The sequence below is a fragment of the Ruegeria arenilitoris genome, from assembly GCF_013030985.1.
GTDB classification, from domain to species: Bacteria; Pseudomonadota; Alphaproteobacteria; order Rhodobacterales; family Rhodobacteraceae; genus Ruegeria; species Ruegeria arenilitoris_B.
The window spans coordinates 1-115,343 of sequence record NZ_WPYP01000012.1; the positions used below are offsets into that span (position 1 = coordinate 1).

Here is a 115,343-nt window from a genome sequence, read left to right on the forward strand (position 1 = left end):
CAAAGCCGAGGTCGCAGACCTCTGCGCCAAATTCCCGATCTATCCTAACCTGTAAGTTGAAGGACCCGAACCATGAGCTTTCATTCCATTGAACAAGCCCCTGCCCGCCTGAACCGCAGCGAGTTGGCCGTTCCGGGCAGTCAGCCCGGCATGTTCGAAAAGGCGGCGCAGTCGAATGTGGATGTCATTTTCCTCGATCTGGAAGACGCCGTTGCGCCCGATGAAAAGGAACAGGCGCGCAAGAACATCATCGAGGCGCTGAACGACATCGACTGGGGCAACAAGACCATGTCGGTGCGGATCAACGGCCTAGACACCCACTACATGTACCGCGACGTGGTGGATGTCGTCGAACAGGCCGGTGAGCGGCTGGACCTGATCATGATCCCCAAAGTCGGCACTGCCGCTGACGTTTACGCCGTCGATATGCTGGTCACCCAGATCGAGGACGCCAAGGGTTACAAGAAACGCATCGGGTTCGAGCACATCATCGAAACTGCGCTGGGTATGCAGAATGTCAGCGAGATCGCAGCCGCATCGAAGCGCAATGAGAGCCTGCATTTTGGCGTTGCCGACTATGCAGCCTCGACCCGCGCACGGACCACGATCATTGGCGGCGTGAATCCCGACTACTCGGTGTTGACCGACGCGGATGCCGACGGTGGTCGCATGACCCACTGGGGCGACATGTGGCACTATGCGCTGGCCCGAATGGTGGTTGCGGCCCGCGCCAACGGTCTGCGCCCGATTGACGGCCCTTTCGGCGACTTTCAGGACCCGGACGGTTACCGTGCCGCGGCCAAACGCGCGGCGGTTCTGGGGTGCGAAGGCAAGTGGGCCATCCACCCCAGCCAGATCGCGCTGGCGAACGAGGTCATGTCGCCATCCGACGCCGAGGTCAACAAGGCTCAGCGCATTCTCGTTGCCATGGCCGAGGCCGAAGCCGCGGGCAAAGGCGCGGTGTCGCTGGACGGTCGCCTGATCGATTATGCGTCGATCCGTCAGGCCGAGGTGCTAGTAGAGAAAGCGGGGCAGATCGCTGCGGCCTGATCCGTTCAAGCCCGTAGATCAGAAAATGCGAGGGCTTGCGCCCTCGCATTTTTTGTGCGGGTGACCGCATCGATTTGGTCAGCCCATCAGGGCCGACCGGGTTTTCGTCAATTGGCTTCTTCGGCTTCGGCAAAGGTGCTCTGAACGCCGTGCGACGACCGGATGCTGTCGCGCCAGATCGCCTTGATCAGAGCAATACACATCAGGACCATCACCAGCGAGAACGGCAACGCGCCAATCACCATCGCTGTTTGGATTGCCTTCAGCCCGCCAACCAGCAGCAAGGCCGCCACTACCAGCCCCAGAGCAACGCCCCAGAAGATGATGTGAGGACGTGCCTTCGGCCCTTCGTCCCCTGCCGCGTTGATGGTGTTGACGATCAGCACCGCCGAGTCCGCCGAGGTCACCAGATAGGTCATCAGCAGCACAACGATCACGATCGCCATCATCCAGCCCAGCAGTTCACCCAGCATGAAACCGGTCATCGCAAAGATCTTGTCGCCGTCGGAGGCGCTGAAGATGACATCTTTTGCACCACCATTCAGCTCCAGATCAATCGCGGTTCCGCCTGCAAAAGAGAACCAGACAAAGCACATGATCGCAGGCACGATCACCGCGCCCAGCACGAACTCGCGAATGGTGCGACCGCGCGAAATACGGGCCAGAAACAGGCCGACAAACGGCGCGAACGCAACCCACCATGCCCAGTAGAAGACTGACCAACCGCCCTGCCAGCCTTCCAGACTGTCGGCGACACCTCCGGTTCCGTCACCGCGGAAGACGGTGAACAGCATACCCGGCAGCGCAAGGAGGTATTCCCAGACGCCGACAAACAGGGCGTGCAGGCCAAAGAAGGTCGAGCCGAAGATCAGGAAGAACGACAGCAGGAAGATGGAGAGAACCATGTTCAGGTTCGACAGCCATTTGATGCCTTTGCCCACGCCGGACAGGGCCGACAAGGTGGACGCCCCCATGATGACGACAATGGCAAAGATGATGCCGACCGAGGATGCGGTGCCCTCGTCATTCAACAGCCATCCACCAACTCCGATCCTCGCCATGCCGGCCACGAATTGCTCGACCCCGAAGCCCAGCGTTTGCGCAACACCCAGAATGGTGGCGATCACTGCAACGATGTCTATGGCATGGCCCAGCCAGCCCGACAGGCTGGAACCGAAAAGTGGTGTCAGCGAGGACCGAATGGTCAGCGGCAGGCCACGGCGGTACGCAAAATACCCCAGCCCCAGACCGGCAATCGCATACGACGCCCAAGCCGAGAACCCCCAGTGCAGATAGGACCATTTATAGGCATTCAAGACGTTGTCCGCCCCTGCCCCGGTCGCAAGACCCTGAAGCACATCCGGGTTGTTCTTGAAGTGATAGACCGGTTCGGCCACGGCCCAGGTCAGCATCCCGACGCCGATTCCGGCTCCGAACATCATGGAAAACCACGAGAAGTTGGAAAACTCGGGCACATCATCTTCCAGACCGATCTTCAGCCGACCCGCTGCGGGCCAGATCGCCAGCCCGATGCAGACCAGCACGAACAGGGCCATCACATAGATGTACCAGCTAGCAAAGTTGGACAGGATAAAGCTGTTGAACCCGGACAGGACCGCTCCGGCCTGCTCGGGGAAGGCGACCGCCCATATCACAAGGCCGCCTACCGCGAGCTTTGCCGTTACGGTTACGTCAACGCTGAACCCCGAATAAAACCCGGTATCCGCGGTTTTAATCGGCAGGTCCGTCAACGGCTCCGCGATTTTATTGTCGTCGTGTGACATCCTAAGTCCTCCCTTTGGATGATCTGTTGTTTAGGTGAAACGGTTCCTCCGCCTTCTTTTGTTTTTGATGTGGTTTTGTCGGTCACGCGTCGATCGCGACCGGTCCTTTCGGCCAGCTGCAACAAGCCAGCACGTAGCCCTGTTCGGTATCGCCGGGCTGCAATCCGCCCATGTCCTGCATTTCGACATCGCCCTGGGTCAGGCGCACTTTGCAGTTGCCGCAAACGCCCTGCTGGCAGGCAGAATCGATCCAGACCCCCGCGTTCAGCGCCGCCTCAAGCAGGGTTTGACCTTCGGCCGCGTGACCATGCAAACCGCTGAGCGAGAAATAGACTTCTCCGCCGGTGCCGGTGCTTTCCTCGATGGTGATTTTCTCGCCAAAGCTTTCCTCGTACACCGCAGCAAACGGAATGACCGAGGCCACGTCACGCGCTGCTTTCATGAAACCCTCTGGGCCGCACATGAAAATGCTGCGCTCGGCGTGATCGGGCACAAGGCGCTGCAGCAGGTCTGTCGATATCTGACCAGTTTCACCCTCGAACCCGTCTTCGGCCTCGTCCACAATCATATGGACGTTCACATTGGCAAAACGCCGGTTTAGAAACTCGAGCTGATCGCGGAAAATGATGTCTTTCGGCGAGCGGGCGAAATGCACAAAAACGATGTCCTTGGGCAGTGTCACGTCGGTGACGTATTGCAGCATCGACATGACCGGGGTGACGCCCGAGCCACCGGACAGAAACAGAGGCTTGTCGCTGGGGATATCCACCCAGTTGAAGCCGCCGGTGATGTCCGCGATCTCGATTTCCATCCCGGGTTTCATCTGATCGTTCAAATAGTTGGACACCACCCCGCCGGGCACGCGCTTGACGGTGACCTGAATGTTGTGAGGCCGGGTCGGCGTGGACGAGATTGAATAGGCGCGCACATGCGGCTTGCCCTCGATCTCAAAACAGAAGGTCACGTACTGGCCGGGCTTGAAGTCGAAACTTCGGCTTTGCGTGTCTTCAAAGACGAAGGTCTTGCTGTCATGTGTTTCGTTAATCACCGCCTTGCAGATCAAAGTGGCAGGCCCACCCGCGTAGCAGGGTTGGTTATTGGCGGTACTCAGGGAAAACGGGCTGTCCGTCGCAACGAGCATCTTGCGGAAACCTCCAGAATAGGGTTCGCGCGAGGATAATGGTGCGGCGGAACTGAAAAACGGCGCAGAATTGCGTTATCAATCGGTTAAAACGATTGATCGGTACTGGATCAGCTCCTTGAACAAGGTGACCGCCTGCGCCACCAGCGGATCATGGCGTTTTCGCACATGAACGATGGAATAGATGGGCTGCGGGATCACCGGTGCATCCGTTACCCGTTGCAATTTCGGATATTCGGCACACAGGTCCGGGGCGACAAAGCCGGGAAAATAGGCGGTTCCGCCGCTGGACTTCAGGAAGTCCAGCGCCAGATCGTCGCTTCCGACAACGGTCGAGCTTTGCGGCTGATCCGAAAAAGCTTCGTCATGCTGGCGGTCAAAATAGGATGTGTAGGCCACCTGAATGTAACGCGGCCAAGAGACATCCTCGACCCGGTCACAATCGGTGGACAACATCACATAGCTTTCACTGCCCAATTCGCTGACAAACATGTCCGGTGCCTGCTGCGGGACAAAAACAATGCCGATATCAGTTTCACCAGTCAGGACATCCCGCTGAATCTGTTGCGAGAAGTTGGCCTCGAGATACAGATCCAGATGCGGATTTCGTTCCCTGACCACCTTCGCCCAGTCGATCAACACGGATCGCGCCAGACTGAACTGAACGGAAATCCGCAAGCGCTGTCTTTTGCCACCTCCACCGGTCTCGACATCACGCCGCGCCAGGCTCCAGGCGGCCAGCAGCGACCGGCAATGGGTTTCAAAACGCCGCCCGGCGGCCGTGGGTTCGGCCCCGCCCCGCCCGCGCTCGAACAGGCGCGTGTCCAGTTCCTGCTCCAACTGGCGGATGCGGGCGCTGACCGTGGATTGGGTCACATTGAGACGTTCGGCGGTGCGGTTGAAGTTGCGCGTTTCCAGAACATCCATGTAGGTCACTAACAGCTGGCGGTTCATTTAATCGGAAATCTCGATTGATAGATGAGTTTCAATTGCATTTATTTGTCAAAACTTCGCGGATATCAAGCGTCGTTGAACAAGATAGAAAGCCCGCCCTTTTGGCGCCAGCAACAGGAGAAGTTCATGTTCATCGTCGATTGCGACTGCCACAACTATTGGTGCAGCGCCACGGTTCTGGAACCGTATATGGAAGGTCTGTTCAAGGACATGTTTGTCCGCGGCGAGCGGACCGGCCCGCGCGGTGCCTTCCCTCACGGCCACCGCCCCTGGTTCCACCCCGAAGGTTTCGCCCGCCATGATGTGAACCCCGTTGCGGAAGACGATAACTATTTGATCATGAAGGAAAAGCACCTCGATAAATACAAAATCGACGTTGCAATTTTGACCGGCGACGAACCGATTGAAGCCTCGACCCTGGCCAACCCCTATTACGCCAATGCGCTGTGCAAAGCCTATAACGACTACATGATCGACTACTGGCTGCCCAAGGACGAGCGTTTCTGGGGTTCTATCGTGGTTGCACCGCAGGACCCGCACCTGGCCGCTGCCGAAATCCGCCGGGTTGGCGGCCACCCCCGTGTCGTTCAAGTATTGGTGAGCCACGGCGCCGCGCGCCCCTACGGCGATCCCTTCTATCATCCGATCTATGAAGCCTGTGCCGAAATGGGCTTGCCATTCGCCATGCACCTTGGGGGACAGGGCGGCATCAACTCCACCCCGATCGGAGCCGGGCCTTCGACCTTCTTCTGGGAAACCCATGCGATCCTGCCGCAGACGGCGATGACTCACATGGCAAGCCTGATCGCCCACGGTGTGTTTGAAAAATGGCCCGAGCTGAAGGTTGTGATCATCGAATGCGGCGTTGCCTGGGTGCCGTCGGTTCTGTGGCGTCTGGACGCGAACTACAAGGCGCTGCGCAAGGAAACGCCGTGGCTCAAGCGGCTGCCGTCCGAATACTTCAAGTCGAACATCCGCATGTCGACCCAGCCGTTGGAGCAGCCCGAGAATATCCAGCACCTGTGGGCCACGCTTGAGGCAATGGATGGCGAGAACACCCTGATGTTCGCGTCGGACTATCCACACTGGGATTACGACGACGTCAACAAGCTGCATATTCCGCCCGCATGGCGCGAGAAGATCTTCGGGCTCAACGCGCTGGACGTCTACACCCGCCTGCCGCGCCCGATGGCGCACGCCGCAGAATAAAGAAGGAGCATTCGACCATGGCAAACAAGCATTTCGCCTGCAAAACCGATGAAGTTCCCGCCGACGCGGCCAAGATCGTGACCGTGTCGAACATGCCGATCGGCGTGTTCAAACTGGATGACGGCTATCACGCGCTGCTGAACATCTGCCCCCACAAGGGCGCCGCCCTTTGCGAAGGGCCGGTTTGCGGCACCACCCGCGAAACCGACTCGACCGAGTTTGTCTATGACCGCGCCGGTGAGATCGTCCGCTGCGCCTGGCACGGCTGGGAGTTTGACATCCGCAGCGGCGAGTTTCTGGTGGACTCGTCCATCAAGACACGCCGCTTTGATGTCTCGCAGGAAGGGGACGCGCTTTACGTCCACTTCTGACGACCCCCACGACTGTCTTCCGTCAGTTGTGACCGACTGGCGCTGCCCAATAGCTGGGTAGCGCCTTTTTTCATTCGGCGGCGACGCGTCTGACCACGCGGTAGATCATCACGAAGAAGACCGGCACAAAGACCACTCCCAGCACCGTGGCCGAGATGACGCCGCCCATCACACCCGATCCCATTGCTGTGCGCCCTCCAGCGCCCGCACCGGTGGACAGGACCAGCGGCAAAACACCCAGCGAGAACGCCATCGAGGTCATCAGGATCGGCCTGAACCGCTGATGCGCCGCGTCCTTGACAGCTTGCAGCAAGGGCTCTCCGGCGACGACCTTGTCGCGGGCGAATTCGACGATCAGGATGGCGTTCTTGCCAGTCAGACCAATCACCGTCAGCAACGCGACCTGGAAGTAGACACCGTTCTCAAACCCGCCCAGCCAGGCCCCGACCAGCGATCCGGTGACACCGATCGGCATCGCCAGCATCACTGCGAAAGGAATGGTCCAGCTTTCGTACAAGGCTGCAAGGCACAGGAACACAGCGGCCAGAGACAGGGCATAAAGCATCCCTGCCTGATCCCCGGATTCCCGTTCCTCCAGCGACAGGCCCGTCCAGGCGATCTGATATCCCGGCGGCAATTGCTGTGCCAGTGCCTCGATCTCGGCCATGGCTTCACCTGTGGTGAACCCTGGTGCAGGGCTACCCTGCAGCTGAATGGCCGAGACACCGTTATAGCGATACAGCCCCTGCGGACCGAATTGCCAGTTCGCGGACGAGAAATTCGACAGCGGCACCAGCCCTCCGGAGTCGTTGCGCACCCGCCAGGCCTCGATATCCTCGGGGACCATGCGATAGGGCGCATCCCCCTGAACATAGACGCGTTTGATCCGGCCCCGATCCAGGAAGTCGTTTACATAGCGACCAGCCCAGGCGACCGACAAAAGCTCACCCACTTCCTGCGCGGACAGACCCATCGCACCGGCGGCGCGCCAGTCCAGATTGATGTTGAACTGGGCTGCATCCTCAAGCCCGTTTGGGCGGATCGAGGCTATCTTCTCGCTTTGCGTGGCAAGGCCCATCAGTTGATTTCGGGCCTGCATCAACTCTTCATGGCTTTGGCCGTCACGGGCCTGCAGATAGAAGTCGAAACCGCTGACGTTGCCAAGCTCGATCACCGCGGGCGGAACAACGGGAAACACAAACGCTTCCTGAATCTGTGAAAACGCCCCAAAGGCCCGGCCCGCAATGGCCTGAGCGCTGCGATCCGGGGTTTTACGCTCGTCCCAATCTTTCAGGCTGACAAAGGCCAGACCCATATTCTGGCCCAAACCAGAAAAGCTGAAACCGCGCACGGTAAAGACCGACGCAACATTTTCCGCCTCATTCTCCAAATAGTACTGCTCAATCTGTTCCAACACGCCCTCGGTCGCCCCAGCGGTAGAGCCGGTCGGCCCCTGAACCAGAGTGAACAGGATGCCCTGATCCTCTTCGGGCAAAAAGCCGGTTGGCGTTCGGGCAAACAGGAACACCATCGCGACACCGATGAGCAGATAGATCAGCCCCACACGTAGCGGGCGCCGGATCGAGAACCCGACCAGCGATGAATAGCTTTCGGTCAGCCGGTCGAACCCGCGGTTGAACCATCCGAACAGGCCACGATTGCGCTTACCATGATCTGGCTTGCGCAAAAGCGTCGCGCACAAGGCGGGAGTCAGGGTCAGCGCGACGACAACCGACAGCATCATGGCCGAGACGATGGTGATCGAAAACTGCTGGTAAATGACCCCGGTGGAGCCGCCAAAGAACGCCATCGGGATGAAAACGGCCGACAGCACCAGGGCGATCCCGACCAGCGCACCGGTGATCTGCCCCATGGATTTCCTGGTGGCCTCGTAGGGGGAAAGCCCCTCTTCCTCCATGATCCGTTCGACGTTTTCGACCACGACGATGGCGTCATCCACCAGCAGGCCGATGGCAAGAACCATCGCCAGCATGGTCAGCGTGTTGATCGTAAAACCAAAACCCGAGATGATCGCAAAGGTCCCCAACAGCACGACCGGCACCGCGAGGGTCGGAATGATCGTGGCGCGCAAGCTTTGCAGGAACAGGAACATGACGAGGAAGACCAGAACGATCGCCTCGATCAGCGTGTGGACCACTTCTTCGATCGAAATCTCAACAAAGGGAGTGGTGTCATAGGGTACGACATATTCCACGCCGTCGGGGAAAAAGACTGAGACTTCGTCAAGCTTGTGCTTCACCCGCTCGGCCGTATCCAGGGCGTTGGCGCCCGAGGCCAGCCGGATGGCCATGCCTGCGGTGGGCTTGCCGTTGAACCAGGCGGAGGTCGTATAGCTTTCAGCCCCGATCTCAACCCGCGCTACGTCGCGCAGCAGGACAAGCCCGCCATCGGTTTCTGCGCGCACCACGATCTGTTCAAAGTCTTCGGGCGTGGACAGCAGCGATTGCGCAGTGATCGTCGCATTCAGGGCCTGTCCTTCAACCGCAGGCAAGGCGCCGAAAGAACCCGCCGAGACCTGTGCGTTTTCTTCCGACACCGCCCGTACGATATCCGTCGGCGTCAGCTCAAACGCCGCCAGTTGTTCGGGGTTCAGCCAGATCCGCATGGCATATTGCGCGCCAAAGACCTGCACGTTGCCGACCCCTTCCAGACGGCTGAACTCGTCAACCATGTTCGACACCATGTAGTCCGACAAATCCACCGCATCGAGGCGGTCATCGGTCGACACAAGCGCTGCCACCAAAAGGAAACCGCCCGAGGATTTCTCGACGACAACACCCTGACGCTGAACGATTTCCGGTAGCAGCGGGGTCGCCTGACTCAGCTTGTTCTGAACCTGCACCTGCGCAATGTCCGGGTCGGTCCCGGTTTCAAAGGTCAGCGTCACCGTGGAAGACCCGGTCGATGTCGAGGACGAACTTATGTATCGCAGCCCGTCGAGCCCGGTCATCTGTTCCTCGATCACCTGCGTCACGGTGTTGTTCACGGTCTGGGCTGAAGCACCGGAATAAGACGCGGTGACCTCGACCGTGGGTGGGGCGATTTGCGGATATTGCGCCACCGGCAAGTTGAAGACAGCCAAAGTGCCGATGCCCATCAGCAGAATGGAAATGACCCATGCAAAAACAGGTCGGTCGATAAAGAAACGTGCCATGGGAACTTTCACATTTTGTTGCGGGAGACTGAGCGCGTTAGCCCGTAGGCGCGTTTCAGGACTCCGGTTCCTCGGTTGGCGCAACCGTCGCACCGACCCCTATCTTTTGCAGCCCCGCAACGATCAGGCGGTCACCGGCCTTCAGGCCGTCCGTCACGATCCATTTGTTGCCCTCGGTGCCCCGGACCGTCAGGAGCCGTTCAGCCACCGTATTGTTTTCGTCCACCACCAGCGCGGTCGGCTGGCCGCGCCGGTTGCGCGCGACGCCCTGCTGCGGTGCAAGCACTGCGCCCCGCAGAACCTCGACCGGCAGATGCGCTGTGACATACATCCCCGGCAAGACAATCTGGTTGGGGTTCGGGAACTCGATCCGCAGAACCGAAACACCCGTCTGCGGGTCCACCTGTGGCTCCGCCGCTAGGACCGTTCCGGTCTGATCGAAGGTAGACCCGTCCGCCAGAGACACCGTCACCGTCGGGTCGATCGTTTGCAACGCTGCCGTCTGCGAGGCTACGGCTCGGTTGAACCGCAACACATCCTGCGTTGAAACGGCGACGTCCACATAGACACGGTCGATCTGTCGAATGACGGCCAGCGGCTCGGCCTGTTGCGCGGTGACCAGCGCGCCTTGTGTGGCCAGCGCCCGGCCGACGCGGCCTGAAAGGGGTGCGCGGATCGTTGTATGCTGCAGGTCGATCTTTGCGGTTTGCAACTGTGCCTGCGCCACCAGCAACGCTGCCTTGGCCGCATCGCGCTCTGCCACAGCGCTGTCAACTGCCTGCTGGCTGGCCACGTTGCGTAGCAGCAGCTCTGCCACGCGCTGTTCTTCCTTTTCCGCGGCCGTCAGCCGAGCTTTGGCCTGTGCGACACTTGCTGTGGCCTGCTGCACCTGCGCGTCATAGACGTCATCGTCGATGCGGTACATCGCATCGCCTTCCTGAACGGTGCCGCCTTCCTGAAACAGACGTTCGACAACAATTCCGGAGACCTGCGGCCTGACCTCGGCCACACCCAGCGCCGCGACGCGGCCCGGCAGTTCGGAAAACAGGGTTACGTCCTGCGCTTCCAGCGTCACAACGGTCACCGGCACAGGATTGCTGGACTGAGCCGCGGCCAAGGACGTCAAACCGGAAAGCAATACAGTCAAGGACGTAAGCAGAAAGGCTCGGGTTCTGAGCATTTTTCGCGTCTCCGTTCGGTGTATTTATCTTAAGAAATGGTTTTGATTTGAACGGCTTTTGGTGCCGCGCAGGGTGTTAGAAACTTGTTCCGGCAAGTCGGCGCAGAATGAAAGTCCATCAGACGCAATTCTGCCGCGCTCTCCCATCCCATAAGTTCCTGATTAAGAAATGCAATAGACTTTTTACCCTGGCGCGTCCACTTCCCGTCTTCACATGTCCTTGTGCGTTTTCGAACACTTGAACATCGCCGCTCTGGCAGGCGGAACTATTGACCAATGCATCCAGCGTCAGCTTTCCGGCCCGCGACAAACCCGGTGGTGGAGCGATTCAGCCGCAGAACTCTGGCTGGACTAAGTTGAGGGGATCAATCATTACTTAGGAAAAACAAAAAGACACGCGCCGGACCGGAATGAAATCGCCCGTTTCACATGATCACCCTGCAACAGATACCGGCGCAAAACCGCATCTGTTTCACTTTGTCCTGCTGCCGCATTTTTCGCATTTGTCACTGATTTCGGCCATCGAGACATTACAGAACGCGAACCTCGTTGCGGACAGAAAGCTCTATGACTGGATGCTGTGCGGGACCAAGGAACAGGCCGTTCGATCCAGTACCGGATGTGATGTTGAGGTTGATATCGCACTGAAGGATGTCGCCGCGGCCCGGGATATCGTTGTGGTTTCGGGCGAGCATGTCTTTGAGCTGGACACATTCGACCTAGAAGTCAGCCTTGGACGTCTTGCGCGCGGTAACGTGCGTGTCACCGGGCTGGGCACAGGGGCCATTCTCATGGCTCAGGCGGGCCTGATGGAAGACGCAACTGCCGCGATTCACTCTTGGTACCGGGTCGGTTTCAAGGAAACCTATCCGGGCGTGGAACTCAGCCGACAAACCCATGTCTCAGAGTCCCTGCGCTGTTCCAGTTCGGGCGGTGTATCCGCCATCGATCTGTTTCTGGATTTCATCGAACAGGCCCACGGCGCGGATTTCGCCAGCAGCGTTGCTGAATGCATGTGTTACACGCCGCTCAGGCAGATTCAGAAGTCCGTCGATACAAGCATCCCCAATAGTCTGACCGTTCCGAACCGCACCGTATCGCGCGTGATCGCAGCGATGGAAAAGCAGATCGAAGAGCCGGTGTCGCCTGCCGTTCTGGCGGATCAGGCCGGTATCTCGCGGCGGCAGATCGAGCGGCTCTTCAAAAAATACCTGGGCACCACTCCGAAGCAGCATTACCGAAAAATCCGCCTGAGAGAGGCCTATCGGCTGCTCATTCAATCCTCGCAGCCGATCATCGATGTCGCCCTGGCCACCGGGTTCGAAACGCCCAGCCATTTTTCAAGGTGTTTCAAGGCCGAGTTCGGCGAAACCCCGTACCAACTCAGAAACAGAAAGCGCACGGATTGAGGGTCCCGCCGATGTCCGGTCAGAACTCTGATCGCAAACGCGCGGCAAAGGCTTGAATCTGATTGCGCAGCACGCTCAGCTCGTCATCGTCCCGCTGGTCTGCGTGTCCACCACTCCGCAGGCCAGTGGGTCTTATCCAGATTAACCAAGCAATGTGCGTTCGATGCAGGTTCGCTGCTAAAGCGCCAGCACCAGACGGTCGGATTTTGCGCGCGACACACAAGTGCAGAGATAGCTGTTGGTGGCCTGCTCCTCGGGCGTCAGAATGCCATCGCGATGATCCACTTCGCCTTCGACGACATCGACCATGCAAGAGCCGCAAAGCCCTTCGGAACAGCCGAAATCCACATGGACGCCGTTGGTCTTGAGCACCTCGAGGATCGTTTCGTCCTTACACACGGAGTAGACGGCGCCGGTGGACTGAACCTCGACCTCAAAGCTGTCATTGGGTGCGTGCTCGATGTCTGACGCGGCGGCGAACCGTTCGAAATGGATCGCACCACCGCGCAGAGCAGCGCCGGATTCCAGTACGGCGTTCAGCATCGGCTCGGGGCCGCAGGTATAGACATCGGCCCCCATCGGCATGGACTGCATCACCGCCGCCAGATCGAACGCTCCATCGGTATCGTCACAATGCAGGTGATACCACTTATCCAGACCCAGCGCGCGGAACTGTTTGTCCATCGCGGCATAGTCTTTCGAACGCACGAGGTAATAGACTCGGAAATCCTGCCCCCGGTTCAGCAACTCGCGGGCCATTGCCACCAGCGGAGTGGCCCCGATACCGCCGGCGATCAGGGTGACGTGGCGATCATGGCTTTCCAACGGAAAGTGATTGCGTGGCCCGCCGATGGCAAGCTCGGCGCCCTCTTCCAGATCATGCATGGCCCGGGATCCGCCGCGCCCGTCATCCTCACGTTTAACGGCCACGTTGATCATGCTGCCGTCCTGGCTCCAACTCCAAAGCGAGTATTGGCGTACCAATTCGTCGGTCAGGTGAACATCCACGTGGGCGCCGGGTTCGAGGCCTGTGAACCGGCCACCGAGGACTTCGAAACAGAAATCCGACGTATCCGGGCTCAATTCGGTTTTTCGGACAAGGCGCGCGACTTGTGTGTTCATCTGGCTTTCCATCATGTGTTGTCGATATGCGCCACAGGTTGCCGGACGCTTGTTCGGGCCTGACAATCTTGGGCGCAAAACGGGCCGTGCCAAAGCTGCAGAAAAAAACATAGTTTTCAATTGCAAAATTTCTCATATTCGGTTGAAGCACACTCACGTAAATTCCCAGGGCCACGCAGCACGCATGTCACGACGCCACTACAACCTACCTCCACTTGCCACGCTGTCCGCTTTTGAGGCGGCGGCGCGCCATCTGAGTTTCAAGGAAGCCGCAAGCGAGCTATCCGTCACCCCGGGCGCCGTGAGCCATCAGATCAAGGCACTAGAGACCGACCTGAGCGTGCCGCTTTTCGTTCGCAAGCACAGGGGCGTCGAACTTACCGAAGATGGCGAGGCGCTCTACGAGGTTCTGGGCACATCTTTCCTCAAAATGTCAAAAGTGCTGGAACAAGTCCGCAGCGGTGATTCCGAGAACCATGTCACTGTCGGATCGACTACTGCCGTTGCGGCCTTGTGGTTGTCCCCGTCGGTCATCCGGTTCTGGCAGGAATATCCGCATGTGAAAGTGAACCAGTTGGCGCAGGATACGTCTTTTGCAGACCGCCCCGATCTGGATTTCATCATCCGCTACGGGCAGGAGCCGAACTCCTCGTTGCCGCATACAAAACTCTATCGCGATATCCTGACACCTGTGTGCAGCCCCGAATTGGCCGCAGAGTTGAAGGGGGCCAGCCTCGGCGACCTGACACAGCATCGCCTGATCCACCTGGAAACCAGAGACAATACCTGGACCACCTGGCCGGAATGGTTTCACGAGCTGGGGTTCACCGGCAACATACCGGCCCAATCACGGGTGAACAGTTACGCACTGGCCCTGCAGGTGGCCCGCAAGGGGGCCGGCTTGGCGCTGGGGTGGAAGCGTCTGATTCAACCGATGCTCAGCTCGGGCAAGCTGGTGGCGCTGGAGGATTTTAGCATTCCCGCCCCAAATAATTTCTTTCTGGTCGGGCGCGAAGATGAACACCTGCCCGAAGGGGCGCTGGCCCTCAAAAATTGGTTGCTGAACGAAGTGCAAGATGGATCGGTTTAGCCAGTCTCACGCAACGGTTAGGATTTTTGGTATTGAAGACGGACCTTTTGCGCTGCCAATGGGAAGGAAATCCAAAGCTACAGACAAACTCAGGAGTGACCGATGAACAAGCACGCATCGCTTTCGTCCGTTCTGACCCCGGTAAACACAGCCAAGGGGCTGCCGAACGAGCATTACATCGACCCCGCCGTTTTCGCCGAGGAACGGGGCTCTGTCCTGTTTGCGAACTGGTCCGGTATCGGCTTTGGCAAGGACATCCCCGATGCAGGTGATGCGAAACCGGTCGATTTCCTGGGAATGCCGATCCTGATGGTCCGCGACCGCAATGGCGAGATCGGCGTGTTCCAGAACACCTGCCGTCACCGCGGCATGATCCTGGTCGACAAACCGCAAAAAATCCGTGGCGCAATCCGTTGCCCTTATCACAGCTGGTGTTATGGCCTGAATGGCGAACTGCGCACTGCCCCTCATGTCGGCGGCCCCGGTCAGAACACCCACGAGGATCTGGATTTCGCCGAGTTGGGTCTGCTCCGCATCCGGTCCTATGTCTGGCGCGACATTGTCTTCGTGAACGTAGATGGCAACGCACCGGAGTTCCAAGAGGTCCACAGCGAGCTGATGGAGCGCTGGAAAGAGTTCGAACAGCCGATGCATCACGGCGGTGCCGGCGCTTCCGTGCGCCTTGAGTTGGAATCCAATTGGAAACTGGCCGTCGAAAACTTCTGCGAGAGCTACCACCTGCCATGGGTTCACCCCGGACTGAACAGCTATTCGCGCCTGGAAGATCACTACAACATTAACGAGCTTGGCAAATACTCGGGTCAGGGCACACTGGTCTATCGCCAGCTCGAAGGTCAGGACGGTGAAAAGCTGGACGACTTTGAAGGCCTAGGCGACAAGTGGAATGAAGGCGCGGAATATATCGTCGTCTACCCGAACGTGATGTTGGGTGTTCAGCGCGACCACGGCTTTGCCTTTATCCTCGAGCCCGTTACCCACGAAAAAACGATCGAGCATATCGAGCTGTACTACGCCAAAAAACCCGAAGACGCGCCCGAGCATGAACCCCTGCGAGCCAAGAATGCGCAGCTGTGGAAAACCGTGTTCGAAGAGGACGTGTTTGTTGTCGAAGGCATGCAGAAAGGCCGCCACGGCGTTCTGTTCGACGGAGGCCGTTTCTCGCCTGCGATGGACGGGCCGACGCACTGCTTCCATCATTGGGTTGCAACTCAGATCGAAAAAGGCCGCGCTGAGGCATGAGCGACTTTCTGACGGGCGGTCTGGCCAGAAACTTTCTGGCCGGATCGTGGGTGGGCGGCGACAAGGGCGCGTCCATTGCCGTCGAAGATCCCGGCAATCAGGACCATGTGGCAGACTGCGCACGCGCGGGTGAGCAATCGGTTGGCAAGGCGCTTGACGCGGCGCGGGCCTCGTTCGAACGGGGCGATCTGCCCGATATGAACCCGGCGGAACACGGTCGGTTGATGATCCGCATCGGGCAGGGAATCCGCAACATTTCGGATGAGGGTGCCGAGGTACCCGCGGTTGCAGTGTCGATCCTGAATGGCATCGGCTCGGATCTGGGTGCAAAACTGGTGGCAAGCTGGCAGGTCGATCAGATCGTTTTCACCGGTTCGGTCCCCACAGGCCAGCGCATCCTGCGGTCGACAGCGGACAACGTAATCCCTTCGCTGATGGAATTGGGTGGCAAATCCGCCGCCGTGGCCTTTGACGATGCTGATCTGGATACGCTGATGTCCAGCCTGCAAAGCGGCATTTTCTACTATGCCGGTCAGGTCTGCTCGGCCATGGCGCGAGTTTTGGTGCATCGCTCGGTCTATGATCAGGCCGTGGAGCTCGCCGCAAGCCGCGTGGCGCAGGAAGAAGTCTTTGGCCCTGTTACCTGCTTTACACCGTTCGATACCGAGGCCGAAGCGGTCGCTATGGCCAATGGCACCGAATTCGGACTGGTTGCTGGCGTCTTTACCCGCGATCTGGCGCGGGCGCATCGGGTGGCACGCAAGCTGCGGGCCGGTCAGGTCTTTGTCAACGAATGGTTCGCCGGAGGCATCTCGACCCCGTTCGGCGTCGGCAAATCCGGCTTCGGGCGTGAAAAGGGCTTGAGGCGCTCTATAACTACGTCCGCACCAAGAACAATGCGATCTCGCTGAAAGGCTGACCGTGGATCTGGATGACCTGGATAAACAACTGCTGCAGGCACATGCGGACTACGATGTGCCTGCCTTGATCCGCCTGTACCACGAGGCGGCAAATCAGGCAGAGCAGCGTCAGGATCACGACGCCGCCTGCTTTTACCTGACCCACGCCTTTGTGTTCGCGCTGGAATACGGCGCACCCGAAGCGGATGAACTGAACCAAAAGCTCTTTGAACGCGGCCGCGCGCATCGTCTGGAGTTTTGAAACAGCGGTGGCGCAGTGCTCTCAGGCGATGTCCCCTTTTTTCTTGCCGTTAGTCCTTAGGATTAACCCACCTCACCTCACCTTGAATTTTGTGAACATTGTCGGTGGGGTCCGGTTTGTGGAAGAACCCCAGCGAAACAAAACGCGCGAGATATCAAAATGCGAACAGAAGCTCAGGCCGTGGTCATCGGCGGCGGTGTAATCGGGTGCTCGATCCTGTATCACTTGACCAAATTGGGGTGGTCGGACGTTGTGCTGCTGGAACGGGATGAGTTGACCTCCGGCTCAACCTGGCACGCGGCGGCGAACATCCACGGGCTGCATGACAGCACCAATATCAGCCGTATCCAGCACTATACGATGAACTTGTATAACGCCCTGGAAGAGGAAACAGGCCAAAGCTGCGGTGTGTTCCAGCCCGGCTCGCTGTATCTGGCCCAGACCGAAGAGCGTGAGCACCAGCTGAGGCTGCAAGCGGCCAAGGCCAAGCTTTATGGCATGAACTTCTATGAGATCAGCATCGAAGAGGCGCAGCGCCTGAATCCGCTGGTCAATTACGAGGGTATCCGCTGCGTGATGTTCGAACCCGATGGCGGCAATGTCGACCCCTCGGGTGTGACCAACGCCTATGCGGTCGGAGCGCGCCAGCGCGGTGCCGAGATTCACCGCTTTACCCCGGTCACCGCGACCGAACAGCAAGACGACGGCACATGGATCGTCAAAACCCCGAAGGGCGATATCAAGACACCGTGGGTGGTGAATGCGGCCGGGCTTTGGGGTCGCGAAGTCGCGAAACTGGCCGGAATCGAACTGCCGCTGCAGCCGACCGAGCACCAGTATTTCGTGACCGAAACGGTGTCGGACGTTCAGGCCCACGGCACCCGCCTGCCCTCGGTCTCGGATCGTGATGGCGAATACTATTTGCGTCAGGAAGGCAACGGACTGCTGGTCGGTGCCTACGAGAAAGACATGAAATTCTGGGCCGAAGACGGCACCCCACTGGACTTCGCCCACGACCTGTTCCCCGACGATCTGGAGCGTATCGAAGAGAACATGATGAATGCAATCGAACGCCTGCCCGCCGTGGGTGAGGCCGGGATCAAACGGGTCATCAACGGCCCGATGATCTGGTCGCCGGATTCAAACGTTCTGATGGGACCGGCGCCCGAGGTGGATGGCTATTTCTGCTGCAACGGCGTCATCCCCGGTTTTTCACAATCGGGCGGCATGGGTCTGATGGCAGCACAGTGGATCATCGAGGGCGAAACCGAATATGACATGTTCGCCTGGGACATGGCCCGGTTCGATACCTGGGCCACCAAGGAATTTACCAAGGCAAAAGTGCAAGACCAGTACGCGCACCGCTTTGCCATCCACTTCCCGAACGAAGAACGCAGCGCAGGCCGTCCGGCGCGCGTGCGCCCGGTCTATGAGACCCAGAAAGCCATGGGTGCCGTCTTTGGCCTGAACGTCGGTTGGGAGCATCCGCTGTGGTTCGCGGACGCGCCGGGCGCCGTGGATACCAACGGCTTCACCCGTCAGAACTGGTGGGGTCCGGTCGGCGAAGAATGCAAGATGCTGCGTGACCGCGCAGGCATCATCGACATCTCGAACTTTGCCAAATACATCTGCAAAGGCCCGGGTGCTGCGGACTGGCTGAACGCTGTCTTCGCCAACAACATGCCCAAGGCGGTGGGCCGGTCATGCCTGACCCCGCTGATTTCGAAACGGGGCGGTATCGCAGGTGACTTTACCGTCACCCGCGTGGCCGGGGATGAATTCTGGATCATCGGATCGGGCATGGCGGAACGCTATCACAAGCGGTTCTTCAAGCAGGTCCCCCTGCCCGCAGGCACTACGTTCGAAAGCAAGACCGAAGCGATGTGCGGTTTCAACGTGGCCGGTCCGAAATCGCGCGAGATCCTGCAGCGCCTGACCAACGAGTCACTGGCGACCGAGGACTTCCCCTTCATGCGTTCAGCCAATATCGAGCTGGCAGGCATCGAGGTTCTGGCCCTGCGCGTGTCCTTTACCGGCGACCTGGGATGGGAACTGCACTGCGCCACCGAAGACCAGGCCCGTCTGTATGACGCGCTGATCGAGGCAGGCAAGGAGTTCGACGCAGGCCCCGTTGGCAGCCGCGCGCTGATGTCGATGCGGGTCGAAAAGGGCTATGGTTCGTGGAGCCGCGAATACAGCCCTGAATACTGGCCGCATGAGGTGGGGTTGGAGCGACTGTGCAAGTTCGAAAAGGACTTCCTGAACAAGGAAGCCGCGCAAAAGGTTCTGGAGAACCCGGTGCGCGAACAGCTGGTTTTGCTGCATCTGGATGAGGCCGATGTGACCGCCTCTAACGCGGACGCGACCGGTGGTGAGCCGATCTTCAAGGATGGCGAAGGCATTGGGCGCGTAACCTCGGGCACTTATGGTTACACCGTCGGAAGGTCGCTGGCCTTGGGGTATGTCAAGAACGCCCAGCCGGGGGATGAGGTCGAGGTCATGGTCCTGGGGCGCCCGCACAAGGCGGTAATCCTGCACGAACCGCCCTTTGACGCGGCGGGTAAAGTGCTGCGGGGATAAGCCAACCCAATTTGAGCACAGAGCCAGCCGCATCGGCTGGCTCTTTTGCTTTCAGGCGCTATCCCGTGGCGCGACTGAATGCCTGATCCAGACCATCCGTGACGTGATCGACATCCTCCATCGACAGGCACATCGGTGGTACCATGCGCAGGCAGGATTGATACGCGCCCGACTTCGACAGGATGATTCCGCTTTCGCGCGTGGCCTCGAAAACGGCGGCGGTGGTCTGTGGGTCCGGCTCTTTGGTCTTGCGGTCTTTGACCATCTCGACAGCCAGCATCAGACCGCGCCCCCGTACATCACCAATGACCGGGTACTTGTCTTTCAGTACGTGCAGGCGCTCCAGCAAGGCGGCCCCGACGTCGCGGGCGTTTTCGCGCACCTTGTCTTCTTTGATCACCTGCAGAACGGCCCGCCCCGCCGCGCAAGAGGTCGGGTTCGCGCCGTAGGTGTGGAACATGAATTTATCGGCCATGGGTGCCGCGATTTCCTTGCGCGCGACAACCGCGCCCAGCGGAAAACCGTTGCCGATGCCCTTGGCCATGACCACGATGTCGGGAATGACGCCGTCGGCCTCGAACCCCCACATATGGTCTCCGGTACGCCCGAAGCCGGATTGTACCTCATCAGCAATATACAGGCCTCCGGCCGCCCGCACCCGTTCGGCGGCACCGGTCATGTACCCCTTGGGCATTTCGACGATGCCGCCATAGCCCTGCACGCTTTCCACGAACATCCCGGCGACGCGGCCGGTTGTGGCGGCGTGTATGGTACGCTCGATCTCGTCCAGATAGGGCTGAGCACCCGCGTTTTCGCCAAAGATACCGCGATACTGATGCGGGTCGGGCACAAAGGCGACGTTGCCTGGCATCCCTGGATGGCGCCAGCCCGAAATTCCGGTGATCGACTGCGCTGCGGCCGTCGGACCGTGATAGGCCGACCGCAGCGCCAGCAGATCAAGGTTACCGGTAAAGCTGCGCGCCATGGTCATGGCGAGGTCCACCGCCTCTGAGCCCGAGTTGGTGAAATGCACCACCCATTCGATATCACCATTAGGGTTGGGCATGGTGGCGGCCAGCTCCTCGGCAAAATGGGCGGGCACCGGGTGGTAGAACATGGTGGTGCAATGGGTCAGTTCTTGTGCCTGCTCCATCGCTGCGGCAACCACTTTGGGATGGCTGTGCCCAACCGAGATGCAGACATTCATGCCCAATAGGTCAGTGTATTTGCGCCCCTCGACATCCCAGAGGTACTGCATGGAGCCTTTCTTGAAGACCATCGGCTCTTTGAAGGGAACGAATTTGCGTTGGCTTGCGGCATAGAAGGCGTCACGCCGTCGGGCGGTGTCGTTCAGGGTCCAGTCGGTTTGCAGGTTCATGGCTGTTCTCCTTCGATTTCCCGGCTGCGGCGGGCGACGAATTCATCAAGGGCTTCACGGGTTCCGGCCTCCATGGTCGGGGCTTCGTAGTCTTCGATCAGCTGTTTCACCCGGGCGGTGGCACGGTCATGCTGCCAATGGGCACCCTCGGCGGCCCACTGCTCGTAGGTGCCATTGTCGGACATATCGCCCATCCAGAAGGCGGTTTCGAAATTGTCCTGCGTGTGTTGTGCACCAAGGAAATGGCCGCCCGGCTCCACCTCGGAAAACGCCTCCATCGCCTGCGCGCTTTCCGAGAAATCGACGCCCTGAACAAACCGCTGCATTGCCGCGCAGCGATCGGCATCCATGACGATCTTTTCATAGCCGGTGGTCAGCAGTCCTTCGAGGCACCCTGTCGCGTGGATGATGAAATTCACCCCGGCCAGCGCGGCGCCCATCAACTGCGCCTGACTTTCATATCCCGCCTGCGCGTCCGGCACTTTAGAGGCGGTCAGCCCCCCGACCGAATGGAACGGCAGACCCAGCCGGTCCGCCAGCGTCTTGGCGCACATCTGGAACTGGGTGCCTTCGGGTGTGCCGAATGTCGGCGCCCCGGTCTTGAGCGATATGGGAGAAAAGAACGTGCCAAATGCAGCCGGAGCACCAGGGCGGATGAGTTGGATCAATGCGACGGACGCCATCACCTCGGCCAGAACCTGCGCCAACGTCGCAGCCACCGAAACCGGTGACATCGCCCCTCCCAGCACGAAAGGAGAGACCACCGTGCATTGCCCGGCCTGCGCATATTCCTTCAGCGCCCAGAGCATGGTTTCATCCATCACCAAAGGCGCGTTGGTATTGACCACGGAATACAGCACGCAATTGTCGTCAACGAAATCCGCGCCCATGGCGATCTTGCACATCTCGATCGTATCGCGAGCACGCTCGGGCGCGGTCACGGCCCCCATGAAGGGTTTGTCGTTCATGGTCAGGTGGGTGTGTGCCATGTGCAGATGGCGCAGTGGCACGGGAATATCGACCGGCTCCACTACCACTCCGCCGGAATGGTTCACGGCGCCCAACTGGTGGTGCAGCTTGGTGATGTTCTTAAAGTCGGCCAACGTGGCGTAGCGCCGCCCGTTTTCCATGTCGTGCACGAAGGGCGGGCCGAAACTGGGGGCATAGACCTGCGCCTGCCCGCCGATTTGGATGGACCGCGCAGGATTGCGGGCGTGTTGGGTGAAGACAGCCGGCGCGGTTCTGATCTTGTCGCGGCACCAGCCGGGGTCGAAGCGCACCCGCTCGCCCTCGACCCGCGCGCCATGCGCCTTGAACAGGTTCAGCGTATCCGGGTCGCCGCGAAACTCCATGCCGATCTCATCCAAAATCCGATCGGCATTGCGTTCGATGATGGCGATGGCCTCGTCGTCGATCAGGCTGACCAGCCCAATCCGGCGCGTCACGTAAGGGGCGGATACCGCCCCCTTGGAGGCCCTCGCCTGCATGCGCGATTTGCGGCCTGAACGACGTGACATGTGGCGCCTCCCGAATTCCTGCTGGACTCGGCACGGGGGTCCGTGCTGGTCCTTTGACTATGCATCGGAATCGGGTTGCGAACAGGGGGAGAGACGCTTGATCGGAAATCCTAATGATTGGGATAAGTGCCGGTGAAGTATGCGATCTGATCGGCGATGCCCGGAAAACGGCGGTTGAAATGCGCACGCAGAATATCGGCGCATTGATGGGCCAGACGGGCCGGGATATCGCCCAGATCTTCTTTGCGCGACACCACTTGCACGCCGCGTTTGAAGCCAGAAAACGGCAGCGGCACAATGCGCAACGGCATCCCTTCGGCCACACCATCGATCAGCAGCGAGGGCGTCAGAATCGCGAAACATTTGCCGGTCACCACACCGGCCACCACCATTGAGGACCGGTCCGCCTCCATCGCGCGGGGCAGGTTCAGGCGACAGCGTTGCAGGTGTTGATCAGTGCGTCGGCCCACCGGGGTAAGCGCGCCGAACCGCACCAGAGACAGGCGTTCGGAAATGGCGTGAATATCGTCCTCGGGGCCATCGTACCCTTCGGGTAACACCAAAAAAAATGGTTCTTCCATAACAGGATAAGTGTCATAGTCGTCGCTCAACACGAACAGTTCCGAGGTAACCGCCACATCGATCTTTCGCGCGGTCAGAGCACTTTGGTGATCGCTGGCCAGACCCGCTGACAGGATCAGTTCTGGCACCTGCAAATCATGCTCGACAAAGTCGAAAAGCCCAGGGGTCAGCGTCGTGGCAATTGAGGCCAGAAGCCCAACGCGCAACACCGGCAGCGAGGCGGCCTTCAGGTGGCGCAGGTCCGATTTAAGGTCTTCGATCTCATTGAGGATGCGATATCCGTGCCGTTGCATGGCTTCACCCGCGTGGGTCAGTCCCAGCGGTCTGTGAGACCGGTCGATCAGTGTCACCCCAAAGGCGCTTTCCAGGTTTTTCAGATGCTGCGAGGCCGCCGACTGGGTGATCCCCAAGGCATGGGCCGCCGCCGTCACATGGCGCATTTCCGCGACGGCCATGAACACTTCGATGGCCCGAAACAGATTAATTTCAGTCTCATTGCGCGTCATTTTCGCCCTTTTCTCCGCAACTTGCAGCCAATTGCACCACACATCCCGGTCAGGAACGGCGCAAGCTCTGCTTATCATTAGTTGTAGTTATGATGATAGACGACACTTGATCCCCCTGATGCCGCGGCGAACATGGACGGCAAGAGCGAGGAGTGCCCTACATGGCGGGAACCATCATCATCGGCGGCGGCGCGATCGGGCTGAGCCTGGCCTATCACCTGGTCTCGGCCGGGGCGACGGCAGTGCAGGTGCTTGAGCGAAATCAGCTGACCTCGGGCACCAGCTGGCACGCGGCGGGGATTGTCGGTCCGCTGCGTGCGACGCCGAACATGACCCAACTGGCGATGTATGCCGGAACGCTTTTCCCGCAGTTGGAAGAGGAATGTGGCCTGTCCACGGGGTATCGTCGGACCGGTGGCTATTGGCTGGCGCGTGACCGCAACCGAATGGATGAACTGCATCGCATTGCGTCGCTGGGCCGGAATTTTGGGCTGACGCCATCCATCCTGTCCCCCATTCAAATCGACGTCCCCGGCCTCAGCACAGATGGGTTGGTCGGCGCATTGCGGGTTGAGGAGGACGCCAACGTAAACCCCGTGGACCTGTGCATGGCCTATGCCAAGGCCGCACGTGCCAAAGGGGCGCAGATCCGCGAAGGCGTGCTGGTGGACCGGTTGCTGGCCGAGGGCGGCAGGATCAAAGGTGTAGCTCTGGCCGACGGGACCGAATTGTTCGCGGATCGTGTGGCGCTGTGTGCCGGAGCCTGGTCCAGGAAACTGGCCGATGCAGCGGGCGTCGCCCTGCCCCTGCAGGCGGTGGAACATATGTACGTGGTCACCGAGCCGATGGCCGGATTACCCAACCCCTATCCGGTATTGCGCGATTTGGACCGTGGTTTTTACGTCAAAGGTGACGCGGGCAAGCTGGTGATCGGTGGCTTTGAGCCGAATGCGAAATGCTGGGATGCTTTTGGCCCCGAGGGAGACCGCCCGTTTCTGGAGCTGCCCGAGGATTGGGATCAGTTCATACCCTTCATGGAGGGTGCCTTGGAATTGATCCCGGCGCTGGCCGAGGCGGGCATTCAGCATTTCATGAACGGCCCCGAAAGCTTTACTCATGACACGCGCCCCCTGATCGGTCAGACGCCCGAAGTGGACGGGCTGTATGTGGCGACGGGCATGAATTCAGTCGGTGTCATGTCGTCGGCCGGTGTTGGCCGGGTTCTGGCCGAATGGATGATCGAGGGCCAAGCGCCGATGGACCTTTGGGAGGTCGATGTGGCGCGCGTCGATCCGCTGGCTGCTGCTGCCAGCCATATCGAATCCCGGATGGAAGAAGCCGTCAGCGACGCCTTTGCCCTGCACTGGCCGTTCAAACAGCCCAAGGCCGGGCGTGGTCTGCGCAAATCGGCTTTGCATGACAAATGGGCGGCGGCAGGGGCCGAATTTGGCCTCACCGCAGGTTGGGAACGCGGGCTGTGGTATGCGCGGGACGCTAGCGAACGGGAGCTGCCCTACTCCATCGGTGAACAGCCCTGGCAGGAAATCGCCCATCGCGAAGCCGCAATCATGGAGCAGGGAACGGCTCTGATCGATCTGTCTCCGTTCGGAAAGTTCGACATCACCGGGCCGGATGCGCTGGCGCTGATGCAATACCTGGCGACTGCCGATCTGGATATTGCGCCCGGGCGTGCGGTCTATACTCCGCTTTTGAATGCTCGCGGTGGCATCGAGGCCGACGTCACCGTGCTGCGGCTTGGTTCGGATCATTTCCGCATGGTGTCCGGGGCAGCAACCCGGCAGAGGGACCTTGCGTGGCTCCGGCGTCACGGCGCAGGGCGTGACGTGGTAATCCGAGATGTCACCGAAGACGAGGTGGTGATCGGCGTGATGGGGGCCGGGTCGCGCGATACTCTGGCGGCATTGTCTGATGCCAACTGGCGTAAGTTCCCGTTCTCCACGGCCCGCGATGTTGTTGTGGCAGGCGTTCCTTGCCGTGTGCTGCGGGTGAGTTTTGTCGGAGAGTTGGGGTGGGAACTTTATATTCCCGCTCAACACGGCAGGCCGGTATTCGATGCACTCTACGCGCAAGGTGCGCGGCCGATGGGTCATTTCGCGCTGGACGGGTGCCGGATCGAGAAAGGGTTCAAACATTGGGGTCATGATCTTGGCCCCGATATTTCTCCGCTGGAGGCCGGACTGGGCTTCGCCGTGGCATGGGACACAGAGTTTCTGGGCAAGGCGGCATTGGCCCGGGAAAAGACCAAAGGCCCGCGTCGCCGCGCAGTGATCTTTGAGCTGCCGGACAAGCCGCTCATTCTGCATGACGAATTGATTCAAGAAGGCGGTCGCGTGGTCGGTGCCACCACTTCGGGCGCTCGGGGTGCCCGCACCCGAAAGACTTACGCGCTGGGGCTGGTCGAAATCAGGCCGGGGGAAACCCTGCCCCAAACCTGCGCCCGCAGCTTCACCATCGAGGTGGCCGGTAAACACTATCCGGCGATCCCGCTGATGCGCCCGCCTTTTGACCCTAAGAATGAACGGATGAAATCATGACGATCACACAGGCTCAGGTCCTGATCATCGGAGGCGGCGCCATGGGGGTGTCGCTGATGTACCATCTGACCAAGGCGGGTTGGTCGGATGTGGTGCTGACGGAAAAGAACGATCTGACCCACGGGTCAACCTGGCACGCGGCGGGGCTGTGCACGCATTTCGCCCATAACCCGACCATTCAGGAACTGCGCGCCACCTCGGTCCGGCTGTATCGTGATATCTTGCCGGAAGAGACCGGCGGCACCTGCGGCTTTCACCGCTCGGGCGCGATGCGGATCACCTCGAACCCGGACCGCATGGATGAGTTTGCCCACGTGGCAGGGTTGAGCCGCTTCACCGGCTATGATCTGCAGATGTTGACCCCCGAAGACGTGAAACGTCTGCACCCACTGGCCCGGACCGAAGGTCTGTTAGGTGGGATATATGAACCCGATGACGGCCATGTGGACCCGACGCTGGCAACCAATGCAATGGCGCAAGTGGCGCGCCGGAATGGTGCCACGATCCTGCGCTACAACCCTGTGACCTCAATCCGGCGCGAAGGGGAATTCTGGGTGGTCGAGACCGAAAAGACCACCATCCGCACGCGCCATCTGGTCAATGCTGCGGGCACCTGGGGTTGGGAAGTTGGCCAGATGATGGGGCTGAACATCCCCTCGGTTCCAGTGCTGCACCAATACCTTGTGACCGACACGGTGGGTGCCGTGGCTGATCGGATCGCAGCAGGCCAGCCCGAACTGCCGATGATCCGCGACCCGGAAGAAAGCTGGTACGTGCGGCAAGAACGTGACGGGTTGATCCTTGGCCCTTATGAAAAGAACGCCGAGGCCTGGTCGATTGACGGCTGTCCGCCGGATTTTGGCGCCGACCTGATGCCGCCTGATCTGGACCGGGTCGAGGACATCATCATGATGGCGATGGCGCGCATTCCGGCACTGGAAACCGGCGGGATCAAATCGGTGGTCAATGGCCCGATTACCTTTACTCCGGATGCCAACCCGCTGATCGGTCCCGCCCACGGATTGCCCAACGCCTGGCTGCTGACGGGGTCTTCGATGGGAGTGATGGAGGGCGGTGGTGCCGGCTGGTTCCTGGCCCATTGGATGACGCACGGTGCGCCGCCGATGGACGCGTTGGCCGTGGACAGCCGCCGGTTCGGTAATTGGGCCGACCGCGATTATCGCGTGCAGAAGGCCATCGAGTGTTTCGGCCTGCAATTCGGCGTGCATTACCCGCACGAAGAACGCCCGGCCGCGCGCGGCAAACGGCTGTCGCCGATCCACGACCGGATGATCGCACGCGGCGCGGCGATGGGGGCGGCCTATGGCTGGGAACGGCCCAACTGGTTCTCGGGCACGCTGGGCGACGAAGCTGTACCAAGTTTCCGGCGGTCCAACTGGTTTGACCGGGTAGCGTTGGAATGTGAAACCGTCGCCGATCGCGTCGGTCTGGCGGATATGTCGGTGTTTGCCAAGTTCGACATTACCGGCCCCGATGCCCGTGCCTTTGTGGACAACATTGGCGCGAACCGGGCACCGAAGCCCGGACGGATCGGCTTGACCCATACCCTGACCCCAGCAGGCGGGACGCAGTCGGAATTTACCGTCTCGGTTCTGGCAGAAGATCACATCTATCTGACCTCTGCCGCAGCCGCGGAAGAGATGGATGACGATCTGCTGCGCGCTCGGGCCGAGGGGTTTGACGTCACGATCACCCGCGTAACCGACGACTTCGGGGTGCTCGGTTTGATGGGGCCGAAATCGCGGGACGTGTTGGCGGCGCTTACCGATGCTGACCTGGGTGTCGGTTTCCCATGGCTATCCGTGCGTGAAATCGACATGGCAGGCATTCCAGTGCGGGCACTGAGAGTATCTTATGTCGGCGAACTTGGCTGGGAACTGCATGTGAAATCCAAGGACATGCCGGACCTGTTTGACGCCGTGGAACACGCCGGGAAACCGCATGGCCTGGGCTTTTTCGGCGCCTATGCGATGAACGCGATGCGGATTGAAAAAGGCTATCGTGCCTGGGGTGCGGATTTCACCACCGAGCGCACCCCGGCGGAAACCGGTGCAGGTCCGATGATCAAGATGGATCATGAGTTCATCGGCAAGGACGCTCTGGCCAAACGGATGCGGGCCGAAGATCGCTGGGACATGGTGCTGCTGGACGTGGAAACCACCAACGTCGATCCCTATTACGCCCACGGTGTCTATCAGGGCGACCGGGTTGCCGGCATCGTCACCTCAGCCGCTTTCGGGCATCGCACCGGCAAGACACTGGCGCTGGCCTATTTGCGCGACCCGACCGCGCGGGACGGGTTGAGTGTCGAGGTTCTGGGCCAAAGGCGCGGCGCGGTAATTCTTGACCGCCCGCCTTATGACCCGGACAACAACCGCCTGAAGAACTGAGGTTACCCCATGGCGACACACCCGATTATCGTGCTTTGGTCTCATCCCCGCTCCATGTCCACCGCGACCGAGCGGATCATGCGGGAACGCGGCGATATGGACTGCGCCCACGAGCCGTTCATGTATGACTATTACGTGCATCGCAAAAGGCGTGTCATGCCGCATTTCGATGTTCAGGAAGGCCATCCCACGCGGTATGAGGACATTCGGGACATGCTTCTGTCCCGGGCCGACGCCCGTCCGGTGTTTTTCAAGGACATGGCCTACTACGTATTGCCTCACATTCTTGAAGACACGGCGTTTCTCAACCGCTTGACCCACGGATTTCTGGTGCGCGATCCCGTCGCCTCGATTGCGTCATACCACCGGTTGGACCCCGAAGTGACGGATGAGGAAATCGGCCTTGAGGCGCAGCGGCAGCTGTATGACGGGATCAAGGCAGCCACCGGTCAGGCCGCTCCGGTCATTTCGGCCGAGGATATGCGGGACGACCCTCGCGGTGTGATGGGTGCACTGTGGCGCGCATGGGGGTTGGCTCCTGCGGATCACGCTTTTGACTGGCAAGGTGATGTGCCACGAGATTGGGGCCAAGTCGAAGGATGGCACGGAGACGTGAGCCACGCGACCGGTATCCGCCCGATCGAGGAAGGTGAGCGCCAGCGCCAGATCGACAGGTTCGAAGCTCAGGCGGCAACCGCGCCGCAACTGCACGGATACCTCGATCATCACCTTCCGCATTATCGAGAACTGAAGTCTAAAAAACTGACAGCCTGACGATCTGAATGCGCCGCGGACCCCATTGAATCAGCAGTTGGGCGCAGGATGACCCTGCGTCGTGAGAGTCGTGACGGTTCGAGGCAGTGTCGTTGCGATTTCTCGAACAATCAGAGACGTTTAAGCCGCAATCCATCGCTGACACACAGCAAGAGGGTTGGTGGTCAGCTGTTGGCAATCGGTGTTTCAAAAGCTTTGCGCATTGTGTGCTTGATGCGCACTGACAGGTAACGCGCAGTTTCACCCCGTGGGCCGCCTTATGAAACTGACTTAAAAAAAAGACAAAATATCATCGAAGCTGCGGTTGAAGAGTTCCGCGAACATGGGTTTCATGGCGCCAACACGACAAGAATCGCCAAACGTGCCGGAGTTTCCAGCCGAACGCTTTACAACCACTTTGAAAGCAAGGATGCGCTGTTCGAGGCAATCGCCCAGATCATGATCGAGCGAAACTGCGTCATGGCGCCGGTCCCTTATGACGCGGATCGTGACCTGAATGCATAGCTTGTAGACGCGCTTGAACAGTCCGTCATAGTGATTACCGACAAAGAGACGTTGGGATTGAACCGCATGGTCAACGCAGAACTGTTGCGAGATCTCGACCGTGCCCAGGCATTTTATGCCGAACTTACGACGCATAATTACCCGATCACGCAGCTCATCGCCGGGGCGATGGAGGCCGGAACCATGCGCAAGGCCGATCCCTCTTATGCGGCCAGCCAGCTTCTTGGTCTGGTCAAGACGTTCTTTTTCTGGCCGGTCTATCTGCTGGGCGAGCGGCAGGATACGTCGGGCATAATGGAAGACTGTGTGAACATGTTCCTGTCGCACTATGCTGCGGACAAGGAAGCTGCTCAGTAACGGTGGGCGCAGAACCTGCGCACCTGATGTTGCATGACCTGTTCAATGCCGCTTTCTGCCTTTGGGCGTGCGTGCAAGAGGGTCGAAAAATTCGATACACCGCCCGGTTTTCCCGCCGGTTGGCCTGGTCCGGGAGGTCACTGTCTGCGGGTTTGGTTCCGAACATGCCTTCAACCTGCGGACCAATTCGCGTTCAAGTGTATCAATTTGAAATTGCTGCTAAATATCAGCTTGAAACTTCCAAAGCTCCGATTGAGACACCGCGTGCAAATTAACGTTCACACCGCCTGACTTTGCCACATTTAGGCCGGGTTTCGTTCTTAGGGAGCCCTCTAGCTAATAAAAAAGTCTTTGAGGGGAGACATCGGTGAATACAGGCGGTTTGGGGCGGTCCGTGCAGGCGCGCGTGGCCAGAGGTGGTCGTGTTGTTAAGTGGAAAGGCAGGATTGCCAGCATTGCACCTTCAGTGTTCCTGGCCTCGGCATCCATAGGGACAGTGCCGTCGGGAATGGCCCTGGCAGAGGTTATTTCCACTCCGCAAACCTCTCCGGTGGTGTTCTTGAATGACGAGGATAACAGCATCACCTCCACCGGCTCGGTGATGGTGTCCACGGCCACGGCCCCCGCCGTGACGCTCGACCCGGTTTATTCCAACACCCTGACCAACGATGGCACCGTGTCGGCAACAGCCAATGCTACGGCGATCGGCCTGCTGGTGGACACTCAGGTGCTGCCATCCGGCCAGATCGTGAACAATGGCGCGATCAACGCAACGGTTGCCGGTGCGACCAGCAATGCCACGGCGATGAGCTTTTTGACCAACGGCGATTTTGGCGGGACGTTCCAGAATAGCGGTACGCTGTCGGCCAACGCCGCGACTATTGCAGACGATGCAGTCGCCGTCGGCGCCGGGTTCGAGGACGGTGTTCAGGCAACCGGAACGGTTCAAAACGGGGGAACAATTTCCGCTGTGGCAGCAGCGGGGTCTTCGGACGCGACAGCGGTGGCGCTGCTGTTTGGCGATGACGTCAACACCACCATCAGCAACACCGGAACTCTAAGTGCATCAACGACCGGCGGTGCCAGCGTTTCGGCGGCCGGTGTCCATGTAGAGGGCGCGGTAAACGGAGACATCGTCAATTCGAACACCATCACCGTTCAGACCAATTCCGGAGCTGAAACAGCACAGGCCACAGGCGTACAGGTCGACAATGGCCTGACAGGCAACGTGACGAATTCAGGTAACATCACGGTAAAGGCTCTCAACAGCCAAACCAGTTCAGATGCCGATGGAGTCCGCGTACTCAACGGCCTGCAGGGGAATGTGACCAACGCGGGCACGATGACAATCGCAGCGTCGGGGTCTTCATCCGTTGACGCCGATGGGTACTATGTCACTAGCGGTCTGACGGGCAGTTTTCTGAACTCGGGTAGCATCCAGATCAATGCGCAGGGCGGCTTTAACGAAACCGACGCGGATGCGTTCTATGTCAGTGGCGGGATGACCGGTGACATTACCAACTCCAATACGGTGACTGTCAACGCGGCGGGGTCTTCATCAGTCGATGCGGACGCGTTTTATGTCAGCAGCGGTCTGACCGGCAACTTCCTGAACTCCGGGAGCATTACGGTCAAAGCCAACAGCGGCTTCAGCGAAGGCGATGCGGACGCGTTTTACGTCAGCAGTGGCATGACCGGGGACATCACGAACACCGGAACGGTCACCGTTGAATCCACCAGCACGTCGGCGGCCGATGCCAAAGCTTTCAATGTCTCCAGTGGGCTTGACGGTAATTTCACGAACTCTGGAACAGTCTCGATCAACGCGGCTGGTGGTTTCAGCCGGGCATCGGCTGAGACCCTGCACATCGCTGGCGGGATGACCGGAAACCTAACGAACTCTGGCACTGTTACGGTGGTTGCAACTGGGTCAACAGAAGTACGTGCAGATGGGTTTGATGTCAGCAGCGGCCTGACGGGGACGGTCACGAACACCGGCACGATCTCCGTGGACGCCTCGGGATTTAGCGAGGTTTCGGTCAACGGCATCGACATCGCCGGCGGTCTGGCAGGCGACCTCAACAACGGGGGCGACATCACGGTCAAGGCCGATGCCAGCGGCTCAAGCGCGCGGGCCAGCGGTGTGGACATCACAAGCGGCCTGACGGGCAGCATCACCAACTCTGGCAGTGTTGCAGCTGTTGCACATGCAGGATCCGAAACAGCCAACGCAGCCGGACTGCGTGTCGGCGGAGGCCTGATGGGGAGCGTCCACAACACCGGTTCTATCCAGGCCGAAGCCGTTGCCAGTTCGTCGAACGCATATGCCTATGGATTGCTTTCGATTTCTGGCATGACCGGCCACATCTTAAACGATGGCTCGGTTTCGGTCTCGGCTGCAGGGGTCGAAACGGCAGAGGCTGCGGGTTTCCACGTTGATGGCCTCTTGGTAGGCACTTTCGCGAATTCCGGCAGCATCTCTGTCGAGGCATCGGCCTCGGGGACAAACCACGAGGATGTCATGGTGATGGGTGTGGATGTCACCGGGCCAATGCTCGGTGGTTTCAGCAACGCCGGAACCATTTCGGTGAAAGGCACCGCTGAGGACAAGCAAGCCTATGCTTATGGTCTGTACGCCCATGACGGTTTGGCCATGGGTGCAAAGAACACCGGCCTGATCCGCAGTGAAGTCGACAGTGTCACCTCGGCTGATGTCTATGGCATCCGGATCGATGGCGGTCTGGACGGCGCATTCTCGAACACGGGCACGATTCAGGTTATCGGCCACACGGATGAGGATGACTTGGACGCCTATGGCGTTAGCATCCGCGACGGTGTCACTGAGGATGTTAGCAACAGCGGCGTGATTACGTTGCAGGCAAACGCCGGTGGTGAGGCCGAGGCGATCGGGCTGAGAGTGTCCGGTGAGGCCGAGGTAGACATCCTGAATGCGGGCACGATTTCGATTGTCACCCAAAGCCATACCGAGGATGCGCTGGGGTATGGCATTTCCATCATTTCGGGGCTGGATGGCGATATCGTCAATACGGGCGTGATCTCGGTTCAGGGGATTGGCGCAACCGAAGCCACCGTTGCCGGGGTCTACGTCAATCAGCACTGGAACGGTGCGCTGAACAATTCCGGCACCGTCCTTGCCATTGCGGATGCGGGCGAGGAAGAGGCGCATGCCTATGGCGTTCTGACCCGAAATGACGCGGTGGATGCGGATATCAACAATTCCGGCTCTTTCGCGGTGCAGGCCAGTTCCGATGAAGAATATGCCTACGCCTACGGGATCTACTTTGATCATGAAGCGCCCAACAGCACTGTGACGAACACAGGATCAATGGCAGTTCAGGCTGAAGCCCAAGAACAGGCGCTTGCATCGGGGGTCTACTCGCAACACGGGATGACGGGCGACTTCAGCAACCAAAGTGCAATTACCGCCACGGCGAGTTCATCGAATAATACTGCCATCGCCAACGGATTTTATGTCGGTGGCGATGGCAGCGTCGACGACTTCAACGGTAGCATCACAAACACTGGCTCGGTAACCGTGCAGTCCTCGGCACAAGACGAAGCTGAAGCCCATGGGTTCAATGTCGAAGAAACCGTAAACGGAGACTTTTCGAATTCGGGCTCGGTGACAGCACACGCGACATCTCAGGACACCGAGGCGCAGGCTTACGGCTTTTACACCGGGTCAGGCGTCAACGGTAACGTCAGCAACAGCGGCACAATCGCGGTTCAGGCGCAGGGTCACAGTGCCTACGTGGCAGGTGTGTTCATCCGGGACGGGCTTGATGGTTCGCTGACCAATTCGGGCACGATCACCGCGCAAAGCGTGTCACCGACCGAGGATTCCTCGGCTCGCGGCATTTACATACGCGGCGGCACCAGCGGGTCAGTGCAAAACAGCGGCGACATCACCGCTTTTGCACAAGGGGCCGAGAGCGCGCGGGCGCAGGCCGTTCTGCTTTACGATACGATGGCGGGAGATGTCTTCAACTCGGGAACCGTGACGGCGACAGCTGCGCTGGTCAATCCGACATCCAGCGCCGACGGCACCGCTGCAGGGTTCTATATCGAAGACATGCAGGGCAATTTCTCGAACAGCGGGGTCATTCAGGCGTCCGCTTCGGGTGGCGACATGGTCCACGCCTATGGCCTGTACTTCGACAACTTTGATGGTGAAATCACGGCAGTCGGCAGTATTTCGGCAACGTCTGAGGCTGGCGATGCCTATGCGATCTATCTGGGCACCGGCACCGGGACCCTGAATCTGGTCAGCACCGACAAGGTCGGCGGGGTGATCCGGGTGCAGGATCACGACGTCAATCTGGATGCCAATGGCGGCAGTACGGTGTTCTATTTCGAAGATGCCGCAGCAGGGTCCGGGGTGTTTACCACCACGGTCTCGGATGGGCACTCGGGCTGGTTCGTGCAGGATGAAGGCGGTGCGGCGCCTGTATACGCCAGCGTCGATTCCGCGGATCTGCTGACGTCGGCCGATGTGACGGCCTTTTATGGCGGTGCGGTTAATGGGTCGGTAAATGCGCTAAACTACGGGGGACAAGCTCAGGTCACGCGCAACTCTACCACCGGTCGGGTGTCGGGTATCAGCTTTGGTCCCTTCCGCCCCTATGTGATGATCGATGCCGCATCGCGCCAGTTCGAAAACGAAGGAACGGACACCAATGTCACATTGTTCAACGGCAGCGTCGGCTATTCCGGGCAACTGGACAGTGGTCTGGCGCTGGCCTTGGGGCTGGGCGTGTTCCGCTCGGACGGGGATACGGACACCACGGATTTCGACACCGATGGCGTGTATCTGGATGCCTCTGTAGGTCGTCAGTTCGGCTTGTATACGGTTGAGGCCGGTCTGGGTTTCGGCTGGTTGTCCACCGACCGGTCCCGCGAAATCACCGGCAGCGCCGATGCCAATGCTGAATATGACAGCACGCTGGTGACCGCCTATCTGGGGGCAGAACGGCCATTCGATATCAGCAACGCGTTCTCGCTGATGGGCTTTGGCGATGTGCGCTATACCCGCCAGAAGGACGACGGCTATACCGAGACCGGTTCCTCGGCCAATGCCACCGTCGGGGACAGCACCACCGAAGTGATCGAGGCCCGCTTGGGTGTCGATGCGGAAAGAGCGCTGGACAATGGCGGCATTCTGGTTGGCCAGCTGTCGGGCGTGCTGCGGCGGGATCTGGGTGATTCCGATACATTGGTGACGGTATTCTCGACCACGCAAAGCCTGTCTTTCGCCTCGAACGATTTCACCGGCGGCAGCGTGCTGATCGGGTACGAGCACGAGTTCGTCCCCAACATGCAGTTCGAAGCCAATGCCGAACAGGAAATTGGCAGCGACGCGCAGGGGCCGAACTTCCGGGCCGGACTCCGGTGGTCTTTCTGACCGGTGTCGAACCGGTCAAACCATGAATCTTCGGGTATGGCGGGCCAACCGCCCTACCCTGCCTTCATTTGAAGCGAGAGCTGCCGGGCTTGCGGCCCGGCAGGCGCGAGGCTCAGAAATCTATCGCAAGGTCGCCGATTGTCTCGACCAGCGGCTTAAGCTGGCTTTCATAGTTCAACCATTTGGCCTTGGATGACCTGTAAAGGGGCTGGCGCACCTGCTGAACGCTGGCGGTTCGCACGCGCCGTTTCCGAGCATGGAAGTCGAGACAGTTGCTGTCCCAGTCCAGTCCACAATAGTCCAACAGCCGTTTGGTCTGAGCCTCGATATCATCGACCAGCGCTTCGTAGTGAACCGTCAGGAATGCGCCTTCGGGCAGCGTATCGTGCCAGTGGTTCATGAGGCGCACATAGTTGTTATAGTAGCGCCCCAGTTCTACCAGATCATAGCTGTGCAGCTGGCTGCGCTCGAACAGGCGCGTGTAGCAAGACAAGCAGGTGTCAAACGGGTTACGCGCCACGTGGATGATTTTGGCGTTCGGGAACAGACCGTGGATCAGGCCCAGCAGCTGAAAATTCGCGGGCATCTTGTCCACGATGCGCGGCATTGCAGGCGCGTGCCCGGTTAGCGTTTCGATATAGTCCTCGGCCCGCTGGTTCAGCCGGTCATCCGAAAGAGCCCTAACGGTGTCCGGCACCGTGACCGGATTGCCATCCACTCGGCTGAACAGGTTTTGCAGGTCGTTCAGTTCACCTGCACCAAAGACATTGCCGTGCGCATCCAGAATGGATTCAGTCAAGGTCGTGCCTGATCGCGGCATCCCCAGCACAAAGATCGGCCGGTCACTTTCAACGGCACAGCCGCGTAACCGGTTGATCATCTTGCCGTCAAAGGTGGCAATCAGATCATCCGTCAACCGATCCGTTTCAGCCGCGTCATAGTCAACCAGGCTCCGTTTCAGTCGGGCGCCGGTATCAAACTGTCGGAACGCCTCATCGTACCGCTTCAACTGCTCATAACATTCGCCCATCGCATAGTGATAGCCCGCCGCTTTTTGCGGCAGCATGTCGGCGGCGGTGGGCAGGGCGGCTTCCATCTGTTGAAAGGTCGGGCTGTCCGGGGTGATCTTTTCCACCTTTGCCAATGCAAGCAACGCGCCCAGCTTGTCCTCTGCCGTTTCAGCGGCCTGTTCAAACTGCGCGCGGGCGGTATCAGCGTCACCTTGTTCCAGCGCAAGATGCCCCAGCGCCAGCAGGCTGGCCGCCATGTCCGGTTTCAGCTCCAGCCCTTTTTCATAACTCGCAATGGCACCGGTCAGATCGCCCAAATGGGCCTTGGCCATGGCGACGTGATGGAAGGCGACGGCGCAGTCCGGATCAAGTCGCACGGCGTTTTCAGCCTCGATCAAAGCCAGCTTGGGGTGGTTCTTTTCGAATAGGACCTGTGCCAATCCCACATAGCTTTCGGCCTTTTGCCCGTTGATCGCAATCGCATTGCGGAAAGCGGCCTCTGCTTTGTCCAGATCGTTTTCCAACAGGAAAACCCTGCCAAAATTCCGGTGTAATTCCGCATCCTGCGGGGTGCGCTGCATCTGCGCCTCGGCCACGGCGCGGGCGTCAGAAGGGTTCTCGTCCTCGACCAGAACGGAAATCAGGTTGTTGGCGGTCTCGGACGAGGCCGGGTTGATCCGCAGCGCCTTGCGGTAAAACTCTGCCGCCTTTGCCCGGTCGCCCTTATCGCGGGCAATGCTGCCCAGGTTGTTGATGGCGCGATCAAAATCGGGGTCCAGCGCCAGCGCGCGCTGTTGCGAGGCTTCGGCCTCGGTCAGGTTGTTCTGGTCATAGTAGACAAGGCCAAGGTTGGAATGCGCCGCAGCACTGCCAGGCGCCAGACGGATTGCGCGCTGCCCGATTTCGACGGCTTCGTCCAGTTCACCGGCCGAGCGCAGGATTTCCACGAAGTTGGCCAGAAACACAGCGTCGTTCGGCTGCAGCCGGACCGCTTCGCGCATGGCTTTGACCGCAACGTCCCCCTGCCCTGCCAGAAACGCGGTGAGGCCGACCATCTGATGCGCGTGCGCATGGGCCGGTGCGGCTTTGACAATCTCGGAAAACAACGTGGCCGCCGGTTTCAACTCGCCCTTCTGATAGTGCGACATCGCCAGTTTGAAGGCATCCTGAATAGAAATCGTTTGGCCTTGGGCCATAGTGTATGCTCCGGTCTCTGATACCCCTGCACAGGCGTTAAGCACGTGCTTTTTCTGTTCTGGTGATTGGTAAAGAGAACGCCGGGCACCGTCCATTCAAAGTTGAGCGATTCCGGAACATTTGCGCAAAAAATGCGTATTCCCGCGAAACGCGCACCATTCGAAAGCACAGCCGGTTGGGCAAGATCTTTGCCTTGACCACTGGGCGGAACCGCCCAGTGGATTTGCATAACACTTCAGGCTGTTACGCGTGAAGGTCTTGGTTCAGCCTTGTGCCATCAGGCGCAACACTCTGTTCCTGGATCGGGGCTGCCGAAGGGTCCTCGTTCAGCGACTTCATCAGGCCCCAGACCATTGCGATCAACACGAAGGAGATCGGGAACGCCGCAGCGATCGAAGCTGTTTGCAATGCGGCCAGACCGCCCGCCAGCATCAACGCAATCGCGGTTGCACCGATCCCGACACCCCAGATGATGCGGAACTTCTTGGGTGGGTTATCGTCGCCCATCGAAAGCATGGTGGTGATGACCAGCGTGCCCGAATCCGCCGAGGTTACGAACCACGAGAACAGCAGGATGGTTGCCAGTGCCGACATCGGCCACGCCATCCATTCCATGTCGCCCATCCACGAGGTAGCGCCCAGGTTGCCGATGGTGCCGTAAAGCGCGGCGGGCAGATCCCAGTTCCGCACGGTTGCAATCACACCTGCACCGTTTTCCGAGGCCGGACCCGCGCCCATGTGCAGCTCTTGCCAAATGGCGTTGCCACCGAACATGCACAGCCAGAAGAACACCATGACGGTCGGTACAAACAGCACGCCCACCATGAATTCGCGGATCGTGCGACCGCGCGAGATGCGTGCGATGAACATGCCGACCATCGGTGCCCATGCGATCCACCAACCCCAGTAGAAGATGGTCCAGCCACCCTGCCAGGCAATATGTTCATCAGAGGATGCCGCCCAGAAACCCATCGGAACGAAGTTCCACAGGTAATCGCCCAGGGACGTCACGAAAAAGCCCATCAGCCATTGGAACGGGCCGATGATAACAAACAGCGCCAACAGCAGGATCGACAGCCAGATGTTCCATTCCGAGATGATACGGATGCCCTTGCCGACGCCCGATACGGTCGAAACGATGGCGATGATGCTGACCAGAACGATCAGGCCGATCTGCAGCGCCGTCGATCCTTCGATGCCAAACAGCACGTTGAGGCCCGTAACCATCTGACTTGACCCCAGGCCAAGCGAGGTGGCGATCCCGAAGACCGAGCCGAACACTGCCAGCAGGTCCACGGCGTGACCCCAGGGGCCGTAAATGCGTTCACCGATCAGAGGATACAGAGCCGAACGCATGGTCAACGGCAGTTTCTTGCGAAACCCGAAGTAAGCGAGGCTCAGGCCAACCAGCACATACAGCGCCCAACCATGCAGACCCCAGTGGAAATAGGTGACACGCATCGCGTCAATGGCGCGCTGCATGTTCATTTCCGTGTGGCCCGCCAGATCCGCGTGAGGGTTGTTCGGGTAACCCCAGACCTGCGAGTTATCGAAGTAGAAGATCGGCTCCGCCACCCCGAAGAACAGGATGCCGATCCCGATACCGGCCGAGAACAACATGGCGACCCAGCTGAAGTTGCCGAATTCGGGGCGCGAGTCATCATCGCCCAGACGCAGCGATCCGAACTTCGAGAACATCAGCCAGAGGCAGAAAAAGAACGCGATGGCAAACAGCGTGATGTAGTAAAAGCTCAGGCCGTTTTCGATCCAGCTACGGATGGATTTGTACAACCCGCCTGCAAATTCCACATTCATTACCGTGAAAATGACAAAGGCTGCGATCATACCTTTCGCCGCAATGCCCATTCCCGGGTGAAGGCCGGTAAAAAAACCCTCCTTCGCCACAAGATGTGAGTTTTTATGTTGCTCGTCCATCGAGCCCTCCCTTTCTGACCAAGCTATGCCGTGGTGGATAAGTTCTCCTAAAAAACGGATCGGGTTTTGCTGACCCGATCCGCCAGTGAATGCCGTCTCTAAATCGGGGAGAGGAAGAGGCGGCACATGCGTTTCTTAGCCCTTCAGACCCACGTGACGGCCGACGCCCCGAGGCGCAGGCAGTTTTGCGTGCTCTTGTGCGTAGGTTGCGAGTTTCGCGGCCACGGCCTCGGACGGCAGGGACGTCTTGCGGGCGTTCAGGTCCATGTGGATCAGCAGGGTCTCGACGGTGGCGGCCAGTTGGCCGTTCTCACCATAGAGGCAATGGAACAGCTGCATTTTCTTGCCTTCACCCTGCAGCACATGCGTGGTGATTTTCAGCCGGTCGCCCGCGTGCAGTTCGTCCAGGAACTGCATGTGGTTTTCAACGGTGAAATAGCTGTTGCCCGCGGCGACATAGTCCGCGTCTGCGCCGATCATCGCCATGAACCGGTCGGTCGCCTGGGCCGAGGCTTCAAGGTAGTGGGCCTCGTTCATGTGGCCGTTATAGTCGGTCCAGCTTTGCGGGATGGTGCGGTCCACGGTGACGGGCAGATCATCAATCGCCGGTTCGGGCATGGTGGCTTCGTGCGTATTCAGCACTCCGCCAGCGCCGCTGCCGGTTTTCTTCAGCGCGCGCATCATGCCGATCAGGTTGTCATCGCGCAGACGTTCCAATTCGCGGATCGACATATGGCCGGATTGCGCATCCGACTGGCCCGCGATCAGGTCAACCAGCTCGTCGGTGAATTCAGGCACGTCCATCAGCTTGGTCCACGGCCACTGCAGGGCCGGACCGAACTGCGCCATGAAGTGCTTCATGCCCGCTTCGCCCCCGGCGATCCGGTAGGTTTCGAACAGACCCATCTGTGCCCAACGCAGGCCAAAGCCCATGCGGATCACTTCGTCCAGCTCTTCGGTGGTGCAGATGCCGTCCTTGATCAGCCACAGGCCCTCGCGCCAGACGGCCTCGAGCAGGCGGTCACCGATATGGGCGTCGATTTCCTTGCGGACGGTCAGTGGGTACATCCCGATCGAGCGCAGGATCTCGGACGCCTTGGCGCAGGTCTCCGCGTTGCCCACCAGCTCGACCAGCGGCAGCAGGTAGACCGGGTTGAACGGGTGCGCAACGACGACGCGGCCGCCATGCTCGTTCAACTCGGACGGCTTGAACCCCGAGGTCGAGGACCCGATCACCGCCTCCGCGGGCGACAGTTTGTCAATCTGCGCGTGGATCTTGTGCTTGAGGTCCAGACGCTCGGGCACGCTTTCCTGAACCCATGCGGCATCGGCCAGCGCTTCGCCCATGTCGTCATGGAAGGTCAGTGTACCTTCGGCGGGCATCACCTTGTCATAGAGCGCTGGCAGGGCGCGGCGGGCATTCGCAAGCACTTCGCCTATCTTGCGTTCTGCTTCCAGGTCCGGGTCAAAAACCGATACGTTCCAGCCGTTCAGCAGGAACCGGGCGACCCAGCCCCCACCGATCACACCGCCGCCGACGATGGTTGCTTTTTGCAGCGCGCTCATGCCGCAACGCCTTTGGCAACGGGTTCGCGCTTGATCAGGCCCAGCTTTTCACGCACGGCATCGGGGCCGATAATCTTGGCGCCCATGCTTTCGATCACGGTCACGGCGCGTTCGACCAGCTGCGCGTTGGTGGCCAGAACGCCCTTGTCCAGAAACAGGTTGTCTTCCAGACCGACACGGACGTTGCCACCTGCCAGAACCGATTGCGCGGCATAAGGCATCTGATCACGGCCCAGCGAGAACGCCGACCAGGTCCAGTCGGACGGCACATTGTTGACCATCGCCATGAAGGTGTTGATGTCGTTCGGGGCCCCCCATGGCACACCCATGCACAGTTGCACCAGCGCGTTGGGCTCCAGAATGCCTTCTTTCACCAGCTGCTTGGCGAACCAAAGGTGACCGGTGTCAAAGGCTTCGATTTCAGGCTTTACACCCAGATCAGTCATCATCTGACCCATCGCCCGCAGCATGCCGGGGGTGTTGGTCATGACATAGTCGGCTTCGGCGAAGTTCATGGTGCCGCAGTCCAGGGTGCAGATTTCGGGCAAACATTCGGCGATATGCGCCATCCGCTCGGTCGCACCGATCATGTCAGTCGCTGCTTCGTTGACCGGGAACGGGTTTTCGGTCGAACCGAACACAATGTCGCCGCCCATGCCAGCAGTCAGGTTCAGAACCACGTCTACCTCGGCGTCGCGGACACGGTCGGTCAGTTCCCGATACAGGCCCAGATCGCGCGACGGCGCACCGGTTTCAGGGTCACGCACGTGGCAGTGCACAACGGCAGCACCCGCCTTGGCCGCATCGATGGCCGAGTTGGCGATCTGCTCGGGCGAGCGCGGAACATGGGGGGATTTGTCTTGAGTGCCGCCCGAACCGGTCACGGCGCAGGTGATGAAAACTTCACGATTCATTGCGAGAGGCATGATGAGTATCCTTCGATCAGCATTTAAGGTCAGGGTGGTCCGTGAACTGTGCCAGCGCGCCGGGATTGATCAGGCCGGTCAGGTCACGGATGGGTTGGTTGTTGACGGCGTCCCGCACGGCCAGTTCGGCGGTTTTGCCGGATTTCGTGCGCGGTATGTCCGCGACTTTGATGATCTTTGCGGGAACGTGCCGCGGTGAGGCGTTGGTGCGGATCTCGGATTTGATCCGGGACACCAATTCGCAATCAAGGGTCACATCCATGGGGGTGGTCACGAACAGGACGACGCGCACATCGTTGTTGATGTTCTGGCCGACAACGACCGAGTCCTCGACTTGCTCGAACTTATCCAGTTGGCGGTAAATCTCGGCGGTGCCAATCCGGATGCCGCCGGGGTTCAGCGTCGCGTCCGACCGGCCCAGAACGACATATCCACCGTGGTTCGTCTGGATGGTGAAGTCGCCCTGCCGCCAGATGTTCGGGTAGGTCTCGAAGTAGCTGGAGCGATACCGCGCCTGCCCAGGATCGTTCAGGAACCGGGTGGGCATCGACGGGTGCGCATTGCGGCACACCAGCTCTCCGGCCACACCTGCCACCGGGTTGCCATCAGTATCCAGCATGGCCACGTCCAGCCCCAACATCGGGGCCTGAATCTCGCCCTTGTGTACCGGCAAGGTCGGGCAGCCGCCGATGAAGCAGCCCAGAATATCTGTGCCGCCGCAGATCGAGGCCAGCTGCACATCCGCTTTCCAGTCCCGGTACACATGGTCAAACCCGTCAGGAGACAACGGAGAACCGGTCGACAGCACTACACGAAGGAAAGGAAGAGAGTGACTGTCGACCGGCCGAACACCGCGTTTGAGCGCGGCATCAATGAATTTCGCCGAGACACCGAAATGGGTGACCTGTTCCGCCTCGACCAGATCAAACAGGCGGGTGATCCCCGGATAGGCCGGGTTGCCGTCGAACAGGATGATCACGGCCTCGGAGGCCAGCGCGGCAACCTGCCAGTTCCACATCATCCAGTTGCAGGTGGTGTAATAGAACATCCGATCGCCCGCGCGCAGGTCGCAATGCAGTTGATGTTCCACCAACATGCGCAGCAAGGTACCGCCACCCGCGTGTTCGATGCATTTCGGTTTGCCGGTCGTGCCGGACGAGAACATCACATAAAGCGGATCGCGAAACCCCATGGGGCGGCAGTCCAACACCGGTGCATCAGCCGGTTTGAACTTGTCATAGGCAATCATGCCCTCGGGCAGATCGGCGCCGTCTTTCGCATAGGGCCAGACAATGACCTGTTCGATCGTCGGCACGCGGGAGGCGACAGTGGCAATAGCCTCACGCGTGTCAAAGATCTTGCCATTGTAGGAATAACCGTCGGCGGCGAACATCAGTTTCGGCGCGATCTGACCGAAGCGATCAACAACCACATCCGGCCCGCTTTCAGGCGCGCAAGAAGACCACACAGCCCCCAGCGACGCCGTCGCCAGCATGGCCGCCACGGTTTGCGGCATGTTCGGCACATAGCCCACGACGTGATCGCCTGCGACGATGCCCGCGTCTTTCAGGGCGGCGGCCAGACGCTCGACTTCATGCTTCAGCTCGGCACGACTCCAACGCAGGCGGCGACCGTCTTCGCCGTAGAAGATGATGGCATCGCGGTCGTCGGGATTCTTCAGGAAAGCCTCGACAATGTTCAGGCGCGCCTCGGGGAAGAAGCGGACATTCAGAGGATCAGCGTCGGGGATCAGCGCCGTGTCCCCTGCCTCGCCGACCAGACCGCAGAACTCCCATGCCAGACGCCAGAATGCGTCGGGCTGATCCACCGACCACTGATGCAAATCCGCGTGGGCGTCAAACGCCTTTCCCGCCTGCTGGCTTGCAAGGTCGCGAAACGCGGCAAGACGGGTTTGCGAGATTTGTTCGACACTGGGTGTCCAGAGAAGGTCAGCATCCAGCATGGTGAAACAGGCCTCCGGTCGGCAGAAAGTGTGAATCGTCAGATGACGAAGTGACGCGAAGCTACTTTCAACTTTCTGGCTGAAACGATACAATTTTCGTCAGGAGGAATACATTTGTCGTCAGAATCACATGAAAAGTTCGAGTTCCTGCTGCTGGACGGGTTTTCGAACATGGTTCTGGCCAGCGCGCTGGAACCCCTGCGCGACGTCAGAATGCGCGCGATGTTTGCCAGTCTGGATTGGGAGGTCACAACTCTGGACGGCCTGACCGTGACCAGCTCGAGCAAGTTGAAACTGTCGCCGGACAAACGGTTTGACCCCGGGCAGACCAAAGGCACCCTTGTCATCGTGGCCGGCTACAGTGTGCGCGAACAGGTCACCCGGGAACTGGTTTCGCTGATCCGGGTGGCGTCCCGCAACGCGCGGCGTGTGCTGGCACTGGATACGGCATCGTGGCTGCTGGCCGAGGCCGGGATTTTGGACGGCCACAGCGCAACCATCCACTGGCAGGAACTGGATGCGTTCGCAGAGGCCTTTCCAAACGTGGATGTTTCCAACGCGCGGTTTGTGCGGTCGGGGCCCTTCATGACATGCGGTGGGGCCAGCACCACATTGGAAATGGTTCTTGAACTTATCCAGGACACGTTTGGTCCGGCAGCGGCATTTGACGCGTCAAGCATGTTCCTCTTTGATCCGGCTCGCCAAAAGGATCAACAGCGCGGCGCTGCGTGGTTGCGTGACCGCGGATCCCCCAAGCTGCTGAATGCACTCAACATCATCGCAGAGAATGTCGAACACCCTCTGACCACATTCGAACTGGCCGAACGTGTTTCATTGTCGGAACGAACCCTGAACCGGGCTTTCGCGCAAGAGCTGGGGATGACGACCGGAAAATACTACAAGCTATATCGCCTGCAGCATGCGCGATACCTGGCGCAGGAAACGCGCCTGAGCACCGAACAGATCGCCCTGCGATGCGGATTCTCCTGCGCGTCAGCGCTGGGTCGCTCCTTCACAAATGAATTTGGCAGGCCAATCAGCGCGTTCCGTTCGTGATGCATCAACATCCAGACGAGCGGCAGCGGCAGCAGGCATCGATGCCAAAGTTCTCTTACGTCAGCCCTACAAATTGTTGACCTGAACGGAAAACTGTCATTTTAGTATTAGTTTGAGACTATAAAGTTCGAATGTTTGAAAAAGAAACCGCATAGCTGCCACACAGCGAGAGTTCTTTATGTCGAAGTTCAAATTTCCCACCGCATTCACCATCCTGTTCATCCTGATAGCCGTTGTGGCCGCCCTCACTTGGGTAATCCCAGCCGGTGAATACGAGCGCCAGATGAACGAAGCGCTTGGCAGCGAGGCACCGGTTCCCGGCACTTATCACGAAGTTGACGCAAACCCGCAGGGGATCACCTCGGTCATCCTGGCCCCTATCGCAGGGATGTATGACCCGAGCCTTCTGGGCAGTTCGTCCAGTGCCGCAATTGATGTGGCGTTCTTCGTTCTGATTATTGGCGGCTTCCTCATGGTTGTGACAAGAACGGGCGCAATCGACGCCGGAATCGGATGGCTGCTGCACCGGCTTGCGGGTCGGGAAATCCTGATGATCCCGATCCTGATGACCGCCTTTGCCTTCGGCGGAACAAGTTACGGCATGGCCGAAGAGTCGCTGGCGTTTTACGCGCTGATCATTCCGGTGTTCATCCGGGCGGGATACGATTCACTGACCGGAGTCGCCGTGATCATGCTGGGCGCAGGCATCGGCACGCTGGGGTCGACCTTCAACGCATTTGCAACTGTTGTGGCCTCACAAGGGGCCGGGATTCCGTTCACTAACGGGATCGTGCTGCGGTTCATCATTTTGGCCCTTTGCCTAGGGGCCGGGATCGCGTTTGTCATGCGCTACGCGTCGCGGGTCAAGGCCGATCCCTCGCGGTCCGTTGTTGCGGATCAGGCCGAGTCGAACCGCGCCCATTTCCTTAGTGGGTCCCAGGACGACGACACCTTCCCCGAGATGACCCGCATCCGGTCGGTCATCCTGATGCTGTTCGGCCTGACATTTGCCATCATGATCTACGGCGTGGTCGCGCTGGGGTGGTGGATGGCCGAGATGTCGGGCCTGTTTCTGGTCATGGCGATCATCGTCTGGTGGGTCGGCAAGCTGGACGAAGGATCGCGCATGGATGAGGCGACCTTTGTCGACACCTTCGTTGATGGCGCCCGCGACCTGCTGGCCGTCGCGCTGATCATCGGTGTGGCCCGCGGCGTCGTCGTCATCATGGATGCGGGCAAGATCACCGACACGATCCTGGCCTGCGCCGAGGGGTTAGTCGCCGAGCTCAGCGAGTTTGCCTTTATCAACGCCATGTTTGGCATTCAGATCCTGATGTCGTTCCTAGTCCCCTCGTCCTCGGGGCTGGCGACGCTGTCGATGCCGATCATGGCACCGCTGGCCGATTTTGCGGGCGTCGGGCGCGATTTGGTCGTAACGGCATACCAGTCGGCAAACGGATGGGTGAACCTGTTCAACCCGACCTTCGCGGTGGTGATGGGTGGGTTGGCGATTGGGCGCGTGTCCTATGACCGCTGGCTGCGCTTCGTGTTCCCACTGCTGCTCATTCTGGCCGTCATCATCTGTGCGGCGCTGACGGTTGGCGCGATGGTGGACCCGGGCATAGACGGGCCCGCGACTGAGACTTCGGAAAACACAGCGAACTGAGGTTTCGCCATGACCGATCAAACCTCAGCCCAGACGACATCCGGTGCCCTCGGGCTGACCGCATGTATCGCTCTGGTCGTGGGGAACATGATCGGGTCCGGAGTGTTTCTGCTACCGGCCTCGCTGGCGCCGCTTGGCCCGATTGCGATCGGTGGATGGGTCCTGACTTCGGCGGGCGCGCTTGTGCTGGCGATCATTTTCGGGCGGCTGTCCCGGGTCGTCTCGAAGCCCGGCGGGCCTTATGCCTATTCGCAGGAAGCCTTCGGGGATTTTGCCGGGTTCATCATAGCATGGGGGTATTGGATCGCGCTCTGGACCGGGAACGCGGCAGTCGCCGTTGCGCTAGTGGGGTATCTGGGGTTTCTGTTCCCGATCATCGTCGAGGTTCCGATGTACGGGCTGGCCACTGCGCTGGTTGCGATCTGGTCCCTGACGCTGATCAACATTCGCGGTGTCGAAGGTGCCGGCGCGGTGCAGGTCGTGACCACAGTCCTGAAGCTGGCACCCTTGCTTCTGATCGGCATGCTGGGCATCTTTTGGATCGAGCCCGCGAACTACATCCCGATCAACCACAGTGGAACAACCGCGTTTTCGGCAATCTCGGCGGCGGCGGCGTTAACGCTCTGGGCCTATCTGGGTCTGGAATCCGCAACCGTGCCCTCGGGTGATGTGATCGAGCCCGAAAAGACCATCCCAAGGGCCACGGTCATCGGCGTCCTCATCACAGCCGCGGTCTATATCTCGGTCACCGCTGTTTCGATGGGGGTTCTCCCTCCGCATCGCCTCGCGGCATCGGCCGCGCCTCTGGCAGCGGTCGCTGAGGTCATGTTCGGCCCGTTCGGGGCAATTCTCATTGCCAGCGGCGCGGTGATCTCGACATTCGGTACGCTCAACGGGTTCACATTGCTTAGCGGCCAGGTCCCTTATGGCGCCGCGCTGGATCGTGTCTTCCCCGCCACGTTTGCGCAGAGATCAAAGTTCGGAACGCCGGCAAACGCGCTGATCCTGTCGAACGTGCTGGCCTCGGTTCTGATCATTCTGAATTACGCCCAGGGGCTCGTCGCGGCCTTCAATTTCGTCATCCTGCTGGCGGTGGTGGCAAGCCTTCTTCCCTATGCCATCTGTTCCGTTGCCGAGATCATGATCCGCCTGAAAGGCGGAGAGCTGCTGCGCGGCCCCGAACTGGCAAAGGTGGTCGTACTTGGCGCCATCGGGTTCATCTATTCCGTCTGGGCCTTCATCGGGTCAGGGGCCGAAACCGTCCTGATCGGCACAGTCCTGTTGCTGGCCGGTGTGCCGATCCATGTCTGGGTTCGCTGGAACCAGGCCAGAGAAGCGGAAGACATTCAGAAAACTGATGCCTCGAAAGGAGAGTTGCCATGAAATTCGGCGTTCATTCCGAGATCGGAAAGCTCAACAAGGTGATCGTGTCGCGCCCCTCGCTGGCGCATGACCGCCTGACACCGCGAAATTGCGAAGAGCTTTTGTTCGATGACGTCATCTGGGTTGAACAAGCCCGCAAGGACCACGCCGAATTCTGCTCGCTGATGCGCGAACGCGGGGTTGAGGTGTATGACATTCAGGACCTGCTGGCCGAGGCGATTGCTTCGGACCCGGCAGCGCGCGCCTTCCTGCTGGACCGTCTGATCACACCGAACATGGTCGGGCTTGGCTTTTCGGTCGAAATGCGGGCCTGGCTGGATGAAATGGACGCCAAATTGCTGGCACGACACATGCTGGGCGGGATCATCTTTGCGGACCTGCCCAAAGGTATGATCGACGAACAGTTCGGCGATCTGGTGACGCTGGGGGATTTCATCCTGCCCGCCATCCCCAATGCGCAATTCCAGCGCGACCCGTCCTGCTGGATCTTCAACGGCGTCACGACGAACCCGATGTATTGGCCCGCACGCAAGCCGGAAACCCTGATCATGCGGACGGTCTACCGGCACCACAAGATGTTCAAGGACGCCGAGTTCGAATTCTGGTGGGGCGATAGTGACGGCGATTTCGGGCTGGCTTCGGTTGAAGGCGGCGATGTGCAGCCGGTCGGCAACGGCACCGTCTTTTTCGGCATGGGTGAGCGTACAACCCGGCAGGCCGTGGCTCAGGTGGCCGAAGCCTTGTTCCGCAGAGGCGGGGCCCAGCGTATTGTGGCCTGCGCAATGCCCAAAAGTCGCGCGGCGATGCATCTGGATACGGTTTTTACCTGTCTCGACCACGACAAGGTAACCGCCTTCAAAGAGGTTGCTGATCAGATCACCTGTATCTCGATCCGCCCCGGAGATCGCGGAGAATTGGATATCCGAGTGGAAAAAGAGCACCTTTTCGATGTCTACAAAGAGTCTCTGGGGCTGAACTCGCTGCAAGTCATTTCGACAGGCGGCAATGAGTTCCAAGCCGAGCGCGAGCAATGGGACGATGGCAACAACGTCGTCGCCCTGTCACCCGGTGTGGTCGTTGGCTATGCGCGCAACACTTTCACGAACGGCAAGATGCGCGATGCCGGGATCGAGGTGATCGAAATCTCGGGACAAGAATTGGGGCGTGGCCGCGGTGGCGGTCACTGCATGACCTGCCCGATCGACCGCGACCCCGCCTATTGAATTCATGACAGGCGCAACCCCCTGCGCCCAAAGACATTTTGTCAGGGAGAAACAAAAATGGCATTCAATCTCAAAGGCCGCAGCTATCTGAAGATCGCCGATTTCAGCCAGCGCGAAATGCTGTACCTGCTGGATCTGGCCCGCGACCTGAAGCGTGCGAAATATACGCGCGCCGAGCAACAATCGTTGAAGGGCAAGAACATCTGCCTGATCTTCGAGAAAACCTCGACCCGGACCCGCTGTGCATTCGAAGTGGCAGCCTATGATCAGGGGGCAAACATCACCTATCTTGACCCATCGGGTTCGCAGATCGGTCACAAGGAATCCATGAAGGACACCGCCCGCGTTCTGGGTCGCATGTTTGACGGGATCGAATTCCGCGGCGCCGGTCAGGACATGGTCGAGACGTTGTCGGACTATGCCGGGGTTCCGGTCTATAACGGTCTGACCGACGACTGGCACCCGACCCAGATGCTGGCCGACATGCTGACCATGGTCGAACACGCCGACAAGCCGCGCCGGGACATCGTTTATGCCTATTCCGGCGATTGCCGGTCGAACATGGGCAACTCGCTGTTGATGCTGGGCGCGATCATGGGTTGCGATGTGCGCATGATCTCACCCAAGGAAACGCAACCCCATGACGATGTGCGCGAACTGGCGATGGAACGCGCCGCAAAGTCAGGTGCGCGGTTGACGATCACCGACGACACCTCGGCCGTCGAAGGGGCGGATTTCATCCATACCGATGTCTGGGTCTCGATGGGTGAACCCAAAGAGGTCTGGGCCGAGCGGATCAAGCTGCTGAGCCCCTATCAGGTCAACATGGATATGATGAAGAAAACCGGCAATCCAGCCGTCAAGTTCATGCACTGCCTGCCCGCCTTCCACAATCTGGAGACCAAGGTCGGTCAGGACATTCACGAACAGTTCGGCATCACCGAGATGGAGGTGACCGAGGAAGTGTTCGAAAGCGATATGAATATCGCGTTTGAGCAGGCCGAAAACCGAATGCACACCATCAAGGCGATCCTCGTCGCCACGCTGGGGGCCTGATCCATGGGACGCGTTGTTGTAGCTCTCGGCGGCAACGCGCTTCTCAAACGGGGTGAGGAGATGACCGCGGACAATCAACGCAGAAACGCCAGGATTGCCGCCAAAGCCCTCGCCCCGCTCTGCGAAGCGCATGAGACCGTCATTACCCACGGGAACGGTCCCCAGGTCGGAATGCTGGCCCTGCAAGAGATCTTGTACACCGATGTCGAAGAATATCCCTTGGACGTCCTAGTCGGCGAGACGATGGGCATGATCGGTTACATGATCGAGCAGGAACTCGGGAATATCCTGCCTTTCGAGCATCACATTGCGACCCTACTGACAATGATTGAGGTCGACCCAAACGATCCCGCCTTCGACAATCCGACCAAGTTCATCGGTCAGGTCTATTCCGAAGCCGAAGCCAAAAAGGAAGCGACTGAGAAAGGCTGGACGGTGAAACCGGACGGAGAATATTGGCGCCGTGTCGTGCCCTCGCCCCGTCCAAAGCGCATCTTTCAGGTCGAGCCGATCCGCTGGATCCTGGAAAAGGGCGCAACGGTCATTGCCGCCGGGGGCGGTGGTATCCCGACGATGTATGACAAGGATGCCGACCGGAAACTGGTGGGGGTCGAGGCCGTCATCGACAAGGATTTTGCATCCTGCCTGTTGGCCCAGAACCTTGGTGCAGACGTCTTAGTCATCGCAACGGATGCCGAGGCCGTATTCCTGAACTGGGGTTCGCCCGACCAGAAAGCTATCCGGTCAATCACGCCGGACGCGCTGGATGCATACGATTTCCCAGCTGGTTCAATGGGCCCGAAAGTACAAGCCGCGCAGGATTTCGTGCGAGAGACCGGTGGCCGCGCCATCATTTGCGCTCTGGCCGATGTCCCCGCCGCGGTTCGAGGGGAAAAGGGCACCACCATTTCATTGGACGCCGGAGACACGCTCTTCCAATAAGGAGGCGGGCAACCGGACTTCATCTGCAGGGCCTGAAAATGGGCGGCCTCACCGCGGTGTGTGCGGTGACTGTGCCGTCGCTGACAAACCAGTCATGGGATTCACAGGATGTTTCGGCCGTAAACGATAGCGATAGGGGAGTTGTCAGGGTCAGCCTCACGCTGCTCGACCGATGCGGTTGCCAACTGGTTCAATGTGGCGGCGACCGTGTGCTGGCAGTTGTGCCCCTCATGCGTCAGCGAGATCGAGCGTTGCGCCCGGTGAAACCTGCTAACGCCCAGATATTTCTCAAGCGAGCAATTCTGCCGACTGACCTAGGTGCCGGGTGGCAACTATTTTCGGTAACAGCGTATGTCCGGCACCTTTTGGCTTTAGGTTTTCTGATGCAAAGGGCGCCAACGCCAGTTGTTCTCAATCATGGTTGGATTAGGTCTCAGGGCCGCGGACGCCAAAGCCCTCACAGCCCTGCCGATTTTGTAGTCATCCAGTCCGCGGGCAGAGCCTGGGAACCCAAGACCTGTACTTTTGGTCAGGAAATCCCGACGGTTCTGCAATAGCACGAAACCTTCACCGGAACCTCCGAGCGCGCGGCGGCGATTTCGAAACTGCGCCGGATGTGAGGCAGTTCCTGTGTCTCGTCCCGCCGTTCCAGACATTCCATCAATCCACGCAGACTCCAGACATTGCCCGGGTGCTGACAGGCGCGGCTGAGGGTTTTGTCCAGTCCCAGATCGGCCCGGTATACGCGTTCAGCCTCTTCCAGCTGGTCCTGCTCCATCAACAAGGCCCCAAGCGCGTGGCGTGTGGGCTGCATCCATCCCCAAGGCTCGTCATATTCGAGGGTGTCGTCCAAATGGATCGCCTCGCGCAGATGCGAAAAGGCCTGTTCGTAGTTTCCTTTGTGGTATTCAAGCTCACCCAGCATCATATTCTCGGCGATCTTCAACACATCCGATGCCAGGTTGTTTACCACGCGCCGCGACTCTGGCACCTGTGCAAGCGCTTCATAGAACAGTGCTTTTTCAGCCTCGGCCTCGTCAATGCGGCGCAGGTTGGCCAGCGCGATGGTCCGTGCATATCGCAGCGTCGCAATAGAGTAGCTGTAGATTTCCGGCTTGTCCGGCAGAGGCTCGGCCAGAATATCCTGCCACATGCCAAAGCGGATCTGTACATGCTGTTTGATCGACAGAAAGCACTCCAGAAAATCGCCAAGTTCAATGATGACGCTTTCGGGAATGGATCGAACCATTTCCTCGGCCGTGTTCAGGGCGACGGACCGTTGCCCCTGAAACATCGCACCGTAGATTTTGAAGTGATAGTCGTGCATCCGATAGAAGGTGTAAAAGTTGTTTCCACCGCGATACGCATAGTATCTGGCGTTCGCCTCGGAGGCTTTCTGGTTGCGTTCAACGACCATCTGGTAATTACCGCACAGCACATCGACATGGGTCGGCATATGCCACAGATGGCCTGAATCGGGGATCAACCCGCCAAGCGCATCGCCATGACGCAAAGCGCGCTCGGGGAAAGGCGACATTTCCAGCGTGTGGATGTACAGGTGCAGCAGACCGGCATGGCTCCATGCGCTTGGGTCGGTCTCAAAGACGTGGTCCATCGCGGCAACGATTTCCAGAGTGTCCGCACCTTCCGCGGGTTCACCGGTCTGCAAGTCCCACAATTGCCATGGCGTCCGATTCATCAGCGCCTCGACATACAGTGTGCATATATCCAGATTGCCGGGGTTGGCCTTGTAGATGTCCCGCATCGCCGTACCGAAGGCATCGTTGAAGGGGCCGAACTCTTCCACATCGGCAGAGGTCGGGTAGCGCGTGAACAAAGCCTCGATCAACGCGGCCTCAAGCGGTGTGACATCGGACTTCAGCGCATCCGCTGCCTGCAGGGAGGAATGCGCCGTCTCAAGGATCTCTGCCCGTTCCTCGGAGCTGTAGGTGAACCACCAGCGGTTGTAATTCGGCCCGATTGCATAAGCGATCCCCCAATGGGCCATGGCGCAGCTGGGGTCCTCTTTCAGGGCATTTTCAAAGCAGACGATAGCTTCTTCGTGATTGTAGCCATAAACCCAGGCAAGCCCACGATCGAACCACAATTGGGCCACCGGGAATTGCGTTGTGACCGGCCAGGAATAGTTTCCCAAATCAAAATATTGCATGTCTTCAACCCTTTCTGCCAATTGATCACTGGGCAGAGTGTTTCAGGCGTCCTTGTAGCCAAGCCCGGCGCCGAAATGCCGATATTGCACCAGGGCGACGGCTAGCCGGTTCATGACCACCTGGGCAATGGACCGGATCTTTGGAACACGCTGCCCCAAACGGGTGGTGTCGCAATCCCATTGGAACAGCACAGGAAAAATATGTCCAATGCGCATTCAGATGGGCGCCTCATCCGCACCACAGGGGCGATGGTCCCACCGGTGAATACCTGCAGGAAAAATCACCGTAGGTATCGCGCATTGTTAACTGTGGCCATGAGTACCGTCCAGCGTTTGACTTGGGCCCGGTCGGGGCCACCAGCGGGCTGCCGTCCTATGGCGGATCTTGCGGAGCGCAACACATCAGAAGACTGGAGCGCGTCCAAAGGGTAAACTACTATCAAAATCTGGCACTTAGATCGGCGGGACTTTCCCCATGGGCACCAGCTTGGACCTAAAATCCTCGGCCCTTTGGTAACCGCAAGATGTCATCCCGCAACAGTAACTACGCCTAGCGCTGCGATGTAATTTTCATTCAACATTTGAATACGAATGGACTCGGGTGCTGCGGGCGGTGTCGTTTCCCCTTGGGTTTGTGTCTTGGCAGTGGAGGCAAAAATGCGCCGAACACCTATGCTGAAAACCATCCTCGTTGTTCTTGCGGCGTCACCGGTTGCAGCTCAGGAAGCAATCCAGGTTCCGCCGGAAAGAGCCGGGTATTCGCCCTATCTGGATCAGGACTTCCCCAGTCAGGTTTTGTTCGGCGACACCCACCTGCACACGGCCTATTCGGCCGATGCCGGGCTTGCTCTAGCCACTTTTTCCCCCGACGATGCCTACCGGTTTTCCAAAGGTAAAGCCGTGACGTCCTCGTTGGAGGTGCCCGCCCGTCTGGCGCGGCCGCTGGACCGGCTAGCAGTAACGGATCACGCCGAGAATTTGGACCTTCCCGCCGCGCTGAACTCGGGCGATCCTGTGATGCAATCGAATGACTGGGGCCGTTCTATCAGCAAAGCCTTTGAGCCAAGAACGATGGACGCCGTTCTTGAAACTTATGGTATCTGGTTCAGCGAGGTGAACATACCCGGCGCAACGGACCCGATGGCCGAAACCTATTGGGCCAAAACCACCAAAGCTGCCAAGCGCCGCTATCAACCCGGCGTGTTTACTACCTTCATCGGCTTCGAGTGGGCAAGCTCGCTCACCGGCAACAACCTGCACTGCAAGTCATTTTCCGCGACGGCAAGGACAAGACAGATCAAATCCTGCCCCTGTCATCCTATGATACGGAAGATCCCGAAAAGCTCTGGGATTGGTTGCAGGCCTATGAGGACAAGACCGGCGGTCAGGTTCTGGCGCTGGCCCATAACGGCAACCTGTCAAATGGTCTGATGTTCGATGACGTCACCTTGTCGGCTGAGCCACTGAGCGTGGACTACGCCGCCCGTCGCCAAAGGTGGGAGCCGATTTACGAGGTCACCCAGATGAAAGGCGACGGCGAAGCGCATCCATTTCTGTCACCTGAAGACGAGTTCGCGGATTTCGAAACCTGGGACAAGGGCAGCTTTGGAACGCAGCTCAAGACCCCCGACCTGCTGCCGCGCGAATACGCGCACGAAGCGTTGAAACGTGGTCTGGCCCATCAACGCGAACTGGGCGAAAACCCGTTCAAAATCGGCGTGGTGGGGTCAACCGACAGTCACACCGGCCTGTCGACATCCACCGAGGACAACTTTTTTGGAAAGGTTTCCGCGCTGGAGCCCACCAATGATCCCATCCGCAAGGAAGAAGCAATTACCGGGGCGCTGACGCCGGACGATCCATCGGGCGACATCACGGCTGCTTACAGCTCGGCCTCGCGTCTGGCCGCCGTCTGGGCTCGCGAAAACACCCGCAAAGCGATCTGGGACGCGATGAACTGGCGCGAAGTCTATGCGACTACCGGCACCCGCCCGCGCGTACGTGTGTTTGCTGCCTATGACATAGCCTGCGCGGGCAATCGCGGCCCGGCAGCGGATCATCGCTGCGATGCTCCCGTCGGCAACACCGTCGATCCGGAAAACGCCACCTATACCAATGCGACCGGCGCACCGGTGTTGGGCGCCTATTGGACGGACCCTGACTTCGACCCGGACCAGCACGCTTTCTCCTATCTGCGCGTGATCAAGGTTCCAACGCCGCGCTGGACAGCCTACGATGCCAAGATTTTCGAGGTCTCGGTACCAGACGGCATTCCGGCTTAGGTGCAGGACCGCGACTACACATTACCAATCTGGTACACATCAAGTTAACCTGAGTGGGCAGGTGATTTGCATCTGCCCCAGCTGCCTTTCATTACGTGGTCCCGCATGTCCATTCTCAAAGAACCCCTGTTTCATTTTTTTCTGCTGGGTGTCGCGATCTTCGGGTGGTTTAGCTATCTCAATCCGGCACCATCTGAGCCCGACAGCGGAAACCAGATTGTTGTCGATATGCAGGACATCAACCGCCTGATCGACCAGTTTCAATCAACGTGGCAACGCCCGCCCACACCGGAAGAACTGGCCGAACTGCAAGAGGCGTTTCTGCGGCAAGAGGTTCTGGTGCGCGAGGCCCGCTTGCTTGGTCTGGACCAAGGCGACATCGTCGTCCGCAACCGGCTGGCCCAGAAGATGGAGTTTCTGACCCTGTCGCTGGCCCAGGCCTCGGAACCCGACGACGCGACCCTACAGGCACATCTGGCCGAAAACAGAGCGCATTTCCTGCGACCCGAACGGGTGGCCTTTGAACAGGTCGCAGTGGGGCCAACGCCCGAAACCGCCCGCGTCGACGAGATGCTGGACGCATTGAACCGGGGGGCGGACCCGGCACAATTCGCCGGGCCAAGCCTGTTGCCGGCCGCGTTGCCGCTCAGCCCGGCGCAGAAGGTCGATGCAACTATGGGGCGTGGATTCCATGCCCTGCTGAACGACTTGCCTGTAGGACAGTGGGTTGGTCCGGTCCCGTCCGGATTTGGCTATCACCTGGTGCGGGTCAACACTCGTGAACCGGCACAACTCCCTGCATTTGACGACATTCGCGAAGATGTTCTGTTCGACTGGCGGCGCAAATTAAAGTCCGACCTGTCCGAGGCGCAGTTTGATGCGCTGAAGGAAAAATACGACCTGATAACCCCGGCGCCGGAGGACATCGCCCGGAGGCTGGACCAGTGACGAAACGCCTGCTGCTCGCCCTGCTGCTGGTTTTGTTGCCCGCCATTCAGGCCTTTGGTCACGCGTTGGAGCCCGGTTTTGCAGATATTCGTCAGCTGGCCCCGCAAACCTGGCAGGTGTTCTGGCGCAAACCGGACGTATCGGGCCAACCCATGGCCATCGCGCTGCAGCTGCCCGACACTTGCACGCCGCCAACTGGACCCGAGCCCTTGTTCGACGGCTTCGCCTGGATTTCGGTCTGGGTCGCAGACTGTCCCGAAGGGCTTGCCGATGACACGGTGACTATCGAAGGTCTCTCGAGCCAGCGCACCGATGTTCTGTTGCGTATTCAGATGCAAAGCGGGGCGACAGATACCATCCGTTTGACCCCTGACCAGCCGAGCCACCTGATCCCGGCGCAAGCCGGAGGCTGGAGCATTTTCGGCAGCTATCTGGCGATGGGTTTCGAACATATCCTCGAAGGGTGGGATCACCTTCTGTTCGTCTTTGCCCTGCTGGTGCTGATCCGTGATTTCTGGCGTCTGGTTGGGGCGATCACGGCCTTTACCATTGCGCATTCCATCACGCTGGCGCTGGCGGCGCTGGGGCATCTCTCGGTGCCCGGCCCTCCGGTCGAGGCGATCATTGCGCTGTCTATCGTGTTTCTGGCCGTCGAGGCGCTCAAATCCAATGCCGGTGAAATCCGCCTGTCCGAACGATACCCATGGCTGATCGCGTTCGCTTTCGGCCTGTTGCACGGGTTGGGTTTTGCCGGTGCCCTGCGCGAAATCGGATTGCCAGAGCAGGACATCGCCGCCGCCTTGCTGGCCTTCAATCTGGGCGTTGAAGCTGGTCAGCTGGCCTTTGTCGGTGTTGCCCTGACGGCCGCCATGACCCTGCGCGTTGCCCTGCCCCGTGTCGCCGCGCACTGGCGCACCCCCGGAGATATCACCGCAACCGCCATTAGCTATGGGATCGGTACGGTGGCAACCTTCTGGTTTGTCGAGCGTGTCATGTCCTTCTGAACCGCACGAAACCCGGACCGGGCCATTACTTGGGAGCCAGCAGCTTGGACAATTTGATCCCCACCGGCAACGCAACGAACTCGCTGCTTTGCCAATCATAGACACTGGTCATTTCGGATGTTCCGATCGACCACCCATCGTCAAGCTCGACATTCACGATTGGTTGCAGTGTAGACAGGTTCACATCCCGGCGCGCGTTGTCGCCCTCGACGGTAAAGAGGTTCTGGTTGAAAAGCCCCAGTAGCCCTCATTCGGTCTGCGCCACGAAACAGGCTGCAGGACCCAGCGCCCACTTTTCCGCGCTCAACCCATCGCTGCCTGTTGGCAGCAAGGCAACAACTCCGGCCCCATTGGCGATCAAAGGTCGTGAGGTTGAACAACGTGGCATCCGCAAATCCGGTTTCCGCGCCATCGTTGTGAATGAAATAGGGCAGCATGAGGCGCGCGATTTTATACGTCCCCCTCAACTGGAACGGGATCGCGCCGCGGAACTGAAGGACGTTTTGGGACCCCGACCCGTTATGCCGTGCCGGCAAAAAGAAAGTTCTGCATCCGGAACGCCATAACGGATGCAGTCGGATCATTTGCCTCACTTTCCAGAGACAGTTCAGCAACTACAGGAGTGGCCATCAGCGCGTAACCACATGTCGCCAATCCTTCAATCTGCCGAAACTAATCTCGATACGGTTGCGGCATTTATCACGACGTTTGTCGTATCGGAGGGGTTTCTTGCGTTGTTTCCGCCCGGGAATACAGGCGCGTATCCCTTTGTCTTGCAGTGCTTCTCTGAACCAGTCCGCGTCATGGCCGCGATCCCCGAGCAGCCGATCAACATCTGGAATGCTGTTCAGCAGCGCCCTTGCACCGATGTGGTCGCTGACCTGCCCGGCGGTCACGAAAGGGTCCGGAGGGCGGCAGGCAGTTTGGTGTTCATACCGCCCTTAGTACGCCCCCTCTCGGCAGCATCCGTCAGCCGAAAAAGATCAGGCATGCTCACCGACCGGCTTTCGAACCGTGAATCTCCCGGCCTGCGGGAAATCAATGGGTCCTGAGCCTAGTCCTGCGTCCCCTCCGGCACCGGAAGGGACTGACCGCAGGTTTTGCAGCGACCTGCCTCTGATTGCGTCTCGGAATGGATGTGTTCGCGAATGTGATTGGCGGCGCGGTGCGACAGGCCCAGACTTTTTCTCAGGGCTTCGATGTCCTTTTCATCATCCTCGCAGATATCGCCATCTTCCAGCGCGGCGCGAAATTCGCGCTCCATCCGGGCGCGGCGCCGGTGCAGTTGGTCGTTAAGGCCGCTGGCAAGAATCCCCGCCGGCAAGGCCGCCATGCCGATGCCGATCACTGTAATCAAAGCGCCAAATAGCTTCCCGGCCACTGTGACCGGCGTCACATCCCCATAGCCAACGGTCGTCAACGTCGCCATGGCCCACCACATGGCCGCCGGGATCGAACCGAACGCTTCGGGCTGCGCGTCGTGTTCGGCGATCCAGGCGCCGCTGGCGGCGAAAACCAGCATGACCATCAGGATGAAGAACCCAGCAAAGAAGGACCCGGCCTCTTCCTCGAAAACGGCAAACAGCATCCCAAGCGCCGGAGAATAGCGGGTCAGTTTGAGTAGCCGCAGCATCCGGAATGTTCGCAGGATGCGCAGATCCATCGGGAAAAACAGGTAGAGCAGCGCCGGCAATATCGCCAGCAAGTCAATCACGGCCAGCGGAGACCTGATCCAATCCAAACGGGATTTGTAATTTGGATCTTCCGGCGCGACCCAAAGCCTCGCGGCATACTCGGCCACAAAAACAACCAGAGAAACCCCTTCGAAAAGGTCAAACGCAATGTGCCAGCGCGTGTAGATGGAAGCGACCGTCTCAAGGATGACAGCAGCGACATTGAGTGAGATCAGAAGGATCAACGCGATCTCAAGCAGCCATGGCCCGGTCGCACTGCGGTCTGGTCGCTCCAGCCACCAGTAGAGTCTCGCGCGCAGGATTTTGTGCTCTGATATAGTGTTACTCATGGCGATGCATCTTCCCGGCCCAGGCCTTCGGGATTGCGGTCGCCAAGGCGGCTCTCTCCCCAAGATCAAGTTGCCTACCCAAGAAGGCACATGCCGCCGGATAAGGGAACAGGCAATGGATGTAACGACGCAGTATATACGTAATTCCCACCGCCCGACGGTATTAAATGACATGACGCAGCGCTTGATGCGACGCATTACCGTTCGGGCGGCTGTCCGCCATGATCGATAGGACCAATCCGAACCCCGGGGTCAATCTGTTCTGACATCCCCGGAAAATCGGGCTGCATTTTCCTTGGTAAAGGCGCTGGCATCGGCCTCTGTGTCCCAAAAATGCGGGTTTGCCTTGGGAATGGTCAGGGCCTTTTGCACCGCAGGTCGGGCATCGATCCGGTCAAACCATGCCTGAAGGTGCGGCAGGCCATCGACGCTGGCGCGTGCCCAGACATACGCACGCGCCCAAGGATAGATCATCATATCTGCGATGGTGTATTCCCCGGCTGCGAGCCATTCACGGCCCTCAAGATGGGTGTTCAGAACCTCAAGTAACCGGCGGGACTCGTCGACATAGCGTTTGATCGAAAATGGTTCCTCATGGCCGTTCGGGGCGGCGATATGCTGGAAATACATCGCTTGACCCATCATCGGACCGACATGGCCGACCTGAAAGAACATCCATTGCATCACCTCGGACCGTTTTACCGGATCGGCAGGCAGGAACTTTCCGTATTTTTCGGCCAGATGCCAAAGGATGGCCCCGCTTTCGAAAATCGCCCGCCCCTCGGCCCGGTCTTCGATCGTTGGTATTTTGCCATTGGGATTGAGTTTCAGAAAGTCTGGCGTTTTCTGCTCCTGCTTTGAGAAGTCGATCGCAGTGAGGTCATATGGAACGCCCGCCTCCTCCAGAAAGATCACCGGCTTGTAGCCGTTCATCGTGGCCGCAGTATAAAGATGGATATCAGGCTGGGACATGTTCAGCCTCGGCTAAAACGGCGGTCAGGTGGGCGTCAAAACGCTCGAAGTCGGCTTTGATCGCCGGGTTTTTCATCACGTCAAACGCGGCAAAGGTTGGCAGCGGCTCCATACCAAGGAACTTGGCGGTCAGATGCACCGGGCGCAGCAAATCATCAACGCTGTCACCTGCAAAGAAGGGTTCTGAGGGGTTGTCGAACGCCTCTTGCGGCGCGTTGAAGGTAACGGACAGCAAGTATCTTTTGTTCTTCAGCACCCCGCCCATACCGTAATTCGCTTTCGGCGCTTCGGTGGTGCGGCCATCGCCATTGGCCAGGCGGCCGTTCATTCCGGCGGTGTACACCTCGTCCATGTACTTTTTGAAAACCCAGGGGGTTCCCATCCAGTTCACCGGGAATTGCATGATGACCGCATCGGCCCAGACATGCGCGTCCACCTCGGTGTCAATGTCATAGCCATCCGAAATGGTTGTGAGGCGCACCGCATGACCCTTGGCTTCCAGCGCATCCCGCGCTTTTTGCGCCAGGCTTGCGTTCAACCGACCCGGGGCAAATTCATAGGGTTGTGTACCGTTGATGATCAGAACGTTGCTCATGTCTGGATCCTTGTTCCTTGTCTCCGATGCCGCTTGACTTTGCGCGGCGTGGTGATGAAGTTGTGTACCCAATAGCGGAAATGCAACTAGTATACTTTTGGTAACCTAGTTCTTGAGCGGCGGAGGTGCAGAATGCGGGCGCGGGTTGAAGACGATGGCAAAGGGCGGCGGCGGGTTCAAGACGCCTGTTCAGAGCCTTGCCCGATTGAGCGCGGGATGCGGATCATCGGCGGGAAATGGACGGGGTCCATCCTGTGGCACCTGAAGGACGGTCCGGTGCGCTTCAACGATCTGTCCCGCCAGATTGGTGGCGCCAGCAAGAAGATGATTACTGAACGCCTGCGCCAGCTTGAGGCCCATGGTCTGGTTAAGCGCGAAGTGATGGATACCGCGCCGGTCTCGGTCCAGTACGAGATCACCGAATTGGGTCGCACCGCGCTTGGGTTTCTTGACGCGCTGCGGAACTGGAGCGAGAGCCTGCCTCAGGGTGCTGCAGACACCTGACCGCGCCGGACAGGGGAACGGAATGAATGGATAGCCCCTATGCAATGCCTTCCAAGTCATCCGAAATCGCCGTCTCGAACCAATCCGTCAAGCGCGCCAACGCACCATCTTTATCGCGGAACGGTCGATGTTGCAGGAAATAGGAATAGTCTCGGTCGGAAGTGCTCGGCCCAAGCCGAAGGATTTCGCCCTTCGCAAGCGCTTGATCGACAAGACCATGCCAGCCCAAGCCCACCCCTTCTCCGCGCCGGACGGATTGCAGCAGAAAAGGATAGGCGTCGAATTCGGGGCCCCGGTCAAAGGGCGGCACCTGCAGGCCCATACGTTCGAACCATCCCTGCCAGGTCAGAAAGCCGGACTCTCTGACATCGAAATGCAGGAAAAGTGATGGAGGCAGCTGAGAGATATTGTCCTTTGCTTCCGGGTGTGCGGCCAGAAAATCGGGGCTGCAGATGGGGAACACTTCGGATTTGATCAACGGAATGAAGGGCCGGTCCCGCAATCCAGCGGTGTCCCAAACCACGGCGGCGTCCAACCGGCTCAGGTCGATGTCACCCAGCTGGTCGGTGGTGACGACCCGCACTTTCGATCCGCCCAGATGCTCGCGAAGGTCCGAGAATCGTGGCATCAGCCATTGGTCAGCAAAACCGAACGAGCAGGCCAGCGTCACCTCCTGCCGGTCAGTGGGCGCCGAAATTTCAGCCCAGACCTGATCCAGATGGCCAAATCCCAATGCCACGGCATCGGCCAGCCGCACAGCGGCGGCAGAGGGTACGATCTGGTTGTTGTTGCGTTCGAACAGCACCTGCCCCAACCGACTTTCAAGTGTTGAAATATGCCGCGAAACAGCAGGTTGGCTCAGCCCCAGTTCCTCGGCGGCGCGGGACAGGCTGGCGCGGCGCACCGCGACCTCAAGAACCAGCAAGGCGTTCAGTGAACCAGAGATGGGACGTATCACTCTCTCCATAACAATTTGTTATACGCTGCATCATGTTTTGACCAGTGTACTTTCGGCAGGTTTGCCTTTCATCTGTCCGTGAATCGCAAGCCCCTAACGAAAAGTCTGTGTGAAACTCTCATGACCCATCGCCCACTGTCCCACATTCGAGTCCTAGATTTCGGGCAATACCTTGCGGCCCCACTTGTTGGCATGATGCTTGCCGACATGGGGGCCGAGGTCATTCGGATTGACCCGCCAAACGGCCCTGCCTTTGACGATCCCGCGTTTCGGATGATCTCGCGCGGGAAGAAAACCGTGACACTGGATCTGAAATCGGACCAGGGGCGCGAGACCGCGATCGAATTGGCCAAACGCGCCGACGTTGTGATCGAGAATTTCCGGCCTGGGGTGATGGATCGCCTTGGGCTGGGGCCGGATGTCCTTCGGGCGGCGAATGACCAACTGGTCTACCTCTCCATGCCCGGCTTTGCGTCGACCGATACCGAACTGGCCGCGCTGCCCGCATGGGAGGCCGTGATCGCCGCTTATACCGGGCAGTTCACGGATATGGGCCTGAACCGGCGGCTGATGGGCATCAACCCATCCTTCACGCCGCTGACGCTGGCCTCGGCCTATGGCGCAAGCTTCGGGGCCATGGCGGTTCTGTTTGCCCTGAATGCGCGCGAGCGCAATGGCGGGGATCATATCGAGGTCCCTCTGGCCGCCGCGCTGTTGGAAGGCCTGATCTACAATTGCGAACAGATCGAGGACTACCCAGAGCGCTACAAGTCCCCGCGCGAAGTTGAACTGGACCGGCGCGCCGCCGAAGGCCTGCCGATGAACCTAAAGTTCGAGGAACTGTCCGAATTCCTCGACCCGTTCTATCGCACATATACCTGTGCCGACGGGCGGGGGTTTTATGTCGTTTCGGGGTCAGTCGCCACGCATCCCCGCCGCGTGTTGGAGACGCTGGGTCTCAAGGATCTGGCGGATGAGCTGCCCGATTTCTCGGCCTATCTGGACACCAAGGACTGGCCTGCGGAATGGTCGATGCGCAACTACCCGGTCGGGGCCTCTGATCGGGCGCGGGTATCCTCGGCGATGAAAGAAGCGTTCCTGACCCGCCCCGCGCATGAATGGGAAGAGCTGTTCGGCACCGCCAAAGCCCCGGCCACCGCGCAACGGTTCAGCAAGGAATGGTTGGCTGACCCCCATGCTCTGGCCTCGGGTCTGGTCCTGCGGGTCGAAGATGCCTGCCACGGCGAGATGCGTCAGATGGGCAACGTGGCCTGGTTGTCCGGAGATGAGGCGGCAGCAGGCAAGACCGGTCCGACGGCTGCTGATTTGGGCGTTTTGCTGGCCGAAGCCCCGCGTGCCAGCGGCACCACAGATAGCGGTGGCGGTTGGCTGGATGGCCTGAAGGTATTGGACCTGACCAATGTCATCGCGGGGCCGACCATCGGATCAACTTTGGCACGCTTCGGGGCCGAGGTGACGCTGGTGCAGCCGGTTGAGCCCTCGGTCGATCCCTGGAACACGGTCGTTTTCGGCATTCACGCCCAACGGGGCAAGGAAAGCATCCTGCTGAACCTGCGCAGTGACGAGGGGCAGGAAGTTCTGGCCAAGCTCATTGCCGAAGCCGACGTGATCACGATGAACGGCACGGATGAGCAGCGCGATAAGCTGGGACTTACACCGAAACGCCTTAACGAGATCAACCCGCGCCTCATCCTGGTTCAACTGGACGCGTTCGGCGGGCCGATGCGGGGGCCGAAATCCGACCATCTGGGCTATGATGATCTGGCGCAGGCGGCGACCGGTGTCATGGTGCGTTTTGGTGGCGGCATGGACACCCCCGAGGAACACGCGCATTTCGGAACCATCGACGTTCTGACCGGTTTCTGCGCCTGTGTGGCGCTGGGTGGCGCGTTGCTAAGACTGCGGGAGACCGGGAAAGGCGGCATTGCACGTGCGTCTCTGGCGGCGGCGGGCAACCTCATTCAGGCGCAGTTCATGTATGACTATGACGGTCGCGAGCCCTTTGACGAACCTGCGGGCCGCGAGGCACTGGGATGGGGCCCGTTCTACCATTGCTATGAAGCGGCGGATCAGTGGATGTTCTTCGCTGCCCCGACCGAGCAGCACACCGCGCTGGCCCGTGTCCCCGATCTTGCCGATCTCGCAGTGGTGCCGCCGGATTGTTTGCATGACGCATTGGCAGAGCGGTTCAGAACACAACCCCTCTCATACTGGCAACAGGCGTTCTCCGAGGGTCAGAGCACGGTTGTCCCGCTGGCCTCCCTACATGAAACACGCGACAAGGCGCTGCAGCTTGAAAGCGCGGGTGACATCGATCTGTCCGATGCGACCTTCCGCGTTATACGCCACGATCAGCACCCGATGGGGCGCTGGTGCGATCTGGTCGCCCCGAACGCGGTGCGGCCAAAATCCGGACAGATCAGCATTCCGGGATCCATGCCAAAATATGGGCAACACACGCGGACCATTCTGGCACGGCTGGGCTATGAGGGCCCGCAGATCGACGACCTGCTCGCTGCTGGCGCCGCTGGCACAAGCTGGTCGGAAAAATACCTGCCCGAATAGTCGGGCTTGAAGCGGCGGGTCCATCTGGACCCGCTTGCCGATCAGAAGGCAATACCCGGCAATCGGTTATTGGTACGTTGTGCCACCCACAAGGCTGCGTTCTTCGGCAAACAGCGCGCCGGTGTCCCTGCCACTCAAGTCCATATCAATTTCCCCCGACCGCTGACGGCTCTGCCAGTCTGCATCCACCATCACCGGCGCCGGATCGGCGGCGGGCAAGCTGGTGCCTTTGATCAGATCAGCGGCACGTTCCGCCAGCATCAGCGTCGGCACGTTGAGGTCTCCGGCCGTGGCTTGCGGCATGACCGAGGCGTCCACAACGCGCAATCCCTCCATACCATGAACACGCATCGTTTGGGGGTCGATGACAGAGTGCGGATCCTCACCCATCCGGCAGGTACCGCAGGGATGATAAGCACTTTCGACCTTGTCCTTGATGAACTGATCAATCAGCGCGTCGCTGCTGCAATCCGGCCCCGGAGCAAGCTCTTGCCCGGTAAAAGAGGCCAGGGCGGGTTGCTGAAAAATCTCGCGCGTCAGGCGGACGCAGGCGCGCATCTCATGCCAGTCGTCTTCGTGGCTCATATAATTGAACCGGACGCGGGGCGCGCCCAACGAGTCCGATGCGTTCAGCCGCACCCTGCCCCGGCTTTTCGACCGTTTCGTACCGACATGCACCTGAAACCCGTGGCCTTTGGCCAGCGATTTCCCGTCATAGGAAATAGCAAGCGGCAGGAAGTGAAACTGAATGTCCGGGTAAAGGACTCCGGCGCGGCTACGGATATGGGCACCGGCCTCGAAATGATTGGTGGCCCCCAGACCGTCGCGGCGCAGCAGCCAGCGCAATCCGATCCGAGCTTTGCCCAAAAGACTCATATGCGGGTAGAGCGATACCGGCTGCGAGCATTCCTGCTGCACGTACAGCTCCAGATGATCCATCAGATTGCCGCCAACTTCGGGCAAATCATGGACAACATCGATCCCGGCCTGTTGCAGTTCTCCCCCCGGCCCGATACCCGACCGTTGCAGGATGACGGGGGACATGATCGAGCCTGCAGACAAGATCACCTCTGAGGCCCGCGCCTGAACCCGGTGTCCCTTGTGGTCGTATTCAACGCCGACCGCCTTGCGCCCCTCTGTCAGGATGCGCGTTGTATGGGCGTGGGTCACGACCCGGACGTTACCCCGCGCCATGGCCGGACGCAGATAGGCGACGGCGGCGCTGCATCGCTCACCCCCGCCCACATTCATTTCCATCGGGCCAAAGCCTTCGTGCTGAAGGTCGTTCATGTTGGCGCTGCGGGCATATCCGGCCTGAACGCCCGCCTCGATGAACGCCTGATACAGCGGGTTGGTTTCCGACCCCCGGGTCACCTTGGTCGGGCCGCTGCGCCCCCTGTACGCCCCCGCGTCCGAGGCGCTTTCGAGCCGCTTGAAATAGGGCAACACATTGGCCCAGTTCCATCCCGTGGCCCCGTGATCCGCCCAAAGCTCATAGTCCATCGGGTTGCCGCGTACGTAGCACATGCCATTGATCGAGCTTGATCCCCCCAGCCCCTTGCCGCGCGGCAAGTTCATGACACGCCCGTCCAGATGCGGCTCGGGTTCGGTCACGAACCCCCAGTTGAACCGTTTGGTGTTCATCGGGATCGACAGGGTTGAAGGCATCCGCACGATCATGGCCTTGTCGCTGCCTCCGGCCTCGATCACCAGAATGCGCTTGCGTGTATCTTCGCCCAAGCGGTTCGCCAGAACGCAACCCGCAGAGCCTGCGCCCACAATGATATAGTCGTAGTGCTCCATCCGGTTCAGCGGATCATCGCCATGAATTTGACAACAGTTTCGGGCTGTTTCCACGTACCCGTGAACCCCTTGGGCAGCAGGAACGCTTGGCCGGGCCCGAACCGGTCAGAGCTGCCATCGGGGTAAATCAACTCGACCGTTCCTGAGATCATGTACATGAACTCGTCATAGGCATAGTCAACAATCTCATCCGTGTAGGGCTCGCATTTCCAGGTGCCGACGCGCACCTCATCCGAGGCGCGATCGATCACGAGGTTTTCCCATTCCTGCGGCGAGGCCACCTCTGGCGAGCTCATGACCATCTGGCGAGGATCAGCCATCAGGGCATGTGTCCCGGCATCGGTCAGGTTGATGGCGCGGATCATTTGGACCTCCGGAATTGTGTTTCGGAACGGCTAACATTGATTGAACAGTGGTTCAACGAAATATTGAACGGCGGTTCAACGATGTCTCTGGCCTTTGCCCCATGCCCCGTCTACTACTGCCTGTAGTCAGGAGATCTCAGCCCGTGTCCCGTTTGTCAGACATTGAAATCCGCAAACTTCAGATCATTGAAGCCACCATGGACGTTCTGAATGATCAGGGGTTCTGTGCGCTGAAGATCAGGGATGTGGCGAGTCAGGCGGGTGTTTCTGCCGGGCTGGTCTGCCACTATTACGACACCAAACAGGGGCTGCTGCTGGCGGCAATCCGCCATGCGGTGACGTGCTACGGGGAGCAACTGGACCTGATCGCGGAACAGGACATCCCGCCGCGGGACAAGGTGCTGGCGCTGGTGCGCATGGCGCTGGCGCCCGAGCAATCGAACAAACGGCTGTCGTCAGTGTGGCTGACGCTCTATTGCCTAGCCGGGTCGGACGCCGAGTATCATCAGGAACTGCTGCGCTATCAGCAGCAGAACCTTGACGTTGTTCGCGCGGCAATCGCGCCGCTTTATTCTGGTGAAGAGGCCGCGCACATTGCGCGCATGATCGTTGCGCTGATTGACGGAGTATGGCTGCAACATGCAACCCGCGTCGAGCCCGTCGACCTGAAAGCGGCCCAGAATCTGGTGGCCACCCTGACAGAACAGGCGCTTTCAGCGCACCGCTCAGACGGACCGTAGACTGCCCGCGCGACGCGATCGAAGAACCCGGGCCGGGACCTACCCGCTAACCGAGGACAACCTCGTCGCGCTACCAACGCTGAGGTCGCTTTGGGCAAGACTTGTCCAAGCATCGTATTGCGACAGGAACACCCGGCCGTTCAGAACCTCGGGAAAATGTGTGCGGTTCAGCCTGTCCATGACCGGTCCCTTGACCTCGGACAGATGCAGACCAACCCCCATATCGGTCAGCCGGTGATTTATCGCCTCAAGGCTTTCGAGGGCTGAGAAATCGACCTCGTTCACCGCAGAGAACATCAACACCACGTTTCGAACCGCGCTGCCTTCGGTCACGCGGCTTTGGATCAATGTCTCCAGAAAACGCGCGTTCACGAAATACAGGCTTTCGTCTACCCGCAGCGTTACCAGTGAAGGCACGGTCTCGACCTCATGGCGCAGGATGTTCCGGAAGTGCTGGGTTCCGGGGACAAGGCCCACCTCGGCCACATGCGGGCGTGAGGTCTTGTAGAGGTGCAGCAGAACCGAGATCGCCACACCGGACGCCACCCCAACCTCGACCCCCAGCCCCAGAGTCAGCAGAATGGTCGCGGTCACGGCGGTAAAATCGGCGCGGGAGTAACCCCAGGTTTTCTTCAGAATGGACAGGTCCACAAGGCTGAGCACTGCAACGATGATGGTCGCCGCCAGCGTGGCCTTGGGCAGGTAGAAGACCAAAGGCGTCAACGCGACCGCGGCGATGGCCAGACCGATGGCGGTAAAAGCACCCGCCGCTGGCGTTTCCGCCCCGGCGTCGAAATTGACGACCGAGCGGGCAAACCCGCCGGTGACCGGATATCCTCCGGTAAAGGCGGCACCCAGATTTGCGGCCCCAAGACCGATCAATTCCTGATCCGGATCGATGCGCTGGCGTTTCTTGGCGGCCAGAGTTTGCGCGACCGAGACGCTTTCGACAAAACCAATGATCGAAATCAGGATTGCCGGAACCGCAAGCGCGCTGATCAGATCCGGGGAAAACCCCGGCAGGGTCAGGGGTGGCAAGCTTTGGGGGACGCTCCCGACGATCTGCACGCCCTCTGCAGCCAGATCGAGTTGCCAGACGGCAACGGTTGTGGCGACCACCGCTGCGACAGGACCGGCCTTGGTCAGAATATCGGCCAACACCGGCGGCACCCCCAACCGGTTCAGAAACGGTCTGAGGTTTTTTCGCACCCAGAACAGAAACCCGGTCGCCAGAGTTCCGATTGCCAGGGTCACCCAATTGACCTCGGGCAGGTGCCGATATACCGAGCCAAGCATTTCCGGCAACGTGTGCCCATGCGCGCTGATCCCCAGAATGTGTTTGACCTGGCTGGTCGCGATCAGGATGCCCGAGGCCGTTATGAACCCGGCAATTACCGGATGGCTGAGGAAATTGGCCAGAAACCCTAGGCGCAGAACGCCCATGAGTACAAGAAACCCGCCAGACAGGAAAGCCAGCGTCAGCGCCGCAACCGCATAGCCCGCTGTGCCTTGCTCGGCCACCTGCCCAATGGCCGTTGCCGTCAGAAGTGAAACCACCGCCACGGGCCCAACCGCCAACGCCCGGCTGGTGCCGAAGACTGAATACAGCACGATGGGCACGATGGAAGCGTAAATCCCTGCCTCGGGGGGCAAGCCAGCCAGCAAGGCATAGGCCAGCGATTGCGGAATCAGCATGATCGTCACGATTAGTGCCGCAACAAGGTCGTTGGAAAAGGCGCCGCGCGTATAGGTTCTGCCCCAGTCCAGAACAGGGACGTATTGGCGGAGGTGTTCGATCATCTAGACTTTCCAGCGTTCAGAGCGGGCGGTGCTGTCGGCACCACCCGCATGTCGTTGCGCACAAAATCGCAGGCAGACCTAATTTTCACTCTGGTGCAACATTCAGCTTCTCGGGCCGCGCCATCCATTCCTTGCCGCGCAACATGGCCTTCCAGTAGATCGGCGGCAGCAGGCTTTCCTTCAGGAACCATGCCATGCGGCTTGGTTTTGTTCCGTCGATCAGGAAACGCGGGAAACTGGGTTTCAGCGCACCGCCATAGCCGAATTCGGCCAGAACGATCTTGCCGCGCTCGACCGTCAGCGGGCAGGAACCATACCCGTCATATTGCGCCACAGCCGAACGCCCTGCGATGTCGGCCACGATGTTGCCCGCCACGGTTGGCGCTTGTTTCCTGGCCGCGGCGGCAGTTTTCGCATTGGGCGCATTCATCACGTCACCAAGCGACCAGATATTGTCGTAGGTTTTGTGACGCAGTGTCGATTGATCCACGTCGACCCAGCCCGCCGCATCGGCCAGCGGTGAGACACGCACGAAATCAGGTGCAGTCTGGGGCGGGCACACATGGATCATGTCAAACTCGACCTCGACTGTATCCGGGTCACAATCCCCTTTGACCACTTCGAACACCGCCCTTTTGGCTGGCCCGTCGATTGACACGAGATTGTGGAAGAAGTTCAGCGTGGCACCGTATTTCTCGATATATCGCTCCAGCGCCGGAACATAATCCTTGACCCCGAACAACACGCCGCCCGCGTTCATGAACTGGATGTCGATATCCTTCAACGCGCCGCTTCGAAACCAGGCATCGCCCGAGAGGTACATGGCCTTTTGCGGCGCCCCGGCGCATTTGATCGGCATCGGCGGCTGGGTAAACAGCGCCTTGCCTTCTTTCATCTCCTGCACCAGTTGCCAGGTGTAGGGTGCAAGGTCATAGCGGTAGTTCGACGTCACACCATTGCGGCCCAAGGTCTCTTCCAGCCCCTCGACCTTGCCCCAATCCAGTTTCAGACCGGGGCACACGACAAGGCGGTCGTATTTCACCACCCGGCACCCGTCCAGAACGACGGCGTTGTTCTGCGGCTCGAACGCCGCGACCGCGGCCTTGATCCAGTGTACACCCTTCGGGATCAGGCTACCCATGGTTTTCGCTGTTGTCTGGGCGTCAAAGATGCCGCCGCCCACCATGGTCCAGCCGGGCTGATAATAGTGAATATCAGCCGGATCGATCACCGCGATGTCCAAATCAGGTTGCCGCGACTTCAGGCTGGCAGCGACTGACATGCCACCTGCGCCCGCGCCGACAATTACAACCTGAAAATGCGCGTCGCCCGTGTCGGTCGGGGTTTTCCCGCCATTGGCAATGCGGCGGGCAACGCCGTTCATGTCATAGCCCGCAGCCTTGGTGGCCATCAGGATCTCGGACATGGGGCGCTTCTTGGCCTCGTGAAATGACCACAGCGTGGCCGAGCGTGTCCCGGTCCGGCAATAGGCCAGCACCGGGCGCTGGACGTCCTCCAACGCCTCACCAAACGCTGCAACATCCTGATCTTTCACCATGCCGGACTGCACCGGGACATAGCGCGCCTCGATCCCTGCGGCCTCGGCGGCGGCGGCGATCTCCTTGAACGACGGCTGGTCGGCGCCCTCACCATCCGGCCGGTTGCAGATGATCGAGCGGTATCCCTGTGCCGAGATGGTCCGAACGTCATCAACCGTGATCTGCGGGCTGACCGTGAACTTGGGCGATATGATACGAAGTTCCATGGCTCTCCTCCCATTTGCTATTTACAGGCCGTTGACCGGCACCTTGAGCATCGGGTTGCCATCGGTGTCTGTGGGAACCTCTCCGGCCCGCATGTTGACCTGCAGAGAGGGGATGATGAGGTTGGGCATGGCAAGCGTGGCATCCCGTTCGGTGCGGAACCTGACGAATTCCTCTTTCGTCTTGCCGCCGCCGACATGGATGTTGTGGGCCTTTTCCTCGGCCACGCTGGTTTCCCAGGCGATATCGCGCCCGTTCGGCCCATAGTCATGACACATGAACAGCCGGGTTTCATCTGGCAGGGCCAGAACCCTCTGGATCGAGTCATACAGAACACCTGCATCCCCGCCCGGAAAATCGGCACGGGCCGAGCCGCCGTCGGGCATGAACAAGGTGTCGCCGACAAAGGCCGCGTCGCCGATCACATGTACCATGCAGGCCGGCGTGTGACCGGGCGTATACATGGCAAAGGCCTGCATGGAGCCGATCATGTAGGTGTCGCCATCCTCGAACAGTGCATCGAATTGCGACCCGTCGCGCTGAAACTCGGTGCCTTCGTTGAAGACTTTCCCGAACGTATCCTGCACAACGGTGATCTTCGATCCGACCCCGATTTTACCGCCCAGTTTCTCCTGAATATACGGCGCCGCCGAAAGGTGATCGGCGTGGACATGGGTTTCGATAATCCACTCCAGCTTCAGCCCTTTTTCCGTAATCACGCGGATCAGTTCATCAGCATGATCAAAGGTGATGCGACCCGCCGCGTAATCGATATCCATAACGCTGTCGACGATGGCGCAGGCATTCGAACCCGGGTCCTTGACGATATAGCTGATGGTATTTGTGGCCTCGTCGAAAAACGCGAAAACATCGGGTTTAACGGCCATGTTTACGGGGTAGGTCGTCATGTGTTGTCTCCTCTGGGTCGTATTCAGGGTGTGGCAACCGTTTCGGTCAGCCGCAGTCGCTGCAGGTTTTCAGGCCGATGATGCGGTACAGCGGGCAGTTCCCCACAAAGGCCGTCAGTGTGAAGACCGCCGCGACAATCAACGCCAGCCAGAACAAAGCACCGCTGCCAAGCACGGTTGTTCCAAAGGCGGCATAAGCCAGGGCTGCGGCAATCACGATGCGCAGGGTGCGGTCAATTTTTCCCATATTTGTGGTCATGTCTCACTCCATCGAGAATCGATGGACATTCAATCGCACACCCGGGACCCTAGCTTTGGTGACTTGGTCACCAAAGCCGCAAAATTTTGTAATCCGGAAGGGGTCAGGCGGCGCTGGCGGCCTTTACCATATGCTCCAGCCCTTCGCGCGCGGTCAGGCGGACCTCACCCCGGGCCTGCTCAACCCACCCACGGCGTTGGAACTCGGAAAGAGTACGCGAGACCACCTCGCGCGCGGTCCCCAACTCGGTTCCCAGAATGGCATGTGTTGCGTGTACGACGTTGTCTTCGTCCGCAAGCTCCAGCAATCGCGCGGCCAGACGGACGTCCATGCGTTGAAAGACGATGTCGTCGATCAGTGTGAACAGATCAGTGATCCGCCGGGAATACGCGGTGAACACAAACTCGCGGAACACTGTCGATTTCGCCACCAGATCGTCAAAGGTATTTCGGGGGATAGCGACCGCCGTGATATCCGTCTCGGCGATCCCGTCGGCCGAATAATCCTCGAACGCCAACATGCAGGCGGTCGTCAGGACGCAGCTTTCACCTGCATGAACCCGGTACAGAAAGACCTCTCGACCGGTATCCGATTTCTGCTGCACCCGAACGGTCCCGTCCAGCAACAACAAAAGATTGTCCGCCGTTTGTCCAGGCGCAAAGACCTGAGTGCCGGCGGGCAGGGAAATGACCTGACTGCCTGCAACAAGCTCTGCCCGAATATCTTCGGGAAGACGACTCAGACCTTTGAATTTTTCGATCCACGTATGGTTCATGTTGTCCTGCTCAGCCAAGGCGGGTCGTTTCAAATAACGTATTCGCTAACTTGAAAACGTATCCGCTGCCTGTTGTAAACCGTTCAGACAGAATTTAGGGGCAACGAGACCAGGGGACCTGATCCTGCGGATCAGCGTGCTGCTTCATGTATGTGACGAAGACTCGCGGCCATGGTTTCGGGGTAACCACCGAATTAGTTGTACCCGTCGAACCGCACCGTCGTACCTTTGATCCGGACGAGTTTCTTGTCCTCTTCCGGTAATGTCAGACGGTTGTTAGTACCCTGCACGTCTTCGGGGCGGGTTCAGATGTCATCACGGGCCTGAATGATTTAGGTCGGCACTTTCACATTGGCAGCGTAGTGATGCGGCGCCAATTCTCCATCGGGAAAGTGCCAAGATGCTGCTGTTCCTGATCGAGGAAATCGATGAAATCCTCGATGCCCTGCAGCATGCCAATCTTTTCAGCTGCGGTACGTGATGAACAGGGTTGCGGGCAGACAAACGCCTCGACGTCTTCGAACAGTTTGGGGCGTTAGGTCATGGCGACCATTGCAAATTTGCCGCCGTTGCACGGGTTGAACAGGCCCACGGTCATGTGATTCAGCGTATCGTGGTTCTGCACATAAACCTGAGCATCGCGCCATTCGGCGGGCGTTTTGTCCTCCTATTTGTGGGGGGCACGGTAGAAGGGCTTCTGATCCTAGTAGCCCAGAAGATAGACGATTTTGGTGATGTCGAACTCGGGTTCGGACAGGTATTCACAGGTCAGCCTGTTGCGTGGGCCAGCGCGCGCCGCAATGCAAAAGGCTGCGCCGTCGACAGGTGCTCGGCGGGATGCCAGAACGCATCCGGGGTTTTTATGCGTTCGGGGGCGTCATGAAGTTCTTCTTTGTCTGCCTGCTGCCAACACAGGGTAGCAAAGGCCGAACCGCATTAGCAGCGCCCGCCAATTTTATGGCAAAATGCGCCAATCCCATGCGGTTGACCGATCTTGGCTCTGGCGCGCAGCACCCGACAGAGCCCTTTCGATCCCCAGACGGAATTGACCGGCTTTTGTCGAACATCCTTGTTGTTTGCAACAACCGGCTGGTCGTTCCTGATCGTTGCATTGGATCAGAAACACTCAGGCTTTCTTGCGGTGAATGGCTCGAGGGAAACCTGAATGCAGGCTAGAATCAGTTGACATAATTTATAATAGTAAATTATTGACGCTTTATTTTTACACTTGTGAGCCCCCGAGAATGCCCAATCACTACGAAGGAAATGTGATCTCTGCTCCGCTGGACATCGAGACAGTGGAAAGCTCCCGGTTTGATCCGCTATTGGGCGAAGAGATCAGGGCGCTGCGCAAAGCGAAACGCATGACGCTTGGACAATTGGGTCAGGCGACCGGCCTGTCCAACGGCTTCATCAGCCAAATCGAACGGGGTCAGAACCGTCCCTCCGTAACTGCACTGTTCAAGATCAGCCGCGCGTTGGGGGTGTCCGTCGGGTGGTTCTTCTCGACCTCGGATGCCGATAGAAACGCCCATGTCGTGCGCCAACAGGAACGGCGATCGATCGAATATGACGATGGCATTCGTGACGAGCTGCTGACACCGGGGCTGGGCGGAAAGCTCGAGCTTTTGTCCTGCCGGTTTCCCCCCGGAAGCGGCGTCGAAACCGTGTATTTCCACGAAGGAGAAGAGGCCGGCGTTGTCATCCGCGGCACGTTGGATCTGTGGGTCGGAGATACGCTTTATCACCTGCAAGAAGGCGACAGCTTTGCCTTCGACAGCACGACGCCGCACCGCTACCGCAATCCCTCAGAGGAAGAAACCATGGTGATCTGGGCGATCACCCCGCCGAATTTCTGACAGTGCCAGCAGGAAGCATCTCATGAACCGATCCGGTTTCCCCAACCTGTTTTCACCGATCACCATCGGCAACCTGACCTTGCGCAACCGGATTGTGTCCACCGGGCACGAGACCCATCTGAACGACAAGGGCCGTATCGGCGACCGGATGATTGCCTATCACGAGGCCCGGGCGCGCGGGGGTGCAGGGCTGATCATCACCGAAGTCGCCTTGGTGCATCCCAGCGCGATATTCGTCGCCGACCCGATCCGGGTGGACACGGATGAATGCATCCCCGGCTACCGGCAACTGGCAGAGGTCGTTCACAGCCACGGCAGTGGTCTGATTGCACAGCTGTTCCATCCGGGCCGCGAAATGCTGGCCTCCGAGGACGGCACGGCGCCAGTGTCCTATTCGGCTTCATCCACTCCGAACGAGCGGTTCCATGTGATGCCCCGACCGATGCCTCTGGAGATGATCTCTGAGGTGATTTCATCTTATGGCGACGCGGCGCGCCGGATGCGCAAGGCCGGTCTTGATGGGGTCGAGATCGTGGCGTCACATGGTTATTTGCCGGCGCAATTCCTCAATCCGCAGGTCAACCGTCGCGAGGATGCCTATGGCGGGTCATTGGAAAACCGAACACGATTCATCCGGGACACTGCAGCGGATATTCGCTCCAAGGCGGGTGAGGATTTTGTCATCGGCCTGCGGCTGTCCGGCGATGAACGCAGCCATGAAGGTTTGGAGCAATCCGACGTGCTCGAGGCCTGCGCGATGATCGCAGCAGACGGGGTGCTGGATTATTTCAGCGTCGTGGCCGGGTCGTCCGCCACACTGGCCGGATCGGTCCACATTGCCCCGCCGATGTTCGAAGAGGTCGGCTATACCGCTCCGTTGGGTCAGGCCATTGGCGCGCGCACCGGCCTGACAACCATTGTCACCGGACGGATCAACCAGCCACAGGATGCTGAGAAAATCATCGCCTCGGGTCAGGCAGATCTGTGCGGAATGACCCGCGCGATGATTTGTGATCCGGACATGGCCAACAAGGCGCAATCGGGGCGGGAGGATGACATCCGCGCCTGTATCGGCTGCAACCAAGCCTGTATCGGGCATTTCCACGATGGATACCCGATTTCCTGCATCCAGAACCCGGTCAGCGGGCGCGAGCTGTACTTTGGCACCCCCGCGCTGGCCACATCGAAACGCAGAGTACTGGTTGCTGGCGGCGGGCCGGGTGGCATGAAGGCCGCCGCGGTGGCAGCCGAACGCGGCCACGAGGTCGCCCTGTTTGAACGGAGTGCCCAACTTGGCGGTCAGACCCGGCTGGCGCAACTCTTGCCGCATCGGGCCGAGTTTGGCGGCATCATCACCAACCTGACGCGCGAGATGGAACTGGCCGGGGTCAACATCCGAAAGGGCGTCGAAGTTACCGAAGCTTCGATCACCGACTATGCCCCCGACACCGTCCTTGTCGCAACTGGCGCCACCCCGCGCTGGCCGGAGTTCGAAGGGCGCGATGACGCGCATGTCGTGGATGCATGGCAAGTCCTGCAGGGGGGCGTCAATGTTGGAAAATCGGTCGTCGTCGCAGATTGGCGGGCCGACTGGATCGGTATCGGCATCGCCGAGCTTTTGGCGCAGAACGGCCACTCGGTCCGGCTGGCAGTCAACGGCTACATGGCGGGACAGTCCATCCAGATGTATGTCCGCGATGCCAGTATCGGACGCTTGCACGGTCTCGGCGTGGAAACCCTGCCCTTCATGCGCCTGTTCGGCGCCGATGAGGACAGCGTCTATCTTCAGCACATCATGAACAACGAGGCGGTGATCTGTGACGGCGTCGACACGCTGGTTTTGTGTCAGGGCCACACCCCTCTTAACACTGTCGAGGACCTGGTCCGCAAACTTGGACTGGAACACCACCTGATCGGGGACTGCGTCGCCCCGCGCACCGCCGAAGAGGCTGTGCTGGAAGGGTTGCGGGCCGGGCTGGCTGTCTAACCGAAAAAACGGTGCCAACCAGACCTCCGAAGCTGCGTCGAGTCTGATGAATAACTGATATGAAAAAGCAAAAGGGTCTGCGATCATTCAGTTGACCCAGTCAGACATGGCTCGAATCTGATCTGCCAGCTTGGCGATATTATACAATCATACCGGGATGGTTTGATGCGCTTTTCAGGATTGCTCCTTCCGGTCATTGGTGCCGTGATCGCAAATATTGCGGCAACCCGACCGGCTAAAGCCTGTGCCGTGTGCACTGAGATGCCTGATACATCCCTTGCGGATCGCCTGCTATCTGCGGATGCCATTGTGCTGGCCGGGCCAGGACCGGGCAATCCGTTCATGCTTGTTCCAAAGGAAATTCTGAAAGGCACGACGCAGGACCTCGCAAGGCTGCCCAAGATTCCCTTTCTTGTCGGCAGCACAACACGGGCCGCCTTTCGGGCTGACCCGCAAAAGGCCGTTCTTTTGACCTACGGGGCCACCGACAAAGATGCTGCGGGGCGCAGCCTGTCGCGCAAATGGCGCAGGGTTTTCATGCTCACTCCGGAAAGAGCACGTTTTATGAAAGCGCTGAATTCCGCAGAGAAAACCTGGCAGCCCGGCGATATCGTCTCAGCTGACCGTATTGCGCTTTTTGCCGCGTAAATATCGCACCAAGACAGGGCTTTGCGCGATACCGCGCTGATTGAAATCGATCGCGCGCCGTATGACCTTGTTCGATCGTTGCGAATAAACGTTCCCTCAGATCAGCTGCTGCGAGAGTTCCGTGATAAAAATCGTACCGGTCTTTTCCCTGTTTCCATCCGCCTGCTGGGCCTGCAAACAGACGATGCCGAGGCCGTCTAGATTGTCCGGTCACGGTATCGGCGCACATCGCGCTTAGGCAGCAGCCACCTATACCAATGGGCTTTGGCCGGGATCGAAGTGGATGGATCAAATGCGGTCGCTGCCGTCGATGACGCGCTTGGTACGGGCAGCCGAAAACTGGAAGACCGGCGCGCTCAGGTTCGTGCTTTGGCTGAAGGCGGTACAGTCTCACCAATGCTCCGAGAACAGAGCATCCAGATTTTCTCGCGGGTTTTGAACCACGATAGCGCGTTGGCGTTGGCAAACGGGTTTCCACATCCTGACGCTTTCCTCACTCCTGCCCGAGGCCCATGCGGGGGAAGGGGTTAGAATGCTCGCGTGAATCCGACACCATAGACGAGCTGGTTGCGGTCACCTCGCTCCGAGACGATGGGGCTGTCCGCGGCATCACCCAGCAGGCGGCTATACAAAAAACCGGTGCCGACTTGCCATTCCCGGCTCAGAGGTTGGATGAACACGGCACCGAAACGCAGATCACGCACACCCGAACCCGCGTCGAAGACGGGCAGCCCACTGGCCGCAGCGCCCGCAGGGGTGACCGAGAAATAGGTGCTCATGAACTCCGAGGACCCAAAGGACGCCGCCGCGTACAGACCCAACGCCGCATAGCGTCCGGCCGGGAGCCACCTGTTGAAATTGACCGAGATTGTATAGCCGTCATTGTCGCCCCAAACACCATGCAAGAAGCTGGCGCCGACTGCCCACCTGTTCCGGGGATCTTTGCCCACATCTTCATAGGCCCCGAAAACACCCAGTTCGAGCGACCCGTCAACGTCCGGGAGCTTGGCGACGACATCGTCTTTCACATCGCTCCGGCCAAAACGGTACATGCCTGCAGGTCCGAACCGCCAATTGCGATTTTCCAGCAGGTTTATCCTTGCATAGCTGACTTCAAGAGCAACGTAGCGCTGTTCGCCAAATGTATGGCGCGCGATTGGAGCGGCTCCGACAACGGTTTCATCGGCCCCGATATTTTCCGGGTATGGCCCGATACCGAGCCCGACATAGGACGGCAGGTAGGTTGGAGCCAGGGAAAGAAACTCAGAATCCGCGGCCACGGCACTGGCAGAAAGACAGAGGCAAAGCAGGCTGCGGCTTAGTAACGGCGTTGGCAAGGGGGCCTTCTTGAAATGTGTTTGGGTCCAATAGTGTGCCCGGTGTGGTTGACGCATTGAAAAGTGTCAACATCTGCAGCCACGACTTAGTTGCTGAACCCCGACCTCAGCCCAAGGATTGAACAGTGGCGCGGCGACCACTGCAGCGTTCCCACAGCTTCATCCGACGCGTTCTTCTACGCCGAAGAGCGGACTATGCGAGTGCACTCCGGCTCAGGTGACCTAAGTCTGGTGCCGTGTCTGCCAACCAACCAGGCTGAAGCACGCAAACAGGATTGCAGCGACGCAGACAATCGAAGGGCCTGCAGGTGTGTCGAACACGTAAGCGGCCCTCAACCCGGCGATGGCGGAAACCGCACCGATCACGGCAGCGATCAAAGCCATCGTTTCCGGGGACTTTGCCAGGCTGCGCGCGGCAGCAGCCGGAATGATCAACATGGCCGCGATCAGCAGAACGCCCACCACCTTGATCGCCACTGCCACGGTAACGGCAAGCGAAAGCGTCAGGATCAACTGCTCGCGCTTGGGGTCAAAGCCGCTGGCATAGGCCAGTTCCTCGTTCAATGTCGCGGTCAGCAGTTGGGACCACCGCCATACAATCAACGCCACGACAAGGGCAGCCCCGCCCCAGATCACCAGCAGATCAGAGCGCGAAACTGCAAGAATATCGCCAAAGAGATACGCCATCAGGTCAATGCGAACGCCCGACAGAAACGAAACCGCGACGAGGCCGAACGCAAGTGCGGAATGGGCCATGACGCCCAGAAGCGTATCCATGGCGTAGCCACGACCGGCCAACAGGGTCACGGTCAGCGCCATGGTCAACGCGACAACCAATGCGCCCGGGAAAATGGACATTTGCAGCGCCAGTGAAAGCGCAACGCCAAGGATGGCCGCATGTGCTGTTGCATCACCGAAATACGCCATCCGGCGCCAGACGACGAAACACCCGAGGGGGGCGGCGGCAAAGGCCACGCCAACACCCGCAAGCGTGGCACGGGTCATGAAATCATCAAGCATTATTCTGCGGCTTCCTGAGAGTGATCACAGTGATCGTGATCGTGGTCATGATCATGACGGTAAAGCGCCAGCGCGCCGCCCGTCCCGGTTCCGAACAGCGCACGGTATTCCGGGGCCGAGGCCACGACGGCGGGCGACCCTTCGCAGCACACGTGGCCGTTCAGGCAGATCACCCGGTCCGAAGCACTCATGACCACATGCAATTCGTGGCTGATCATCAGAATGGCACATCCGGTTTCGCGGCGCACATCTTCGATCTGGCGATAAAACGCTGCCGATCCCGGTTGATCCAGACCCTGGGTCGCCTCGTCCAATAACAGGACCTCAGGCCGATTGATCAGAGCGCGCGCCAATAGCACCCTCTGAAACTGCCCGCCGGACAATTGTGACATCTGGCGCTGCAAAAGATCAGGCACGCCCGCCGTTTCAAGCGCCTGTGCGCAGCTTTTGCGTGAAACACGGTGAGTCAAACCCATGAAGCGCTCGACCGAAATTGGCAGGGTCGGGTCGATATGCAGTTTTTGCGGAACATATCCGATCTTCAGACCAGGCTTGAGGGACACTTTCCCGACGGATGGCTTGGTCGCACCGATGATCGCCCGTAACAGGCTGGTCTTGCCGGACCCGTTTGGGCCGACAATCGTCACGATCTCTCCGGGCTCAATTGCCATGTCCACATGACGCAGAACGGTATTTGCGCCGTAGCGCACGCTGAGGTTCTCAACGGTGATCAGGGTCATCTCTACGCCTTTTTGGTGCAGTCGGGGCAGATTCCCTCGGCTTCTACAACCGTTCGCTCGATCTCGAAACCCGCCGCACGCGCCGCCGCGCCAAGGACGCCCTTGGCCGGAGCGGACTGAGCCTCGGCCACCGCATCGCATTTTCTGCAGATCATAAAGGCCGGGGAATGCGCAGCACCGGGATGCGAGCAGGCGACAAACGCGTTCAAACGTTCGATCTTGTGCACGAACCCGTTCTGGACAAGGAAATCAAGCGCGCGATAGGCGACTGGCGGTTGGGACCCAAACCCTTCATCCCGCAAACGATCAAGGATGGCATAGGCGCCTAGCGCCCGATGCTCCTGCAGCAACATCTCCAGAACCTTGCGTCGAACCGGGGTCAGACGCAGCCCTTCCTCTTTGCACCGAGCTCCCGCCGTGGCCAGCGCAGTTTGGACGCAATGTTCGTGATCATGTTTCTGGAACCCAACCGGGGCCGTATCGTCGACCGGAATGGGGTGCGTGTCACTTGTCATGTTATTCCATATCATGTATGCGGCTCGTAACGTTATAAAATCACACAGAGGGTCTGATGTCCAGAAAGCTTCTCCCAGTATCGATTTCGGCTGCACTTATGGGTGGAACGGCCATGGCGGATGTTCCGAACGTCGCAGTCGATATCGCGCCGGTTCATTCGCTGGTGACCCGGGTCATGGAGGGTGTTGGGTCACCGAATCTGATTGTTCCGCCCGGTGCCTCGCCGCATGAATACAACCTGCGCCCCTCGGAAGCTGCTGCATTGCAAGAGGCCGATCTGGTGTTCTGGATCGGTGAAGACCTGACGCCGTGGATGGAAGGTGCAATGGAAACGCTGGCCGGTGGCGCAACCGTCACGTCATTGCTGGAATCGGACGGAACAGTTCGTCTGGATTTCCGTGAAAATGCCCTGTTCGAGGCGCATGAACATGGGGACGAAGACGACCATGGGCATGAGGAACATGCTGAAGGTGAGGACCATGACGACCACGATCATGAGGAGCATGCCGAAGACAAGGATCATGACGAAGAGCACACGCATGAAGACGAGGATCACGAAAAGCATGACGATCATGGCCACGAAGATCACGCCGACCACGAAGAGCATGAACATGGCGACCATGATCCCCACGCCTGGCTGTCTCCGGCAAATGCAGAAACCTGGCTGAACCTGATCGCGGCGCAACTATCGGCCGCCGACCCAGACAACGCGGGCGCGTATTTTGCAAACGCTGCCGCCGCGCGTGATGAGATGGCAACGCTGTCGGCCGAGGTTGCCGAGACATTGGAGCCTGTTCGCGGTGGCAGCTTCATCGTGTTTCACGACGCCTACCAGTATTTCGAGAACGCGTTTGATTTCCCGGCATCGGGCGCAATATCGATCAGTGACGCAGCCGACCCAAGCCCGGCGCGCATTGCCGAGATTCAGGCGCGCATCCGCGAAGAGGGCGTCGATTGCGTGTTGGCAGAACCGCAGTTCAACGCTGGAATTGTGGACACCGTGCTGGACGGGACCGAAGCCAAAACCGGCGTGATAGATCCGCTCGGGTCCGATCTTGAACCCGGCGCGGCGCTGTACCCGCAAGTCATCCGCAACATGGCCAAGACACTGGCCGATTGCCTGTAATCCTTGCGAACGGCCCGGTCGAAATTGAAGCATCGACCGGGTCAATCACTGTTTGAGACGTTAGCGTCTCTGGTCAGCTCAACTCCGACAACTTTCCGAACAGGCCATGGTCATGATGTGGGTAGCTTGTGTTTTTCTTTCCCTTATTGTTACGTTATCACATTATACTCAAAGGAGTGTGTAGTGATTTCTCACGCGGCTTACGGCACCGACCCCACCAATGACCGACGCGTACCGGTCACTGTTCTGACCGGCTTTCTCGGCGCCGGTAAAACGACGCTTCTGAACGCAGTTCTCTCAGGGACTTCTGCGGGCAAAATCGCAGTCATCGTGAATGAATTTGGCGAAGCCGGGCTGGATCACGATCTGATCGAGGCAGTCGAGGATGAGATCGTCCTGATGCAATCCGGCTGCCTTTGCTGCTCCATCCGGGGCGACTTGGCAGGGACGATTGCAGATCTGATCGAACGGCGGGACGATGGGCTTCTGCAATTTGAGCGGATCGTCATCGAAACAACCGGGCTTGCGGACCCTGCCCCCATTCTGCAGACGTTACTTGTCGACCCCGAATTGGCGCGCAATACCCGCTTGGATGGCCTGGTCACACTCGTCGATGCGGTCAACGGAGCTTGGACCCTGGACACCCAGTTCGAAGCCGTCTCGCAGGTCGCGATGGCGGACCTGATCCTTCTCAGCAAAACTGATCTGGTTTCCAGGTCAGAGGCAGACGCCCTCTCGCAACGGCTGAGTGGCCTGAATCCCACCGCCCGGATCGAGCGGCCCTTGGCCGGGCAATTTGATCCGGACAAGCTCTGGGGTTTGAGCGGCCTGCGCAAGGACGTAGACCAAAGGGATGCCATTACCTGGACCACCCATGCCTTGCCCGAAGAAGACCCGTTGGCCAACCTTTCCGGGTTTTCCAAGCCAAAGGCCGCGCCTTTTGCGGGGTCACCCCATGACACGCGGATCAGTTCCGAGTCGATTGTGCTGGACGCGCCCATCAGGGATTCCACCTTTGACTACTGGCTGGACTCACTGATCGCGCTCAAAGGCCCGGACATTTTGCGCGTCAAAGGCATCGTCTTTCTTCAGGGCATCGATGTGCCCTTCGTATTTCACGGTGTGCAGCACGTTTTCGACCCGCCCGTGCCGTTGAATAACTGGATCGGGGATGACCGCCGCTCGCGCATTGTGGTCATCGCCCGTGATCTCAGCCGTCCCGAATTGCAGCGCAGCCTCGACATGCTGCGTGCGCATCAACCCAAATCCGCCATGAAAGAAGAGTTTCAGAGCCATGACTGATACCCGTCTTCCCGTCACCGTCCTGTCCGGCTTTCTCGGGGCTGGCAAAACCACCCTTCTGAACCGGGTTCTGAACAATCGCGAAGGTCGGCGTGTTGCCGTCATCGTCAACGACATGTCCGAAGTGAATATCGATGCCGATCTGGTGCGCGCCGAAACCGAGCTGAGCCGCACCGACGAGACGCTGGTTGAGATGTCGAACGGCTGCATCTGCTGCACACTGCGCGACGACCTGCTGGACGAAGTGCGGCGGCTGGCGGCAGAAGGCCGGTTCGACTATCTGCTGATCGAGTCCACGGGCATCTCGGAACCCCTTCCCGTCGCGGCAACCTTCGACTTTCGAGACGAAGATGGGCAGAGCCTGTCGGACGTTGCCCGCCTTGATACGATGGTTACGGTCGTCGATGCCGTGAACTTGCTAAAGGACTTCTCAAGCCATGACTTCCTGCACGATCGCGGCGAGACGATCGGAGAAGGCGATGAGCGGACGCTGGTTCATCTGCTGACGGACCAGATCGAGTTCGCCGACGTCGTCATTCTGAACAAGATTGACGATGCGGGACCGGACCGAACCGATGCTGCGCGAAAAATCATCCGCAGCCTGAACGCGGACGCCAAGATCATCGAAACAAACCACTCCGATGTTGACGCCGACGCTATTCTGAACACCGGGTTGTTCGATTTCGAAGCCGCCCATCAGCATCCGATGTGGGCGAAAGAGCTGTATGGCTTTGCCGATCATGTGCCGGAAACCGAGGAATACGGCGTTGCGTCTTTTGTTTACCGCGCCCGCCGGCCGTTTGAGCCCGAAAAGATTCTGGCCCTGCTGAACGGCGACTTGCCCGGTGTAATCCGGGCAAAGGGGCATTTCTGGATTGCAACGCGGCCCCAATGGGTCGCGGAGTTCTCATTGGCCGGTGCGCTGTCGAGCATTCAGCCAATCGGGACATGGTGGGCCTCCGTGCCCGAAACCCGGTGGCCTGAACACCCCTCGGTCCTTGACTACATCAAACAGCACTGGGCAGAGCCATGGGGCGACCGGCGGCAAGTGATTGTCTTTATCGGCGCGGGCATTGATTGGCCTGTTCTCAAATCGCGGCTCGATGCCTGCTTGCTGCCCGAGACCGTCGCGCCCAGCCCAGACGCTCTACCCACGGACCTGCCGGACCCGTTCCCGATCTGGCGCAGGGTGGAGGACGCCGCGTGAGCTTGGTTCGGGCAGAATTGAAGAGCGCAGCGGTGGGTGTCGGTGTTGCCGACACATTGAACGGGTTGGCAAAGATTGAAATGCCGGGATGCGCGGCAACGATCTGGCGGCGCCAGCTGAGTTCAGAGTTTCAGGCATGGATCGACGCGCTTGATCCATCGCAGTTGCCAACCGCACGGCTTGTTCTGCGCCCCGGGGCCATCCCAAGTGCCATGCAGCATCTGTGCGACATTGCAGGCATGGAAGACACGGCAGAACGCAGCTGGTTCGAAAACGATATCTCCGATTTGGCAGCGCGGTTCGCCAAGATGATGCGCGTGCCATTTCTGCGCCTTCGGCTGGACGCGATCAACACCAACGCTTGTCGGAAATTCCACATTGATGCCATCTATGCACGCCTGATCTGCACCTATCGGGGCACTGGCACGCAATACGGGATTTCGACTGATGGCGAAGACCCAAAGCGAATTTTCACCGTCCCGACCGGCGCACCGATGGTCATGCGCGGCACGCTTTGGCCGCAGGACCCGCCAGCGGGCTTGGTACACCGCTCACCACCGATCGCGGGCACGGGAGAAACGCGCCTGGTTCTTGTTCTGGATCCAATTTTTGACATCGAAGAGGGCGACTGATGGGCCGCAATCTTGGTCAGACAAATCTGCGGAAACGGCGCCGCCGAGAAGATCCGATGCGCGAGTTCGACCGCCTTCCCCCAGTTTTGCGCGCATGGGTGGCGCAGGCCGCCCTGCCCTGGCGTCCACGCTCGGTTCTGCGCGCCTATAACAATGCGCTGGCCCGAACGGGCGACCAAAGGCACGCGCTGGATGAACTCAGACGCCTCGAGTCTTTGCAATTGGCGAAAGACGCCAGAGCAGCAGTCATGTGATCTCGGTCGGTAAGTTGTGCCAAGCTGACTTTCAAAACCGTCCTTGGTGAATCTCTGCGTTGCTACCTGTACAATTGCCGCGATTCGATGAATGCATCGATCTGGGGCAGCACGCCGAGCACCTTTTCTACCACCCGCCGGACCGAGGTCAGATCGGCCAGGTCCATCAGGATGGACCGGACATCCGCATCGGCGCCTTCGTCCTTTTTCAGCTGTGCGAAGGTGGTCTCGGATTTGGGCGCGATGCGGTTCAGCATCACAACGGCCGCGCCTTTGGACAGAAGGATTTTGGTCTCTTTATAACCAGCGCCGGCATTGGCACCGGTGCTCACATTAGTTTTGCCGGTCAGGTCTCCTACACGCACAGGGGTCCAGCCTTTTGGGGCCGAAAGGAATTGTCTTCGCTATTGTCATGATCATTCGACTTCCGGTGGCGCTGGCAAGTCCGCCTACCAAAGCGTTTCAGTTACGCGATTGCGGTACGGTGCTTATTGAAGAAGGCATCCACGATCTCGACCATTTAGGCGATGTACTCGGGAATGTCGTAGAGGCTCACAAGGCTTGCACCGGCAACCTCGTGGAACTGATGCTCCGAGGTTACACAGTCATAATACGCCTTGGTACAGATTGCCGCTTCGAGACCAGTTTATCGCGGCGCGGCATGATTTCACGGATGACGACTACATGGGCCTGAACCGGATCGTGATGACCGAATACCTGCGCGACGTTGAATTGGCCCGGCGCGTGTTTACGCGAGCGGAAATGAGCAAAAACCCTGTGTGAAGCATCCTTTCCGGCGCTATCTAAACCGGGCCTCTTCGGAAGGTTGACCGAATATGCAACCGCTTTGCCGACCGCAGGCGCAAAGGTGTTTTTCTTCTGGCCAAAGCTCCTTGTTGGGTAGGACAGCCCAAGGGACACGTCAAATGTGCTGAGATTACAGCTCGCGTGATCGCGGTGAAGTGGCCCAACCCGAACGGATATCATTATGGAAGGAGTGTGGGAACGGGATCATTCTGTTCGCCTCTTCATCCCAAAGCCGCCACCGCAAACATTCAACGGACTCTCTGAGCCCGATGGCCGCGCTGTTCCAATTCTGGGCGATTGCCGCATTGCATTCCTTCAGGCGATAGCACGGGATTTTCGCGTTGTAGTGGTGCAGATCATGAAACCCAAAATTCAAGAGCACAAAGTCGACGAGAACCCCCAACCGCAACGAGCTTGCACCGTTCAATGCCGCAGCATGAGCGTTTTTTTCGCCCGTGTCCCGCCAATAGGTTTCCTCGAAATTGTGGCCGACATAGACGACAAAAATGCCAAAGCTACCGGCAAAAACACTTCCGAGGATCAGGGTAAAAAACGCCCACCACCCCAGGAATTTGACCACCAGAAACCAGAAGCCAAACATAGCAATGTTCTGCAACAGCACGTCCCGGACACCGACTTTCAGCGTGTTTCTGGGCCAGCGGTACTGCACAAAATAAACCAGCAACGGCCCTAGAAGGAACAACGTGACCGGATGCCTGTAGATGCGATAGATCAGCTTCTTGGAAATGGGCGCGGCTTCGTATTCGCGCCGTGTCATCACATAAACCTCGTGGACATCCCGGTGCTTTAAGTCTCCGAGATGCTGATGGTGCAGATTGTGATTGTACCTCAGAACGCTGTGCGCAATGCCCGAGAAAATCGAAAGGCAGTTGCCCAGAAGATCGTTCAGCTTTCGGCTGGAGAAATAGCTGTAATGCCCACAATCGTGTTGGATAGAATAAAGCCTCAGAATTCCTGCGCCAAAAAGCAATGCACCACCAAACAGCGCCAGCCAGGAACCGGGAAAGGCGGCGGGAACGCCCAGCCCAAGCGCAACGATGACCACACTGATCGCAAGGGCTTTGCAGGCCGACCAATCGTCTGCTCGTGCAAATTCACGCGGAACTTTGATCGAGTTCATTCTTAATCGCTTGTCAAAACCTGCTAATTTGAAGGCACTTTGTCACCAACGGCCTGACCTTAGCAAGGGTCAGTCAGCTTATGGTCGTCTGGAAATACACCCGCCTTGGCACAATGACCGCCCGAACCATCCCCAATTGTCACTCGGACACGCGGGAAAACTCCAAGAACATGTAGGGCTGAAGGTTCTCGCAAGGCCCAAGGCGAAACACCTGCGTAAGACCAAGAGCCTTTGCCGCGCGCCCGACCTTGTTGAACACTCCGATATGCTTCTGGAACACGGGATCGGTGTTGAACCGGTCGATCATCCGGTCCGTTATCTCGTGCCGCACACGCAATTTCAGCTGAGACCCCGCCAGATGGCGCTTGATCTGGGACAGCTGGACAAAGTTCAGACTATTCCAAAGGCCATGCACCTCATAGGTGTTCTCGACCCAGTCAATGCGCCGCCTGAACATTCTGCCGGTCGTTGCCTTAGAACCGACAACGGGGATGTTGAAATGGGGCTCATAGGGAAAGCCATAATTGGGGCACAGCACCAGACACCGTCCTTGTGGTGTCAGGAACCGAGGAAGCGTGTCCAGAAAGTGCCGCCAATCCGGCAGATGCTCCAGCACATTGACCAGATAGACCAGGTCATAAGCCTTTGAGGGGTCATAATCTTCGTAGGCCGACCGATGAATTCGTGCCCCCAGCCCCTGGGCATGTTGCAGGACGCCTTCCATCGTCTCGAACCCTTCGGCAAAGGGTTCGATCCCTTCCATGTAGATGTTTGGGCTCTGTTGCCCCAGCAATGTCAGCAGGATTCCAGCGCCGCAGCCGATTTCAAGCGCGCGGGCACCCGATGGCAATGCCGAAATCTCGGGGGCCAGATTGTGATAATGGAACCGTGCAGCGCTGAGCCAGATGTCTTTCAGTGGGAAGTCGAACCTTGCGAAATCGTCCAGAACCTCATCGATTAAAAAAGGCCTTTCTCGGCGGTTCAACGAATGCATACTGATCCCGACATGATTAGTTTCGGAAATTGATAGAACAATGTGTTGGAGTGGACCAGCTTCATATACGATAGCAGCCATTGGGGTCGTCGCCACCGTAAAAGCAATACGTCAGGGCGACAGCGCCTTGCTCTGGTCCCCGCTGGTGTATTTCACGGCCATCGAAGTGCTGCAGGGATACTCCTACTCGGTCGAAGGCCAGTGTGCCCTGCCCCAGAACCAGGTCGCAGCCCTGCTGGCCTATGTGCACATCGCGTTCCAGCCATTGTTCACCTGTATCCTGGCGCTGTACTTCATCCCAAGCGACATGCGCCGGATGATCATGCCGATCGTGCTGGGCATCGGGGCACTGACCGGAGCGTATCTGTTGATACAAATCTATCCCTTCGAATGGGCCGGCGCGTGCAGGCCCGGGCGGCTGTTGTGCAGCGACCATCTTTGCGTGAAGAAGGAAAGCTGGCATATCGGCTGGCACTTACCCTTGAATGATCTGGGAGAGCGGCTGCCCGCCACGATATTCGGGCAACAATACGATTTGAATTTTCCGGTTTATTTCACCGTGATGTTCATACTTCCGGCCCTGTTCGGCGCCTGGAAAGTGGCTGGTTTTCAACTGTTGGTCGGACCGACACTGGCTTGGGCCACGGCATCCAGCCCCACGGAAATGCCCGCCATATGGTGTCTTTTCTCGCTGGGGATCGTCGTGACTATTGTCTTCACGCCACTACGGGAATTTCTGTTCGTGAAGACCTGGCCCTTATGGGATGTGCTGCGCAAGGTGAACGGTAGATATAAAAGAACACTCTAGAAACCGTACAAGCCGTTCACCCTACGCATCACCATTTCTCCTCTCATCACGCTTGCGATCTGAATGTGTTCAACTTTGGACACCAAGACCCCCCTCGAGCATTTGAAAGGCGAAAATCCAAACCGACACGGCCCTAGGCCGTGTCTTTTTCAGCCAGTTGGTAAAGAACCCACTCTTCTGACAGCCCCTTCAATGTCTTTGGCCCCACCTTGGAGAATTCCAGACCTGACCCAAGAACCAGGTCGCGGACGGTGCTGGACACCCAGACATGCCCGCCCGGTGTGAGGCTGAGAACACGGGCCGCAATTGCAATCGCGATCCCGGTCACGTCGTTCACGGTGCGCAAACACTCGCCCGCATGAATCCCGGTGCGGATCTTGAGGCCGGATTTACTTGCTTCGGCCTGAAACTCCCGGGCACATGCGATTGCGGCACTGGGTCTTGGGAACGCTGCCAGCAATCCATCACCCATCAACTTGATAAGTGAGCCGTCGTGCCGAGCAACCGTCTTGATCGCGGCCGCATCAAGACAATCCATGACATCCCGCCATTTCGCGTCGCCAAGGCGTGCGATGATTTCGGTCGAATTCACCACGTCGGTCATCATGATCGTGATCAGGAGACTGTCGTTTTCATTGTCGCCTGCGTTAAGCGAAATGTTCTCTTGAAAAGTCTGGTCGATCAGGTTGCCCTGATCCGACTGGGCCTTGCCGGGCCGGGTCGGGAATCTTTTAACAATCGCCGGATCGTCTCTGGTCATGTCGAGAACACCCAAAGAACCAAGGTTCTTCCAGGGGCTCAGCGGTTCAAGCATTTCGGGATAATCAACAGGCTCAATAATTGAAAACGATGTGTTCAGCATTTGTGCACCACCAAATAAGGTATTTGCACTGCAGGCTACTTGCTTATTGTCAACAAGCCGCGACGCAAATGTTAATGAGATATTAACGGCGGCTGGTTTAGCGCACGCTAGGCTTGTGCCTTACGGGGTACATATTCCAAAAAGGAGTTAGAGCACAGCGGACCGCGACATCCACCCACGTGAAATCGCGTATCGAAACATGGTGTTGAGGACGGACCCTTGAAGAAGCTGAATGTACTGTTGGTAGAAGATGATCCGTCACTGCTTGCTTTGACGTCCGCGCTTCTCAGACCTCATTTCAGTGTTCTGCAGGCCTCTAATGTTGCAGAGGCCCGCGCGGTCCTTGCCTCAAAACCTGTCGATATTGCGCTGCTCGATCTGGGCCTGCCGGACGAGGACGGACTGGTTCTGGCCCGTTCGATGCGGGCGAAATCGGCCCATCCCCCCATCATCTTCGTGTCCTCCAGGGACAGTGCCAGTGACAAGATCAACGGGCTGGACATTGGGGGTGACGACTACTTGACCAAACCCTTTGATCCCGATGAGCTTTTGTCGCGCATAAACGCGGTTCTGCGGCGAACGAACGCCCATGCGTCGGCCCCGCGCAGGGAGACCCGGGTGCGCCTTGGTGAAGTGGAAATAGACCTCGACACAAGGCAAGTGTGGAACGAGCGGCTGGAAACCACCCCCTTCACCCGCGCCGAATTCGATGTGTTGATGGCGATCGTCAATGCAAACGGGCGGGTGTTGTCCCGCGCGGTTCTGCTGGACGCCGTTGCCCTGTCGCCGGATCATGATGCCGGCGAACGCACAATCGACGCATTGGTCGCGAAAATCCGCAAAAAGCTGTCCAACGGACAAGATGGACCCAAAATAATCTCAACTGTCCATGGCGTCGGCTACCGGCTGGGGCTGGTGCGCAGTTGAAAGCCCGAGCCTACATATATGACGAGCCTATCAATGCGGTTACCCAAAACTTCGTTGATAAGACAGTCGAGGGCAAATACCGCGAGTGGTATTTCGAATCCACGCGCGGCCAATTCCGGACCGCCTTGTTGTTCGGGGCGTCGTTCTACGTCGTTTACGCCTTTCTTGAAGTCTTTGTGCTGAATGGGCGGTCATTCTCGGGACAGGACTTGGCAGTCTGGGGGGCCAGACTATTCATCATCTCGTTTATCTTTGGACTTTTCTTTTTCTCTCACAAGCTTCCCGCGCGCACGCTGCCCATCATCATTTCGGTTGGCTGGACCGCGATGTACCTTGCGATCTGGGCTGCGTTTGCGTTTTCGGGCGATCATGCCTCCAAAGACTTCCTGTACCGCTTTGCTTTGATCAGTTTGGCGGGAACAGTTTTTCTGCCCTTTGTCTTTTCTCACTCGGCAGCGCTGCAACTTATGCTTTTCATCCCGGTCTCCTATTTTCTGGTGTTTGATAACTCCGGCAGCGGCATCGATACCTGGATCGGGCCTTCCTTTGTTCTGTGCTCGACCGTTCTGATTGGCCTTTATGCCAAGTTTTTCTCGGAAAGGACGTTGCGGGCAAACTTTGTGCAAAGTGTCTATCTTGAAAAAGCGCGTAATGACGCGGAGAAGGCGAATGAAGCAAAGTCGCAGTTTCTGGCAACCGCCAGCCATGAGCTCCGCACACCCCTGAACGGCATCGTCGGGAATATCCGGCTGATCAAACTGATGCCCCAGGACCGCGCGTCGCTGGATCAGCGGCTGGACGAAATCGAACGCTCGAGCCTGGCGATGAGAAACCTCATCGACGACGTTCTGAACATCGCAAGGCTGGAAGAAAAAGCCGAAGATCACGAGTTTCAGACTTTCAACCTGTCTGAAATCCTTCAGGATCTTGAGGCCGTTCTGCGCCCGCTGGCCCGTTCCAAAAATCTGCAGCTGATCATCCCTCAATTCGACGATGGCGTTTACCTCAGCGGCAATAGCGGACACCTGAGGCACATCCTGCTGAACCTTCTGGGCAATGCAGTGAAATTCACCCATGAGGGCTCGGTGACCTTGTCGTTCGAGCAATCGAAACAGTCCGTGGCCTTCACGGTCAGCGACACCGGGATCGGTGTACCCGAGGATCAGGTTGCCAGCATTTTTGAACCCTTCACGCAGGCATCGAACATTGACTCCCGCAAAATAGGGGGAACCGGGCTGGGGCTTTCGATCGTGCGCGGGCTTGTGACCTCGCTGGAAGGGCAGGTGTCCGTGAAAAGCAGCCTGGGTGAAGGCACGGTTTTCCGGGTCGAAGTCCCGTTTCAGGCCGCCCCGGCACCGTCGCCCCAATCCGAGGCCGCAGGGCTGGCTGTTACTGTGGGCAAGCAGCAGAACGTTCTGATTGTCGAAGACGATCCCACCAGCATGGAAATCCTCAAAAGCCTGTTGGAGCGAGATGGCCATGAAGTCACCGCCGCAGCAAACGGCCGCGATGCAAAAGAGCTGTTCCGGCCAGACGACGTTGATTGCATTCTGACTGATATCCGCCTTCCCGATACGACGGGCGTTCAACTGGCACGCGACCTCAAGGGAATTGCCAGGGCCAAGCGGCCTGAAAAGACGATCGCGACCATCGCCGTGACAGCAAACGTGATGCCCGAAGACCTTGATGAGTATACGGCAGCAGGGTTCGACGCAGTCGTCTCCAAGCCGCTGGACGAACGTGTTCTGTACGGAGCGATCCGAGCGTCGATAGATAAACACCCATCAGACAAGCCATACGTGTCCAAAGGGTCAGAAGCCACCAAGGCGCGCCTGAGCAAGTTCCTGAGCGGTGAAGAAATGGAACAAGTCTTTCTGGCTTTCAGAGACTCACTGGAAGATTGCCACACGCAGCTGAAGAAAGCGCAAAAGCAGGGAGATCGGGATCGGATAGAGTTCCTGGTACATCGAGTATCCGGCAGCGTTTCGAGCTTTGGCGAAACTGAACTTGCCAACATGGCAAAATCTGTCGAAGCACTCTTGAAGTCCGGCACTGAAAACTATGGCGCCGAGTTGAAAGAACTGATTGATTCCTGTGGGACCGTATTGAAGAGCCTCAAAAAACGAACGGCTTGACAGGCCGGGCTCCGACAGTCGCCCCTTCTGTCCGGAAATAGAACATAACAAGGCACGTTCAGGCTTTTTCTCACAATCTTGGGTGTTGCATACTAACGCGTACTGTAATTACGCGCGCTTCCCCTCGACAATAATAATCCTCAAGGTCCGTTAGTTGTTTTATATTTTATTGGCATTCTTAGGCCCCTTTTTGTGCCCTCAGGGCCATAACAGGAAACAGGGCACAAGAAATAAGATGAACTGAATTCATCTCATCTCGAAATTTTGAAATATTGAAAAAGGTCCGACCCCTGTCAGTTTGCGCGTGCAATCAGGCCTCTCTCAGGATGGAAAAGAGAACCCCTATGGCACAAGATCTCGTTGCTCAACTGGATGACAAGCTGCGTGCAAAGCGTGAATCCTTCGACAAACCCCCTGTGATCGACATCGCTCCGTTGCTGGACGGCAGTGACAAGCAGAAAGTGGCAAAGGAAATTCGGTGGGCACTTTCGAACGCCGGTTTCATGTATGTGAAGAATCACGGCATCGCGCAGGATTTCGTCGATCAGGTCTTCGACGTCACCCGCCGCTTTTTCGGCCTGCCGATGGAAGACAAGATGAAGCTGCATGTCAGCAACTCGGACGTGGCACTTCGCGGCTATATCGAGCCCTACGGAGAAAACACCGACCCGACCAAGACCAAGGACCTGAAAGAGTGTTTCGACATCGGGCCCGAGCGCGACGCATTGGAGGGACCGTTCTTCGGCCCCAATCAATGGACGGACGCACTGCCCGAATTCCAGGACCTGGTCTATGGCTACCACCAGAAAATGGTCACGCTGTCCAAACAGTTGCTGGGCGGTATCGCTTTGAGCCTGGACCTGTCTGAAACCCACTTCGAAAGCCAGATGCAAAACCCGATCAGCATCCAACGTTTGCTGCACTACCCACCGCAAAACGGCATGATTGACGAAAAGATTATCGGTATCGGCGCACATACCGATTATGGAAACCTGACCATTCTGGCTCAGGACGATGTCGGTGGTCTTCAGGTGATGAACCGCGAAGGCAATTGGGTCGAGGGGTCTCCGATCCCGGGGACGTTCGTGATCAATATCGGGGACCTGATCCAGCGCCTGACCAATGATGTCTATCTGGCTAACATGCATCGTGTCATCAACACATCGGGTCGCGAACGCTATTCAATCCCGTTCTTCATTGATGCTGACTATGATGCGGTGTTCACGCCTTTGGACACGTGCATCTCGGACGAAAATCCGCGCCGCTATGAAGGCGTCACATGCGGAGCACATAAGTTCGGACGCTTCGCCGCCAGCTACGCCCATCTGAAAGTGAGCCTCCGCAACTGACCAGGTTGTCAGAGTTCAAAGAGGCATCGTCGCAGTCTCTGTCATGAGCGGTTTTTGAGTGTGCTCTTCGCCAGGGCTGAGCTGAAAACACACAATCGACGCCATTTGAGGCGTCGATTGCAAGCCACTCAATGGGGCCGCAACGAACCTAAGCGCCCCGCCCCCTTTGAGCATCCCGGACAAGAGCGGCCATACGGTAAAACCCATGCGCCATTTTGGTATACGGCATCAGCAGAAAGAAGGTCAGAACCGATCCAAGGTGGATGGCAAGAAGCGCAGGCATCAGAGACGTTGAGCCAAGGGCATAGAGAACCAGCCCGCTAAACCCCACAAACCCGAGCAACATGATGAATCCGATATCGCCGCCCCATGCCAACGGGTCGCCGAGGTCGCGGTCTGACTTTTGCTTCAGCAGTGCCATGGCACCGCAGCCTACTGTCAGCAGGATGCCACCGGAAATCCCGAATAGCTTGGGCAACGACCAGAACCCGTAAGGCGCGTGCATCCCGAAGCCATAATGCATGATCGTCGCTACCGATGTAGACGCAAAGCACAGCAGGAACCCATACATGATGGCGTGGTGAATGTGACGTCGACCCTGACTGAACCGGTCTTCATCCTCAAAATTACAGCCCTCGCCGTGGCCTGCGGAGAGATCCTGCATCCTGCCGGCGCGCTTGAAGGCCGTCATCAAATCAGTCTTTTGGATGGGTTTGCCGCCGACCGCAGTCCAATAGCGCCTCAGGCTGAAGGCGATGCTAAAGAGCGGCAGCAAAAATGCCGGAGCAAAGATCGCGACCATCGCATTGTGCGACAGAACGGCGTAAAACCCCTCCCCTCCGCCGGAGCCGATGGCGCGTATAGCCCAGAACAGCAGGGCAAATCCGATCACAAGCGCCAGCGCTATTGCCCCGCCTTGAGTGTGGAACCGGCGCGCCAGAGGCTGCGGCCATGCGAAGCTTTCCCAACTGTCTCGCCGCACCTCGGCCAGAGCTTTCGGAAAGTTGAGGTCAAACTCGTGCGGAGCCGTATACTGACAGGCGTAGTAGCAACCCCGGCAATTGTGGCACAGATTAGCCAGTTGCGTGATGTCTCCATCGGAAAACGCGCGTTCCGCATGTAAGGATGGAAAGACCGAGCAATAGCCCTCGCAATATCGGCAGGCGTTGCAGATCTCTGCCTGACGGCGGGCTTCCTGAATAAGATCAGTTTGCATATGCTGCGGCCTCACGTCCTGCGATGCGTCCAAAAACGGTTCCGATGGTCATGCCGAACCCGGCCAGGTAGCCTTGCCCCAAGATCGACCCGGCCATGGTTTCGCCAGCCGCCCAAAGGTTCTTGATCTTGCCGTTAGGGGTCGAGCACTGCGCTGCGTCGTCAACTTTCAGCCCGAGATAGGTGAAGGTCACGCCGGTGCGCAGCGAGTAACCATAGAATGGCGGCTCGGTGATTGGACGAGCCCAGTTGGTCTTGGGTGGCGTCAAACCCGAGGTGGCGACCCCGTCCAGTTCGGTCGGATGAAACCTGCTGGTGTCGCCGCAGGCGGCGTTGAACTCGGCCACCGTTGCATTCAGTTTGTCCGCAGGCAGGCCCATCATCGCGGCCAGTTCGTCCAGCGTATCCGCCTTCAACGGCGGAAACACCGAGGGCATGAACAGATTCAGTGACTTGGCGTCGATGATCACATAGCCCACCTGATCCGGCTGCGCCGCCACCAGACGGCCCCAGATCGCGTAGCGCTTGGGCCATACATCCTCGCCTTCGTCATAGAACCGCTGGGCGTCTTTGTTCACGACAATTGAAAACGGCACACAGTCCAGTCGGGTGACGATACCGCCGTCGAATTTCGGCGCGCGCCCGTCGATGGCGACCGCGTGGCATTGGGTCGGGTCGCCGACGCTTTCGACGCCTTGATCCAGAAGATCAGCCAGAACCACACCTCGGTTATACGGCGTACCCCGGATCAGAAAGTTCTTGGCAGGCTCACCCCATGCGCGGGTCAGCCAATCCGTGTCGGCCTGAAACCCGCCCGAGGCGACAATGACCGCTTTCGGAGTGATGCGATGAGACTGGCCTTCAAAGGTGTAATCAACCCACTCGATCCGGTCACTGTTCAGCTCCAGATGCGTAACCGCGGCCTCATACAACACATCAACGCCGAGACCGGCTGCAGTTCTGTAATATGCGTTCACCAACGACTTACCGCCTCCCATGAAAAAGGCATTGGTCCGCGCCAGCGATAGTGTCCCTGAAAGCGATGGTTGGAACCGAACCCCGTGCTCTTCCATCCACGGCAGGCATTCCTCTGACGTGCGGATCGCGAGGCGCGCCAAATGCTCGTCGGTTTTGCCGCCGGTGACCTTGAGCAGATCCGAGAGGTATTCGTCTTCGCTATACTCCTCAATCAACGGACCCAGAGGAGATTTGTGCATGCACCGAAAGTTACGCGTGTGGCGCGAGTTCCCACCACGATAGGGTTTCGGAGCCGTTTCGAGGATCAGAACGCGGGCACCTGCCTCGGCGGCGGTCATCGCGGCACAGAGCGCAGCGTTGCCGCCGCCAATCACAACGATATCGTAAGCTTCCTTTTGGGTGGCCATATCCTGTCCACCTATTGATTTTCGTCGATTGAGCGGTCGCGTTCCTGCAAGGCGCGAATTCGCATCCTTTGTGCGGCTTGAATATGCGCGCGCATCTCCGTCTCGGCCGCAGAACCGTCCCGGGCCTTCAAAGCTGCCATGATGCGCCGATGCTCTGCCACTGCCGCCTCGGATCGCTCGCTGTCCAGCAATTGCGAAGGCCCAAGAATCAACAGCGCCTTTTGCAAGGACAACATGGATTTGGACAAAAACCGGTTCTTGGCGGCATCCAGAAGCGTTGCATGAAAGATCCTGTTGATCTGAGTCGCGCCCGAGCCGGTACCAGCCTCGGCCAGCCGGTCATTCAATATGTCCAGCTCATCCAACTCGACATCCGACGCCGCACGCGCCGCCAGCCGCGCGGCCGTCCCCTCAAGGACAGCGCGCATCTCATACAGCTCCATTACCTCGGCATAATCCAGACTGCGTACGGTCGCGCCCTGCCGCGGAACATGGGTGACCAAGCCATCTGCCTCCAACTGCCGTATCGCCTCGCGGATAGGAGTCCGGCTGACACAGAGCCGCTCGGAGAGCTCAGTCTCGCGCAGGCGCTCACCAGGCAGAAGGGTACCTTCGCGAATCTCGTCCAACAGGCGTTGATACACAGAATTGCCTTGCGGGCCGGGCTGTAAGGGGTCGTCCTGAACCGTCATCACACACTCGCTTGTCTTCTTGCATCCATTTGCATACATTTGGATACACTACGAGTCAACAACGCTGGAATACGTGCCTTGCCCACCCGGACCAACACGCTTTCTCCTCTGACCAAGCGGGCCGCTACACTGGGCCTCGCACTTCTGGGCACCGGGGTGTTCTGGGCATTGGGTCTGCCGCTACCCTTTCTGTTCGGCCCCATGAGCGCTTGTCTGATTGCAGCCTTAGCTCATGCTCCTATGGAGGGGTTTGGGCAGGTCTCGGTTGCGGCTCGTACCATACTGGGCGTGGCCGTAGGGGCGTCGATCACCCCGGCCCTGTTTGGTGAACTTCCAAAAATGGCAGCGTCGATTGCGCTGATCCCGTTCTTCATTCTGCTGATCGCGCTGGTCGGAGTGCCATTCTTCCGCAAGGTCTGGGGATTTGACACCACAACGGCCTTCTACGCAGCAATGCCCGGCGGATTGCAGGACATGATCATCTTCGGCACTGAGGCTGGTGCCAATCCGCGGACCTTGTCCCTGATCCACGGCACGCGCGTTCTGATCATCGTGACGCTGGCCCCGCTGTTTCTGACCGTGTTTTACGACGCCCAACTCACCAACCCGATCGGAGAACCCGCGCGAGACCTACCAGTACATGAATTGGCGCTGATGGTTCTGGCTGCCTTTATCGGCTGGAAAGGCGGTGAGCGGATCGGCTTATTCGGGGCATCGATCCTCGGCCCGATGGTCCTGACGGCGGCGCTGTCACTGGGCGATTTCATTCACACCCGCCCACCGCGCGAAGCAATATTGGCCGCGCAGTTTTTCATTGGCTGCGAAATCGGGGTGAAATTTGTTGGCGTCACCTGGGTCGAATTGCGCCGGGTTGTAGCTGCGGGCTTCGCCTACGTCATTGTCCTCGCCCTACTGGCAGCCGCTTTCACCGCCGTTGTCACTACATTGGGCTTTGGTCAACCGATCGAGGCTTTCCTTGCTTTCGCCCCCGGCGGACAGGCCGAGATGACGGTTCTGGCCATTGTTTCAGGCGCAGATCTTGGCTTTGTGATAACCCACCACCTGACACGGATCGTTCTGGTAATCATCGGCGCGCCCATCGTTGCCAGCCTTATTGTCAGGTGGTCTAGATCTCAGGACTGATCATGTGGTTCAGCCACTTTTTTGCAATGAGGATCGTGCAAAAGGGCGGACACAAGACCTTCGCTGCGCATGAAGTTAATGTCCGCTTTGACGGTAAGGCGTCTCGATCTTGAACCGCCGAAGATCCAACGCCGAGCCTGTGTTAAATCCTTACACGCGGCACATCGTTGGGATCGAGGTGGCAGCGATGGCCTGTTCCTGATCATCTGCGTATTTCACCGAAATGCCTTTCCCGCCAAGCGACGCACCGAACCCGGCAAAAGACGGTCAGTCAATCATCGACAAACCGGGAACCATTTTTCGGTCAGGGAACTGGATATGTTCCGCGCCATAAGAGGCCGCCAATCCGGAACCAATGCTCGCGACACACCTTCTGGCGGACATTCGCCAGGGCATCCGGCGTCAGACCAATTCCGCATCGGTCATGAATTCGACCAGTGCTGGCCCCTCAATCTCTAGCGCCGCGCTGATTGCGGCATCGATCTCTTTGGCATTGGCGATCTTTTCGGCATGACCACCTCACAGTTGGGCAAAGGCCGCAAAGGACGGATTCACCAGACTGGCCTCCCGGACGGGCCATTCACCCGCCCGCTGTTCTTTCGAAATCTTGCCCAGCTCGCCGTTGTGCAAAAGGATATGGGTAATATCCATGCCGTATTTGACGGCCGTGGTGAAATCCATCGGGTTGTGGCCAAGCTACTGTCACCGGACACCGAAATCACCTCGCGCCCCCTGAGGGCGTCAATATCCCGAGTCGCGGCCCAGGCCCCCATCGCAGCCGGAAAACCGAACCCGATCGACCCCGGATAAACTGACATCAGAACACCCGCGGCGTCGGGGTGGTCGTCCGGCCCGCAGGCTGATCCGACGGCTTGGTTTGCACGTCGTCAGGGAACATCAGGTGTGCGACATCCTGTTCGACAATCGCGTTCTTACAGGCCAGCGCAGCCAACACTGCATGGTTCGAACTGCCCAGAACCGGTTGCGAGAAACGGGCAACTGCCTGAAACGCCGACCGCAGGTCGATATCCTGAAACGCACCGGGACCCATGACCTGAGTCTGGACCTGCCCCGTCAGGGCCAATACCGGAGCTCGACAAAAATCTCGCCGTTCCACAGCTCGACCGGAAACGTCTTTTGCCCGGAATCTTCGTGGCCGCCGGGTGGAGCACCGGTCAGCGGATCGAAATCCCACCCATGCCAGGGGCAGCGAAACCAACACTTACCGTCCACACCCTTTTCGATTGACCCTTCACCCAGCGGCCCGTTCTGATGCGGGCAACAGTTGTCCATCGCGGTCCACTGACCATCGAAATGGGCAAGGCAGATCGACGTGGTGCGCGCGGTAACGGTCTTGACCCGCCCTTCCGGCAGATCGTTTGTATGACCCAACGATGTCCAGTCCAGCTCTTGATCGGGCATCGTTTTCTCCTCGTCGGTTTTCCTGGCGCGCAACGGTTGGCTCACGCATGATGTCAGTCGGTTTTGCCTTTCACCCGGTCGTGGATTTTCTGCAGCCCGGTGAGGATCAAAAAGCCCGCCAATACCCAGATCATCAGCTCGAACGGAGCGATGTCCGTTCCCCGTGGCCAGCGCGCCAGAAGGCTACCCTGCGGGCGAAGCTCCGGTATTCCCAACAGGCCATCCAGAAGGTCCGGCGCATCCTTTCACCACCTCGGTCGTGCCGGCATCAATCCTGAGCACCAGAAGATCGCCATGGCGAACCACCTCACCCTCAAGCGAAATGTACCGGGTGAAATAGTCATACGCCGTGCCTGGTAACGGCCCTCCATCCTGATCGACAACCATCAGGAATTCACTGCCGTCCACCGGCTTGGTCGAAACGAAAACCGGCGGGATATCCCCTATCAGGCGCAGGTTGGCGCAGGCCTTGTGCGCGATGCCCCGACCCGGCCGCATTGCGCTGGCCAAACATTTGCCATCGCAGATTTCGCCGGCCAGACGCCAGCAGCGGGCGAAACACGTAGGCTCCTCGTGCATCGTCGTCTATTCGGTCGATCCCAACCGTCAGGAATACCGCAGCGACCACGCCCCCGGCGATGAGCCACCATCACACAGCCGTAACGATGACATTCGCGGCGGTCACTTCATCCCTCCGAATGTCACGCCCGACAGGTCAGCCATGTCGCGCTTCCAGGTGGTCAGATCGTCGATGTTGAAACCCGACAGGTGATCGTGGCCACAGGCACGGGCCATCACCTGCATCAGCTCGACCGAGGCTTCGAAAAAGTTCGCCAGTTGTCTGGCCGACTTCTCTGCCACCAGCCGGCTGACAAGGTGTGGCTTCTGGGTGGCGATGCCGACTGGGCAATTGTTGGTATGGCAGGCGCGCATGGCAATGCAGCCAATAGATTGCATGGCCGCGTTGGATACGGCAATCGCATCAGCCCCCAGCGCCAAGGCCTTGATGAAATCCGCCGGTTTCCGCAGCCCCCCGGTGATGACAAGCGTCACGTCGCGACGGTCCAGCCAGTCCAGATGCGCCCGCGCCCGGGCCAGCGCCGGGATGGTAGGGACCGAGATATTGTCGCGGAAGATGATCGGTGCCGCCCCGGTGCCGCCACCCCGGCCATCGAGGATGATATAGTCGACGCCCACCTCCAGCGCGGCCTCGATGTCCTTTTCAATATGCTGGGCCGACAGCTTGTAGCCAATCGGAATGCCGCCGGTGCGGTCGCGCACCTCATCTGCGAACTCCCGGATCTGGGCCGGTTTCGTCCATTCGGGGAAGCGCGGCGGCGATATTGCACTCTGACCGGGTTCAAGGCCGCGCACTTCGGCGATCTTTCCTTTTACCTTGTTGCCGGGAAGATGGCCGCCGGTGCCGGTCTTGGCCCCCTGCCCGCCTTTGAAATGGAACGCCTGCACATTTGCCAGTTTGTCCCAGGAAAACCCGAACCGGGCCGAGGCAAGCTCGTAGAAATAGCGGCTGTTGGCAGCCTGCTCGTCGGGCAACATGCCGCCTTCGCCCGAACAGATCCCCGTTCCCGCCATTTCCGCCCCCATGGCCAGCGAGACCTTGGCAGTTTCCGACAACGCGCCAAAGCTCATATCCGAAACGAAAAGCGGAATATTCAACCGCAGCGGTTTTCGCGCATTGGGGCCGATCACCACGTCGGTGCCGATCGGATCGTCGTCCAGTAACGGCGCCTTGTGCAGCTGTGCGGTCAGGATCTGGATATCGTCCCAGTCAGGCAGTTGTGCGCGCGGCACCCCCATGGATTCCACGGCACCGTGATGGCCGGTCTTGGTGAGCCCCTGTTTGGCATATTGCTGGATCAGCCCGTTATAGGGCTCTTCCTCGGTGCCGTGGCTGGTATCGGCATAAAGGCCCAGATACTGATCCCGCTTGAAAGGCTGCGGGTTTTTTAACGCCCAGGCGTTGATTTCATCCTCATCAACCCAGACCTCACAGTTTTCAACCCAGGATTGGAACTTTGGCAATGCCTCGTCATTGGCATATTCCGACACCCCGCTGTCGACCCTGTAGTCCCAGTAGTGAACGCCGCAGATCAGGTTGTTGCCACGCACGAACCCGTCCGCCATCAACGCGCCGCGATGCAGGCAGCGCCCGTAGAACACCGACACCTCCTCGTCAAAGCGGACGACAACCAGGTCGACCTCGCCCACCAGGGCGTATTTCGGCTTTCGATCCGGCAGGTCGTCCAGTTTGGCGACAGATACTTTTTTCATGAGAGACTCCCTGTACTTGCTGTTTGGCTGGCGTTGGGTGAGTGGTGTTCAGGTTCCGTTTTCAATCGGTTTTCCGGCTTCGGGCTGGTTTTCCGGGCAAGCACCCCGTCTCGCAATCATCCGACCGTACCAGCGTGCAGCCGGGGCCGCCGTAACCCCATGCAACACGGCGCTGATCCAGACCGTATTGATCGCCAGATGCAGAATATGGTCTTCGAATTCATGCGGCAGAGTATCCAGCACCAGCAGCGCAAACAGCGCAGTCGCCAGTCCCCGCGGCCCGAACCATCCAAAAAACACACGCGTGAGGTGGGATGCGTCGGTGCCAGCCAATGACAGCCAGATGGCCAGCGGCCGCACAAGAAAAAGGCTGGCAAGGATCAGCCACAGCATGGGCCAGGTCAAATGTGCCAGCGCCTCGGGCACCAGCCCCGCTCCGATCAGCAGGAAAGCAGCCCAAGCCAGAATTTGCCCTTCACCTTCGGTGAATTCGTAAACAAACCGGCATTGGCCTTTGACGACATTGCCAAAGCAAAGCCCGGCAACAAAAGCCGAAATAAACCCGTTGCCGCCCACGATGCCCGCCAAAAGATAGGCCCCGCCCGCCATGGCGACCGCGCCGATCCCCTCGTAAGCGTCCGAGGTGGAAGCCAGGCTTTTTGCCCGCAAAAGCGCCCAGCCACCGGCAAAACCCACAAGCGCCCCGGCAAGCGGACCCAGCACAACCTGTTTCAGGCCGAACAAAAGCCAGTCGGTCGAACTGTTGGACATGTCCTGCGCCACCAATGCCGCCAGCAGCAGGATCGCGGGCAGCGCCAGCCCGTCATTCAACCCGCTTTCCACGATCAGAGCCCGGCGCGGGCGCAGCGGAACATCCGGGTTCGTGACCACCGGCTGCCCCAGTGCTGCATCTGTCGGAACCAAAATCGAAGCTGCCAGAGCTGCGGTCAAAAGCGACCATTCCGGCACTAGGGCCCATCCCGCAAAGGTCCCGAAAAGGATCGCCAGCGGAAGCCCCACAAGCAGCATCCGTTGCGGCCAGATATGGCGGCGTTTCAGAGAATTCAGATCGGTCTGTGCTGCATCCAGAAACAACAGGATGACCAGGGCAACTTCGGCAACCGGATGCAGCAGGTCCTCGATCCCTTGCGCCGACAGCAGCCCGGTTTCCGACAGACCCACACCCAGCGCCAGAAACAGCATCGGTGCCGTCAGGATCGTGCGCGACAGGCGGACAGCCAGCAGACAATAGGCCGCGGTGACGAAGCTGACGATGATCAATCCTGACAAGCCTTGCCCCTCCCACGGTATCGGCACCGGAGTTTCAAACCTGCACCCGGTTGCCGTCTTTGATGCCGCTGCACTCTGCGACGTTACAACAGTCGGATCATTTTCTGCCCAGCCCCATGCCTTGAGGCTCCGGTAACAATCAACAGGGCAATATCCGACGGGACCGCAGGGTTGTCGCGATTATAGGTGTGCCCGAACAGATCCGAAGCCCCTTTTACATCGATGAAATGCACATTGCGCACGTTGGCGAACATCTCGCTTTCCGTCTGGCCGACTTCTTCACCTTCCAGGCGTCCGAACCGGACACCGGCCATGGGGCTCTGCGACAGGCCAAGCGCACGGTCGCGCCGGTTTGTATAGATGGTTATGGCCCTGATGGCGGGGCCGAACTGTTCCGTGATCAGGCGCTGACTGACCACTCCGAAATCCAGATCCGGGGCTGCGAGTACCAGGTTTTCAACCCTGAAAACCTTACGTGGGTCGCGACCCGACGGCCAGCTCCAGACGGATTGATTTCGCGCGGTCTTGCGTGCTGCTGGCGGCTGCAAGGCTTTCCCAGCTTGTGCGGTCGCCGAGCCCGATCCGATCAGTAAGTCACGTCATCGGCGCGGAACCGGTCGGTCACGTAAAGCAAATCGACCGCGGGCCTTCGGTTTACGTCGGGAACGCCGTTTGCCGGATAGGATGCCGGTTCGGTGTAAATATTTGGTGTCTCAACCAGCGTATGGGCCCGGCACAGGCCTTTTCCACTCTCGGCCCACAGTTCCGCATCTAATCCCCTGTCCTTCTGCACATTTGCATAGAATTAGATATCGATAGCAGCCGAAGCGTTACACACGTCTGAAGGTCAACTGTCCTTTGCCGCCAGTATCGCGGCAATCAGGTCTTCGGGAACCGACGCTTCAAGCTCGTCATATTCTTTCCGCGAGGCCTTTGCCGCGGCCAGCGCGCGTTTATAGGCAGCAAGATAGAGCCGACAGGACCGGCAGACCCGCAGATGCAGTTCGAAGACGCGTTTTCGCGCCGGTGGCAACTCGTCATCGAGATAGGCGAGGATGAAGTCCTCGAACTCGTTGCAGGTGATCATGCCGGGGAACCTGAACATCACACCGTGCATCCGGCGTTTCAGCGTTTGCGCGGTTTTTTTCATAGCGCACCTCCTCGCATCATCGGCTCCAGGAGTTTTTTCAGTGCCGCCCGTGCACGATGCAGTCGCACTTTGACATTCGCCTCGCTCAACCCGAGCGCCTCTGCAACTTCAATTGTCGACATTTCTTCGATGTCCCGAAGGACAAGAACGATGCGGTATTGATCGGGCAGTTCGTCGATTTTCTCTTTCATGATATCCCGCACCTGACGCGAGTGCAGGTGATCCTCGGACGTTCCTGACAAGGCGAAGGGATCGTCTACCCGGCACCCGTTGCGATCGAATTCGGGCAGCAGTGGATCTAACGGCTGCTCGTTGACGCGCTTTTGCTTTCGTAGCAGCATCAGCGCCTCGTTCACCACAAACCGGTGCATCCATGTCCTGAGGCTGGATCTGCCCTCAAACCCGTCCAGACTTCGGTAGATCTTGGAAAACGCCACCTGAACCGCGTCTTCGGACAAGGCCCTGTCTTTCAGAATCCGCTGGGCGACGGCAACCATCCAGGCGGTGTTGCACCGAACGATTTCTTCAAAATCCAAATCGGAATCTGTGTCCGAACGAGAATGCGGTTCGATCATGCACTGGTACTTTTCGAACTATAAGCTGCTGGGCCGCTTTGGGTTTTCCCACACAGAACCCTGCCCACCAACTTATGGAAATCCTGACACTGTGACAATCGGTGCCCTTTGGCTTTGGTCGGAGCTGGTTTTCGCATCGTGTTTCCGAAGTCAGGGTTTCGGAGATTGTGACACGCCGGTGAAAAGCCAGCATCGGCGCAACGCGTTAGGCCTCGGATCTGGAAAAATGAGGAAACCCGATTTGGTCAATCGCTTCAGATCAGTTTTCTACTCAGGATAAAGGCGCTGCACTCGTCCGTCAGTTCCTGGAACCGGGGTTTTTCCTTAACGTACAAATAGACCTGCCGTTTGTCGGGCAAGTCCGGCAGCGCGCGAAAAGCGGTGGATTCGGGAATAAAACGCGCGACGGTCTGGGGGAGCACGGTCACCCACTTCCCGGTTCTGACCATTGTAATAAGCGAATGCGTGTTGTGAATGGTGACGTCGGCATCCGTGATCGCATCAATAAATTTCGGCGTCTGGATAAGATCGCACAGGGCATTCCGAACAAACGCAGCCGCCATCACATCATCCAGGGTCGGCGGCGTAGGGCTAGTGATAAGCGGATGGTCAGACGCACATACAAGCCCGAATTGATCCTCGAACAGGGGAATGGCCTTGATGCCTTTCAACGGATGAAAACCCGAGGCAATTCCGATGTCTGCCTTGCCGTCCACAAGCGAATCCAGCACCTGCTGCGTATCCGTATCGCGCAGTTCGACCTTCAGCCCGGGAAAGCGGTGGGTCATATGTTCAAGAACCGAAGGAAAGACCAAGGCGGCGACCGATGGAACCGACACGATGCGCATCAGGCCGTGAGTGGCATCCGCAGCTGCCTCGATCGACTGCACCGTCTGGTCAAACTGGCGAACCTGTTTCAAGGACAATTCGAACACCTGCTCTCCCAGTACGGAGAGATGAGTCTTACGTTCTCCCTCAAACAGTTTTTTACCCAAATGGCTCTCGAACTGCTTGAGTGTCATCGAAACGGCCGATTGGGTGCGCCCCAGGCGGTCGGCTGCCTCGGTCAGGTTGCCCGTTTGCGCGACTGTACAAAAGCAGCGCAGCATTTCGATCTTGATGGCCATACTTCAATTTTCCTGAAGTTTTTTTCAATTGTTTGAATTTGACTGATATCGATTGCAAAGTCCATTCTCTGCCAGAAAAATTTTGACATGGGGCCCGTTGTGACCAACCTGAACCTGATTGCCGGCGAATGGCTGGCTGGCGAAGCCGAAATCGAAAACCGCAATCCGTCTGATCTGAGCGACCTGATCGGTCATTTCGCTCAGGCCAGTGCGGATCAGCTTGAGGCGACTTTGGATCAGGCCCGTGTCGCACAGGCCGAGTGGGCCGCTTATGGGCTTGAGCGCAAACAGGCGGTGCTGATGAATATCGGCACCGAACTGATGGCCCGCGCCGAGGAACTTGGCACCCTGCTCAGCCGTGAAGAGGGCAAACCGCTGGCCGAAGGCAAAGGCGAAGTTTACCGCGCCGGACAGTTCTTCACCTACTACGCTGCCGAGTGCCTGCGCCAGATCGGTGAGAATGCAGATTCCGTGCGCCCCGATATCGAGATCGACGTGCGCCGTGAGGCGGTCGGCGTAGTTGCCGTCATCAGCCCGTGGAATTTTCCAACCGCCACGGCGTCCTGGAAGATTGCCCCGGCGCTGTGCTACGGCAATGCGGTGGTCTGGAAACCCGCCAACATCACGCCGGCTTCGGCCGTCGCCCTGACCGAGATCATCAGCCGACAGGACATCCCCAAAGGCCTGTTCAGCCTTGTCATGGGATCAGGCCGCTCCATCGGACAGCGGCTGGTGGAAAGCCCCAAGGTCAACGCCATCTCGTTCACCGGGTCCGTCCCGGTCGGCAAGGGCATTGCTGCGGCTGCCATTCAGAACCTGACCAAGGTGCAGATGGAGATGGGGTCGAAAAACGCGCTGGCCGTTATGGACGACGCCGATCTCGACCTTGCTGTCTCGCTGGCGCTGGGGGGTGCGTTCGGGGGGACCGGTCAGAAATGTACCGCGTCATCACGGCTGGTGGTTCATGCCGCCGTTCACGACGCTTTTGTCGAAAAACTGGTGGCCGGTGCGCAGGCGATGAAAGTCGGCCACGCGCTGGCCGAGGGCACCCAGATGGGACCGGTAGTCAGCGCACAGCAGCTGGCCGAAAACCTGGCTTATGCCGATCTGGGCAAGTCCGAAGGTGCCGAACTGGCCTGCGGCGGCCAGCGATTGGAGATGCCTCAGGATGGCTATTACATGAGCCCCGGCGTATTCCTGAACACTACCAACGACATGCGCATCAACCGCGAAGAGATGTTCGCGCCGCTGACCTCGGTGATCAAGGTCGGCAGCTATGACGAGGCGCTGGCCACCGTCAACGACACCAATTTCGGCCTGACCTCGGGCATCGTCACACAGAGCCTGGCCCGTGCCACGCATTTCCGCCGCAACGCGCGCACCGGTGTCGTGACCGTGAACCTGCCCACTGCTGGGACAGACTATCACGTGCCCTTTGGCGGACGCGGCGACAGCTCTTACGGCCCGCGTGAACAGGGTAAGGCCGCGGCCGAGTTCTACACGACGGTCAAAACCGCCTATATCAGCGCTGGAAAGCCGATGTGATGCGGATCGACGGGCTGCAATACACCAATTGGTCCGAGAAGATCTTTCGGCAATTGCGCGAAGGCGGCGTGGACGCAATCCACGTCACCATCGCCTATCACGAAAACTTCCGTGAAACGGTTCTGAACTTTGAAAAGTGGAACCGCTGGTTCGAGCAATACCCCGATCTGATCATGAAAGGGTTGTGGGCCAGCGACATCGACAAAGCACGCGAAACCGGGCGCACGGCTGTATTCTTTGGCTTTCAGAACCCCTCACCCATCGAAGACGATATCGGGTTGGTCGAAATCGTGCATACACTGGGCGCGCGGTTCATGCAGCTGACTTATAACAACCAGTCCCTGCTGGCCACGGGCTGCTATGAGGCCGAAGATACCGGCATCACCCGCATGGGCCGTCAGGTGATCAAGGAAATGAACCGTGTTGGTCTGGTCGTTGACATGAGCCATTCGGCCGACCGGTCCACCATTGAAGCCGCCGAGCTGTCCGAACGCCCCATCGCCATCACCCACGCAAACCCGCACGAATGGTCACCCGCCCTGCGCAACAAGCGCGATGCGGTGATCCGGGCGGTAACCGAAAATGGTGGGATGTTGGGCTTTTCGGTCTATCCTCATCACCTGAAAGACAAGTCGGACTGCACGTTGGACAGCTTTTGCGAGATGGTCGCCCGAACGGCCGAAAAATACGGCGCAGAGCACCTCGGGATCGGCACGGATTTGTGTCAGGATCAGCCCGACAGCGTTGTTGAATGGATGCGGGTCGGGCGCTGGTCCAAACAGATCGACTATGGCGAGGGGTCGGCCAGCAACCCGGGCTTCCCGCCGATGCCGTCCTGGTTCCGGGACAACCGCGACTTTGGAAATATCGAACAAGGGTTGCGTGCTACCGGCCTGAACGATGACGAAGTGGCCGGGATCATGGGGGGAAACTGGTACAAGTTCTTTGCCGAGAACTTCGTTGCCCGGGGGTAGCCGTATGGAAACAGAGGCGCAAACTTGCATCGACCGACGAGACCCCGCCACCGTCATGCGGCTGTCGCGGCTGGGCTCTTTGCACCAGTGTCGGCTAAGCTTCATGCGACAGTTGACCCGCCGCATGGCGCGGGAAAACTGGTCATTTTCGCGCCCCGTTTTCGACATTGATGCCAAAGGCGTCGGGACAGCAGTCTATACCGCCCACGGGCCGGACAGGGCGTATTCGCTGGTTGCCTTCGCGCATGACCTGCCACCCGAAAAACGCTCGGACCGGGTGATTGCCGATGCCTGGGACGCCACCTTTGCCTTGTTTGATGGCATCCCGACCCAGGCGGATATCGAGCGTCTTTCGAAAAACGTCCCCCTGCAGGAAGCCGGGCGCGTCAGTGAAACCGAGCTGTCCTTGTCCCGTGCCAACCGCTCGGTCCGGCTGTGGGAACATGTCGTTGATGCTCTGGCCGCAGGGCGTCAACCGGATCTGCAACAAATCTATCAGGTCGGCTATCTGATGCGCACGACGGCCGTTTATGGTTCGGGCAAATTTGGGGCGGCGGATCGCGAGAACATCGCCAACCGCCCGGAAACCAGCGCGCCCTTTCAGGCCGAAATGCTGTCGGTGTTTCTGACCCGAACCTTCGTGCGGGATCTGGTGCAACACATGGCCAACGCCAAAGGTGGCAACCAAGCCGCAAAACTGGACCCGGACATCGCGCATTGGTTGGGCATCGGCAATTCCACCGGCCTTGGCATGGCACCGTTCATTGTCAACCATCCCATTCTGTTCAACAACTGGGTCATGGCGCGGGAAGAGGCGATCGCGCGTGTCCGATCAGTGGAAGCCGCATCTCCGGCCGAGGTCGATCACTTCCGCCGGATATTCGAACGCAGCCAACTGTCGATGACATGGTGGCGGTCTGAGCATCCCGTGCAAATCGAAAAACTGGCAGCGTTGAACGCTGACCTGCAGGCCATCTCGGAGTACCTGGACCAGGACGGTTTGGCCGGTGGCCACCCCTGGAACCGGTTGGTGATCTGGTCTCAAACCGCGCTCAGCGAAGAAGGGCAGGAATATCTCGCCTCGCTGATCCTTGAACCCTACGCAGATCTCGTGGACGGGCTGGCCTCGTGCATGGCCGATGGCAATGCCGAGGCGTTTGTAATCGACGGGTCGATGCCGATCAGCGAGGTCCGTGATCTGATCCGGGGCGCCTTTGGCTGGGCGCTGGATCTGGATTGGACCTCTCGCGAAAACTGCGCCCGCGCATGGTACGTGTCCGAGGAAAAACTGGAACCCCGCATGGGTGAACGGTTCGAAGAACCCATCGCGGATTATGAGCAGCCACTGGCCCCGGCGCGGGATGCCGTTGTAGCCCATGCGATGTTGAGCGAATGGGACGACGCCGAGCCGGTAGCACGTTTCCTGCTGCGACATCCTGAACATCGACACACCGTCCGGCGCGCCCAGATGACCCGCTCCGCACCTTATGGCGAAATCCGGGACAATACGATTGGCGCAACGGTTGTGCCTCTCGACATGTTGCGGGCAAAGCTGTCGTTCTTCGGCGCCACACATTTCGATCCGCGTTCAGATCGCTGGGTCCGCATTTGCATGTATGCCGGTGCGCCTTACCCCGAGGAACTGACATCTGAGAACGCCGATCTTTGGGTCTATCCAGAGGTGCCAGCATGAGTTTCTCACTGAACGAGGTGGAGGCAACCGCCAAACGCGCCACCCGCGGGGCGGGCTATTCCTGGGGACAGGCCGAGGAAGCGTCAAAAGCGGTGCGCTGGCTGTGTGCGCAAGGTCTGGATGGCGCTGAAGTTCTCGCCCGTTTGCTGACGCTCGGTCTGGCCTCGGAGCTTGCCGCGCATCGTCCGCGACAGGTTGATGGCCTATGGCAAGGCGATGGCGAGTTGTGCCCGTTGTCGGCAGGCCCTCTCCTGTCCGACAGCGCTTATCTGCTGAAGGCCGCCCCGGTCGAGATGCGGGACGTTGTTGCACCTGAACTGCTGCTGCCCTTTGCCGCCAATGCGGCGCGTGTTCTGAAATGTTGGGTAAGCGTCGAAATCGACGGCACGCTGGCAGTCACAGACGGAGATCACCTTGCCGTCCACGGTGTTTTGCCCGCCGCAGCCCGACGGGTCACCGTTTCGCAGGGTGTTGCACCTGAGACCCTGCGCAGCCGACACTCGCGCGCGCAGCCCGCGCCGGGTGATTGGGACGTTCTGAACCGTTTTGCCCACCGTACCTACGCTCCCGCAACCGAGGAATCCCGCCTGCTGGGCGCAGGGGCCGGGCTTTCCGACAACGACTGAAGAGAGACCAAAGTGACCGACACACGGACCCTTACCCTCGCCGAAATTGAAGAGCTGTCCTTCCGAGCGCTGGTCGCAGCGGGCACATCCGCGGACAACGCCCGCCCGTTGGCGCAAGCAACCGCCGCGACCGAGGCAGACGGCGTCGCAAGCCACGGCTTGGCTTACATCCCGATCTATTGCGAGCATGTGCAGTGCGGTAAGGTCGATGGGATGGCCATGCCTGTCCTGTCGCGCCCCCGACCGGGCGTCTTGACCGTCGATGCCGCAACGGGCTTTGCCCACTCTGCCATTGATCTGGGTTTTGACGCTCTGATCCCCGCCGCGCGGGAACAAGGCGTTGCGGTTCTCGCCATCAAGAACAGCTACAATTGCGGCGTTCTTGGCTATCATACCTACCGGCTTGCCCAAGCCGGGCTGGTCGCGCTGGGGTTCACCAATGCACCGGCCTCGATTGCTCCATCCGGTGGCTCAAGACCTGTCGTGGGAACCAATCCGTTTTCTGTCGCCGTTCCGGGAACCGATGGTCAGCCAGCCTTGTTGATCGACCAGAGCGCCAGCACGATTGCCAAAAGCGAGGTCATGAAACATGCGCGCGAAGGCAAGCCGATCCCGGTTGGCTGGGCGCTGGATGCAGAAGGCAACCCGACCACCGATCCGGAGGTTGGCCTCAAGGGTTCAATGGCGCCTTCGGGCGGCTACAAGGGCGTCGGCGTCGCGCTGCTGGTCGAGGTTTTGGCCGCCGCCCTGACCGGGGCCACGTTGGGCATCAACGCCTCACCTTTTTCGGGAACAGCTGGCGGCCCGCCGAAAACCGGCCAGTTCTTCATAGCCATCGATCCGGGCGCAACAGCCGAGGGGGCGTTCGCGGCTGGTGTCGCCGAACTGGTCGAGGCCATCCGCCTTCAGGACGGGGCGCATCTGCCCGGTGACGGTCGCCGGGCCAAGCGTTTGGCAGCCCACGATGAAGGTGTGGCGGTGAACACGGCAACACTCGCCAGGATTGAAGCGCTATTGGGCTAGATGATCGGTTTGGCAGGGTTTCTCTCGGCCACCTGGGGTTCACCCCTTGGCGGCCGAAGCCCACTTGTCTGACTGATGCAGGATCAAAGAGCCAAGCCCGGAAAACGCGATCAGCACAAGGCCCAACAACGAATAGGCATCCGGCCATTCTTTGAAAACAAGAATCCCAAGCACCGTCGCGGAAACCAGTTGGCTGTAGACCAATGGCGCGATGAGGCTGGCCTCGGCGGATTTGTTTGCGATTACCAACAGGTAGTTGCCCACCGCAGAGGCAAAAGCGCTCAGCAATATCAACGCAGCGACCGACACGTCAGGCGCAGGAAACTCCGCTGTGAGACCGAGCGGCGTCAGTAGCGCCGAACCAATCAAGAGCTGGGAAATCAGCAGGAACCGGGGTCGGTAAGCACCTGCAAGCGTTCGCGTCATCACCAGATACCCACCGTAACATCCACCGGCCGCAAGCGCGAAAATCATGCCGGGGGACACACCAAATCCCGGCTTTACGACCAACATGACCCCGGCGAACCCAATCGCCAGTAACACGCCGCGACGGCGCGACGGTTTTTCGCCAAGGAACAGGATGGCAAGAACATAGGACACCACCGGCCCAATGAAGAAAGCCCCAAAGACATTGGCAATCGGTTCCGTTCGCAATGCTGTCAGGATGCAGCAAATCCCCCCGGTGATAAAACACGCCCGCAACAGAACGCGCCAATCTCGGAAATTAGGCAACTCGCTTGCTGTAAGCCCGCTGAACGGCAGCAGCAGCATTGCGGCCAGAGCGAAGCGCGACCAGGCAACGATGATCGGATCGACACCACCGCCCGTCAGAAGCTTGCCCGCAGTGTCACCAACCACAACGAAGGTCACTGCGGCAAACACAAGCCCGGCAAGTTGAAAAAGATTGGGCGATGTCATCGTCGATGCGCCTGTGAAAAGTGCCTGAGCTGTATTGCCGAGAGTTTTCCGGCAAGGGATGGATTTATCTACCGGTTATAGCGCGCTCTGCGTCAATTCGAAGAAGAACCTTTTCTGGTGCCAAATACCCATTCCGATCATAACCTTGCAACAGACCTCATATAAGGTGCCAAAAAACCGGAGCTTTACATTGTCTTTGAACATTGAAGTAGCACCCTTCGCAGCCAGTAGAAATTCGGGCACCCCGCGACGGATTGGCCAGCGATATAACGCTGAAAAATTCCTGCCCGAGGCAGGCAACACCGTTGTTTGCCATCTTGATTTCAATGCCCCAGCTCACAAGGCGGTGCTGGAGGCGCGCAAGAGAATGATGGCGTTGCCGGAAGCCGGGCGCTTTCTTTTTACCCCTGCTGAAAGCCTGCACATGACGGTGTTCGAAGGCGTTACCGAAACCCGCCGAACACCGGACACATGGCCCCGCGATCTTGACCGGGATGCCTCTGTAGACAGCGTTACCGAGGCCATGATCAACCGACTCGCTGATTTTTCCGCTCCCTCTAGTTTTGCTGTACGCGTTTCGGGCTGCGGCCCTACGGGACTTGCGCTCAAAGGCGCCACCGACGAAGACGAGGTGAAGATGCTGGCCTAGCGTGAGGCGCTGACCGAACCCTTCGCGTATCGGCACGAAAACCATGATGCGTATCAGCACCACATGACCTTTGCCTACCCCATCAACTGGCTGCCTGATTCAC

98 protein-coding genes and 4 pseudogenes (1 of these 102 running past the window's edge) are annotated in these 115,343 nt (G+C 59.0%); 51 read left to right on the forward strand and 51 right to left on the reverse strand.

The window, feature by feature from the left end; genetic code table 11:
* Nucleotides 1-72: 72 nt before the first annotated feature.
* The gene (locus GOX88_RS19905) at nucleotides 73-1,050 is read left to right on the forward strand and encodes an HpcH/HpaI aldolase/citrate lyase family protein (protein ID WP_170327728.1); all 978 of its coding nucleotides are present in this window, start codon (nucleotides 73-75) and stop codon (nucleotides 1,048-1,050) included.
* A 107-nt stretch (nucleotides 1,051-1,157) separates the two neighbouring features.
* Here the strand turns inward: GOX88_RS19905 and GOX88_RS19910 are convergent, their stop codons facing one another.
* The 3 genes from GOX88_RS19910 to GOX88_RS19920 form a co-directional block, all read right to left on the reverse strand.
* Nucleotides 1,158-2,834, reverse strand: coding sequence for a BCCT family transporter (locus GOX88_RS19910; protein WP_170406037.1), 1,677 nt, complete (start codon nucleotides 2,832-2,834; stop codon nucleotides 1,158-1,160).
* Nucleotides 2,835-2,916: 82 nt separating this feature from the next.
* The gene (locus tag GOX88_RS19915; RefSeq protein WP_170406040.1) at nucleotides 2,917-3,975 is read right to left on the reverse strand and encodes a hybrid-cluster NAD(P)-dependent oxidoreductase; all 1,059 of its coding nucleotides are present in this window, start codon (nucleotides 3,973-3,975) and stop codon (nucleotides 2,917-2,919) included.
* A gap of 78 nt (nucleotides 3,976-4,053) precedes the next feature.
* Nucleotides 4,054-4,929 carry a LysR family transcriptional regulator gene (locus GOX88_RS19920; protein ID WP_170406043.1) on the reverse strand — a complete coding sequence of 292 codons (876 nt, stop codon included), beginning with the start codon at nucleotides 4,927-4,929 and terminating at the stop codon, nucleotides 4,054-4,056.
* A 126-nt stretch (nucleotides 4,930-5,055) separates the two neighbouring features.
* Between GOX88_RS19920 and GOX88_RS19925 the strand changes: the two genes are divergently transcribed.
* Both GOX88_RS19925 and GOX88_RS19930 read left to right on the forward strand, forming a co-directional pair.
* Nucleotides 5,056-6,138, forward strand: a complete 1,083-nt coding sequence (locus GOX88_RS19925; RefSeq protein ID WP_170406046.1) for an amidohydrolase family protein — start codon at nucleotides 5,056-5,058, stop codon at nucleotides 6,136-6,138.
* 17 nt (nucleotides 6,139-6,155) lie between these two features.
* Entirely contained in the window at nucleotides 6,156-6,509 is a 354-nt protein-coding gene (locus GOX88_RS19930; protein ID WP_170406049.1) for a Rieske (2Fe-2S) protein, read from the forward strand.
* A gap of 70 nt (nucleotides 6,510-6,579) precedes the next feature.
* Here the strand turns inward: GOX88_RS19930 and GOX88_RS19935 are convergent, their stop codons facing one another.
* Both GOX88_RS19935 and GOX88_RS19940 read right to left on the reverse strand, forming a co-directional pair.
* On the reverse strand, nucleotides 6,580-9,684 hold the full coding sequence (locus GOX88_RS19935; RefSeq protein WP_170406052.1) for an efflux RND transporter permease subunit: 3,105 nt from the start codon (nucleotides 9,682-9,684) through the stop codon (nucleotides 6,580-6,582).
* 55 nt (nucleotides 9,685-9,739) lie between these two features.
* A complete protein-coding gene (locus tag GOX88_RS19940; protein ID WP_170406055.1) occupies nucleotides 9,740-10,864 on the reverse strand; it encodes an efflux RND transporter periplasmic adaptor subunit in 1,125 nt (374 codons plus the stop codon).
* Nucleotides 10,865-11,274: 410 nt separating this feature from the next.
* On the opposite strand from GOX88_RS19940, the gene GOX88_RS19945 reads away from it, so the two are divergent.
* A complete protein-coding gene (locus GOX88_RS19945) occupies nucleotides 11,275-12,273 on the forward strand; it encodes a GlxA family transcriptional regulator (RefSeq protein WP_170406058.1) in 999 nt (332 codons plus the stop codon).
* Between the two features lie 177 nt (nucleotides 12,274-12,450).
* On the opposite strand, the gene GOX88_RS19950 is transcribed toward GOX88_RS19945, so the two are convergent.
* Nucleotides 12,451-13,395 carry a PDR/VanB family oxidoreductase gene (locus GOX88_RS19950; RefSeq protein ID WP_170406061.1) on the reverse strand — a complete coding sequence of 315 codons (945 nt, stop codon included), beginning with the start codon at nucleotides 13,393-13,395 and terminating at the stop codon, nucleotides 12,451-12,453.
* Nucleotides 13,396-13,579: 184 nt separating this feature from the next.
* Here GOX88_RS19950 and GOX88_RS19955 point away from each other — a divergent pair, with 184 nt between their 5' ends.
* The 5 genes from GOX88_RS19955 (at nucleotide 13,580) to GOX88_RS19975 (ending at nucleotide 19,486) form a co-directional block, all read left to right on the forward strand.
* A complete protein-coding gene (locus GOX88_RS19955; RefSeq protein ID WP_170406064.1) occupies nucleotides 13,580-14,485 on the forward strand; it encodes a LysR substrate-binding domain-containing protein in 906 nt (301 codons plus the stop codon).
* A 102-nt stretch (nucleotides 14,486-14,587) separates the two neighbouring features.
* Nucleotides 14,588-15,745 (forward strand): aromatic ring-hydroxylating oxygenase subunit alpha, encoded by a 1,158-nt coding sequence (locus GOX88_RS19960; RefSeq protein ID WP_170406067.1) that lies wholly within the window; start codon nucleotides 14,588-14,590, stop codon nucleotides 15,743-15,745.
* On the forward strand, nucleotides 15,742-16,656 hold the full coding sequence (locus GOX88_RS19965) for an aldehyde dehydrogenase family protein (RefSeq protein WP_254443372.1): 915 nt from the start codon (nucleotides 15,742-15,744) through the stop codon (nucleotides 16,654-16,656). The genes GOX88_RS19960 and GOX88_RS19965 overlap by 4 nt, the downstream gene beginning before the upstream one ends.
* A 10-nt stretch (nucleotides 16,657-16,666) precedes the next feature.
* On the forward strand, nucleotides 16,667-16,906 hold the full coding sequence (locus GOX88_RS19970) for a hypothetical protein (RefSeq protein WP_170406070.1): 240 nt from the start codon (nucleotides 16,667-16,669) through the stop codon (nucleotides 16,904-16,906).
* Between the two features lie 159 nt (nucleotides 16,907-17,065).
* Nucleotides 17,066-19,486: a GcvT family protein gene (locus GOX88_RS19975; RefSeq protein ID WP_170406073.1), complete on the forward strand. Its 2,421-nt coding sequence runs from the start codon at nucleotides 17,066-17,068 to the stop codon at nucleotides 19,484-19,486.
* A 58-nt stretch (nucleotides 19,487-19,544) separates the two neighbouring features.
* Here GOX88_RS19975 and GOX88_RS19980 read toward each other — a convergent pair whose 3' ends face one another.
* From GOX88_RS19980 to GOX88_RS19990, 3 genes are all read right to left on the reverse strand, one after another.
* Nucleotides 19,545-20,864 carry an aspartate aminotransferase family protein gene (locus GOX88_RS19980; protein WP_170406076.1) on the reverse strand — a complete coding sequence of 440 codons (1,320 nt, stop codon included), beginning with the start codon at nucleotides 20,862-20,864 and terminating at the stop codon, nucleotides 19,545-19,547.
* A complete protein-coding gene (locus GOX88_RS19985; protein ID WP_170406079.1) occupies nucleotides 20,861-22,381 on the reverse strand; it encodes a trimethylamine methyltransferase family protein in 1,521 nt (506 codons plus the stop codon). Before GOX88_RS19985 ends, GOX88_RS19980 begins: the two co-directional genes overlap by 4 nt.
* Nucleotides 22,382-22,491: 110 nt before the next feature.
* Nucleotides 22,492-23,469: a LysR family transcriptional regulator gene (locus tag GOX88_RS19990; protein WP_170406083.1), complete on the reverse strand. Its 978-nt coding sequence runs from the start codon at nucleotides 23,467-23,469 to the stop codon at nucleotides 22,492-22,494.
* Between the two features lie 161 nt (nucleotides 23,470-23,630).
* Between GOX88_RS19990 and GOX88_RS19995 the strand changes: the two genes are divergently transcribed.
* The 6 genes and pseudogenes from GOX88_RS19995 (at nucleotide 23,631) to GOX88_RS20020 (ending at nucleotide 35,492) form a co-directional block, all read left to right on the forward strand.
* Nucleotides 23,631-26,024: a GcvT family protein gene (locus tag GOX88_RS19995; RefSeq protein WP_170406086.1), complete on the forward strand. Its 2,394-nt coding sequence runs from the start codon at nucleotides 23,631-23,633 to the stop codon at nucleotides 26,022-26,024.
* Complete coding sequence (locus tag GOX88_RS20000) at nucleotides 26,021-28,435, forward strand: GcvT family protein (protein ID WP_174826194.1); 2,415 nt, start codon at nucleotides 26,021-26,023, stop codon at nucleotides 28,433-28,435. Before GOX88_RS19995 ends, GOX88_RS20000 begins: the two co-directional genes overlap by 4 nt.
* 9 nt (nucleotides 28,436-28,444) lie before the next feature.
* Complete coding sequence (locus GOX88_RS20005; protein WP_217354264.1) at nucleotides 28,445-29,209, forward strand: hypothetical protein; 765 nt, start codon at nucleotides 28,445-28,447, stop codon at nucleotides 29,207-29,209.
* A 291-nt stretch (nucleotides 29,210-29,500) separates the two neighbouring features.
* Entirely contained in the window at nucleotides 29,501-29,713 is a 213-nt protein-coding gene (locus GOX88_RS23780) for a helix-turn-helix domain-containing protein (RefSeq protein WP_367648090.1), read from the forward strand.
* A 24-nt stretch (nucleotides 29,714-29,737) separates the two neighbouring features.
* Nucleotides 29,738-30,070, forward strand: a pseudogene (locus GOX88_RS20015) (TetR/AcrR family transcriptional regulator C-terminal domain-containing protein); the annotation flags it as partial.
* Nucleotides 30,071-30,437: 367 nt separating this feature from the next.
* Nucleotides 30,438-35,492, forward strand: coding sequence for a hypothetical protein (locus GOX88_RS20020; RefSeq protein WP_170406096.1), 5,055 nt, complete (start codon nucleotides 30,438-30,440; stop codon nucleotides 35,490-35,492).
* A 112-nt stretch (nucleotides 35,493-35,604) separates the two neighbouring features.
* Here GOX88_RS20020 and GOX88_RS20025 read toward each other — a convergent pair whose 3' ends face one another.
* From GOX88_RS20025 to GOX88_RS20045, 5 genes are all read right to left on the reverse strand, one after another.
* On the reverse strand, nucleotides 35,605-37,698 hold the full coding sequence (locus GOX88_RS20025; RefSeq protein ID WP_170406098.1) for a tetratricopeptide repeat-containing sulfotransferase family protein: 2,094 nt from the start codon (nucleotides 37,696-37,698) through the stop codon (nucleotides 35,605-35,607).
* A 244-nt stretch (nucleotides 37,699-37,942) separates the two neighbouring features.
* Nucleotides 37,943-39,634 carry a BCCT family transporter gene (locus GOX88_RS20030; protein WP_170406100.1) on the reverse strand — a complete coding sequence of 564 codons (1,692 nt, stop codon included), beginning with the start codon at nucleotides 39,632-39,634 and terminating at the stop codon, nucleotides 37,943-37,945.
* Between the two features lie 135 nt (nucleotides 39,635-39,769).
* Nucleotides 39,770-41,200: a carnitine 3-dehydrogenase gene (locus GOX88_RS20035; RefSeq protein WP_170406103.1), complete on the reverse strand. Its 1,431-nt coding sequence runs from the start codon at nucleotides 41,198-41,200 to the stop codon at nucleotides 39,770-39,772.
* Complete coding sequence (locus GOX88_RS20040; protein WP_170406105.1) at nucleotides 41,197-42,126, reverse strand: 3-keto-5-aminohexanoate cleavage protein; 930 nt, start codon at nucleotides 42,124-42,126, stop codon at nucleotides 41,197-41,199. The genes GOX88_RS20035 and GOX88_RS20040 overlap by 4 nt, the downstream gene beginning before the upstream one ends.
* Nucleotides 42,127-42,142: 16 nt before the next feature.
* Complete coding sequence (locus GOX88_RS20045) at nucleotides 42,143-44,089, reverse strand: acetoacetate--CoA ligase (protein ID WP_170406108.1); 1,947 nt, start codon at nucleotides 44,087-44,089, stop codon at nucleotides 42,143-42,145.
* A gap of 114 nt (nucleotides 44,090-44,203) precedes the next feature.
* On the opposite strand from GOX88_RS20045, the gene GOX88_RS20050 reads away from it, so the two are divergent.
* The 6 genes from GOX88_RS20050 to arcC all read left to right on the forward strand — a co-directional run bounded on the left by GOX88_RS20050 (nucleotide 44,204) and on the right by arcC (nucleotide 51,415).
* A complete protein-coding gene (locus tag GOX88_RS20050; protein ID WP_254443374.1) occupies nucleotides 44,204-45,145 on the forward strand; it encodes a GlxA family transcriptional regulator in 942 nt (313 codons plus the stop codon).
* A 178-nt stretch (nucleotides 45,146-45,323) separates the two neighbouring features.
* On the forward strand, nucleotides 45,324-46,811 hold the full coding sequence (locus tag GOX88_RS20055) for a YfcC family protein (protein WP_170406111.1): 1,488 nt from the start codon (nucleotides 45,324-45,326) through the stop codon (nucleotides 46,809-46,811).
* Nucleotides 46,812-46,820: 9 nt separating this feature from the next.
* Nucleotides 46,821-48,194, forward strand: a complete 1,374-nt coding sequence (locus GOX88_RS20060; protein ID WP_170406113.1) for an amino acid permease — start codon at nucleotides 46,821-46,823, stop codon at nucleotides 48,192-48,194.
* Nucleotides 48,191-49,417, forward strand: a complete 1,227-nt coding sequence (locus GOX88_RS20065) for an arginine deiminase (RefSeq protein WP_170406116.1) — start codon at nucleotides 48,191-48,193, stop codon at nucleotides 49,415-49,417. Before GOX88_RS20060 ends, GOX88_RS20065 begins: the two co-directional genes overlap by 4 nt.
* A gap of 57 nt (nucleotides 49,418-49,474) precedes the next feature.
* The gene (argF, locus tag GOX88_RS20070) at nucleotides 49,475-50,473 is read left to right on the forward strand and encodes an ornithine carbamoyltransferase (protein ID WP_170406119.1); all 999 of its coding nucleotides are present in this window, start codon (nucleotides 49,475-49,477) and stop codon (nucleotides 50,471-50,473) included.
* A 3-nt stretch (nucleotides 50,474-50,476) separates the two neighbouring features.
* Nucleotides 50,477-51,415 (forward strand): carbamate kinase, encoded by a 939-nt coding sequence (gene arcC / locus GOX88_RS20075; protein WP_170406122.1) that lies wholly within the window; start codon nucleotides 50,477-50,479, stop codon nucleotides 51,413-51,415.
* Nucleotides 51,416-51,944: 529 nt separating this feature from the next.
* On the opposite strand, the gene GOX88_RS20080 is transcribed toward arcC, so the two are convergent.
* Both GOX88_RS20080 and GOX88_RS20085 read right to left on the reverse strand, forming a co-directional pair.
* On the reverse strand, nucleotides 51,945-53,585 hold the full coding sequence (locus GOX88_RS20080) for a tetratricopeptide repeat protein (protein WP_170406125.1): 1,641 nt from the start codon (nucleotides 53,583-53,585) through the stop codon (nucleotides 51,945-51,947).
* Between the two features lie 42 nt (nucleotides 53,586-53,627).
* On the reverse strand, nucleotides 53,628-53,801 hold the full coding sequence (locus tag GOX88_RS20085) for a hypothetical protein (RefSeq protein WP_170406128.1): 174 nt from the start codon (nucleotides 53,799-53,801) through the stop codon (nucleotides 53,628-53,630).
* A gap of 456 nt (nucleotides 53,802-54,257) precedes the next feature.
* Here GOX88_RS20085 and GOX88_RS23500 point away from each other — a divergent pair.
* From GOX88_RS23500 to GOX88_RS20100, 4 genes and pseudogenes are all read left to right on the forward strand, one after another.
* Nucleotides 54,258-55,540, forward strand: a pseudogene (locus tag GOX88_RS23500) (DUF3604 domain-containing protein); the annotation flags it as partial.
* Nucleotides 55,538-55,867 carry a DUF3604 domain-containing protein gene (locus GOX88_RS23505; RefSeq protein WP_254443380.1) on the forward strand — a complete coding sequence of 110 codons (330 nt, stop codon included), beginning with the start codon at nucleotides 55,538-55,540 and terminating at the stop codon, nucleotides 55,865-55,867. The pseudogene GOX88_RS23500 and the gene GOX88_RS23505, both read left to right, overlap by 3 nt.
* Nucleotides 55,868-55,972: 105 nt before the next feature.
* Nucleotides 55,973-56,815, forward strand: a complete 843-nt coding sequence (locus tag GOX88_RS20095; protein WP_170406131.1) for a peptidyl-prolyl cis-trans isomerase — start codon at nucleotides 55,973-55,975, stop codon at nucleotides 56,813-56,815.
* The gene (locus GOX88_RS20100; RefSeq protein ID WP_367648087.1) at nucleotides 56,812-57,819 is read left to right on the forward strand and encodes a HupE/UreJ family protein; all 1,008 of its coding nucleotides are present in this window, start codon (nucleotides 56,812-56,814) and stop codon (nucleotides 57,817-57,819) included. The genes GOX88_RS20095 and GOX88_RS20100 overlap by 4 nt, the downstream gene beginning before the upstream one ends.
* 25 nt (nucleotides 57,820-57,844) lie before the next feature.
* On the opposite strand, the gene GOX88_RS23340 is transcribed toward GOX88_RS20100, so the two are convergent.
* The 5 genes and pseudogenes from GOX88_RS23340 to GOX88_RS20120 all read right to left on the reverse strand — a co-directional run bounded on the left by GOX88_RS23340 (nucleotide 57,845) and on the right by GOX88_RS20120 (nucleotide 61,409).
* Nucleotides 57,845-58,003, reverse strand: coding sequence for a hypothetical protein (locus GOX88_RS23340; protein WP_217354267.1), 159 nt, complete (start codon nucleotides 58,001-58,003; stop codon nucleotides 57,845-57,847).
* 448 nt (nucleotides 58,004-58,451) lie between these two features.
* Nucleotides 58,452-58,771, reverse strand: a pseudogene (locus GOX88_RS20105) (transposase); the annotation flags it as partial.
* Between the two features lie 102 nt (nucleotides 58,772-58,873).
* The gene (locus GOX88_RS20110) at nucleotides 58,874-59,842 is read right to left on the reverse strand and encodes an ion transporter (protein ID WP_170406137.1); all 969 of its coding nucleotides are present in this window, start codon (nucleotides 59,840-59,842) and stop codon (nucleotides 58,874-58,876) included.
* A 252-nt stretch (nucleotides 59,843-60,094) separates the two neighbouring features.
* Complete coding sequence (locus GOX88_RS20115) at nucleotides 60,095-60,814, reverse strand: glutathione S-transferase family protein (protein ID WP_170406140.1); 720 nt, start codon at nucleotides 60,812-60,814, stop codon at nucleotides 60,095-60,097.
* A complete protein-coding gene (locus tag GOX88_RS20120; protein ID WP_170406143.1) occupies nucleotides 60,801-61,409 on the reverse strand; it encodes an NAD(P)H-dependent oxidoreductase in 609 nt (202 codons plus the stop codon). Before GOX88_RS20120 ends, GOX88_RS20115 begins: the two co-directional genes overlap by 14 nt.
* Nucleotides 61,410-61,541: 132 nt before the next feature.
* On the opposite strand from GOX88_RS20120, the gene GOX88_RS20125 reads away from it, so the two are divergent.
* Nucleotides 61,542-61,913, forward strand: coding sequence for a winged helix-turn-helix transcriptional regulator (locus GOX88_RS20125; protein ID WP_170406147.1), 372 nt, complete (start codon nucleotides 61,542-61,544; stop codon nucleotides 61,911-61,913).
* A gap of 37 nt (nucleotides 61,914-61,950) precedes the next feature.
* Here GOX88_RS20125 and GOX88_RS20130 read toward each other — a convergent pair whose 3' ends face one another.
* On the reverse strand, nucleotides 61,951-62,871 hold the full coding sequence (locus tag GOX88_RS20130) for a LysR family transcriptional regulator (protein WP_170406149.1): 921 nt from the start codon (nucleotides 62,869-62,871) through the stop codon (nucleotides 61,951-61,953).
* A gap of 120 nt (nucleotides 62,872-62,991) precedes the next feature.
* Here GOX88_RS20130 and GOX88_RS20135 point away from each other — a divergent pair, with 120 nt between their 5' ends.
* Nucleotides 62,992-65,457 (forward strand): CoA transferase, encoded by a 2,466-nt coding sequence (locus tag GOX88_RS20135; RefSeq protein ID WP_170406151.1) that lies wholly within the window; start codon nucleotides 62,992-62,994, stop codon nucleotides 65,455-65,457.
* A 66-nt stretch (nucleotides 65,458-65,523) separates the two neighbouring features.
* On the opposite strand, the gene betA is transcribed toward GOX88_RS20135, so the two are convergent.
* Together betA and GOX88_RS20145 are read right to left on the reverse strand one after the other, a co-directional pair.
* Nucleotides 65,524-67,260, reverse strand: coding sequence for a choline dehydrogenase (betA, locus tag GOX88_RS20140; RefSeq protein WP_170406154.1), 1,737 nt, complete (start codon nucleotides 67,258-67,260; stop codon nucleotides 65,524-65,526).
* Between the two features lie 5 nt (nucleotides 67,261-67,265).
* Nucleotides 67,266-67,625 carry a cupin domain-containing protein gene (locus GOX88_RS20145; RefSeq protein WP_170406157.1) on the reverse strand — a complete coding sequence of 120 codons (360 nt, stop codon included), beginning with the start codon at nucleotides 67,623-67,625 and terminating at the stop codon, nucleotides 67,266-67,268.
* Between the two features lie 143 nt (nucleotides 67,626-67,768).
* On the opposite strand from GOX88_RS20145, the gene betI reads away from it, so the two are divergent.
* Nucleotides 67,769-68,365 carry a transcriptional regulator BetI gene (gene betI, locus GOX88_RS20150; protein WP_170406160.1) on the forward strand — a complete coding sequence of 199 codons (597 nt, stop codon included), beginning with the start codon at nucleotides 67,769-67,771 and terminating at the stop codon, nucleotides 68,363-68,365.
* Nucleotides 68,366-68,404: 39 nt separating this feature from the next.
* Here betI and GOX88_RS20155 read toward each other — a convergent pair whose 3' ends face one another.
* The 5 genes from GOX88_RS20155 to GOX88_RS20175 all read right to left on the reverse strand — a co-directional run bounded on the left by GOX88_RS20155 (nucleotide 68,405) and on the right by GOX88_RS20175 (nucleotide 73,870).
* Nucleotides 68,405-70,165 carry a SulP family inorganic anion transporter gene (locus GOX88_RS20155; protein WP_174826195.1) on the reverse strand — a complete coding sequence of 587 codons (1,761 nt, stop codon included), beginning with the start codon at nucleotides 70,163-70,165 and terminating at the stop codon, nucleotides 68,405-68,407.
* A gap of 85 nt (nucleotides 70,166-70,250) precedes the next feature.
* Nucleotides 70,251-71,930: a bifunctional protein tyrosine phosphatase family protein/NAD(P)/FAD-dependent oxidoreductase gene (locus GOX88_RS20160; protein ID WP_170406163.1), complete on the reverse strand. Its 1,680-nt coding sequence runs from the start codon at nucleotides 71,928-71,930 to the stop codon at nucleotides 70,251-70,253.
* Nucleotides 71,931-71,951: 21 nt separating this feature from the next.
* The gene (locus tag GOX88_RS20165) at nucleotides 71,952-72,836 is read right to left on the reverse strand and encodes an MBL fold metallo-hydrolase (protein ID WP_170406166.1); all 885 of its coding nucleotides are present in this window, start codon (nucleotides 72,834-72,836) and stop codon (nucleotides 71,952-71,954) included.
* A gap of 46 nt (nucleotides 72,837-72,882) precedes the next feature.
* The gene (locus GOX88_RS20170; protein WP_170406169.1) at nucleotides 72,883-73,095 is read right to left on the reverse strand and encodes a YgaP family membrane protein; all 213 of its coding nucleotides are present in this window, start codon (nucleotides 73,093-73,095) and stop codon (nucleotides 72,883-72,885) included.
* A gap of 103 nt (nucleotides 73,096-73,198) precedes the next feature.
* Nucleotides 73,199-73,870, reverse strand: coding sequence for a Crp/Fnr family transcriptional regulator (locus GOX88_RS20175; protein ID WP_170406362.1), 672 nt, complete (start codon nucleotides 73,868-73,870; stop codon nucleotides 73,199-73,201).
* A 490-nt stretch (nucleotides 73,871-74,360) separates the two neighbouring features.
* On the opposite strand from GOX88_RS20175, the gene GOX88_RS20180 reads away from it, so the two are divergent.
* From GOX88_RS20180 to GOX88_RS20200, 5 genes are all read left to right on the forward strand, one after another.
* Nucleotides 74,361-74,753: a hypothetical protein gene (locus GOX88_RS20180; protein WP_170406172.1), complete on the forward strand. Its 393-nt coding sequence runs from the start codon at nucleotides 74,361-74,363 to the stop codon at nucleotides 74,751-74,753.
* Between the two features lie 361 nt (nucleotides 74,754-75,114).
* Nucleotides 75,115-75,729 carry a helix-turn-helix domain-containing protein gene (locus GOX88_RS20185; protein ID WP_170406173.1) on the forward strand — a complete coding sequence of 205 codons (615 nt, stop codon included), beginning with the start codon at nucleotides 75,115-75,117 and terminating at the stop codon, nucleotides 75,727-75,729.
* A 22-nt stretch (nucleotides 75,730-75,751) separates the two neighbouring features.
* Nucleotides 75,752-77,716: an FAD-dependent oxidoreductase gene (locus GOX88_RS20190; protein ID WP_170406176.1), complete on the forward strand. Its 1,965-nt coding sequence runs from the start codon at nucleotides 75,752-75,754 to the stop codon at nucleotides 77,714-77,716.
* A gap of 261 nt (nucleotides 77,717-77,977) precedes the next feature.
* Entirely contained in the window at nucleotides 77,978-78,364 is a 387-nt protein-coding gene (locus GOX88_RS20195) for a hypothetical protein (RefSeq protein WP_170406178.1), read from the forward strand.
* Nucleotides 78,365-78,385: 21 nt separating this feature from the next.
* Nucleotides 78,386-78,565, forward strand: a complete 180-nt coding sequence (locus tag GOX88_RS20200; protein ID WP_170406180.1) for a hypothetical protein — start codon at nucleotides 78,386-78,388, stop codon at nucleotides 78,563-78,565.
* Nucleotides 78,566-78,891: 326 nt separating this feature from the next.
* On the opposite strand, the gene GOX88_RS20205 is transcribed toward GOX88_RS20200, so the two are convergent.
* From GOX88_RS20205 to GOX88_RS20220, 4 genes are all read right to left on the reverse strand, one after another.
* Nucleotides 78,892-79,644 (reverse strand): MipA/OmpV family protein, encoded by a 753-nt coding sequence (locus tag GOX88_RS20205; RefSeq protein WP_170406183.1) that lies wholly within the window; start codon nucleotides 79,642-79,644, stop codon nucleotides 78,892-78,894.
* Nucleotides 79,645-79,923: 279 nt separating this feature from the next.
* The gene (locus tag GOX88_RS20210; protein WP_170406184.1) at nucleotides 79,924-80,721 is read right to left on the reverse strand and encodes an iron chelate uptake ABC transporter family permease subunit; all 798 of its coding nucleotides are present in this window, start codon (nucleotides 80,719-80,721) and stop codon (nucleotides 79,924-79,926) included.
* A complete protein-coding gene (locus tag GOX88_RS20215; RefSeq protein WP_170406187.1) occupies nucleotides 80,721-81,461 on the reverse strand; it encodes a metal ABC transporter ATP-binding protein in 741 nt (246 codons plus the stop codon). Before GOX88_RS20215 ends, GOX88_RS20210 begins: the two co-directional genes overlap by 1 nt.
* 2 nt (nucleotides 81,462-81,463) lie before the next feature.
* Nucleotides 81,464-81,976, reverse strand: coding sequence for a Fur family transcriptional regulator (locus GOX88_RS20220; protein WP_170406189.1), 513 nt, complete (start codon nucleotides 81,974-81,976; stop codon nucleotides 81,464-81,466).
* A 56-nt stretch (nucleotides 81,977-82,032) separates the two neighbouring features.
* Between GOX88_RS20220 and GOX88_RS20225 the strand changes: the two genes are divergently transcribed.
* The 5 genes from GOX88_RS20225 to GOX88_RS20245 all read left to right on the forward strand — a co-directional run bounded on the left by GOX88_RS20225 (nucleotide 82,033) and on the right by GOX88_RS20245 (nucleotide 86,498).
* Nucleotides 82,033-83,103 (forward strand): zinc ABC transporter substrate-binding protein, encoded by a 1,071-nt coding sequence (locus GOX88_RS20225; RefSeq protein WP_170406192.1) that lies wholly within the window; start codon nucleotides 82,033-82,035, stop codon nucleotides 83,101-83,103.
* A gap of 183 nt (nucleotides 83,104-83,286) precedes the next feature.
* A complete protein-coding gene (locus tag GOX88_RS20230; RefSeq protein ID WP_367648088.1) occupies nucleotides 83,287-84,405 on the forward strand; it encodes a CobW family GTP-binding protein in 1,119 nt (372 codons plus the stop codon).
* A complete protein-coding gene (locus GOX88_RS20235; RefSeq protein WP_170406194.1) occupies nucleotides 84,398-85,612 on the forward strand; it encodes a GTP-binding protein in 1,215 nt (404 codons plus the stop codon). Before GOX88_RS20230 ends, GOX88_RS20235 begins: the two co-directional genes overlap by 8 nt.
* Nucleotides 85,609-86,244, forward strand: a complete 636-nt coding sequence (locus tag GOX88_RS20240) for a DUF1826 domain-containing protein (RefSeq protein WP_170406197.1) — start codon at nucleotides 85,609-85,611, stop codon at nucleotides 86,242-86,244. Before GOX88_RS20235 ends, GOX88_RS20240 begins: the two co-directional genes overlap by 4 nt.
* Entirely contained in the window at nucleotides 86,244-86,498 is a 255-nt protein-coding gene (locus tag GOX88_RS20245) for a DUF6525 family protein (protein WP_170406198.1), read from the forward strand. Before GOX88_RS20240 ends, GOX88_RS20245 begins: the two co-directional genes overlap by 1 nt.
* A 62-nt stretch (nucleotides 86,499-86,560) precedes the next feature.
* Here the strand turns inward: GOX88_RS20245 and GOX88_RS23510 are convergent, their stop codons facing one another.
* On the reverse strand, nucleotides 86,561-86,830 hold the full coding sequence (locus tag GOX88_RS23510) for an SDR family NAD(P)-dependent oxidoreductase (RefSeq protein ID WP_367648089.1): 270 nt from the start codon (nucleotides 86,828-86,830) through the stop codon (nucleotides 86,561-86,563).
* 295 nt (nucleotides 86,831-87,125) lie between these two features.
* Here GOX88_RS23510 and GOX88_RS20255 point away from each other — a divergent pair, with 295 nt between their 5' ends.
* Nucleotides 87,126-87,281: a hypothetical protein gene (locus GOX88_RS20255; protein ID WP_170406201.1), complete on the forward strand. Its 156-nt coding sequence runs from the start codon at nucleotides 87,126-87,128 to the stop codon at nucleotides 87,279-87,281.
* A 154-nt stretch (nucleotides 87,282-87,435) separates the two neighbouring features.
* On the opposite strand, the gene GOX88_RS20260 is transcribed toward GOX88_RS20255, so the two are convergent.
* Both GOX88_RS20260 and GOX88_RS20265 read right to left on the reverse strand, forming a co-directional pair.
* The gene (locus GOX88_RS20260) at nucleotides 87,436-88,446 is read right to left on the reverse strand and encodes a fatty acid desaturase (protein WP_170406203.1); all 1,011 of its coding nucleotides are present in this window, start codon (nucleotides 88,444-88,446) and stop codon (nucleotides 87,436-87,438) included.
* Nucleotides 88,447-88,585: 139 nt separating this feature from the next.
* Nucleotides 88,586-89,440, reverse strand: a complete 855-nt coding sequence (locus tag GOX88_RS20265; RefSeq protein WP_217354268.1) for a class I SAM-dependent methyltransferase — start codon at nucleotides 89,438-89,440, stop codon at nucleotides 88,586-88,588.
* Between the two features lie 40 nt (nucleotides 89,441-89,480).
* On the opposite strand from GOX88_RS20265, the gene GOX88_RS20270 reads away from it, so the two are divergent.
* Complete coding sequence (locus tag GOX88_RS20270; RefSeq protein WP_170406208.1) at nucleotides 89,481-90,248, forward strand: DUF5765 domain-containing protein; 768 nt, start codon at nucleotides 89,481-89,483, stop codon at nucleotides 90,246-90,248.
* A gap of 133 nt (nucleotides 90,249-90,381) precedes the next feature.
* Here GOX88_RS20270 and GOX88_RS20275 read toward each other — a convergent pair whose 3' ends face one another.
* Complete coding sequence (locus GOX88_RS20275; protein WP_217354269.1) at nucleotides 90,382-91,008, reverse strand: adenylate/guanylate cyclase domain-containing protein; 627 nt, start codon at nucleotides 91,006-91,008, stop codon at nucleotides 90,382-90,384.
* A gap of 321 nt (nucleotides 91,009-91,329) precedes the next feature.
* On the opposite strand from GOX88_RS20275, the gene GOX88_RS20280 reads away from it, so the two are divergent.
* From GOX88_RS20280 to GOX88_RS20290, 3 genes are all read left to right on the forward strand, one after another.
* A complete protein-coding gene (locus GOX88_RS20280) occupies nucleotides 91,330-92,037 on the forward strand; it encodes a response regulator transcription factor (RefSeq protein ID WP_170406215.1) in 708 nt (235 codons plus the stop codon).
* Nucleotides 92,034-94,172, forward strand: coding sequence for an ATP-binding protein (locus tag GOX88_RS20285; protein WP_170406217.1), 2,139 nt, complete (start codon nucleotides 92,034-92,036; stop codon nucleotides 94,170-94,172). The genes GOX88_RS20280 and GOX88_RS20285 overlap by 4 nt, the downstream gene beginning before the upstream one ends.
* A 344-nt stretch (nucleotides 94,173-94,516) precedes the next feature.
* The gene (locus GOX88_RS20290; RefSeq protein ID WP_170406220.1) at nucleotides 94,517-95,521 is read left to right on the forward strand and encodes an isopenicillin N synthase family dioxygenase; all 1,005 of its coding nucleotides are present in this window, start codon (nucleotides 94,517-94,519) and stop codon (nucleotides 95,519-95,521) included.
* Between the two features lie 148 nt (nucleotides 95,522-95,669).
* Here GOX88_RS20290 and tcuB read toward each other — a convergent pair whose 3' ends face one another.
* From tcuB to GOX88_RS20305, 3 genes are read right to left on the reverse strand one after another with little or no spacing between them, the layout of a single operon-like run.
* Complete coding sequence (gene tcuB, locus GOX88_RS20295; RefSeq protein WP_170406222.1) at nucleotides 95,670-96,737, reverse strand: tricarballylate utilization 4Fe-4S protein TcuB; 1,068 nt, start codon at nucleotides 96,735-96,737, stop codon at nucleotides 95,670-95,672.
* Entirely contained in the window at nucleotides 96,727-98,121 is a 1,395-nt protein-coding gene (tcuA, locus tag GOX88_RS20300) for an FAD-dependent tricarballylate dehydrogenase TcuA (RefSeq protein WP_170406225.1), read from the reverse strand. Before tcuA ends, tcuB begins: the two co-directional genes overlap by 11 nt.
* 11 nt (nucleotides 98,122-98,132) lie before the next feature.
* A complete protein-coding gene (locus GOX88_RS20305; RefSeq protein ID WP_170406228.1) occupies nucleotides 98,133-98,813 on the reverse strand; it encodes a GntR family transcriptional regulator in 681 nt (226 codons plus the stop codon).
* Nucleotides 98,814-98,891: 78 nt separating this feature from the next.
* Between GOX88_RS20305 and GOX88_RS20310 the strand changes: the two genes are divergently transcribed.
* Nucleotides 98,892-99,956, forward strand: coding sequence for an AbrB family transcriptional regulator (locus tag GOX88_RS20310; RefSeq protein WP_170406367.1), 1,065 nt, complete (start codon nucleotides 98,892-98,894; stop codon nucleotides 99,954-99,956).
* A 519-nt stretch (nucleotides 99,957-100,475) separates the two neighbouring features.
* On the opposite strand, the pseudogene GOX88_RS23785 reads toward GOX88_RS20310, so the two are convergent.
* From GOX88_RS23785 to GOX88_RS20350, 10 genes and pseudogenes are all read right to left on the reverse strand, one after another.
* Nucleotides 100,476-100,774, reverse strand: a pseudogene (locus GOX88_RS23785) (thiamine pyrophosphate-dependent enzyme).
* Nucleotides 100,774-101,040 carry a hypothetical protein gene (locus GOX88_RS23350; RefSeq protein WP_217354271.1) on the reverse strand — a complete coding sequence of 89 codons (267 nt, stop codon included), beginning with the start codon at nucleotides 101,038-101,040 and terminating at the stop codon, nucleotides 100,774-100,776. The pseudogene GOX88_RS23785 and the gene GOX88_RS23350 overlap by 1 nt, the downstream one beginning before the upstream one ends.
* The gene (locus GOX88_RS23355) at nucleotides 101,031-101,378 is read right to left on the reverse strand and encodes a Rieske (2Fe-2S) protein (RefSeq protein ID WP_217354272.1); all 348 of its coding nucleotides are present in this window, start codon (nucleotides 101,376-101,378) and stop codon (nucleotides 101,031-101,033) included. Before GOX88_RS23355 ends, GOX88_RS23350 begins: the two co-directional genes overlap by 10 nt.
* 183 nt (nucleotides 101,379-101,561) lie before the next feature.
* Nucleotides 101,562-101,957, reverse strand: coding sequence for a hypothetical protein (locus GOX88_RS20320; protein WP_174826197.1), 396 nt, complete (start codon nucleotides 101,955-101,957; stop codon nucleotides 101,562-101,564).
* A 102-nt stretch (nucleotides 101,958-102,059) separates the two neighbouring features.
* Nucleotides 102,060-103,670, reverse strand: coding sequence for a glutamate synthase-related protein (locus tag GOX88_RS20325; RefSeq protein ID WP_170406231.1), 1,611 nt, complete (start codon nucleotides 103,668-103,670; stop codon nucleotides 102,060-102,062).
* Between the two features lie 48 nt (nucleotides 103,671-103,718).
* Nucleotides 103,719-104,960 carry a cation:proton antiporter gene (locus GOX88_RS20330; protein ID WP_170406234.1) on the reverse strand — a complete coding sequence of 414 codons (1,242 nt, stop codon included), beginning with the start codon at nucleotides 104,958-104,960 and terminating at the stop codon, nucleotides 103,719-103,721.
* Nucleotides 104,961-105,043: 83 nt separating this feature from the next.
* Nucleotides 105,044-105,508: an alpha/beta hydrolase gene (locus tag GOX88_RS20335; RefSeq protein WP_170406237.1), complete on the reverse strand. Its 465-nt coding sequence runs from the start codon at nucleotides 105,506-105,508 to the stop codon at nucleotides 105,044-105,046.
* Nucleotides 105,509-105,807: 299 nt separating this feature from the next.
* Nucleotides 105,808-106,110 carry an anti-sigma factor family protein gene (locus GOX88_RS20340; RefSeq protein WP_170406241.1) on the reverse strand — a complete coding sequence of 101 codons (303 nt, stop codon included), beginning with the start codon at nucleotides 106,108-106,110 and terminating at the stop codon, nucleotides 105,808-105,810.
* A complete protein-coding gene (locus tag GOX88_RS20345) occupies nucleotides 106,107-106,646 on the reverse strand; it encodes a sigma-70 family RNA polymerase sigma factor (protein ID WP_217354273.1) in 540 nt (179 codons plus the stop codon). Before GOX88_RS20345 ends, GOX88_RS20340 begins: the two co-directional genes overlap by 4 nt.
* A gap of 293 nt (nucleotides 106,647-106,939) precedes the next feature.
* A complete protein-coding gene (locus tag GOX88_RS20350) occupies nucleotides 106,940-107,812 on the reverse strand; it encodes a LysR family transcriptional regulator (RefSeq protein WP_170406247.1) in 873 nt (290 codons plus the stop codon).
* Nucleotides 107,813-107,899: 87 nt separating this feature from the next.
* Here GOX88_RS20350 and GOX88_RS20355 point away from each other — a divergent pair, with 87 nt between their 5' ends.
* Genes GOX88_RS20355 through GOX88_RS20375 form a run of 5 tightly spaced genes read left to right on the forward strand, consistent with a single transcriptional unit; the run spans nucleotide 107,900 to nucleotide 113,673 of the window.
* Complete coding sequence (locus tag GOX88_RS20355) at nucleotides 107,900-109,357, forward strand: aldehyde dehydrogenase family protein (protein WP_174826198.1); 1,458 nt, start codon at nucleotides 107,900-107,902, stop codon at nucleotides 109,355-109,357.
* Nucleotides 109,357-110,331: a membrane dipeptidase gene (locus tag GOX88_RS20360; protein ID WP_174826202.1), complete on the forward strand. Its 975-nt coding sequence runs from the start codon at nucleotides 109,357-109,359 to the stop codon at nucleotides 110,329-110,331. Before GOX88_RS20355 ends, GOX88_RS20360 begins: the two co-directional genes overlap by 1 nt.
* Nucleotides 110,332-110,335: 4 nt before the next feature.
* Nucleotides 110,336-112,024 (forward strand): hypothetical protein, encoded by a 1,689-nt coding sequence (locus tag GOX88_RS20365; protein ID WP_170406253.1) that lies wholly within the window; start codon nucleotides 110,336-110,338, stop codon nucleotides 112,022-112,024.
* Nucleotides 112,021-112,650, forward strand: coding sequence for a DUF3726 domain-containing protein (locus tag GOX88_RS20370; protein ID WP_170406256.1), 630 nt, complete (start codon nucleotides 112,021-112,023; stop codon nucleotides 112,648-112,650). The genes GOX88_RS20365 and GOX88_RS20370 overlap by 4 nt, the downstream gene beginning before the upstream one ends.
* Before the next feature lie 12 nt (nucleotides 112,651-112,662).
* Nucleotides 112,663-113,673 (forward strand): Ldh family oxidoreductase, encoded by a 1,011-nt coding sequence (locus GOX88_RS20375; protein ID WP_170406259.1) that lies wholly within the window; start codon nucleotides 112,663-112,665, stop codon nucleotides 113,671-113,673.
* Between the two features lie 39 nt (nucleotides 113,674-113,712).
* Here GOX88_RS20375 and GOX88_RS20380 read toward each other — a convergent pair whose 3' ends face one another.
* Nucleotides 113,713-114,591: a DMT family transporter gene (locus GOX88_RS20380; RefSeq protein WP_170406262.1), complete on the reverse strand. Its 879-nt coding sequence runs from the start codon at nucleotides 114,589-114,591 to the stop codon at nucleotides 113,713-113,715.
* Nucleotides 114,592-114,781: 190 nt separating this feature from the next.
* Between GOX88_RS20380 and GOX88_RS23520 the strand changes: the two genes are divergently transcribed.
* Complete coding sequence (locus tag GOX88_RS23520; protein ID WP_254443378.1) at nucleotides 114,782-115,240, forward strand: DUF1868 domain-containing protein; 459 nt, start codon at nucleotides 114,782-114,784, stop codon at nucleotides 115,238-115,240.
* A 63-nt stretch (nucleotides 115,241-115,303) separates the two neighbouring features.
* On the forward strand, nucleotides 115,304-115,343 hold the start of the coding sequence (locus GOX88_RS23525) for a hypothetical protein (RefSeq protein WP_254443379.1). 143 nt of this gene lie beyond the right edge of the window; the window shows 40 of its 183 coding nt (coding positions 1-40); its start codon is at nucleotides 115,304-115,306; its stop codon lies off the right edge, out of view.

Coding starts and splice junctions, on each gene's coding strand:
- GOX88_RS19905 (WP_170327728.1), top strand. CDS start 73: ATGAGCTTTCATTCCATTGAACAAGCCCCTGCCCGCCTGAACCGCAGC.
- GOX88_RS19910 (WP_170406037.1), bottom strand. CDS start 2,834: ATGTCACACGACGACAATAAAATCGCGGAGCCGTTGACGGACCTGCCG.
- GOX88_RS19915 (WP_170406040.1), bottom strand. CDS start 3,975: ATGCTCGTTGCGACGGACAGCCCGTTTTCCCTGAGTACCGCCAATAAC.
- GOX88_RS19920 (WP_170406043.1), bottom strand. CDS start 4,929: ATGAACCGCCAGCTGTTAGTGACCTACATGGATGTTCTGGAAACGCGC.
- GOX88_RS19925 (WP_170406046.1), top strand. CDS start 5,056: ATGTTCATCGTCGATTGCGACTGCCACAACTATTGGTGCAGCGCCACG.
- GOX88_RS19930 (WP_170406049.1), top strand. CDS start 6,156: ATGGCAAACAAGCATTTCGCCTGCAAAACCGATGAAGTTCCCGCCGAC.
- GOX88_RS19935 (WP_170406052.1), bottom strand. CDS start 9,684: ATGGCACGTTTCTTTATCGACCGACCTGTTTTTGCATGGGTCATTTCC.
- GOX88_RS19940 (WP_170406055.1), bottom strand. CDS start 10,864: ATGCTCAGAACCCGAGCCTTTCTGCTTACGTCCTTGACTGTATTGCTT.
- GOX88_RS19945 (WP_170406058.1), top strand. CDS start 11,275: ATGAAATCGCCCGTTTCACATGATCACCCTGCAACAGATACCGGCGCA.
- GOX88_RS19950 (WP_170406061.1), bottom strand. CDS start 13,395: ATGAACACACAAGTCGCGCGCCTTGTCCGAAAAACCGAATTGAGCCCG.
- GOX88_RS19955 (WP_170406064.1), top strand. CDS start 13,580: ATGTCACGACGCCACTACAACCTACCTCCACTTGCCACGCTGTCCGCT.
- GOX88_RS19960 (WP_170406067.1), top strand. CDS start 14,588: ATGAACAAGCACGCATCGCTTTCGTCCGTTCTGACCCCGGTAAACACA.
- GOX88_RS19965 (WP_254443372.1), top strand. CDS start 15,742: ATGAGCGACTTTCTGACGGGCGGTCTGGCCAGAAACTTTCTGGCCGGA.
- GOX88_RS19975 (WP_170406073.1), top strand. CDS start 17,066: ATGCGAACAGAAGCTCAGGCCGTGGTCATCGGCGGCGGTGTAATCGGG.
- GOX88_RS19980 (WP_170406076.1), bottom strand. CDS start 20,864: ATGAACCTGCAAACCGACTGGACCCTGAACGACACCGCCCGACGGCGT.
- GOX88_RS19985 (WP_170406079.1), bottom strand. CDS start 22,381: ATGTCACGTCGTTCAGGCCGCAAATCGCGCATGCAGGCGAGGGCCTCC.
- GOX88_RS19990 (WP_170406083.1), bottom strand. CDS start 23,469: ATGACGCGCAATGAGACTGAAATTAATCTGTTTCGGGCCATCGAAGTG.
- GOX88_RS19995 (WP_170406086.1), top strand. CDS start 23,631: ATGGCGGGAACCATCATCATCGGCGGCGGCGCGATCGGGCTGAGCCTG.
- GOX88_RS20000 (WP_174826194.1), top strand. CDS start 26,021: ATGACGATCACACAGGCTCAGGTCCTGATCATCGGAGGCGGCGCCATG.
- GOX88_RS20005 (WP_217354264.1), top strand. CDS start 28,445: ATGGCGACACACCCGATTATCGTGCTTTGGTCTCATCCCCGCTCCATG.
- GOX88_RS20025 (WP_170406098.1), bottom strand. CDS start 37,698: ATGGCCCAAGGCCAAACGATTTCTATTCAGGATGCCTTCAAACTGGCG.
- GOX88_RS20030 (WP_170406100.1), bottom strand. CDS start 39,634: ATGGACGAGCAACATAAAAACTCACATCTTGTGGCGAAGGAGGGTTTT.
- GOX88_RS20035 (WP_170406103.1), bottom strand. CDS start 41,200: ATGAGCGCGCTGCAAAAAGCAACCATCGTCGGCGGCGGTGTGATCGGT.
- GOX88_RS20040 (WP_170406105.1), bottom strand. CDS start 42,126: ATGCCTCTCGCAATGAATCGTGAAGTTTTCATCACCTGCGCCGTGACC.
- GOX88_RS20045 (WP_170406108.1), bottom strand. CDS start 44,089: ATGCTGGATGCTGACCTTCTCTGGACACCCAGTGTCGAACAAATCTCG.
- GOX88_RS20055 (WP_170406111.1), top strand. CDS start 45,324: ATGTCGAAGTTCAAATTTCCCACCGCATTCACCATCCTGTTCATCCTG.
- GOX88_RS20060 (WP_170406113.1), top strand. CDS start 46,821: ATGACCGATCAAACCTCAGCCCAGACGACATCCGGTGCCCTCGGGCTG.
- GOX88_RS20065 (WP_170406116.1), top strand. CDS start 48,191: ATGAAATTCGGCGTTCATTCCGAGATCGGAAAGCTCAACAAGGTGATC.
- argF (WP_170406119.1), top strand. CDS start 49,475: ATGGCATTCAATCTCAAAGGCCGCAGCTATCTGAAGATCGCCGATTTC.
- arcC (WP_170406122.1), top strand. CDS start 50,477: ATGGGACGCGTTGTTGTAGCTCTCGGCGGCAACGCGCTTCTCAAACGG.
- GOX88_RS20080 (WP_170406125.1), bottom strand. CDS start 53,585: ATGCAATATTTTGATTTGGGAAACTATTCCTGGCCGGTCACAACGCAA.
- GOX88_RS20085 (WP_170406128.1), bottom strand. CDS start 53,801: ATGCGCATTGGACATATTTTTCCTGTGCTGTTCCAATGGGATTGCGAC.
- GOX88_RS23505 (WP_254443380.1), top strand. CDS start 55,538: ATGAACTGGCGCGAAGTCTATGCGACTACCGGCACCCGCCCGCGCGTA.
- GOX88_RS20095 (WP_170406131.1), top strand. CDS start 55,973: ATGTCCATTCTCAAAGAACCCCTGTTTCATTTTTTTCTGCTGGGTGTC.
- GOX88_RS20110 (WP_170406137.1), bottom strand. CDS start 59,842: ATGAGTAACACTATATCAGAGCACAAAATCCTGCGCGCGAGACTCTAC.
- GOX88_RS20115 (WP_170406140.1), bottom strand. CDS start 60,814: ATGTCCCAGCCTGATATCCATCTTTATACTGCGGCCACGATGAACGGC.
- GOX88_RS20120 (WP_170406143.1), bottom strand. CDS start 61,409: ATGAGCAACGTTCTGATCATCAACGGTACACAACCCTATGAATTTGCC.
- GOX88_RS20125 (WP_170406147.1), top strand. CDS start 61,542: ATGCGGGCGCGGGTTGAAGACGATGGCAAAGGGCGGCGGCGGGTTCAA.
- GOX88_RS20135 (WP_170406151.1), top strand. CDS start 62,992: ATGACCCATCGCCCACTGTCCCACATTCGAGTCCTAGATTTCGGGCAA.
- betA (WP_170406154.1), bottom strand. CDS start 67,260: ATGGAGCACTACGACTATATCATTGTGGGCGCAGGCTCTGCGGGTTGC.
- GOX88_RS20145 (WP_170406157.1), bottom strand. CDS start 67,625: ATGATCCGCGCCATCAACCTGACCGATGCCGGGACACATGCCCTGATG.
- GOX88_RS20155 (WP_174826195.1), bottom strand. CDS start 70,165: ATGATCGAACACCTCCGCCAATACGTCCCTGTTCTGGACTGGGGCAGA.
- GOX88_RS20160 (WP_170406163.1), bottom strand. CDS start 71,930: ATGGAACTTCGTATCATATCGCCCAAGTTCACGGTCAGCCCGCAGATC.
- GOX88_RS20165 (WP_170406166.1), bottom strand. CDS start 72,836: ATGACGACCTACCCCGTAAACATGGCCGTTAAACCCGATGTTTTCGCG.
- GOX88_RS20170 (WP_170406169.1), bottom strand. CDS start 73,095: ATGACCACAAATATGGGAAAAATTGACCGCACCCTGCGCATCGTGATT.
- GOX88_RS20175 (WP_170406362.1), bottom strand. CDS start 73,870: ATGAACCATACGTGGATCGAAAAATTCAAAGGTCTGAGTCGTCTTCCC.
- GOX88_RS20185 (WP_170406173.1), top strand. CDS start 75,115: ATGCCCAATCACTACGAAGGAAATGTGATCTCTGCTCCGCTGGACATC.
- GOX88_RS20190 (WP_170406176.1), top strand. CDS start 75,752: ATGAACCGATCCGGTTTCCCCAACCTGTTTTCACCGATCACCATCGGC.
- GOX88_RS20195 (WP_170406178.1), top strand. CDS start 77,978: ATGCCTGATACATCCCTTGCGGATCGCCTGCTATCTGCGGATGCCATT.
- GOX88_RS20210 (WP_170406184.1), bottom strand. CDS start 80,721: ATGCTTGATGATTTCATGACCCGTGCCACGCTTGCGGGTGTTGGCGTG.
- GOX88_RS20215 (WP_170406187.1), bottom strand. CDS start 81,461: ATGACCCTGATCACCGTTGAGAACCTCAGCGTGCGCTACGGCGCAAAT.
- GOX88_RS20220 (WP_170406189.1), bottom strand. CDS start 81,976: ATGACAAGTGACACGCACCCCATTCCGGTCGACGATACGGCCCCGGTT.
- GOX88_RS20225 (WP_170406192.1), top strand. CDS start 82,033: ATGTCCAGAAAGCTTCTCCCAGTATCGATTTCGGCTGCACTTATGGGT.
- GOX88_RS20235 (WP_170406194.1), top strand. CDS start 84,398: ATGACTGATACCCGTCTTCCCGTCACCGTCCTGTCCGGCTTTCTCGGG.
- GOX88_RS20245 (WP_170406198.1), top strand. CDS start 86,244: ATGGGCCGCAATCTTGGTCAGACAAATCTGCGGAAACGGCGCCGCCGA.
- GOX88_RS20260 (WP_170406203.1), bottom strand. CDS start 88,446: ATGAACTCGATCAAAGTTCCGCGTGAATTTGCACGAGCAGACGATTGG.
- GOX88_RS20265 (WP_217354268.1), bottom strand. CDS start 89,440: ATGCATTCGTTGAACCGCCGAGAAAGGCCTTTTTTAATCGATGAGGTT.
- GOX88_RS20270 (WP_170406208.1), top strand. CDS start 89,481: ATGTGTTGGAGTGGACCAGCTTCATATACGATAGCAGCCATTGGGGTC.
- GOX88_RS20275 (WP_217354269.1), bottom strand. CDS start 91,008: ATGACCAGAGACGATCCGGCGATTGTTAAAAGATTCCCGACCCGGCCC.
- GOX88_RS20290 (WP_170406220.1), top strand. CDS start 94,517: ATGGCACAAGATCTCGTTGCTCAACTGGATGACAAGCTGCGTGCAAAG.
- tcuB (WP_170406222.1), bottom strand. CDS start 96,737: ATGCAAACTGATCTTATTCAGGAAGCCCGCCGTCAGGCAGAGATCTGC.
- tcuA (WP_170406225.1), bottom strand. CDS start 98,121: ATGGCCACCCAAAAGGAAGCTTACGATATCGTTGTGATTGGCGGCGGC.
- GOX88_RS20305 (WP_170406228.1), bottom strand. CDS start 98,813: ATGACGGTTCAGGACGACCCCTTACAGCCCGGCCCGCAAGGCAATTCT.
- GOX88_RS23355 (WP_217354272.1), bottom strand. CDS start 101,378: ATGCCCGATCAAGAGCTGGACTGGACATCGTTGGGTCATACAAACGAT.
- GOX88_RS20320 (WP_174826197.1), bottom strand. CDS start 101,957: ATGCACGAGGAGCCTACGTGTTTCGCCCGCTGCTGGCGTCTGGCCGGC.
- GOX88_RS20325 (WP_170406231.1), bottom strand. CDS start 103,670: ATGAAAAAAGTATCTGTCGCCAAACTGGACGACCTGCCGGATCGAAAG.
- GOX88_RS20340 (WP_170406241.1), bottom strand. CDS start 106,110: ATGAAAAAAACCGCGCAAACGCTGAAACGCCGGATGCACGGTGTGATG.
- GOX88_RS20350 (WP_170406247.1), bottom strand. CDS start 107,812: ATGGCCATCAAGATCGAAATGCTGCGCTGCTTTTGTACAGTCGCGCAA.
- GOX88_RS20355 (WP_174826198.1), top strand. CDS start 107,900: ATGGGGCCCGTTGTGACCAACCTGAACCTGATTGCCGGCGAATGGCTG.
- GOX88_RS20360 (WP_174826202.1), top strand. CDS start 109,357: ATGCGGATCGACGGGCTGCAATACACCAATTGGTCCGAGAAGATCTTT.
- GOX88_RS20365 (WP_170406253.1), top strand. CDS start 110,336: ATGGAAACAGAGGCGCAAACTTGCATCGACCGACGAGACCCCGCCACC.
- GOX88_RS20370 (WP_170406256.1), top strand. CDS start 112,021: ATGAGTTTCTCACTGAACGAGGTGGAGGCAACCGCCAAACGCGCCACC.
- GOX88_RS20380 (WP_170406262.1), bottom strand. CDS start 114,591: ATGACATCGCCCAATCTTTTTCAACTTGCCGGGCTTGTGTTTGCCGCA.